The organism is Caulobacter sp. SRI_014 (assembly GCF_057586315.1).
Genome location: NZ_JBYCZQ010000003.1, coordinates 217487 through 332829, shown reverse-complemented (window position 1 = coordinate 332829; position 115343 = coordinate 217487). Strand labels below are relative to the sequence as shown.

Genomic DNA, 115343 nt, shown 5'->3' with positions numbered 1-115343 from the left:
GGCTCTTCCTTCCAGGATCAGGCGAACGCCCTCCGACCCAGGTCGGGGGGCGTTTTGCTTTGGGCCGTGGTACAGCAGACGCCATGAGCACACCCCCCAACACCGCCCAGATCGACTACTGGAACGACCGGCCCGGCGAGACCTGGGCCGCGCTGCAGACCCTGCTCGACCGCCAGATCGCCCCGCTCGGCGCAGCGGCGATGGCGGCCCTGGACCCGCGGGCCGGCGAGCGCATCCTCGATATCGGCTGCGGTTGTGGCGACACCACCCTGGCGCTGGCCCTGGCCGTCGGGCCGGAAGGGCGGGTGCTCGGGGCGGACATCTCCCGGCCGATGCTGGAGGTGGCGAACAAGCGGATCGCCACGGCGGAACTGGCCCAGGCCATGGTCATCGACGCCGACGCCCAGGCCGAGGATTTTGGAGAGGGCCAGTGGGACGCCCTCTACTCGCGCTTCGGGGTGATGTTCTTCGTCGATCCCTTGGCCGCCTTCGCCAACCTGGCGGCGGCGCTGAAGCCCGACGGCCGGCTGGCCTTCGTCTGCTGGCGGCCGCTGAAGGAAAACCCCTGGATGACCGCGCCGCTCGGGGCGGTGCTCAAGCACGTGCCGCCGCCCGAGCCGACCGACCCGCTGGCGCCAGGTCCCTTCGCCTTCTCGGACCCCGAGCGGGTGCGGGGCATCCTGGCCGGGGCGGGATTTGTCGACATCACCCTCACGCCCCATGACGAGGCCATCGGTGGCAACCCCCTGGAGGACGCCCTGGTCGTGGCCCGCAAGGTCGGGCCGGCCGCCCGGCTGATCGCCGAAAACCCGGACCAGCGCGACGCCATCCTCGCCTCCCTGCGCGAAACCCTGGCGGCCAAGGACGGACCGGACGGCGTCTGGTTCGACTCGGCGACCTGGATCGTCACCGCCAGGCGGGGCTGAAACATAAAAGAATTCAAAGGCTTGATGAATATGTCTAGACATATTCATGGCCCTGGAACGCCCTTGCCGGCAACCGGACCCGGCGCGTAGGCCCCGAGGCGTCACAACCCACCTACAATCCCCGCGCCCCTGCCAACGCGGCGCCTACGCTCCCGCCTACCTTCCCGGCCTCCCGAGCCACGCCAAAGCCAACGGGCCTTGAGGTTTTCGGGACATCCCGCCGACGCCGGCCTTTTTCGTAGGCCGACGTCCGGCGGTATAATGGGCTCGCCGCTTCGATAGCGGCCCTAGCGCCCGCCCTGGCCGTCATCCACCCGCAGGCAGGTCCCGGTCACCGCGTCCGAGGCCGGGCTGCACAGGTAGAGCAGGGTGGAATCCAGCTGGGCCGGGTTGCCGATGCGCTTGCGGGGGAAGTGCTGGCTGATGTCGCCCATGCGCGACAGCATGCCGTCCATCATCTCGCTCTCGAAGGCGCCCGGGGCGATGGCGTTGACGTTGATGTGGAACTTCGACCACTCGACCGCGAGGGTCTCGGTGATCCTCACCATGGCCGCCTTGCTGACCGAATAGAGGGCCGCGCCGCCGCCGGTGTAGCTGTAGGCGGCCGAGGAGGCGATGTTGATGATCCGTCCCGGCGAGTTGGCCGCCATCCGCCGGCGGGCGAACTCGCAGGCCAGGATCCAGGGGCCGCGGACGTTGGTGTCGAGCACCGCGTCGATCAGCTCGACGCTCATCTTGTGGGCCCGCTGGGCGTCGGGGATGCCGGCGTTGTTGATCAGGATGTCGACGGGGCCGAGCGCCTCCTCGGCCTGGCCGATCACCGCCAGCAACTGGTCGGTGTCGGTGACGTCGAGCGCCAGGGCCACGGCCCGTCCACCGGCGTCGTTGATCTCCTTCGCCAGGGCTTCAAGCCGGTCGGTGCGCCGGGCGGTCAGGGCGACGGCGCAGCCCTGGGCGGCCAGCACCTGGGCGAACCTTTTGCCAAGGCCGGAGCTGGCCCCGGTGACCAGGGCGACATGGCCGGAAAGGTCGATCGAAGCGTTGGGCAGGGGATAGGTCATGGGGTGTTTCCTCTCGTTGCCGCCACTATCGAACGATGACCGAGGGGCAGGAAAGGGCGCCGCGAGGTCAACCTTGTCGGAACGAGACGCCCGGCGGATAGTCCGTCCAGCGATCACGGGACAGAGGGCGGTTCAAACGGCCCCGACCGCATCGTCGGGAGGAAGACCATGAGCGAGACGTCCGCGCGGGGCTCGGCCCCCAATACCGTCTCGGCCGGCGACTACGGCCTGCTGGTCATGCTGATGCTCATGAACGTCCTCAACTTCGTGGACCGCCAGCTGCTGTCCAGCTTCGCCAACTTCATCGTCCCGGACCTGGGCCTCACCAACACCGAGTTCGGCCTGCTGACCGGCCTGGTGTTCATCGTCTTCTACGCCGTGGCCGGGTTGTTCATGGGGGCGCTGGCCGACCTCATCCACCGGCCCCGGCTGATCGCCGCCGCCATGTTCGGCTGGAGCGTCCTGACCGCCGCCTCGGGTCTGGCCAAGGGCTTTGTCAGCCTCGCCATTCCCCGGATGTTCATCGGCGTCGGCGAGTCGGCCCTGACCCCGACCGCCATGTCGCTGCTGGCCGATCGCTTCCCGCCCGAAAAGCGCGGCTTCGCCTCGGGCTTCTACTACATGGGCGTGCCGATCGGGGTCGGGGTCAGCCTGCTGGTCGCTGGCTACCTGGGGCCGGCCATCGGCTGGCGGAACTGCTTCTACCTGCTGGGGGGCATCGGGGTGGCCTTCTCCCTGGTCATCCTGCTGGTCCGCGAGACACGGCCGTCGCGCAAGGCCGCCGCCGCCCTGCCGGACGCCGTCGCGGCCCCGTCCGTGGGCGAGCTGGTGCGCATCTTCTGGGGGGCGGTAAAGGCCTCCCGCGCCCTGCAGTTGGTCATTCTCGGCGGGGTCTGCGTGCATTTCGTGCTCGGCGCGGCCGGCTTCGACCAGCTGTGGCTGGTCCAGGAACGCGGCTTCGACCGGGCCTGGATCGCCCAGGTTTTCGGCCTGATCGCCGTGGTCGCCGGCGTGGCGGGCAATCTGTTCGGCGGCGTGATCAGCGACCTCTTTGCCCGCAAGACCGGCCAGAGTCCGGCCATGTTCATGGTCATCGTCTTGAGCGTGCTGCTGCCGGTGAACCTGACCTACCGGCTGCTGCCCCCTGAGAATCCGCTGTTCTGGGTCTGCGTGGCGATCGCCTTCTTCCAGCTGGGCGTCTTCTACGGCCCGACCTTCTCGGCGGTGCAGGGCCTCTGCCCGCCGCAGGTGCGCGGGGCGGTGGTGGCCTTCTACCTGCTCAGCCTCAATGTCGTCGGCCTCGGCATCGGCATCACCGGGGCCGGGATCATGGTCGATGCGCTGATCAAGGCCGGCGTCGCCCAGCCCCTCAGCTGGACCCTGTTCGCCTTCACCGCCCTCTCGGGCCTGGCCATCCCCTGCTACTTCTTCGCGGCGCGGGCGACGAAGCGGCTCGGCCTTTCCGGGACCGCCGCCAACCCCTAGAGAGGGGCCATGAGCTGGAGCCGGACCTACGAGGGCGAAGAGCCTGTGCGCGTCAACAAATGGCTGGCGCAGTCAGGCGTCTGCTCGCGCCGCGAGGCCGAGGGCCTGATCGCCGAGGGCCGGGTGACCATCGACGGCGCCCCGGTCGAGGACGTCGGCCGCAAGATCCTGCCCGGCCAGACCCTGACCCTCGACGAGGCCGGTCAGGAGGCGCTGGAGACCAAGCTGACCGTGCTGATCCACAAGCCGGTCGGCATCGTCTCGGCCCAGCCCGAGGGCGACCAGGTTCCGGCCGTGCGGCTGCTGCGCCGCGCCAACCTGTTCGTGGAAGCCGAGGTCTACCCCAACAGCGACCACAGGCTGGCCCCGCTCGGCCGCCTCGACATGGACAGCCGGGGGCTGCTGATCCTGTCGGAGGATGGGGTGCTGGCCAAGGCGGTGATCGGGCCCGACAGCGAGCTCGACAAGGAATACTTCGTCCAGGTCGAGGGCGACATCACCGTCGAGAAGATCGACCTCCTGCGCCACGGCCTTGAGCTCGACGGCCGCACCCTTCGCCCGGCCATCGTCGAGGAGGTGATGCCTGGCCGTCTTCGCTTCGTGCTGGTCGAAGGCCGCAACCGCCAGATCCGGCGGATGTGCGAACTGGTCGAGCTGGAGGTGGTGGACCTGATCCGGACCCGGGTGGGCCCGATCGAACTCGCCGACCTGCCCGAGGGCATGTGGCGGCCGATGACGGCGGCGGAACGGGCGGCGCTGCTGGAAGCGTCAAAGCCTCGAGGCTAACCCACCTTCCGACCCTCCCGCCTACCGCTCATCCCGGCGAATTCCGGGATCCAGCCGCGTGATCTCGATGCCAAGGGTGCGTGCGCTTGGGCACGGCTGTGATTGCCCGACCCAAGTCCTCGCCGTGCCTGCAGGCACGAGTCCTGACCAGCGGCGCCCTACGAACTGGATCCCGGCATTCGCCGGGATGAGCGGGAGTTTGGGGGAGGAGAAGGGCAATCTGCCGCAACGTCACGTCCCGCTGTTCAAACGGCCGTTTCAAGTGCATTATCGGCGATAACATAAGAACAGGGAGAGACGGTTTTGGCGCAGGCTTCGGAAACCGAGCACTTCGACGTGGTCATCGTGGGGGCCGGCCTGTCGGGCGTCGGGGCCGCCAAACACCTGCAGGACCGCTCGCCGGACCGCACCTACGTCGTGCTCGAGGGCCGCGCGGCCAAGGGCGGCACCTGGGACCTGTTCCGCTATCCCGGCATCCGGTCGGACAGCGACATGTACACCCTCGGCTACGTCTTCAAGCCGTGGAAGGCCGCCAAGGCCATCGCTGACGGTCCCTCCATCCTGGCCTATGTCAACGAGACCGCCGCCGAGAACGGCATCGATGCGCACATCCGCTATGGCCACATGGTCAAGCGCGCCGACTGGGACACCGCCACGGCCGCCTGGACGGTGACCGCCGAGGTCGCCGGCAAGACGCTTCAGTTCACCTGCAACTTCCTTTTCATGTGCTCGGGCTACTACTCCTACAAGTCGGGCTACAAGCCGGAGTTCGCCGGATCGGCAGACTTCAAGGGACGGATCGTCCACCCGCAGGAATGGCCCGCCGACCTCGACCATTCGGGCAAGAAGGTCGTGGTCATCGGCAGCGGCGCCACCGCCGTCACCCTGGTGCCGGAAATGGCCAGGACCGCCGCCCACGTCACCATGCTGCAGCGCTCGCCGACCTATGTGGTCAGCCGTCCGGCCGAGGACCCGGCCGCCGAGTGGCTGAAGAAGAAGTTCAGCCCCATGACCGCCTACCGCATCACGCGGTGGAAGAATGTGCTGCTGGGCATGCTGTTCTTCCGCATCGCCCGCAACAGGCCGGAAAAGGTCAAGGAACAGATCCTCGGCATGGTCCGCGAGAAGCTGGGCCCCGACTACGACGTCGCCACCCACTTCACGCCCAAGTACAATCCCTGGGACCAGCGGCTCTGCCTGGTGCCGGACAATGACCTGTTCGACGCCATCAACAATGGCGCGGCCAGCGTCGTCACCGACCACATCGAGCGCTTCACCGAGACCGGCATCCTGCTGAAGTCCGGCCAGACGCTGGAGGCGGACATCATCGTCACCGCCACCGGCCTGAACCTGGAGGTGCTGGGCGGGGCGCAGTTCGCCGTCGACGGCGAGCCGGTCAAGTTCAGCGAGACCCTGAGCTACAAGGGCATGATGTACAGCGGCGTGCCGAACCTGGCCTCGTCGTTCGGCTACACCAACGCCAGCTGGACCCTGAAGGCCGACCTGACCTGCGCCTATGTCTGCCGGCTCCTGAACCACATGACCCGCACCGGCCTGGCGCAATGCACGCCGGTGCGCAAACCCGGCGACGAGGGCGACCAGGACTGGCTCGACTTCTCCTCGGGCTATGTCCAGCGCTCCGTGCACCTGTTCCCCAAGCAGGGAGCCAAGGCGCCGTGGAAGCAGCACCAGAACTACGCCCTGGACCTTATGACCCTGAAGTTCGGCAAGGTCGACGACGGCGCGATGGTGTTCTCCAACCCGGTGTCGAAGATCGGCAAGGCGGCCGTCGAGAAGAAGCTGGCGGCCTAGAGCATGTCAGGGCGAAGTGTATGCGGTTCGCCCGCCCGGACATGCTCTAAATGTTTGATTCTAGACCCTTTTGATCAGGTTTTGATGCGTACATCAAAACCTGAAAGGGTCTAGCGGTCAGCGCTCTTTCGGCAGCACCCGCATTCCCAACAGGGTGATGCCGATCAGCACTGCCTCGACCACCATCGGGGCGACGACGCCCGGGCCGCCGCCGGTCAGCAGCAGGTTCAGCGTCCGGCCGGCGAGCGCCAGCACCAGGATCAGCAGCACCGGCCACAGCCAGCGGCTCTCGCGGCGCAGGGCGGCGATCAGCGACAGCCCGCCGGCGGTGGCGAAGAAGGCGGCCATGTCGGCGCGGATGGTTCCCAGACCCGCCACCCCCTGAGGGCTCAGCGCGAACTGGGCGGCGGCCTCGGCCGGGGCCAGCCAGAAGCGGCTGGCGATCAACAGGGCCAGGGCGCCGACGGTTCCCAGCAGCAGGCGGGTCCCGATGCGCCCGAAGCTCTCCCCGGCCCGGCGCATGACCACGGCCAGGACGATCAGCAGCAGGAGGACCACCACCAGCGCACCGATGAAGAACGGACCGTAGGTCCGCACCAGGCTCTTCAGGATATTCTTGGCCACCTGCTTGTCGGCGGCATAGCCGGGCGGGATCTCGGCGACCCCGACCCGCTTGGCATAGGCGGCGTAGTCGACCTTGAGGGCCGCCAACTCGGCCGGGCGGGCGGCGGCCAGGTCGTTGGTCTCGCCCGGGTCGCGGGTGATGTCGTAGAGCCGCCAGGCCGGGTCGGCCAGCGGCCCGGCGCCTTTCACGATCTTCAGGTCGCCCTTCCACAGGGCCGCTTCGCCGGCCGCCTCCATGCCCACCGGGGTGGCGGGGTCGTATGGGCTGGCGACGGCGCCGGTCAGGACGGGACGCAGGCTGCGGCCATCCATCGGATGGGCGGGCGCGACGCCGGCCAGGTCCAGCAGGGTGGGGGTGATGTCGGTGATCATCGAGAAGCCGCGCGTCACGGCCCCGGCCTTGACCCCCGGCCCTGACAGGATCAGCGGCACCCGGGTGCCGCCCTCGGAGGCGTAGAACTTGAACAGGGCGCCGGGGGCGGCCGAGGCGCTGGCCCACCCCGGGCCGACCGCGCTCCAGGTTCCCTTGCCGCCGGGCTGGTTCTTGTAGCCGACGGCCTTCAGCCAGTTGCGGAAGGTCGGATCGGCGGTCGGATCGGCGCCTTCCGGACCGTTGTCCGAAAGGACGACGAAGACGGTGTTGTCGTAGCGGCCGGTCGCCTTCAGGTGGGTCACCAGCCGGCCGAGGTGGGCGTCCATCGATTCCAGCATGCCGGCATTGACGGCCATGCGTTTGGCCCAGGCCTGCCGGTCCTTCTTCGACAGCTTGCTCCAGTCGGCGACATTGGCCGGCATCGGCCCCATGGGGGCCTCGGCGTCGATCAGTCCGGTGCGGACGGCGCCGGTTTTCCGGGCCTGGCGCAGGGCGGCCCAGCCGTCGGCGTACTTGCCGTCATATTTGGCGATGTAATCGGCCGGGGCCTGCACCGGCATGTGGATGGCCAGCATCGGCAGGTAGGCGAAGAACGGCTTGCCGTCCTTCGGGGCGCTGTCGATATAGCCGATCATCCGGTCGACCAGCAGCTGCGAGGAATAGAAGTCCTTGGGCAGGGTCGCCGGCTTGTCGTCCTCGTACCATTCCTGGCCGGTGTAGATCGGGAAGTAGGGCCGCTGCTGGAAATTGTCGCCGCCGGTGGCCTCAAGGGCCAGCGACCGGTCAAAGCCGCGGGCGCCCGGCAGGGAAGCGGCGTCATGGCCCAGGTGCCATTTGCCGGCCATGTAGGTCCGGTAGCCGCCCGCCTTCAGCTGGCTGGCGACCGTGACCACGTTCTTGGCCAGCTTGCCCTGGTAGGCGGGATTGTTGCGGTGCTCGGGCGGCGTGCTCTCGGGCAGGTTGGCGACGCCGGCCGTATGGCTGTCGACCCCGGTCAGCAGCATGGCCCGCGAGGGCGCGCACATCGGCGAGGCGTGGAAATTGGCGAACCGCGTGCCCTTGGCGGCCAGGGCGTCGAGGGTCGGGGTGGCGATCTCCGAGCCGTAGGAGCCCAGGTCCGTATAGCCGGCGTCGTCGATCAGGATCAGGACGATGTTGGGCTGCTTGACCGGAGGCGGCGCGGCGGCGCTGGGGCCGAAGGCCAGCAGGGTGGTCAGGCCGAGAAGCGCCAGAACGGCTTTCGCCGACCGCCTGAACTGAACCATGGAACTTCCCCGCCTTGTATTGGCACCTTTCATGCCAATATATCATACACCTGTCGAGACCCCTGGGTAACTTTTGAAAGTTGACGGGAGCGTCACTCTTGGCCTGAAGGCCCCGAGGGCGCACACTATGAGCATGACCGGCCCTCCAGAGGCCGGCGGGAGAGACGACACCAATGGCCGACGACGCGCCCCTGCCCAGCCTGCTGCAGCTGACGCCCATGGACCCTACCTACCGGGCCGATCCGCACCAGGTGCTGGACGATCTGCGGACCCGCTGTCCGGTGCATCGCGACACCATGTCGGGCAACTTCATCCTCAGCCGCTATGCCGATGTGCGCTCGGTCGTCTCTGACCTCGACATGCTGCGTGACCCGGTCAACGCCGAGGAGGGGGCCTATCTGCAGCGTCGATTCCTCGGCGAGGTCGATCCCAACCTGCCGCGCAGCCACGTCTCCAGCATCCTGACCCTCGACGACCCCGACCACGCCCGCATCCGCCGGCCCCTCGCTCAGGCCCTCTATGCCCGGGTCGCCAAGTTCAAGCCGGAGGTCGAGCGGATCATCGGCGAGACGCTCGACAGCCTTGAGGGCGAGAAGCGCTTCGACCTGATGGACCGCTTCTGCGTACCGATCCCGATCGATGTTATCGCCTCGATCCTGGGCGTCGACCGCGAGCGGCTGGGCGAGTTCCGCGAATGGTCTGAAGGGCTGATCCAGGGGCTCAACCCGTTCCGCAACGAGGCCCAGACCAAGGCCATGGAAAGCGCCTCGGAGAACCTCAACGCCTACTTCCTGGAGACCATGGCCGCGCGCCGCGCCGAGCCGCGCGACGACCTGATCAGCGACATGGTCAAACTCCAGGCCGAGGCGGAGCTGCACGACACCGAGCTGCGGATCAATCTGACCGCCCTGCTGGTCGGCGGCAACCTGACGACCACCGACCTGATCGGCAATGCCGTGCGCCTCCTGCTGCTCAACCCGGCGGAACTGGCCAAGCTCAAGGCCGATCCCAAGATCATCAACGCCGTGGTCGAAGAGGTGCTCCGCTACGAGCCGCCCGTCGATATTACCGGCCGTATCGCCCACAGCGACATGGAGGTCGCCGGCTGTCCCGTGAAGGCGCGCCAGGCCATGACCGTCTCCCTGCGGGCGGCCAACCGAGACCCGGAGGTCTACGACGATCCTCACGCCTTCAACGTCAGCCGCAAGCACCGCCCGCACGTGGCGTTCGGCGGCGGGGCGCACATCTGCATCGGGGCGCCGTTGGCCCGGCTGGAGGCCCAGGTGGCGCTGGTGCGGCTGTTCGAACGGTTCCCGGACCTGTCGCTGGTCGAGAGCGAGCCGGAATGGCGGACCCTGCCCTTCTTCCGCGGGCTGGAGCGGATCGACGTCGCGGTCTAGCGCGACATCCAGGGCTTTGACTTCGACGACGAATGGGCGGCCGCCGCCTGTTCGCGCTGGAACTTGCCGCCGCGCGGCGGCTTCGGCTTGGCGTCGATGGCCGCCCTCTTCAGGCGCAGGGCCTTCTGGATCGGGGTCTCATCCGGGGGAATGGGCGGCTCGTCGGTCATGATCTTCAGATAGGCCTGACCTTGCGACAAGGCTAGCCCGTTAACCGCCTCTCTCGACGGATCGGTAACCAGCCAGGCGCATCCTTCCGTTTCGGGGGGTATTCCCGATGTCCGACAAAAGCGCCTTCTGGGGCCTGCTGCGAAACCTGGCGATCCTCACGGTGATCGCCCTGGCCATCCACAATCTCTGGCCCGTCTGGTTCCCGAACACACCGAGACCCTGGAACGGCCTGGTGGCCAGCGCCGTCCACATGCTCCGCGTCTAGTTCACCCGCCGCGCGCGCCCGGCCCAGTAGGGCTCGCGCAGGTCCTTGCGGAGGATCTTGCCCGAGGCGTTGCGGGGCAGGGCGTCGATGAAGTCGACGCTCTTGGGGGCCTTGAAGGCGGCGATGCGGCCGCGGGCGAAGGCGATGATCTCGTCCGGCGTCGCGGTCATGCCGGGCTTCAGGGCGACGACGGCCTTGACCGCCTCGCCCCACTTCTCGTCGGGGATGCCGATGACCGCCACCTCGGCCACGGCCGGGTGGCCGTAGACGGCGCTCTCGACCTCGGCCGGATAGATGTTTTCGGCCCCGGAGATGATCATGTCCTTCACCCGGTCGTGGATGAAGAGATATCCGTCCTCGTCCAGGTAGCCGGCGTCGCCGGTGCGCAGCCAGCCGTCGGCGCCGATGGTCGAGGCGGTGGCTTCGGGGAGTTTCCAGTAGCCGGGCATGTTGGCCACCGAGCGGCTGGCGACCTCGCCGACCGTGCCGGTGGGAACGGTGTTGCCGGCCTCGTCGATGACCTTGATCTCGACGCCCGGCATCGGCAGGCCGGCGGCGCGCATGCGGGGGCTGCCCTCGGGCACGTGATCCTCGGGCGGCAGGTAGACGATAGTGCCGCAGGTCTCGGTCATGCCGTACTGCTGGCAGAAGCCGCAGCCGAACACCTCCATGCACTCGCGCAGCAGGTCGAGGGGGATCGGGCTGGCGCCATAGAGAATGTACTTCATCCGGCTGTAGTCGACCTCGCGGGCGCGCGGCTGGCGCACGACGATCTGCAGGGCGGCCGGGACCATGAACATCTTGCTGATGCGGTCCTGCTCGATGAAGTCCAGCACCTTGAAGGGGTCGAACTCGCGGGCCACCACGCCCTTGGCGCCGTTGTAGAGGCCGACGATGCCCCAGCCCGTGCCGCCGATATGGGCGACGGGCATGGCCACCAGGCTGACGTCGTCCGGACCCCACTGGTTCCAGGGCATATTGGCCTCGGCGGCCTGGCGACGGCCGCTCAGCAGGTTGGCGTGGGTCAGCATGGCGCCCTTGGGCTTGCCGGTTGTGCCGCTGGTGTAGAGCTGGACGGCGACGTCGGCGGCCGGGTCGATGGCGACGCCCGGGTCCGCGTCGGAAGCGGCGTCGCGCCAGGCCTCATAGAGCGGCCGGCCGTCGGCCCCATCGGCCTCCATGGCGATGACCTTGGGGCGATAGCTGAGGTGCTCCGCCACCGCCTCGCTGGCGCCGATGACCTCCGGCCCGACGAAGATCAGCGGCGCCTCGCTGTCCTCGACGATGTAGGCGACCTCCGGCGGGGCCAGGCGCCAGCCGATGGGGGTCATCACCGCGCCCATCTTGGCCGACCCGAACAGCAGCTCGAAATAGGCGTCGCTGTTCTTGCCGACATAGGCGATGCGCTGGCCCCTGGTCACGCCCTCGGCGATCAGCGCGTTGGCGACCCGGTTGGTCAGGGCGTCGAACTGGGCAAAGCTGGTTGTGCGCCCCTCGAAGGTCAGGGCCGTCTCGGCGCCCCGCGCGCGCGCCTGATAGCGGGCGATATCGCCCAGGGTCGGCATCTGGTCGAAGTCGACGGCGGTCATGGGAATACCTTCAGAGTCCGAGGACCAGCCGCGCCATCAGGTCGCGCTGGATCTGGTTGGAGCCGCCGTAGATCGAGGCGGCGCGGTTGTTGAGGTAGCGGGGCATGGCGACCAGGCTGTGGGCCGGGCCGACCGGCTCGGCGTTGGCGCCGGGCACGCGCGATTCCGGCTGGTAGACGGCGGCGTAGTGGTTGGCGATGTCGATGGCCAGTTCGTCGATATGCTGCAGGGTCTCGGTGCCCTGCACCTTGAGCATGGAGGAGGCCGGCCCCGGGTTCTCGCCGGCCGAGAGGGCGGTCATCACCCGATGCTCGGTCATCTCGACGGCCTCGACGGCGATCTCGGCGGCGGCCAGCCTGGAGCGGAAGTGCGGGTCGCTGAGCAGGGGCTGGCTGTCGTCGCCGGCCTCGGTCGCGGCCATGGCGCGCAGGCGGGCCAGCGAGACCTTCAGGCCCGGGGCGGAACTGCCGCCACGCTCGAACTCCAGCAGGTATTTGGCCACCGTCCAGCCCTGGTTCTCTTCGCCGAGGCGTCCCGACTTGGGAACCCGGACATTGTCGAAGAAGACCTGGTTGACCTCATGCTCGCCGGCCAGGGTGATGATCGGCGCGACCTCGATGCCGGGCGTGTCCATCTCCAGCAGCAGGAAGGTGATCCCCTGCTGCGGCTTGCCCTCGAAATTGGTGCGCACCAGGCAGAACATGCGGTTGGCGAAGTGGGCGTGGGTGGTCCAGATCTTCGAGCCGTTGAGGACGTAGTCGTCGCCGTCGCTGTCGGCCCGCATCTGCAGGGAGGCCAGGTCCGAGCCGCTGCCCGGCTCGCTGTAGCCCTGGCACCAGTAGTCCTCACCGGCCAGGATGCGCGGCAGGTAGAAGGCTTTCTGCTCGGGCGTGCCGTAACGCATGATGCAGGGGCCGACCATCTTCAGCCCCATGGGCGACAGGCCAGGCGCGCCGGCGCGGGCGCACTCGGCCGAGAAGATGTAGCGCTGCATGTCGTCCCAGCCGGCGCCGCCGTATTCCACCGGCCAGGCGGGGGCGACCCAGCCCTTGGCGTGCAGGATCTTCTGCCAGGCGATCGACCATTCCTTGTCGGTGAAGACGCTGGTGGTCAGCGAGCCGGCCTGCCGCAGCAGCGGTGAGAGATTTTCGGAAAGAAAGGCCCGGACCTCGTCTCGAAAGGCGAGGTCGCGTTGGCTGAGGTTGAGGTCCATGGGCGGGCTCCGGAATCTGGCGAGCGCACCCTCTCAGTCAGGCGGGGCGAGGGCAACCGTGACCCAACGACAAGCGTGGTCAGGCGACCTGGGTCGCCGTGCCCGCGACCATGTACCAGGTGACCACCAGGCCGCAGATCAGGGCGCCCGGAAGGGCGCTGCCTGTGCGCCGCCAGGCGAAGGTCGAGACAATCGCGGCGGTGGCGAGGATGGGCACGAACTGGATGGCGATGACGGTGGTCAGCGGGTCGAAGTCCGTGGGCAGGCGGCCGGTGATGAAGAACAGGCCGTAGTCGACGACGAGGAACAGCAGGAAGCCGCCGGCCATGGCGACGATGGCGGTCAAGTACTGACCGGTGAAGCGGTGCAGCGCCGTCAGGCTGACCCAGAAGAAGGCGGTCAACGGCAACAGGTAGATCAGGGCGATCATCGCCTGACGCGGGCTGAACAGCTTCAGGGCCACGACCCAGAAGCGGAAGTCGACGAGGAACAGTCGCTCCGCAAGCACCAGCGACAGGTAGCCGACGGCGCTGACGGCGACGGCGATCAGGAGGGCGGGGAGCAGGATGTTGCGACGCGGCGGCGCTTCGGCCCGCTTGCCGAACAGGCCGATGATCAGCGTGAAGGCGAGGTTGATCAGCGCCCAGAGGACCACCTGGGTGGTGACGGTCTGGGGCAGGGCGGCGCTCGGCTTGATCAGCAGGGTCGCCGCGATGAAAGCCGGGAAGTAGGTCAGCACCGGGATCAGGGCGGTCAGGGCCAGACGCGGCCATCCTCCGCCGGCGCTCGGAGCGGGCGCGCCCCGCAGGGCGGTGAACAGCGGCAGGTCCAGAAGGACCGCGAAGGTCCCGAGCAGAAGGACGACGAAGCCGACCAGGGCGATGCCTGTGCCAGCTTCCTTCCACATCCAGATTTGATCGGTCGACGGGCGCGGCGTGCCGCCGGTCAGGGTGCGGGCGAACCAGTCGAGACTGTCGCCGACCGCCTGCGTCGAGATGTGGTCGCCTGGGTGGGTGGTCGCCGGCGTGTAAAGCTGGCGGCCCGTGCCGGCGGCGAGGTCGCCATACAGGCGGCCGGTCTGCAGGGTCTCGGTTGCGCCGAACAGAGCCTTGGCTTTGGCGCTGGTCCCGACATCGGCGGCCCGGGGGACGCCCCACATCAGCTTGGCGAACTCGTCGTACTGGCTGAACACGAGGGCGGTGTTGCGTGGCCAGGCCGGCGTGCCGTCGGCGGCGAACGGCGCGCCAGTCGAGGAGCCCTCAAGCACCACGGCCTTGTAGGCGTCCGGCATCGTCGCGGCGGCGGCCAGCACGGTCCAGCCGCCCATGCTGTGACCCTCCAGGCCGATGTTGGCCTTGTCGACTGTGGGCAGGCTGCGCAGGTACTTCAGGCCGTCGGGACCGCCGAAGCCGTTCGAGAAGGCCGCCCCGCCGCTGTAGCCGTGGCCGGTCTGGTCAAGCGCCAGAACGACATAGCCGCGCCGGGCGTACTCGATGGCGAAGGCCGACTGGGTCTCGCGACTGTTGATATAGCCGTGGACGGCGAGGATGCCGGGCGCCGGTTTCTGGGCGGTGGCGTTCGGCGGCGTGTAGAGGAGGCCGCTCATGGTGACGCCGCCGGTCCCGGCGAAGCGCACGTCCTGGACCTTGATCCCGCCGCTGGTCTGGATGGCGCCGGCCAGCCACGAGCCCCCGAGGATCAGCAGCCAGCCGACCACGAACAGCAGCCATCCCTTGCGCATCGTCGTTCCCCGCCCCTGCCGCCGGCGTCATGGCCGACGGTCTGTTGGGGGGAGTGTCACCCACAGCCGGGCCCGGCGCAAACCGGCGGGCAAAAAAAGACCCGGTCCGGCCAGGCCGGTCCGGGTCGATCACGCCAATGGCGCAGGAGGAGCTCGAGTCTATTCGGCGGCGAAGGCCAGCGGGCCGATCGGCAACGGCTTTTCAAGGTTGGCCCAGTCGATCAGCCCGTCATGGACCGCGTCCTCGAACTTCAGGACGCCGAGGGCCTCGAACTTCGGCCGGACGGCGTCGGTCAGCAGGCCGATGCGCTTGAGGTTGGGAATCATCCGCTCAAAGAGGAAGTCCCGGAAGGCGCGGCCGGTCGCGGCGTTGTGGTTGATCTCGCGGGCCTCGTCCCGGGTGAAACCGAACTCCAGCGCCACCTCGGTGTCGAACAGCCGCTCGCGCATGATCACGCAAGCCTCGTAGGCGAATTGGGCCCGTTCCTCGATCTCATGCTCCGGCAGGGCGCGAATCCAGTTCTCAAGGTAGTTGACCCCGAAGGCCACGTGCCGGCCCTCGTCGCGCATCACCAGCTCGACGATCTGGCGCAGCAGCGGATCGCGTGTGGTCATGTGGATCGACTGGAAGGCGGCCAGCGCCAGACCCTCGATGAGGATCTGCATGCCGATGAACTTCAGGTCCCAGCGCTCGTCGGTCAGCACCTTGTCGAGCAGGATCTTGAGGTTGGGGTTGATCGGATAGATCGTCTTGCAGCGCTCGACGAGGTACTTGTGGAACACCTCCACATGCCGCGCCTCGTCGAAGGTCTGGGACGAGGCGTAGAGCTTGGCGTCGAAGGTCGGGGCGCAGCTGACCAACTGACTGGCCACCAGCATGGCGCCTTGTTCGCCGTGCATGAACTGCGACAGGGTCTGGGCCTGGCTGCGCCAGGCGAACTTCAGCTTGTCCTCGTGGCTGAGGGCCTCGTACTTCGGGTTGCCGGCGTAGGCGTTCATCTCGGGGGCGGACGGGAATTCGCTGTGCGGGAACGGCGTGTCCCAGGCCACGTCCATCTGGGCGTCCCAGTTGAACCGCTTGCCCAGCTCATAAAGCTTGCGGATCTTGGCGTTGGCGTCCGCGTAGTCCCAGTTGTAGGAGCCGGTCAGCGGGGTGTGGAAGATCTCGCGGATGACCTCGACGTCCTCGCCGGTTAGGTGGTTCACCAACTCGTCGTCGAATTCGCGGATGATCTGCGGAGGGCCCTCGACCAGTTTGACATTCAGCATCGGCGTAGTCTCCCGGCACGCCGCGTTCTAAAAGTGACGCAGGCGTCACCTTTACAGACACCCGTCGCCAATCGATGGAATTGATCTGGATCAAACGGCGGCGAGAAATCAGGAGAGGTCGACGACGCGGATGGCCATCCGTTCAAGCCCATCGCCCGGCGCGGGTCCATAGCCTGAGCGCATCGCTCCCTTAACCTGCCGGCATTTCACCGCGCCGCCCCGGAATGCGACCTCTCGGCCCGATCCGACGCCCCATCCCGGCGGCTCGGCCGGAGCCCGACCCGATGCCCGCTTCCCGCGCCCAGACAAACCCGCCCGCCGCCCCCTTCGACAAGGCGGCGTTCGGTCAGGTCGTCCTGGTGTTCCAGGGTGGCGGCGCCCTGGGAGCCTATCAGGCCGGGGTTTATCAAGGGCTGCATGAGGTCGGCATCGAGCCCGACTGGGTGATCGGCACCTCCATCGGGGCTATCAACGCCGGCATCATCGCCGGCAACGCCCCCGAGGACCGCCTGGACCGCCTGCGCCGCTTCTGGAGCCAGGTGACCCACAGCCCGCTGACCCAGATGGCCGGAGCCCTGCCCGGGGTGGGCATGATGGCCGCCAACAGCATGACCGCCGCCGCCGGCATCGGGGCCTTCTTCGCTCCCAACCCCTGGGCGTTCCTCGGGGCCCAGGTCCCGCTGGGATCGGAAAGCGCCGCCTACTACACGACCAAGCCGCTGGAGAAGACGCTCCGGGACCTGATCGATCCCGACCGGCTCAACGCCTGTGGACCCCGGCTGACGGTCGGCGCGGCCAACGTCCAGACCGGCCAGATGCGCTATTTCGACAGCCGCGACACGCCGCTCGACGTGCGTCACATCATGGCCTCCGGCGCCCTGCCGCCGGCCTTTCCGGCCATCCGCATCGACGGCGAGCTCTACTGGGACGGCGGCATTCTTTCCAACACCCCGGTCGAGGCGGTGTTCGATGACTGTCCGCGCCGTTCGGGCCTGGTCTTCGCGGTCCATGTCTGGAGCCCGCAGGGACCGGAACCGGACAGCATCTGGAAGGTGACCAGCCGCCAGAAGGACCTGCAGTACGCCAGCCGGGCCGTCAGCCTGATCGCCCGCCAGAAGCAGATCCACCGGCTGCGCCACATCATCTCGGAGCTGGCGTCACGCCTGCCCGAGGCCGAACGCGCCACACCCGCCGTACGGGAGCTGGCCGGCTATGGCTGCCTGACCAATGTCCACGTCGTGCGGCTGCTGGCCCCGCCGCTGGCCGGCGAGGATCATTCCAAGGACATCGACTTCAGCCCCGAGGGCATCTCCAGCCGCTGGACCTCGGGCTACGAGGACACCCGCAAGGTTCTGGCCCAGGCGCCCTGGACGGCCCCCTTCGACCCCACCGAAGGCTTCATCCTGCACGAGGCCAGCGCCGGCCGAATGATGGACAGCCCCTCTCTTCCCCCCTCGTCCCAAGGAACGACCCCATGACCCTGAAACTCCCCCAAGCCCTGAGCCGCCTGCATGACTGGCGGGTGATGCTCGGCCTGGCCGCGGCTTCCGCCGTGGCGCTGGGCGCCGTCGTGGCCCCCGCGGCCCTGGCTGCGCCGCAACAGGCCGTCGCAGCCCCGACCCAGACCGCCGTCGGCGTCATCCGGGTGGCCAGCCGATATTCCTTTGACGAGACGGTGACCCGCCTGCGCGGCGACATCGGCGCCAAGGGCATCCGCTTCTTCACCGAGATCGACCAGAGCAAGCTCGCTTCGGAGGCCGGCATCACACTGCGGCCCTCCAAGTTGCTGCTGTTCGGCAACCCGCCGCTGGGGGCGCAATTCCTCACCTCCAACGCCTATTCCGGCCTCGACTGGCCGGTTCGGATCCTGGTCGTCCAGGACGAGACCGGACAGGTCTGGGTGGCCTACACGGACTTCGCCTTCATCGCCGACCGCTACGCCATCGGCGACCGCGACGCCCAGCTGAAGATGGCCTCGATGGTGGCCGCCTCGATCGCCTCCAGCGTCCAGCGCTAGTTCCCTTTGCTCCACGGTCCCGCTGCATCGGCGGAGGCATCGCGCCTCCGCCGACGTTCGCCGTTGCGGGCCGCCGTATCGCCGCTGGCGCCGGCTTTCAATGCGTTTTCGGCATGAGCGTTGGGCACGGTCCTGCGGCAAACCGGAAGTCGGCCCGGCTACACGGCCGGCTCCGCTGAAGCCCCCCCCCAGAGGGGTGCGGCGACGGCGGCGTCCAGAACAAGGATCGACACCATGACTGGCCAATCGCCTATGCTGACCGCTTCCTTCATCGACGCCGCCGTCGCCGACATTCAGCGCCCCACGCCCACCCGTCGGTACGCCGGCGCCCCGGCCGTTTATCGCGCGCCTTTCTCCACCCTGGCGGTGGGCGGCTATGATCCGGTCGCCTATTTCGTGCTGGGCCGCGCTGAACGGGGCAGCGCCTGCTTGAGCCTGATCTGGCAGGGCGCCGAGTATCGCTTCTGCTGCGAAGGCAACCTCCTCCGCTTCGAGTCCAACCCCCACGCCTACGCCCCGCAGTTCGGCGGCTACTGCGCCCAGGCCGTGGCCAAGGGCTTCCTGGCCAGCGGCGACCCGCGCTTCTGGCGGACGGTCGGCGGCCGCCTCTACCTCACCTTCGACGCTCGCGCCCAGGCCCGCTGGGACGCCAACGCCACCGCCCTGATCGCCCGCGCCCATCGCAACTGGCCCGCCGTGCTGCGCTGACGCGCTCCACCCCCAAACTAGAAGGAAGCGCCCGATGATGCGCCCTGTCTCGATGCTTTCCCTGGCCCAGGCCGGCTTCATGTCGGCCGTGTTCCTCGACAGCCTGCGGTTCAAGTTCACCAACCATCCCAACACCCAGCAGATTTTCGGCCGGCTGGACGGCTGGGCCGGCTCACTGGGGGCGCCGGGCCTGTTCGCGCCGATGGGGCTGTTCTCGCAGTACGTCATCGGCGGCGCTGAACTGGCGGCCACGGCCCTGCTGATCGTCGGCGCCCTGCCCCGACGCGGCCATCTGCAGGCGGCCGGCGCCGCGCTGGCGGCGGCGATCATGACCGGGGCGGTGAGCTTCCATCTGTTCACACCTCTTGGCGTTGATCCCAACAACGACGGCGGCGGCCTGTTCATGGCCGCCTGCGCCAACCTCGGCATGGCTGTCTCCATGCTGGCGGTGTTCCGGCGCGACGAGGCCGCCGAGCTTCTCGACCGGCTGCTGGGTCTGTTCGCGCCGATGCCGGCCCCGGCGCCGGCGATGCCGGAGGCCCAGTCATGACCGAGGTCGATCACCGCATTCTCGACGCCCTCCAGACGCACGGGCCGGCCACCGTCGAGCGTCTGGCTCGCATCATCTGGCCAAATGTCAGGCAGCGCCGTCGGCCGGCGGCAGCCCAGGCGCTGCTGGCGGTGATGATGGACCTCGTCCGCCGCGGGCTGGTGCAGTGTCAGGACGGCCTGCCGACGCCCGGCGCGGTCTACCGCCCGGCGCGCGCCTGGCGACGCGCCGCCTGACGATCGGCCCGGCGGCGCATGCCGTCCATGCCTTCTTCGCATTTCATCCGGCGGCGCCGATCAGCCACCGTCGTCCGGTCAGCTTTCTCCAAGGACCCCCCAATGCAGACCATCATGACCCCCCGCTCCCGCGCCGCCGTCGAACGCCCGCTTGAAGGCAAGACCGCCCTGATAACCGGCTCGACCAGCGGCATTGGCCTGGGGATCGCGGAGGTGCTGGCCGAGCAGGGGGCGTCCCTGGTTCTCAACGGCTTTGGCGATCCGCAATCGATCCTGCGCACCCGGGATCGCCTGGCCGCCGAGCATGAGGTCGAGGTGGCCTATTCCGGCGCCGATCTGTCGGATCCCGCCGCCATCGCCGAGATGATGGCCTATGCCCGCGATGTGCTGGGGCCGATCGACATCCTGGTGAACAACGCCGGCATCCAGTTCGTCGCCCCGATCAGCGAATTCCCGACGGCCAAGTGGGACGCCATCCTGGCGCTCAACCTGTCTTCGGCCTTCCACACCATCCGCGCCGTCCTGCCCGAGATGGTCCAGCGTCGGACCGGCCGGATCATCAACATCGCCTCGGCTCACGGCCTGGTCGCCTCGCCCTTCAAGTCGGCCTATGTCGCCGCCAAGCACGGCGTGCTCGGCCTGACAAAGACCGTCGCTCTGGAAGCCGCCGTCAGCGGCGTAACCTGCAACGCCATCTGCCCGGGCTACGTGCTGACCCCGCTGGTCGAGAAACAGATCGAGGAACAGGCCAGGGCCCATGGCATCCCCGAGGAGAAGGTGGTCAGCGACATCATGCTCGCCTCCCAGCCCAACAAGCGCTTCGCCTCGGTGCGCGAAATCGGCGCCCTGACCGCCTTCCTCTGCGGCCCCGGCGGCGACTCCATCACCGGCGCGTCCCTGGCCGTCGATGGTGGCTGGACCGCCCACTAGGCCGCCAGACGAGGGAGATCGGGCCATGCGCACCATCGACACCGCCGCCTCGGCAACGGCCGGGACCAAAGTCCCGGCGGCCCGTCGGCGGATCGTCATCGTCGGCGCCGGCTTCGGCGGCCTGACGGCGGCGGCGGCCCTGGGGCGGGAGGAGGCGGACATCACCCTGATCGACCGCAGCAACCATCACCTGTTCCAGCCGCTGCTCTATCAGGTGGCCACCGCCGGCCTGTCGCCGACCCAGATCGCCAGTCCGATCCGCACCATCCTGCGCCGCCAGGCCAATACGCGGGTGGTGTTGGGCGAGGTGACCGGCATCGACCTCGAGCGCAACACCGTGGCCTGCAATGGCGCGGCGATGGCCTTCGACGACCTGATCCTGGCCACCGGTGCGACCCATGCCTACTTCGGCCGGGATGACTGGGCGCCCTTCGCCCCGGGGCTCAAGACGCTGGACGACGCCGTCGGCCTTCGCCGGCGGGTGTTGCTGGCGTTCGAGGCGGCGGAGATCACCACCGACCCGGTCGAACGCGAACGGCTGCTGACCTTCGTCGTGGTCGGAGCCGGTCCCACCGGGGTGGAGGTGGCCGGCGCGGTGGCCGAGCTGGCCCGCCGCGCCCTGACCTGCGACTTCCGCGCCATCCGCGGCGCCATGGCCCGGGTCGTGCTGGTCGAGGCCGGTGAGCGAGTGCTGCCAAGCTTCTGTCCGACGCTGTCGGCCTATGCCCGGCGGGCGCTTGAAAAGCTGGGCGTCGAGGTGCGGCTGGAGACCGTGGTCACCGACTGCGACGCCGGCGGCGTCCAGCTGGGCGACCGACGGCTGGAGGCCGGCAACATCATCTGGGCCGCCGGGGTCCGGGCCTCGCCCGTCGCCCGGTGGCTGGACCGTCCCAGCGACCGGGCTGGCCGGGTCCGGGTGCATGCCGACCTCAGCGTCGAAGGCCATGGCAACGTCTTCGTCATCGGCGACGCCTGTCTGATCCCCGACATGGACGGCCGCCCGGTGCCCGGAGTCGCTCCGGCCGCCAAGCAGCAGGGCGCCTATGTCGCCGGGGTGCTCCGGGCGCGGCTGGCGGGCCGGCCGCCGCCGCGCGCCTTCCGCTATCGCGACGCCGGATCCCTCGCCACCATCGGCCGCGGCGCGGCGGTGGCTCAGCTGGGTCCCCTGCGGTTCACCGGCGTCGCCGCCTGGCTGTTCTGGTGCCTGGCCCACATCTATTTCCTGGTCGGTTTCCGCAACCGGCTGACCGTCGGCATCGACTGGCTGGTCAGCTACCTGACCTTCGAGCGGGGATCGCGCCTGATCACTGGCGCCGCCGAACCATCCAGGTCGATGTCGTAGGGCGACCCTAGTCAAAACAGGCTGTTGGAAAATCAACCGCGAGGCTAGTCTTCGCAGGTCTTCGTGGAGACGACCGATGGAAATGCAGCATGTGCGCTACTTCCTCGCCCTGTCGAGGACCCTGAACTTCACGCGCGCCGCCGAGCAGTCCAACGTCAGTCAACCGGCCCTGACCCGCGCCATACAGCAACTCGAGCACGAGATGGGCGGGCCGTTGTTCCACCGGGAGCGGACCCGCACCCATCTGTCGGAACTGGGCCGCATCATGCTGCCCTATTTCGAGTCCATCCAGAGCCAGGCGGAGGCCGCCAAAACCCATGCCCGAAGCCTCAAGCGGCTGGACCGGGCCACCCTGAACATCGGCGCCATGTGCACCATCGGCCCGGCCCTGGTCTCCGACCTGATGATCAAGTTCCGCCTGCAGAACCCCAATGTCGACCTCGAGGTTCGCGACCACAGCGCCCAGGAGTTGCTGGAGCAGCTGGCCTCCGGGGAGATCCACCTGGCCCTGTTCGGCATGCCGGATGGTCCCGACACCCGATTCCACGCCCTGCCGCTGTTTAGAGAGCGGTTCGTGATTGCGGTGCCGCCAGGCCATCGCTTCGCCGCCCAGAACGTCGTCCAGGTCACCGATCTGCATGATGAGGCCTACGTCAATCGGGCCCACTGCGAGGTGTTCGACGTCGCCCGGCGCGAGTTCCGGGCGCGCGGCTCCCACACCCGTATCGTCTTCTCTTCGGAGCGGGACGACTGGGTGCAGGGGATGATCAAGGCTGGGATGGGCTTCGGCTTCTTTCCCGAGCTCTGCGTCACCGACCCGACCCTCGTCACCCGCCGGCTGGTGGACCCGGAGTTCATCCGCACCATCAATCTGGTCACCGTCCGCGGCCGGCCCCACTCGCCAGCGGTCGGGGCCTTCGTGCAGGAGGCCCGGCGCTTCCCCTGGCCGCGCAGCCAGTTCGATCCGATGCCGGAAGATGCGCCGTCCGGTGAGCGACGGGACGAGTTGATCGAGGTCTGAGCGCCACGGGCTGTTCTAGGTCCGCGTCCCGGCCGTGGCCACCGACAGGCGCGCCGCCAGCCAGGCCGCCGCCGCCAGGGCGAGGCCCACTCCCGCCACCACAGCCGGCCAACCGAGACGGTCGAAGACCTGCCCCAGCACCGCGGCGCCGGCCAGCCCGCCGAGATAGTAGCTGGCCAGGTAGAGGCCGCTGGCGGCGGCCCGGTCGGATCGCGCCGCCCGGCCGACGAAGCCGGTCGCCACGGCCTGGGCGAAAAAGGTCCCGACCCCCAGCAGCACCATCCCGGTGATCACCACGGGCAGCCACGGGCTGAGCAGCATCGGCAGGCCCGCGCCGGCCAGGGCCAGCGATCCCCAGAAGGCGGGCCTGGGCCCAAAGCGGTTGGCGATACGTCCGGCGGCCGGGGTGGTCACCATCGAAGGGATGAAGACCAGATAGACCAGTCCCAGGGCCATTGGCCCCAGTCCCAGCGGCGCCCGGGCGAGAACGAAATTGATGTAGGTGAAGGCGCCGATGAAGGCGAACAGCACAAGAAAGCCGATGCCGAAGCAGGCTCTCAGGCAGGGCACGGCGAAGTGAGCCGCCAGGCGCTGCCAGGGCGGCGGAGTCTCGGTGGCGGCCGGCAGCGCGGTGCGGCGCAGGGTGATGAAGACCAGCAGGGCTCCGGCCAGGTTCAAGGCCGCGAAGACATAGAAATTGGTCGCCAGGCCAAAGCTGGCGGCCACGAATGATGAGACCAGACGGCCGATCAGGTTGCTGGCCACCGCGCCTGTGACATAGGCCGCCAGGGCGCCTGCCGTTTCCTGCGGCGTCAGCTGTTCGGACAGGTAGGCCATGGTCAGGGTGAAGGCGGCGGACATGAAGATCCCCTGGATCACCCGCAAGGCGGTGAAGGTCTGGAGATCCGGGGCATGGACCAGCAGGGCGGTCGGAATGGCCAGCAGGGCCAGGGCTATCCAGATGCCGGCCCGGCGGGGCAGTCGATGGCTGATCAGGGCGACCCCGAGGCCGGCGGCGGCCATGCCGAACGTGCTGGCGTTGACGGCCAGGCCCATGGCGGCCGGCGTCACGTCGTAGACCTTGACCAGGACAGGCAGGATGGCCTGGGCGGCGAACAGGTCGACCAGGGTCAGAAAGCCGATCAGGCCGATGACGAACATGCGAAAGGCCGCCTGCGCGGGCCGCGCGGCGGTGGTGTCGGCGAGGGCCATCGGGCGGCCTCCTGTCTGGATGGAAAGTCGAAGGGAAGCCGCGCGACGCCCGCCGGCGGGGGTGGGGGCGGGCGTCGCGCGGTCCGGCCAGGCCGCCGGGGATATGGGACGTGGCGGCCTGGCGGTCGGGCGGAGCAGCGGAGGGCGTGGGCGCTCCGCCCGAAGCGGTTACATCTGGTCGTCAGTGGCCGGGGTGGTCTCGTGGAAGACATCGCCGGCGATCAGCACGGCCGGCGCCTTGCCGTTGTTGCGCCACCAGTGAGACAGCCCGCCTTCCTCGCGGGAGACGTCGCCAGCCTTGTGCTCGATGCCGACGGCGCAGGTCGAGCGGTATTCGGTGATCGTCCCGGACAGGGTCATGATCAGAGCGGGACGGTCGGCGTGGCTGTGCCACGGAACCACGCCGCCGGGCTGGATGACCAGGCGGCGCAGGCGCAGCTGGCGACCCTCGCCGCCGGGGATTTCGCCGGCCAGGTTGACCGAACCCAGGACCGTGTCGGTGACGTCCTTGGGCATGGTTTCCCCAGTGGCGCGGGCGTTCGGCCGCGATTGACCGGCGGGGCATTCGCCGGCCTGGGCGGCGGCGGCGACGGACAGCATGCCGGCGATGCTTGCGGCGGCGATGGCGAGGTGAGCGAGGCGTTTGGTCATGGGTTCAGATCTCTCTGCGGCTGTCGGCTTCGGGGGAGGAAGCAGTGTTTGAACAGCCCTGACCCTAGGCCGCGGGGCCCGCCGCCAGAATTCGCAAGAAGGTATGGACAGGATGCGAGGGGCGCATGACGGCTGTTCCGCCAGCCCGCTTCAGGTCGTTTGAAGATCGGCGCTAGAGGACGACCTCGATCCAGTCCTCTTCGGCCATCTCGATCTCGTCGAGGTTCGTGCCGGGCCCCAGGCGGTCGACCACGAGGAAGTCGCTGACCTCGCCCAGCGCCAGGGAATAGTGGTGCCAGGTTCCGGCGGCGTAGTTCACCCCCTGCGAGCCGTCGGCCAGGAAGACCTCGATCCTCGACGGGTCCAGGTCTCCGGGCGGGGCGACGGCGACCAGATACGGACGGCCATTCAGCGGCATGAAGGCCTGACTGCCGTCCGGATGGCGCTCCATGATCTTCAGGACCAGACGCTCCAGCGGGGTCGAGCGGAAGATGCTGAGGATCACCTGGCCGTCGTTGGCCGTGGTGTGGCCGAGCGCGTGGTAGCGGGTCGTGGCCCCGTAGTTGATCGGATAGTGCTGGGCCTCGTCGCGGGCCGAGATGACCTCGCCGAACGGCTCGAAGGCCTCGGGCGTCAGGGGACTGGGTCGGAAGGTTCTCATTGCGCGCCGGCCTTGATCCATGCGCCGAGCCTGGCGCGTTCTTCCTCGGTCATGCCGGTTTCGTTGCCGAGCGGCATGGAATGGTTGGCCACGGCCCGCTGGTAGATGCGCGGGGCGTAGCTGCGGATCTGTTCGGGGGTATCGTAGGCGACGCCGTTGGGCGGGGCGGTGAAGCCCTTGTGGGTCGGGGCCGCCGAGTGACAGGCCGTGCAGTGCTTGCCGATCATGGCCTGGACCTCCGGGAAGGTCGCCGGGGTGACCCCGGCCTCGGCGGGCTTGGGCGTGGTGATCAGGGCAAAGAACATCACCCCGACGAACAGGGCGATGCCGTTGACCAGGATCATCGCGTTCTTCCGCCCGGCGTTCTTCTCGTTGAAGAAGTGGCGGATGACGGCGCCCGACAGGCCGATCCCGGCGATCAGCAGCCAGTTCAGCGGATGGTCGGTGACCATCGGATAGTGGTTGGAGACCATCAGGAAGAGGACGGCCAGGGTCATGTAGTTGTTGTGGACGCTGCGCAGCTTGCCCTTTTTGCCCAGGGCCGGATCAACGGGCTCGTCGGCCAGCATGGCCGCCACGATCTTTCGCTGGTTGGGGATGATGACGAGAAACACATTCCCCACCATCGCCGTGCCGATCAGCGCCCCCATGTGAATGAAGGCGCCGCGATTGGAGAAGATGTGGGTCAGGCCGAAGGCGGCGGCGACCAGCACCGCGAACCAGACCACCGCGAACAGTTTCACCCGGTGGGCCAGCAGCCTGCAGAGGGTGTCGTAGACCAGCCAGCCGGCGACCAGGAACCCCGTGCCGATGCCGATGGCCTGCCAAGGGGTAAGGGGCAGCTTGGCCGGGTCGATCAGATAGACCGATGCCCCGGCGTAGTAGATCAGGGTCAGCAGCAGGATGCCCGACAGCCAGGTGGTGTAGGCCTCCCATTTGAACCAGTGCAGCTCGTCCGGCATGTCCGGCGGGACCGAGAGGTACTTGCGCTTGTGATAGAAGCCGCCGCCGTGCACGGCCCAAAGGTCGCCCTGTACGCCCTTGGGGGTGTCCGGCCCGGCCCGAAGGCTGGCGTCCAGCCACATGAAATAGAAGGACGAGCCGATCCAGGCGATGCCGGCGATGACGTGCAGCCACCGCGTCGCCATGTTGGCCCAGGCGAGAAGATCAGCGAGCATCGGTGGTCTGTTCCTTGATGACGCGAACCTCTGTGGTGTCCTCGGCGGCGCTGCTGAACAGGCGGATCTCGGTGTCCTCGAAGCGCAGGGTGACCGTGGTCGCCAGATCGCCGATGTCGGTTTCGATGCCGGTGATGACCTGCCCGCGCACGGCGGTGATGTCGTTCATGCGGATGGAGGCTTCGCCCGAGTCCTGTTCCGCCTCGTAGCCTTCGGGAGCCTCGCGGCCCGGCCGCCAGAAGACCAGCCCGCAGTCGAAGCAGAGCTGTGTCCAGCCCTCCGCCGTGCGGATCAGGACCTCGTTGGCCTCGTCGGTGACGCGGCCGTCCTCGACAAAGACGGTGCAGATGAGCTGCAGGCAGGTCTGGCCGAGCAGGGGCGCGGGATCGCCGATGACGTTGAGGTCGGCCGAGAGGCCGGTGTGGATCGGAGCGAGGGTCATCCCGGGCCGTCCTCGTCTTCGATCAGCCCGGTGAAAGGGGTGGTGCGGATGAGCCCTAGCCGGCGATGAACATAGGCTTCGGCAAGAGGCTCGTTCCAGGCCGATCCCCGGGTCAGACGGACGACAACCTGTTCGTCCTGATAGAGCGTACCGATGCATCGCTCCTCGCCCGGCGCCGCATCCGGACCGAAATCATCCCCGCCGCCGGTGACCAGGGCGATGGCTTGAGCGATCAACGGGCTCAGCTCCTCTTGGCTCAGCAGGGGAAAGGTCGCCAGGATCGCCAAGGCGTCAGCCCTCAATCCGCTGGAGGAGGTCAGCGGCGACCGACACGGCGATGACTTCGGGCGCCTTGCTTTTCAGGCCCGGGATGCCGATCGGGCAGGTCAGGCCGGAGGCGTCGACGCCGTCTTCCGTCAGCCTGCGGAGGAAGCGCACCTTCTTGGTCTCAGAGCCGATCAGACCGACGTACCGGGGCGCGGCGGACAGCGCCGCGCGGGTCAGTTGGTAGTCGAGGTCATGGTTGTGGGTGAGGATCAGGACGAGGTCGTGCGGTCTCGCCTGGGCGGCGGTCTCGATCAGTTGGGCTTCGCCCTGAAGTGCGACACCGGGGCCGGCCGCTTCGGGGCGGCTGTCGTACCAGTCGAGGCGGAAGGGCAGCGGGGCAAAGGCGCGGGCGATGGCCTGGCCAACATGGCCGGCGCCGAACAGCAGGACGCGCGGGCGGGCGGCGTCGATGCGTTCGACCAGGGCGTCGCCTTCGGTAAGGACAGGGCGGCGACCGGGCAACGGAGCGCCGGCGGCGTCGATCATCGACATCGCGCCGACCCACTGGGTCTCGTCGGCGAAGAAGGCGCGGGCCAGGCGGGTTCCGCAGACCCGGGCTTCCAGCCGATAGGCCTGGCCGGCGGCCTCGGCCCGGGCGGCGGGCTCGAGCCAGGCGCGGTCATCGCTGTCGAGCCGCTCCAGCAGCAGGCGGACATGGCCGCCGCAGCACTGCTGCAGGAAGGGACCGAGGGGATAGTCCTGCAGGGCGAAGCCGCGCTCGGTCTGGGTCAGCAGGCGGCGGGCCTGCTCGGTGGCGCGGTATTCGAGATTACCGCCGCCGATGGTGCCCGACTGGCCATCGGCGCTGACCAGCATCCGGGTCCCGGCCTCGCGCGGGGTCGAGCCCTCGGCGGCGATGACGGTGACCAGGGCGAGGGGTTCGCCTTGTGTCAGGGCTTGCAGCGCTTGCGTGGCCCAGTTCATCGGTGAGCTCCGGCAACCGACGAATAGTCTTTCCATCCCGTCATCCCGGAAAGCGCGCAGCGCTTATCCGGGACCCAGGGGGTGCGGCGCACCGGCCGCAACGCTGCGTTCGGTAGCGAGTTCACGCACCCCCTGGGTCCCGGATAGTCCGCTCCGCGGCCTTCCGGGATGACGGAGAGGGGGAGGCGCTTCATGAGTCGCTACCCGCCCGCCGCCGAACGTCCTCGACTGCCATCATGATGCGTTCGGGCGTGGCCGGGGCATCGAGGCCCGGCATCACCCGGTGGTCGCCCACCGCGGCGACGGCGTCGGTCAGGGCGCTGAACACGCTGATGGCCAGCATCAGGGGCGGCTCGCCGACGGCCTTGGAGCGGTGGATGGTGTTCTCGGGGTTGGGCTGGTCCCAGAGGTCGATGTTGAGCACCGGCGGGCGGTCTGAACAGGCCGGGATCTTGTAGGTCGAGGGGGCGTGGGTCTTCAGCACCCCCTTGGCGTCCCAGACCAGTTCCTCGGTTGTCAGCCAACCCATGCCCTGGACGAAACCGCCCTCGATCTGGCCGATGTCGATGGCCGGGTTCAGCGAGGCGCCGCAGTCGTGGAGGATGTCGGCGCGAAGGCAACGGTTCTCGCCGGTCAGGGTGTCGATGGCGACCTCGGAACAGGCCGCGCCCCAGGCGTAGTAGAAGAAGGGCCGGCCCTGGTGGGTGGCGCGGTCGTAGTGGATCTTCGGGGTCCTGTAGAAGCCGGCGGCCGACAGGCTGATGCGGTTGAACCAGGCGCGGCGGGCCAGTTCGGTGAAGCTCAGCACCTCGTCGCCGGCGTGGACGTTGCCGTTCTCGAAGCGGACGGCGGCCGGGTCGACGCCGAATTCCTTGCCCATGAAGTCGGCCAGCCGGCCCTTGATCTGGTTGGCGGCGTCCAGCGCCGCCATGCCGTTGAGGTCGCTGCCCGAACTGGCGGCGGTGGCGCTGGTGTTGGGCACCTTGTCGGTGGCGGTGGCAGTGATCTTCACCCGCTCCAGCGGCAGGCCGAAAGCGCTGGCCACGACCTGCGCGACCTTCTGGTAGAGCCCCTGGCCCATCTCCGTGCCGCCGTGGTTCAGCATCACCGAGCCGTCGGTATAGACGTGGATCAGGGCGCCGGCCTGGTTGAGGTGGGTGGCGGTGAAGCTGATGCCGAACTTGACCGGGGTCAGGGCCAGGCCCCGCTTGAGGGTCGGATTGGCGGCGTTCCAGGCGGCGACGGCGGCGCGGCGTTTGCGGTAGTCGCTGGTCTGCTCGAGGCGTTCGATCAGGGCCAGCGCCGGGCTGTGGTCGACGGTTTGGCCGTAGGGTGTCTGGTCGCCCGCCACGCCGTAGAGGTTGGCCTTGCGGACATCGAGCGGGTCCTTGCCGAGCTCAAGCGCGATGGCGTCCATCGCCCGCTCGATGCCGACCATGCCCTGCGGGCCGCCGAACCCCCGGAAGGCGGTGTTCGACACGGTGTGGGTCTTGAAGCGATGTGAGACGATCTGCGCCGCCTGCAGCGCATAGGCATTGTCGCTGTGGAACATGGCCCGGTCGTTGATGGCCATGGAAAGATCGGCGCTGTAGCCGCAGCGGCTGGCGTGCTCGACGCTGTAGCCGGTGAGGCGGCCCGCATCGTCGAAGCCGACCTCCCAGCCGGTCTCGAAGTCATGGCGCTTGCCGGTCATCACCATGTCGTCGTCGCGGTCGAGGCGGACCTTCGCCGGCCGCCCGGTTCGGGTGGCGATCAGCGCGGCGGCGGCCGCGAACAGAGCCGGCTGGCTCTCCTTGCCGCCGAAGCCGCCGCCCATGCGCCGCACACTGACGGTGACGCTGTGGTCGGGCACGCCGAGCACCTTGGCGATGTTGTGCTGCACCTCGGTCGGGTGCTGGGTCGAGCACCAGACGTGGACGTCGCCGTCCTCGCCAGGGGTCGCGAGGCTGATCTGGCCCTCGAGGTAGAAGTGGTCCTGGCCGCCAATGGCCAGGTGGCCAGACAGGCGATGCGGTGCGGCGGCGATGGCGGCGGGGGCGTCGCCGAGGCGCATCGCTTGCGCGGCTTCGATGACCGAGGCGGCGGCGCGGGCGGCGGCGATGTCGAGCAGCGGCGGCAGGTCTTCGAAGACGAGGTCGGCCAGGGCGGCGGCGGCGCGGGCCTGGGGCAGGGTCTCGGCGGCGACGGCGAACAGGGACTGGCCGACGTACTGGACCAGGTCCTCGGCGAACAGGGGGTCGTCGCCGACCACCGGGCTGACGTCATTCTTGCCGGGGATGTCGGCGGCGCAGACGACATCGACGACGCCGGGCGCGGCGCGGACGGCGTTGAGGTCCATGGAGACGAGGCGGGCATGGGCCCGGGGGCTCATGGCCATGAAGACGTGCAACAGGTTCGACGGCTCGGGCAGGTCGTCGATGTAGGTGGCGGTCCCGGCGACGTGCTTCTCGGCGCTGTCGTGCTTGATCGGGCGGTGGACCATACCCGCGATTGGAGTTCCGGCGTCAGGCATCGACCGGCTCCAGGGCAAGGACACTGCCGCTGCCCGCGAACAGCTTGCGCAGAAGGTTTTGGCCGGCGGTCAGGCGGTAGGCGGCGCTGGCCCGCATGTCGTCGATGGGCTGGAAGTCTTCGGCGAGGGCGGCGGCGGCGGCCTCAATGGTTTGCTCCGTCCACGGAGCGCCTGTGAGGGCGGCCTCGCAGGCGGCCGCGCGCCTGGGGGTGGCGGCCATGCCGCCGAAGGCGATGCGGGCGTCGGTGACGGTCCCGCTTTCGATCCCCATTGAGAAGGCCCCGCAAACGGCGGAGATGTCCTGGTCGAAGCGTTTGGACAGCTTGTAGAGGCCGACGGTGCGGCCCGGCGCCGGCCGCGGCACGGTGATGGTTTCGATGAACTCATCCGGTCGGCGGTCCTGTTTGCCGTAGGCGATGAAGTAGTCTTCCAGCGGCAGGGTCCGGGTCCCGCTGACCGACCGCAGGGTGATGCTGGCGCCGAGCGCGATCAGGGCCGGGGGCATGTCGCCGATGGGCGAGCCGTTGCCGATGTTGCCCCCGACCGTGCCGCTGTTGCGGACCTGGACCGAGCCCAGGCGCCGCAGCAGTTCGCCAAGGTCCGGGTGCAGCCGGGCCAGCGCCGCCTGTGCGTCGCTGTAGCGGACCGCTGAACCAAGGGTCAGGCCGGCCTCGGTTTCCTCGATCTTCTGAAGCTCGGGTACGGCCCCCAGCCAGAGGATGGTCGGCAGGGTCCGATGCTGCTTGGTCACCCAAAGGCCGACGTCGGTGGCGCCGGCGAGCAGGGTGATGGCGCCGTCCTCGCCGCCGAGGCTCAGGTATTCGGCGACCTCCTGGACCGTGCGCGGCGCGAGCCAATGCAGCTGGCCGTGGCGAAGGTTGAGCGGGGCGCTGGCGGCCAGGTCCTTGAGGGCGGCGACCAGCACGGTTTCGTCTTCCGCCGGTGCGCTTGCCGCGTTGGCGGCGGCGACGATGGGGCCGTAGCCGGTGCAGCGGCAGAGGTTGCCGGCCAGGCTGTCGCCCACCGGCGGCGGATCGTCCTGGCGGCCCCGGGCCCACAGGCTCATGACGAAGCCGGGGGTGCAGAAGCCGCACTGGCTGGCGTGGTGCTCGACCATGGCGGTCTGGACCGGATGCTGGCCGCCGAGGCTTTCGACGGTCTTCAACGCCTTGCCGTCCAGCATGGGGGCGAAGAGGATGCAGGCGTTGACCGCCCGCCATTTGACCTGGTCGCCGTCGAGCTCGCCCAGCGCCACGGTGCAGGCCCCGCAGTCGCCCTCGGCGCAGCCCTCCTTGGTCCCCGTCCGGCGCAGGTCGTAGCGCAGCAGGTTCAGCACCGTCGTGGTCGGATCAATGTCCTGAAGCTCGACCGCCTTGCCGTCGAGGATGAAGCGGACCACCTCGCGCATCAGCTGCCCCGGTAGGTCGAATAGCCGAAGGGGGAGACCAGCAGCGGCACATGGTAATGGGCGGCGACATCGGCGATCCCGAAGTCGATGACCACGGTTTCGAGGAAGGCGGGGTCGGGCAGATCGACGCCGAGGCTTCTGAAATAGGCGCCGACCTCGAACTCGAGGCGGTAGGCGCCGATCTGCACGGTCTCGGCGGTCAGGAGGGGGGCGTCACAGCGGCCGTCGGCGTTGGTCACCGTCTCGGTCAGAACCTGGCCGTCCCGGATCAGGCGCAGGGTCAGGCCAGCGGCCGTGCGGCCGTGGGTGGTGTCGAGGACGTGGGTCGTCAGACCGGTCATTGGCGCTCCAATCGCCGCCGGAACGCGGCGGAGCAGCCCAGATTTCTCTGTCTGGGCGCCGAATGCAACCATTGTCCGCCGCGACGTAACGCCAAGCCTTGACGTTGGGCGCCGCTGACGCTCCGTATGGTCGTCCCATGAGCGACGGCTACACCAGAAACCTCGTCGGCTACGGCCGAAATCCCCCGCATGCCCAGTGGCCCGGCGGCGCCCGGATCGCGGTCCAGATCGTGCTGAACTACGAGGAGGGCGGCGAGCGCTGCATCCTGCACGGTGACGCCGGCGCCGAGACCTTCCTGTCGGACATGATCTTCCCCGGCCCGGTCGAGGCGGCCGAGCATATGAGCATGCAGTCGATCTATGAGTACGGCTCACGGGCCGGGGTCTGGCGGCTGCTGAGGCTGTTCGAGCGGTACAATATTCCGCTGACGGTCTTCGGCGTCGCGATGGCCATGGAGCGCAACCCGGCCGTGGTCGAGGCCTTCCTGCAGGCCGGCCACGAGATCGCCAGTCATGGCTGGCGCTGGATCAACTACCAGGACATCCCCGAGGCCATCGAGCGCGAGCACATGGCCAAGGCCATCGAGATTCACAAACGGCTGACCGGCGAGCGGCCGCTGGGCTGGTACACAGGGCGCACCAGTCCCAACTCGCGGCGGATCGCGGCGGAGGAGGGCGGCTTCCTCTACGACGCCGACGACTATTCCGACGACCTGCCGTTCTGGACGACGGTCTCGGGGCGGCCGCACCTGATCGTGCCCTACACCCTGGAAGCCAATGACATGCGCTTTTCGGGGACCGGGCTGAACACGGGCGATCAGTTCTTCAGCTATCTGCGGGACGCCTTCGACGTGCTCTACGCCGAAGGTGAGGAAAGCCCCAAGATGATGTCCATCGGCCTGCACTGCCGCCTGGCCGGGCGGCCGGGCAAGCTGCTGGGCCTCGAGAAATTCCTCAAGCATGCGCTGGGCCACAAGGACGTCTGGTTCGCCCGCCGCATCGAGATCGCCCGCCACTGGCGCGAACACCATCCCCATGCCTGAGGTCGACTTCACCACCCGCTTCGGCGCCGTCTACGAGGACAGCCCCTGGGTCGCCGACGGGGTGCTGGCCCATGCCGCCGAGCTGACCACGGCCGAAGCGATGGCCAGGGCCATGGCCGAAGTGGTCGATACGGCCCCGTATGAGAAGAAGCTGGCGCTGATCCGCGCCCACCCACAGCTGGCCAGCCGGGCCAGGATGGCCGACGCCTCGGTCAAGGAGCAGTCGGGGGCCGGGCTTGACCAGTGCAGCCCCGAGGAGTTCGAAGCCTTCCAGCGACTCAACGCCGCCTACAACGACCGCTTCGGCTTTCCCTTCATCGTCGCGGTGAAGGGCATGACCCGGGCCGAAATCCTGGCCGCCTTCGAGGCCCGTCTGGCCAACGATCCGGACACGGAGTTCGCGCAGGCTATGGCCCAGATCCACCGCATCGCCCGGTTCCGGCTGGACGACCTCTTCAGGGACCTTCCGTGAGCACACACCCCTATGCCGGCCTGATCGACCTGGCCCAGCCGCGCCTCGGCGGCGCCGTGGTCTATGCGACCGACGACTTCTTCGCCGACAAGAGCCGGATGATCGACCCTTCCGAGCCGGTCTTCATCCCCGGCAAGTACGACGATAACGGCAAGTGGATGGACGGCTGGGAAAGCCGCCGCAAGCGCGTGCCTGGCCACGACTGGGCCATCGTCAAACTCGGCGCGCCGGGCCAGATCGCCGGCTTTGAGATCGACACCCGCAACTTCACCGGCAACTACCCTCCCGGCGCCTCGGTCGAGGCCTGCGTGTCGGACGCGCCGGTCCCAGGCGAAGACGCGGACTGGACGTTGCTGGTCCCGCGCATCGACCTGAACGGCAACGACCGCCGCTTCGTCAACGCCGTGCATGACGGCGTCTGGACCCATGTGAAGCTGAACATCTTCCCGGACGGCGGGGTGGCCCGGTTCCGCATCTTCGGGACGATCCACAAGGACTGGTCGAAGGTGTCGGCTGACACGGTGCTCGACCTTTTGGCCATGGAGAACGGCGGCCGCGGCCTGATCGCCAACGACGAGCACTTCGGCCGTGTCGAGAACCTGACCGCGCCCGGCCGGGGCAAGGATATGGGCGATGGCTGGGAAACCCGCCGCCGCCGCGAGCCCGGCCACGACTGGGCGGTGCTGGAACTGGGCCACGCCGGGGTGATCGAGGAGGTCATCGTCGACACCGCCCACTTCAAGGGCAACTACCCCGACCGCTGCTCGATCCAGGCGGCGCTGGAGGCCCTTGGGACGCCGGAGGAGATCGCCGAGACAGCGGCCGATTGGCCGGTGTTGCTGCCGGAAGTGAAGCTGTCGATGGACCACATCCATGTGTTCCGCGAGCAGCTGGCCGACATCGGGCCGGTGAAGTTCGTGCGGCTGAACATCTATCCCGACGGCGGCGTCAGCCGTCTTCGCCTGAGGGGTCGTCTGGCGTAGGGGTCCCGTCGCCGTTCCCCTTGCACCGGGCGACGCCGGCCTCTTGCGCCATCCGGGCTACGGCGGCCTTCGGCGCGGCGCCGCTGGCGTCGAGCATGACCGGGCCGGCCCGGCCCCGGATGAAGTAGCCTCCGTCGTCCTTGGCCGCGAGGATCAGCCAGTTCTTCAGCGGATATCGGGCGTAGTCGGCGTGGGCGATGCGGGTCACCCGGATGCGGCGCGGAACGTCGCGCCCCTCCAGCACCTTCTCGACCCGGACATACCAGCGGAAGGCGCTGTCCCAGTCGTTCACCAGGGTCCAGAACTCCGAACGCTCGACCGTGCCGACGATGGCGATGTCGTAGCAGGCCGGCTCCTCATAGGCGTCAGCGACGGCCGCGCCGGCCGGCGCCAGCAGCAGCAAAGGCAACAGGGCGGCGAGGGCGCGCACGGGTTCAGGCCGAGGCGGCCGGGCAGCGCTCCAGTCCCCGCTCGCGGGCCAGTTCATCGACCCGCGCCGACGTCACCAGGCCCCGACCATCGAGCCGCAGCCGGCCGGCGGTGCTGAGCACCCCGAAGCCGCCGGTCTCCGAGCGCGACAGGAAGAAGACGGCGTTGCGATGGTAGGTCAGGCTCGGAGCGGGCCCCTCGGGATCGCTATAGACCGCGATCCGGTCCGGAAGCCGGCCCCCGGCGTAGCTCTTGGTCACCGACACCTCCAGGCTTTCCTCGCCGACGCGCAACGTGCCGAGCACGGCGACATCGTAGCAGGCCCAGATTTCCGGGGCAGCCGGAGCGGCGTGGGCGGCGGGTGCGGCAAGAGCCAGCAACAGAAGCGGAAACAGAGCGCGCATCGATCAGTCCCCTGGGGTCCAGGCCGAAACCTGCGCCCCGGACCCCGGCGACGTCAACGCTTCGGGGCGCTGGCCTTCTCGTTCAGGGCGCCGAAGAAGGCGTAGAGATCGTCGATCTCCTGGTCGGTGAAGTGGCTGAACCGCCCGCGCGCCACATCGCTCATCAGCCGCAGCTCGCGGTTGCCGGTCGCCTTGCCGGTGCGCATCAGGGTGACGAAGTCGGCCTTGTCGTAGGCCGCGACCATGATCAGGTCCGGGGGCGCCTTGCCGGGCGGATCGAAGGGGTTGTCCCCGCGCAGGCCGAACCCGTGGCATTCGTTGCAGCTGGTCATGGCCAGGTATTCGCCGCGGCGCACGGCTGGATCGGCGTCGGACTGGAAGCTGAGCGGCGGCGTCTTTGGGACGAAGGCGGGGATGGCGGCGTCTGCCCCGGTGGCCAGGGCGTAGCGGACCTTCCAGTCGAGGAAGGCTCCGGGCAGCTTGGCCTCCACGACCGGGGCGCTGCGCAGATAGCCGATCAGGGCGGCGACGTCGTCGTCGGTCAGGCGGACGAAGTTGAACGAGGGCATCGAATAGAGGGCGCGCCCGTCACGGCCGATGCCATGGCGCAGAGCGCGTTCGAACACCGCCGGGCTCTCCTCTCGCGCCAGTCGGGCGAGGTTGGGGGCGACGGTGTGGTTCATCAGCGAACCCTTGCCGAATTCCTCGCCCTGCAGCTGGGCGCCGTGACAGCCGGCGCAGCCCCGCGTCAGGACCAGGTTTCGACCCCGCGCCAGGCTGGCGGCGTCGGTCGGGATGGGGGTGGCAAAGCGCGGCGGGTCGGCGAAGGACCTGAGGTGCGCCTCGCTGGCGAACCAGACCCAGCCGGTGAAGCCGACCGCGGCGGCCACCAGGGCCGCGACGATCCAGAGTACGAAGCGCATGGGACCCTCCGGGGCAGAGGGTGATCCTCCCTCGCCGGTTGCGCAACCATCGTTCTCTCAGGCGCTGACGGCTCGGCTGACCAGACCGCCGGCCCGTTCGATGAAGCCGATGATCTCGTCGACGCCCTTCAGCCGGGTCAGGTCGCTCATCACTGTGGGGCGGGTTCCGCGCTGAACCCTGGCGTCGCTTTCCATCACCGAGAGGTCGGCGCCGACGTGGGGCGCCAGGTCGGTCTTGTTGATGATCAGCAGGTCGCTGCGGGTGATGGCCGGGCCGCCCTTGCGGGGGATTTTCTCGCCCTGGCAGACGCTGACGACATAGAGGGTCAGGTCGGCCAGATCAGGGCTGAAGGTGGCGGCCAGGTTGTCGCCGCCGCTCTCGATGAAGATGACCTCTAGGTCGGGGTGGCGGGCGTTCATTTCCTCGATGGCCCGCAGATTGATCGAGGCGTCCTCGCGGATCGCCGTGTGCGGACAGCCGCCGGTTTCCACGCCCATGATGCGGTCTTCCGGCAGGGCCTGCAGCCGGTTGAGGATCAGGGCGTCCTCGCGGGTGTAGATGTCGTTGGTGATCACCGCGACCGACCAGCGGTCGCGCATGGCCTTGCACAGCTTCTCGGTCAGGGTGGTCTTGCCCGATCCGACCGGGCCGCCGATCCCGACGCGCAGGGGTCCGTTCTGACTCATGAGATGAACAGCCTGACGGTGAGGGTTTCGTGGCGCATGGCGGCGATGTCGCTCATCAAGGCGCAGGCGCCGAGGTCGTCCAGGGACGAGGCGGCGGCGCGGGCGGCGGTGGTCAGGATCAGCGGTTCCAGGGCGGCGAGAACCGCGACCCCGTCGGTCTGGCCGAGCGGCACGGCGCGCAGGGCGATGCTGACCAGGTTGCTGGCGAAGGCGTGGAGCCAGGCGGTGAGGGCCGGCTCCAGCGGCACGGCGTGGGCGGCGGCGGCCTTGCCGACGGCGATGCAGTAGGGGGCCGGCGCGGCGGGGGCCCAGGCGCTGACGGCGGCGGCGAAGGCGGCGCCCTGGCTGAGCGTCTCGCGGCGGCGTTCGGCGGCCGGGGCCATGGCCTCGGCCAGTTCGGCGGCCTCGGCGAGGCGGACGGGATCGTCGGCGGCGGCGTGGGCTTCGGCGAAGAGGACGGCGTCCGTCCAGCCGGAGCCGTGGGCGACCAGGGCGGCGATCCAGGCGTGGAGGCTGGCGCGGTCGTCGACCGTTCCGTCGGCGATGGCGGTTTCCAGGCCGTGGGAATAGCTGAAGGACCCCACCGGGAAGGCGGGGGAGAGCCAGGTCAGGAGCTTGAGCAGCGGCTCAGTGCTCGTGGGCATGGTGGGCTCCGCCGTACGCGCCGCCTTCGGGGTCGAAGCGCTCGGTGACCCGGTGCACATGCGCCCCCAGGTGCTCCAGCATATGGGCGATGACGTGGTCGTAGCGGATCAGCAGGCGCGCACCGTCGATCTGGGTGGCCAGATGGCGGTTGCCGAGGTGCCAGGCCAGTTGCAGCAGGTGGTCGGGGCTGTGGGCGGTGACCTCCAGCAGGTCTTCCGGCGCGGCCAGCACCTCGAGGATGCGGCCGTCGTCCAGTTTCAGGCCGTCGCCGTGCTTCAGCTGCACGGCGGCCGGCTCGTCGAGCAGGGCCTCAAGCTTCAGATGGTCGCTAGTCAGGACCAGGCGGCGGCGATGGCGGCCGTCCTGGTCGAGGGTGACGTGGTCGGCGGCGGCCCAGGCCCCGGGCGGCAGGATGGCGGTGATCTTCAGCATCATCAAAACAGAAAGTACCGTTGGGCCATCGGCAGCACCGTGGCCGGTTCACAGGTGAGCAGCACGCCGTCGGCCCGGACCTCGTAGGTTTCCGGATCGACCTCGATGTGCGGCAGGGCGTCGTTGTGGATCATGCTGGCCTTGGAGAGGCCGCCGCGGACGTTCTCGACAGCCAGCATCTGCTTGTCGGTTTCGATGCGGCCGCGCAGGCCGCCGTCGATGGCCGCCTTCGAGGTGAAGACCACGGACGACCGCGTCAGCGCCTTGCCCAGCGCCCCGAACATCGGCCGGTAGTGGACCGGCTGCGGCGTCGGGATCGAGGCGTTCGGATCGCCCATCGGGGCGGCGACGATGGAGCCGCCGAGCAGCACCAGGTCCGGCTTCACCGCGAAGAAGGCCGGATCCCAGAGGACAAGGTCGGCCCGCTTGCCGACCTCGACGCTGCCGATGTGGCGGCTGACTCCTTGGGCGATGGCCGGGTTGATCGTGTATTTGGCGATGTAGCGTTTGACCCGGGCGTTGTCGGCGCCGCCGTCGCCGGGCAGGGCGCCGCGTTGGCGCTTCATCTTGTCGGCGGTCTGCCAGGTGCGGATCAGGACCTCGCCGACCCGGCCCATGGCCTGGCTGTCGCTGGAGATGATCGAGAAGGCGCCGAGATCGTGCAGGATGTCCTCGGCGGCGATGGTCTCGCGCCGGATGCGGCTCTCCGCAAAGGCGATGTCCTCGGGGATCGACGGGTCCAGGTGGTGGCAGACCATCAGCATGTCGAGGTGCTCGGCCAGGGTGTTGACTGTGTACGGACGGGTCGGGTTGGTCGAGCTGGGGATGATGTTGGGCAGGCCGCAGACCTTGATGATGTCCGGCGCATGCCCGCCCCCGGCCCCTTCGGTGTGGAAGGCGTGGATGGTGCGGCCCTTGATGGCCGCCACCGTGTCCTCGACGAAGCCGCTCTCGTTGAGGGTGTCGGTGTGGATCATCACCTGGACCTCGTAGGCGTCGGCGACACTCAGGCAGTTGTCGATGGCGGCGGGCGTGGTGCCCCAGTCCTCATGCAGTTTGAGCGCGCAGGCGCCGGCCAGGATCTGTTCCTCCAGCCCGCCGGGCAGGCTGGCGTTGCCCTTGCCGCTGAAGGCCAGGTTCATCGGCAGGCCGTCGGCCGCCTCGATCATCCGCTGCAGATGCCAGGGGCCGGGTGTGGCGGTGGTCGCCTTGGTGCCGGTGGCCGGGCCGGTGCCGCCGCCCAGCATGCAGGTCACCCCGCTCATCAAGGCGTCCTCGACCTGTTGCGGGCAGATGTAGTGGATATGGGCGTCCATGGCGCCGGCGGTGAGGATCTTGCGCTCGCCGGCGATGATCTCGGTGCCCGGGCCGACGATTATGGTCACGCCCGGCTGGGTGTCGGGATTGCCGGCCTTGCCGATGGCGTGGATCAGGCCGTCCTTCAGGGCCACATCGGCTTTGACGATGCCCCAGTGGTCGATGATCAGGACGTTGGTGATGACGGTGTCGGCGGCCCCTTGCGCCCGGCTCTGCTGGCCCTGGCCCATGCCGTCGCGGATCACCTTGCCGCCGCCGAAGGTGACCTCCTCGCCATAGGTGGTGAAGTCGCGTTCGACCTCGACGAACAGTTCGGTGTCGGCCAGCCGCACCCGGTCGCCGGTGGTCGGGCCATAGAGGTCGGCGTAGAGCGGGCGGCCGATGCGGGCCATGGTCAGAGGTCTCCCATGACCGACTGTCGAAAGCCGTAGACGCGTCGGGCGCCGAGGATCGGCACGAGGGTGACTTCGCGGGTCTGTCCCGGCTCGAAGCGCACGGCGGCGCCGGCGGCGATGTCGAGGCGCCAGCCGCGGGTGGCCTCGCGGTCGAAGCTGAGGGCCGGGTTGGTCTCGAAGAAATGGTAGTGGCTGCCGACCTGCACCGGCCGGTCACCGGTGTTGGCCACTTCCAGCGTGATACGCGGCGCGCCGGCGTTGAGCTCGATGTCGCCGGGGGCGGTGATGATTTCGCCCGGGATCACGGGCGGCTCCGGTAGCGGGCGATCAACCGGGCCAGCGGCGCCCGGACCCTGGCGCCCATGCGGGCCAGGGGCGCGCGCAGCCAGATGGTCACCGCCATGACCAGAATGGCGGCCAGCAGGGCCAGGCCGTGTTCGCCGCTGAAGCCGTGCAGCAGGCCGGGCTCGCCATGGCCCTCATGCGCGACGGCGGGGGAGGCGGCGGCGAGGAACAGCAGGGTGGGCAGCATGCGGGTCATCGGAGCCTCTCAGCGAATGGGGTGGTGGACGGTCACCAGCTTGGTGCCGTCGGGAAAGGTGGCCTCGACCTGGATGTCGGGGATCATTTCGGCGATGCCGCTCATCACCTGATCGCGGGTGATGACGTGGGCGCCGGCTTCCATCAGCTCGGCCACGGGCCGGCCGTCGCGGGCCCCCTCGACCACGAAGTCGCTGATCAGGGCGATGGCTTCGGGATGGTTCAGCTTGACCCCGCGCTCCAGCCGCCGGCGGGCGACCATGGCCGCCATGGCGATCAGCAGCTTGTCTTTTTCGCGGGGCGTGAGGTTCATCAGAGGGTCCAGACGGCGGGCGGGGCTGCGCCGAGCGCGATGAGGGCGGGGATAAGGACGCGGCGCAGGGTCAGGCCGTCCGGCGCGGTCAAGCGGGCGACCAGCTTGCCGTCAAAGGCGCTGGCGCCGCCGTGGTCGCCGATAGCGTGGCGGACGGCGTCGATGTGGCTCTCGGCGTCCGGGGCGGCCAGCAGCAGGGTGGCGAAGGCGCCGGCGCCGGCCAGCAGCGCCGGCTGGTGGATCAGATGGGGAATGTCGTCGTCCAGTTTCAGATCGTCGGCGAAGACCAGCCGGCCCTGGCGGCGGATGCGCCAGCGGTCGTGGAAGGACCCGCGGGCGAAGGTCTCGCCCATAGCGTGGCGGCCGAGGATCACCGCCTCGCAGAGGAGCAGGCTGGCGTCTTCGGCGAGGTCGGCGGTGATCGTGCGGGCCAGGGCCGAGCCGTCGAACAGAATGGTTTCCTGCGGCAGCCAGTCGATCCGCGCCCCGGCCGCCAGGGTCAAATGGGCCTCGACGCGGGCGGTATCGGCGCTGGCCCGGTAGATGCGCTCACAGGCCTGGGTGGTGACGACCACATGGGCGCCGGGGCCGGCCTCGACTGTCCAGCCGAAGCGGTCTCCGCCGGTCATGCCGCCGGCGGAGTTGATCATCACCGCCTCGAGCGAGGCCTTGCGCTGGCGCGGCAGGCGCAGCTTGGCCGCGCCATCCTGATAGAGACGATCCAGCCGGGTGGCGCCGTCCTCGGAGCGCACGGCGATGCGGCCGCGTCCGAAGGCGCGCTGGGCCGGAGCAATCTCGGCCGTGGAAGTGACGGGGACGTCGAACGCCATCCCGCCAGCATCGGGCGCGCACCGCCAGCCTCAAGCCTGGCCGGCGGCATGGGAGACGAATACCGCCCGGCGCCTAATTATTGGGCGCCGCTATTGTTTCTCGGCGGGAGCGGCTTCCGGGGCGGCCGGCGCGGCTTCGGCGGTGGCGTCGGCCGGGGCAGTTTCAGCCGTGTCGGCCTTGGCCTCGGCGACGGCCTTCTCGGCGGCGGCGGTATCGGCGGCGGTGGCCGGCGGCGCCGGATCGCCCTTGTCGCCCGGCGCCTTGAGGCGGTCGCAGGCGCCGGTGGCCAGCAGCAGGACAGCGGCGGCGGCGGTCAGGCCGAGGCGCGGAAGGGTCTTGGTCATGGACGGGGTCCTTAAGGGTCTCGTTGATGGCCTCGAAGCGGAGCCTAGCGGGGACCGGCTTGTCAGGGAAGGCCGCCGGGCGCCTACTGGCGGCAAACAAGGTCAGGGAGGACCGTCATGAAGGTGACGCCGCACGCGGGCGGCTTCGGGGCCCGCCTCGAAGGCTTCGATCTGTCCAGGCCCCTGGATTCCGCAGCGCTGGCCGCCGTGCACCGGGCCTGGACCGACCATTCGGTGATCTATTTCCCCGACCAGCCGATGGATCTCGACGCTCTGGAGGCCTTCACCCTGCAGCTGGGACCCTTCGGCGAGGACCCCTTCATCAAGCCGATGCCCGGCCGGCCCAATGTCCTGGAGCTGCGCCGCGAGCCGGACGAGACGGCGACCAACTTCGGGGCCGGCTGGCATTCCGACTGGAGTTTCCAGCCCGCGCCCCCGGCCGGCACCATCCTGCATGCCCAGGTCGTGCCGCCGGTCGGCGGCGACACCCTCTATGCCGACTGCTACCGGGCCTGGGAGACCCTGTCGCCGGCCATGCATGCCATGCTCCTGCCCCTGCGGGCTGTGCACAGCGCCCGCCAAGCCTACGGCCCCTCCGGCGTCTTCGCCAAGGAGACGGCCAAACGGACCATGCAGATCGTGGTCAGCGAGGAGGCGGAAAAGACCGTCGCCCATCCCCTGGTCGTCACCCACCCGGTCAGCGGCCGCAAGGCGCTGTTCTGCAGCCCGGTCTACACCGTTGGCATCGAGGGCATGACCCGCGAGGAAGGCATGGCCATCCTGCGCTTCCTGTTCGAGCACATCACCCGGGATGAGTTCGTCTACCGCCACCATTGGGCGGCCGATATGCTCACTCTGTGGGACAACCGCTGCACCCTGCATTTCGCCGACGGCGGCTATGACGGGCATCTGCGGGTGATGCATCGCACCACCGTGGCCGGGACACCCCCTCAGGGATGAATGGCGCGTCTGGACCCACCCTTTTGCATTAACCGTGGTTCGGGGCATTTGCCTTGACCGATCAATGCCCTAACTCCAAGGTCGAGGCGGGATACCGATGTGATTTGGCGCGAGGGGGCGCTGTTTTGGGCAACAGAATTTCAAGAGTCTTCGCCCCGGCCCTGCTGGCGCTGCCGCTTGCACTGGGGGCCGTCGTTGTGACGGCCGGCGCCCAGGACTTCGACGCGGTCCTGGCGGCGCCCGACGATGTCGAGCTGAACCTCGCCTTCGCCCGCAGCGAGGCGGCGCAGGGCAACCTGTCGTCGGCAGCCTCGGCTATGGAGCGGGTGCTGATCCTCGAGCCGAACCGCCATGGCGACCGGCTGTTCTACGCCGTGCTGCTGTACCGGCTGGGCGATTACAACGGCGCCAAGGTCGAGCTGGACCGGCTGAAGGGGGCCAACCTTTCGCCGCTGCAACGGGCCGAAGCCGACCGCTACCTCACCCGGGTCAAGGAAAAGACCGCCGACTCCGCCATCTCCGGCCGGGTGACCGCCGGCGTCGTCTACGAGGATGACGCGGCCGGCGCCTACTTCACCGCCTTCGACATCTTCGGCGCGCCGCCGGCCGAGCAGGGGACCTCCAGCGAGCTGTCCCTGACCGTAAACGGCCGCCTCGACCTGGGCTCCAGCAAGAGCTGGGAAATCTATGGGTCCGGCCTGGCCTACGACCGGTCCGAACTGTCGGGCGCGGCCATCGACTTTCAGCGGTTCGAGGGCGAGGGCGGCATCGGTCATCGCTCGCGCCTGACCTCGCTGCGCATCGGGCTGGTGGCGCGGCAGGTGCGGCTACTGGGTGATCCGCAGCTGACCGAGCTTGGCCTGCGCGGCGCCTTCAACTGGCGGGTCACCAACCGCACGACGCTCGGCCTGCGCGCCGAGGCGGTCGACCAGAACTTCGACGAGCCGGCCATCGACGCGGTCTCGGGCCTGATCGGCGGCGACCGCGACGGCGAGCGCTACAGCCTCGAGGTCAGCGTCAGCCACAAGCTGGCCGCCCGCACGAGCCTGACCGGTGCGCTTGGCTGGGAGGCCAAGACCGCCTCCTATGATCCCTTCGGCTATTCCGGCCCTCGGGCGTCCATCGCGCTTGACCAGCGGTTCAAGCGCGGCGTCTACCTTCTGGCCACCGTCCAGGGGCGCTGGCTGGAGTATGAGGAGGCCGACCCCTTCTTCCTGCTCGGCGAGCAGCGCGAGGACACCCGCCTCAACGCCCGTCTGGCCGTCGGGGCGCCGCTCAGCGCCTTTGCCGGCAAGGGCGCGACCGGCGATGTGCGCGAGGACATCACCCTCGAAGGGGCGCTCAACTATTCCAGCCGCGAGAGCGGCTTCCCGCTGGCCGATTTCGAAGGCTGGGGCGCCGAGCTGCGCCTGATCTGGCGCTTCGGCGCGCGCAACTAGAGGCTTCGAGGAGCACCTCCATGAAGACGCTCAGAATTCTTTCCGTCGCCGCCGCCGGCTGGCTGGCGCTGTCGGCCGGCGCCATCGCCTCCGCCGCCTGGGCGCAGGAGCAGGTCGGGGTCAACGCCGCCGTTCGCAACCAGGTGCAGCAACGCAGCGGCGGCACGCCTCTGCGGCCCGCCGTGGTCCGGGCTCCGGTCAAGCTGGGCGACCAGTACGTCACCGGTCCGGCCAGCCAGGTGCAGGTGCTTCTGCGCGACCGCTCGACCTTCACCGTCGGGTCCAACGCCCGGATGACCGTCGACCGCTTCGTCGCCCCCGCCCCGAACAATCCGGGCGGGGTCAGCGCCAGCGTCGCCAAGGGCGCCTTCCGCTTCGCCTCGGGCAAGACCTCGCGCGGGCCCTCGCGCCAGGCCATCACCACCCCGGTCGCCTCCATCGGCGTGCGCGGCACCATCGTCGAGGGCCTGGTCGGACCCGAGGCCCTGGCCCTGCTGCAACAGCAGCCCGGCGTGCCGCCGTTCTCCGGCGATCCGGAGACCATGCTGCTGGTCGTGTTGCGCGGCCCGGCCGGCTCGGCCGACAGCTTCGACACCCCCGGGGCCATCGATGTCGAGCGGGACGGGCGAACCATCACCCTGGACCGTCCGGGCCTGTCGCTGATCGTCACCGATGCGGGGACCTTCGGCCCGTTTGAACTGACCGACGAGGTGTCGGCCCAGCTCATCGCCCTGTTGCTGCCCCCGCCCAGCTCGCCCGATGACGCGGGCCGGGGCGGTGAGCAGGATCCGGCCTATGTCGCCTCGGGCGACGCCGCCGACGGGCCGGACGGCCTGCCGCCGCCGGACGCCGGCGACAACTTCGAGCCGACGCCGGACGTGCGTGACGGCGTCGGCGCCGATGGCGACTTCCCGCTGTTTCCGCCGGTTTCGCCCAGTCCGTAAGGGCCGGCGGCTCTAGAAGAGCCAGCCGCCCTCGACCCCGGTGGTGACCTCCGGCGGCGGCGCGGGGATGGGAGCAGCCATCGGCGTCTCCTCGCCCTTGGGCGCGACAATGATGCCGCCGGCGACATCATTGATCGTCACAAAGATCGTCTGGCGGTCTTCGCTGAAGCCGTCGCTGACCGCGATCTCCACCGCATAGACATTGTCGCCGTCGGCATCGAGCGGCGCCTCGAAGTCGGGCGAGAAGATGAAGGTCAGTTCGCCGGTCGAGCTGTCGATGGCGAACAGGCCTGCGTCGGCGCCGTCGGTGATGTTGAAGCTCAGGGTTGCGTTGATGTCGGTGTCCGAGGCCGTGACGAAGCCGATGAAGGTCTGGTTCTCGTCGATCGACACGAAGGCCTCGTCGCCGCCGCCGCCGAAGGTGATCTCAGGCACATCGTTGCCGACGGGGATCAGCAGGTCCGCGAACTGCAGGAACTCGATGTTGAACAGGTGGTCGGTAAACCCGTTCAGATCCGTGACGAAGATGTCGTTGTTGGTCCCGAACGCCAGGGTGTAGTCGGCGAAGTCGCCGCCGTATTCGACCGTGTCGGTATCCTGCAGCCGGTCGCCGCCGCCGTCGATCTCATCGATGTCGCCATCACCGCCGTAGATGTAGTCGTCTCCGCCCTCGCCGAAGACCTTGTCATCGTCCTCGCCGCCGAAGAGGATGTCGTTGCCGTCGCCGCCGCGCAGGGTGTCGTCGTCGGCGCCGCCGTCGAGATCATCGATCCCGGCCCCGCCGTCGAGGAAGTCGAAGCCGGCGGCGCCGCGCAGAGTATCGTCGCCCGATGCCCCTGCCAGGCTGTCGTCGCCGGCCTCGCCGTCGAGCGAGTCGTCGTCTCCCCCGCCGTCGATCTGGTCGTTCCCGTCGCCGCCGTGCAGTTCGTCATCGCCGGCGTCGCCATGCAGGATATCGACGTTCACCCCGGCGTAGACCAGGTCATTGCCGTTGCCGCCGAAGACCAGGTTGAAGCCGTCGCCGGTGGTGATGTTATCATTGCCGTCGTCGCCGAACAGAACGTCGTCGCCATCCCCGCCATCGATGCTGTCGATGCCGATGCCGCCGTAGATGTGGTCGCCGTCCTCATTGCCGTTGAGGATGTCAAAGCCGTCGCCGCCGTAGAGGAAGTCCTGGCCCTCGTTGCCGTTCAACTCGTCGTCGCTCTCCTCGCCGAACAGGCTGTCGTGATCCTGGCCGCCGTTGAGGACGTCGGAGCCCAGGTTGCCGTGGATGATGTCGTCGCCGACGCCGCCGTCCAGGATGTCATTGCCCGCGAAGCCGGTGATGGTATCGTTGCCGGCGAAGCCGCTGAGGGTGTCGGGGCCAGGCGTCCCGTTGAGGACGTTGGCGTTGAACTGGACGCGCACCTGGGCGCTGGCGATCTGGCTGGTGGGGTCGGTGATCTCGATGGTCAGGGTGTGGTCGGGAACCGTGTCGGTGGCCAGGGAGCGATAGCCGAGGGCCTCGACCACCGCCTCGATGGCCTGCCGGGTGGCGGAGGAGTTGAAGGTGATGACCAGGTCGGCGCCACTGGTCCCGCCCGTGCCCGAACCGATGACGATGCCCTCGTAGAGGATGACCAGCCCGGCGGCTACGCTGGTGCTGACCTGGCCGGGGCCTGTGCCGAAGCTGATCACAGAGAGAACGTCATTGAAGTTCAGACCTGAAACCCGAAGCGTTGCGCCGGTGTAGGACGACTGGCCGTTGGTGAAGGTGACATTGCTGTCGATGCGCGTCGTCGGCGCGGCCTCGTCGATCTTGAACAGGCCGATCAGGCCGGTGAGGGTCGGGCCGGTTTCGGTGTTGTCGTTGGTGACCGTGACGAAGATCGTCTGGGTGTCGCTGGCGCCGCTCGGATCATCCGCCCGCACCATGACTTCATAGACGTTGTCGCCGTCGAAATCCTGCGGGCTCTCGAAGTCCGGCAGGACGGCGAAGCTGAGCAGGCCGGTGGCGGGGTCGATGGTGAACAGGGCGCCGTCGGGACCGCCGACGACGCTGTAGGTGATGGTCTGGCCCTCCGGATCGGTGGCCGAGACGGTGGTGGCGTCGGGCTCGTTCTCGATCACCGAGACGTTGGCGGTGGCGCCGCCGCCGTCGGAGGTGATCACCGGCGGCTCGTCGTCGTTGACGATGGTGATGTTGAGCGTCTGGGTGTCGATCAGGGTCCCGTCGGAGGCCTGGATCACGACGGTGTAGAGGTTGTCGGCGCCGGAATCCGTCGGGTTCTCGAAGTCGGGCGGGGTGATGAAGGTCAGCGAGCCGTTCAGGCTGTTGATGGTGAACAGCGACTGATCGATACCGCCGACGATGCTGTAGGTCAGGGTGGCCCCGGCGTCGGGATCCGTCGCTTCCATCTCACCCACCACGACGTCGTTCTCGAACAGGGTGATGTTGGCCGTCGGTCCCCCGCCGTTGGAGATGAACGTCGGGGCCTCGTTGACGTCGGTGACCGTGACGCTGATCGTCTGGCTGTCGGTCAGCGAGCCGTCGGTGACCAGGACGGTGACTTCGTAGACGCCGTCGAGATCGGCGTCGGTCGGGGTTTCGAAATCCCGCGGCGAGACGAACTCCAGTACGCCGCCGGCGCCGAGGGTGAACAAGGCTGCGTCGGCGCCACCGATGATGGCGAAGGTCAGGCTGGCGCCGGCGTCGGGATCGGAGGCGGTCAGGTTGGCGACGAAGGGCGGATTCTGGTGTTCGCTGTAGTTGAAGCTGGCAGTCGGCCCGCCGCCGCCGGAGGTGATGACCGGCGCCTCGTTGAGGTTGGTGATGGCGACCGCGATGGCCTGGGTGTCGGTCGTGGTTCCATCGGAGACCTGGACGACCACATCATAGATGCCGTTCATGCCGGAATCGGAGGGGGACTCAAAGTTCCGCCCACTGATGAAGCTGAGCTGGCCAGTGGCGGCGTTGATCGTGAACAGGCCCGAGTCGATACCGCCGACGATGCTGTAGCTCAGGCTGCCAGCCGGTGTGTCCGGGTCGCTGGCGGTCACCGTGGTCACCGCCGTGCTGTTCTCGGTGATGCTGACCGTGGCGGTCGGTCCGCCGCCGTTCGAGGTGATGGACGGCGACGCCCCCCCTTCGGCCGCGTCAGTGATGATGACGGTGATGGTCTGCACATCGGTCAGGGCGCCGTCGCTGGCGCGGACGATGACGATGTACCTGTTGTCGCCGTTGCTGTCGGCCGGGGCCTCGAAGTCGGGGTTGGCGACGAAGCTGAGATGGCCGGTGGCGGTGTTGATCGAGAATCGGGCGGCGTCGGCCCCGCCGGAGATCATGTAGCTGATCGTGGCGCCGGCATCCTGGTCGGTGGCGGAGACGGTGGTGACCAGCAGGGCGCCGTTTTCGGCCCGGGTGATGCTGGCGGCGGTCCCGCCCCCGTTGGAGGTGATGACAGGGGCATCGTTGCGGTTGGTCACCGTGACGTTGATCGCCTGGCTGTCGGTATTGGCGCCATCGCTGGCCTGGACCACGACGTTGTAGACGCCGTCGCCGTTGCTGTCGGACGGCGCCTCGAAGTCGCGGCCGCTGATGAAGGCCAGGGCTCCCGTCGTCGAATCGATGGTGAACAGCGAGGAATCGGTCCCGCCGACGATGCTGAAGGTCAGGGTGGCGCCGGCGTCCGGATCGGTCGCCGTCACCGCGGTCACCACAGTGGAGTTTTCCACCACGCTCCTTGCCGCGGTCGCGCCGCCGCCGTTGCTGGTGATGACCGGGGTTTCGTTCTGGTTGGTGACTGTGACGTTGACGGTCTGGGTGTCGGTGAGGGTCCCGTCGCTGGCCTGGACGATGACGGTGTAGACGTTGTCGCCGTCGGCGTCGGCCGGGGCCTCGAAGTTGGGGTTGGCGGCCAGCTGGATGACGCCGGCCGCGTTGATCACGAAGCGGGCCGCGTCGGCGCCGCCGATGATGCTGTAGGTGACGGTGGCCCCGGCATCGGGATCGACCGCCATGACCGCGCTCGGGCCGAGGGTGTTCTCCGAGATCGTGTAGCCGCCGACCGCGCCGCCGCCATGGCCAGTGATGACGGGCGCTTCGTTCTGGTTGGTGACCGCGACGTTGATCACCTGGGTGTCGCTGAAGGTCCCGTTCGAGGCGGTGACGACCACCTGGTAGCTGTTGTCGCCGTCGCTGTCGGCCGGGACCTCGAAGTTCGGCGGGGTGATAAAGCTGAGCACCCCCGTCGTGCTGTCGATGGTGAAGCGGGCCTGATCGAAGCCGCCGCTGACCGTGTAAGTCAGGGTGGCGCCGCCTGGATCGTTGGCGGTGACGGTGGTGACCGCGGTGCTGTTCTCGGCGCGGCTCAGGTTGGCGGTCGCGCCGCCGCCGTCGGAGGTGATGGCCGGCGCCTCGGCGACATCGGTGACGGTCACCGCGATGGCCTGGGTGTCGCTGTTGGCCCCGTCGGAGACCTGGACGATCACGTCGTAGATGTTCGCGCCGCCGGCAGCGGTCGGCGCTTCGAAGTCGGGCGCGGTGATGAAGCTGAGCGCCCCGGTCGTGCTGTCGATCGTGAACAGGGCCTGGTCGGCGCCGCCGGCCAGGCTGTAGGTCAGGGTCGCGCCGGCGTCGGGATCCGCGGCGGTGACCGTGGTGACCGCCGTACTGTTCTCGGCGACGTTGGCCGTGGCGTTGGTTCCGCCGCCGCCCGAGGTGATGGCCGGCGGCTCGTTGGTGTTGGTCACCGTCACCGCGATGGCCTGACTGTCGGTCAGGGTTCCGTCGGAAACCTGGACGATGACATCGTAGACGTTGTCGCCGCCAGCGTCGGCGGGAGCCTCGAAGTTCCGTATGCTGACGAACGACAGCTGGCCGTTGCCGGCGTTGATCGTGAACAGCGCCTGATCGGCCCCGCCGATGATGCTGTAGGTCAGGGTGGCGCCGGCATCCGGGTCGCTGGCGGTCACCGTTGTGATGCCCAGCAGGTTCTCCGGCGTGCTGGCCGTGGCGTTGGCGCCGCCGCCGCCCGAGGTGATGACTGGCGCTTCGTTGCCGTTAGTGACGGTGACGGCGATGGCCTGGGTGTCGGTCAGCGTGCCGTCGGATACCTGGACGGTCACGTCGTAGACGTTGTTGCCGCCGGCGTCGGTCGGGCTTTCGAAGTCCCGGCCGCTGATAAAGGCGAGCTGGCCGGTGGTGGCGTTAATGGTGAACAGGCCCTGATCGACGCCGCCGATGATGCTGTAGGTCAGGCTGGCCCCGGCGTCCGGGTCGCCGGCGGCGACGGTGGTCACGGTGGTCGCGTTCTCGGAGACGCCGACGGTCGCGCTCGGCCCACCGCCGTCAGTGGAGATGACCGGCGCCTCGTTGGTGTCGAGAATGGTCAGCTGGATGGTCTGGGTGTCGCTGAGGGCGCCATCGAAGGCGCGGACGATGACCTCATAGATGTTGTCGCCGTTGGCGTCGGCCGGCGTCTCGAAGTCGCGGGCGGCGGCCAGCTCCAGCAGGCCGGTGGTGGTGTTGATGGTGAAGAAGCCGGCGTCCGCCCCGCCGATGATGCTGTAGGTCGGGGTCGTGCCGTCCGGATCGGTGGCGCTGACCGTGGTCGGGCCGGTGGTGCCTTCGATGATGGCGTAGGCGCCGTTCGGGCCACCGCCCAGGGAGTTGATCACCGGCGCGCCGTTGGTGTCGGTGACCCGGATGTTGAGGGTCTGGACGTCGGTGCGGGCGCCGTCGCTGACGCGGATCTGCACCTGGTAGATGTTGTTGGCGCCGTTATCGAGCGGGGTCGAGAAGTCCGGCGGAGTGGCGAAATCGAGCACGCCGGTGGTGGTGTTGATGACGAAGAAGGCCTGGTCGGCGCCGCCGATGATGGCCCAGGTCAGGGTCGAGCCGGCGTCCGGATCGACGGCGGTGTTGAGGATCGACCCGGTCGTGCCCTCGACCACATCATAGGTGGCCGTCGTGCCGCCGGCCCCGGAGGTGATCACCGGCGACTCGTTGGCGTTGACGATGGTGACGGTCAGGGCCTGGGTGTCGGTGAGCGTCCCGTCGCTGGCCTGGACGGTGACCTGGTAGGCGTTGTCGCCGTTGGCGTCGCCGGGGTTTTCGAAGTCTGGCGCGGTGGCGAAGCGAAGGGCGCCGGTAGTCGCGTCGATCAGGAACAGGCCCGCGTCGGTGCCGCCGATGATGGACCAGGTCACGGCTGTGCCGTCCGGGTCGTTGGCGATGTTGGTCGTGACCGCTGTCAGGTTCTCGGCGATCGAGCGGGTGGCGGCGGCGCCGCCACCGTTGCTGGTGATGACCGGAGCCTCGGCGACGTTGGTCACCGTGACGGCGATGGCCTGGGTGTCGGACAGGGTCCCGTCGCTGGCCCGGACGATGACGTCATAGACGTTGTCGCCGCCGACGTCGGTGGGGTTCTCGAAGTTGGGGGCGACCTTGAACTCGAGCAGGCCCGTTGTGGCGTTGATCTTGAACTTCGCCGCGTCGGCGCCGCCGGCGATGGAGAAGGTCGGGACCGTGCCGTCCGGGTCGGTGGCGGTGACGGTGGCGACCACGGTCGAGCCCTCGGCGACCCCGGCGGCGGCCGAGGCGCCGCCGCCTCCGGAGGTGATCACCGGCGCCTCGGCGGCGTTGGTAATGGTCACCGACAGGGTCTGGTTGTCGGTCAGCACGCCGTCCGAGGCCTGGATGATCACCTGGTAGATGTTGTCGCCGTTGCTGTCGGTCGGGGCCTCGAAGTTGGGGGCGCTGACGAAGCTGAGTACACCGGTCAGGCTGTTGATGGTGAACCGGGCGGCGTCGGCGCCGCCGATGATGCTGTAGGCCAGCATGGTTCCCGCATCGACGTCGCCGGCCACGACTGTGGTGACGGCGGTCAGATTCTCGGCCTGGCTGACGGCGCCCGTCGCGCCGCCGCCGTTACTGGTGATGACCGGGGCTTCGTTCTGGTTGGTGACGTTGACCGTGAAGGCCTGGGTGTCGCTGGCCGTGCCGTCGCTGGCCCGGACGATCACCTCATAGATGTTGTCGCCGTTGGAATCTGTCGGGGCTTCGAAGTTGGGACCCGTGACGAAGCTGAGCGCGCCGCTGGTGGCGTTGATCGTGAAGCGGCTGGCGTCGGCGCCGCCGGCGATGCTGTAGGTGATGACCGCGCCGTTATCGATGTCGACGGCTGTGATGGTGGCGACGCTGGTTCCGTTCTCGACCCGGCTGGCCGTGGCGGTCGCGCCGCCGCCGCCCGAGGTGATGACCGGGGCGTCGTTGGTCCCGGTAATGGTCACCGTCACCGTCACCGGGCTGGTCAGCCGGGCGATGTTGGCGGCGCCATAGAGCACGTAGGACGCGCCGGCGTCGGTGCGGCCGCTGGGGTCGGCGTTGGGCGATCCGATGATCAGGTCGTCGATGCCGTCGTTGTTGAGGTCGCCCGCCGCCGACACCGCCTGGCCGCTGTAGCCGCCGGTCGTGCCGCCGCCGATGGCGAAACCGGTCAGGCCGTTGAGCAGGGACAGATCGACGCTGGCGTAGCCGCCGGTGCGGCCGAACAGGACGTAGCTCTGGCCGGCGTCGGCGCTGCCCTCCGGATCGGCGTAGAGGGCGCCGATGAGCAGGTCGTCGATGCCGTCGGCGTTGACGTCGCCGGCCGAGCTGACGGTGTGGCCGGTCAGGTCGTTCGCCGCCCCGCCGCTGATCACGAAACCGGCCGTGCCGGCGACGCTGGACAGGTTGACCGAGGCGCCGAAGCCGCCGCCATCGCGGCCATAGAGGACGTAGATCTCGCCGGCGTTGCTGCGCCCGGACGGATCGCCGTAGAGGGCGCCGACCGCGATGTCGTCGATGCCGTCGTTGTTCAGGTCGCCGGCCTTGGCCACGGACCAGCCGGCGAAGTCGCCCGCATCGATGCCGTTCAGAACAAAGCCGTTGGTCCCGTTGAGCGTCGAAAGGTCGATGTTGGCCGCGAAGCCCCCGCTCTTGCCGAACAGGACATAGGCCTCGCCGGCGTTGGCCCGCGCGCCGGGATCGCCGCCGGCGGCCCCGATGATCAGGTCGGCAAAGCCGTCGTTGTTGAGATCGCCCGCCGAGGCCACGGACAGGCCGCTCTGGTCGCTGGCGTCGATGCCCGAGATCGAGAAGCCGTTGGTCCCGTTCAGGGTGGTCACATCGACCGAGGCGCTGAACGCGCCCGTGTGACCGAACAGGACGTAGCTCTTGCCGGCGCCCGAATGGCCGGTGGGGTCGGCGTCGCGGGCCCCGACGATGAGGTCGGCCCGTCCATCGCCGTTGACGTCCCCGGCCGCCGAGACCGAGAAGCCCAGGCTGTCGGTGGCGGCCCCGCCGCGAATGACGAAGCCGTTGGTCCCGTTGAGGCTGGAGACGTCGATGCCGCCGGCGAAGCCGCCGGTCGCCTGGCCGAAGATCACATAGGCGGCCCCGACATCGAGCCCGGCCGGGCCGTTGGCCTTGGGGGCGCCGATGATGAAGTCGGAGCGGCCGTCGCCGTTGACGTCGCCCGCGGCCGACACGCTGGTCCCCAGGAAGTCGAGCGCCGCGAAGCCGCGGATCGAGAAGCCCTGGGCCGTGGTCAGGGCGGCCAGGTCGATGCCGGTGTAGCCGCCGGTCTTGCCATAAAGAACGTAGGCGGTCCCTGCGCTGGTCCGGCCGCCGGGGTCGGCCTGCAGGGCGCCGATCAGAACATCGTCGATGCCGTCGGAATTGACGTCGCCGATGCCGGACACGGCGTAGCCCGCCAGGTCGCCGGCCGCCGCGCCGGTGATGGTGAAGCCCTTGGCCGCCGTCAGGGCGCCGGCGCTGATGAAGCCGTCGGGCGCGACCGACGAGCCGCCGCCGTCGGTGGCGACATAGGTGAAGGTTTCGGTGGCGGTCTGGCCGGCGGCCAGCTGCTGATAGGCGCCATTGACCAGGAAGCTCAGCGTCCCGTTGGCATTGACGACGATCTGCACGCCAGAGGGCAGGGTGATGATCGAGCCGGGGGTGACGCTGGATCCATTGACCTGGACGATGCCGACGACCCCGGTGTCGTTGCCCAGAACCGGCAGCACGACTGTCCCGCCATCCTCGCTCGCCGCGCCGGTGTCGGCGGTTCCGGAGACCACGCGAGGCGCGGCCAGCGGGTCGCTCTCCACCGGGATCAAGGCCGCAGGCGGAGTGTCGCTGGAACTCTTTTTGACGGCCACGATGTCTTCCCCTGAAACCCCGATCGGCCCCTCCGACCGATCAACGCGCCGCGAACGGCGTTCGTTAGGTACGCACCTTCCGCGCGTTTGGTTTTGCCGTCAAATTTGAAGGGGTTAACCAATGTGAGCAGGGCGCCGGTTCGGCTCCCCAACCGCTTGCATTCCATTTGGCCGACCGGTGTTTGGTGCTATCGTCGCGCCATCGGGGATAGGTCCGGGCCGGGGAGGCTCCGGGCCAGCGTTCAAAGGGGGCCGCGTGGAGCGTCTGCTCACGGGCAAGATCGGTGCGTTTGCCGGGTGGGCGATGCTCGTCGTCGCTCTGCTGTTCGGCGCGCCGGCCGCCTCGCAGGCGGTGCACAACGGGGTCGGCAGCTGCGCCGGCTCGACCTGCCACGGGCGCAGCGCCGGCGACGGCGCCGTGGTGCGCCAGAACGAACTGGTTGTCTGGCAGGACTACACCAGCGCCGCCGGGGCCCACTCCAGGGCCTGGCGCAGCCTGCAGACCCCCTGGGCTCAGAAGATCGCCGACCGCCTCGGCCTTGGCGACGCCGCCCGGGCGCCGGCCTGTCTGGGCTGCCACACCGACAACGCCGCCAAGCGCGGCCCGACCTTCCAGATTTCCGACGGCGTCGGCTGCGAGTCATGCCACGGCGGCTCGGGCGACTGGCTTGCCAGCCACTACCAGGTCGGGGCCAGCAAGGCCGATAACCGCAGCCGCGGCATGCGGGCCCTGGAGAATCCGCGCGTGCTGGCCAGCACCTGCCTCGACTGCCACTTCGGCAGCGACAAGCCGGGCCAGTTCGTCAGCCACCGCATGATGGCCGCCGGCCACCCGCGCATGAGCTTCGAGCTCGACCTGTTCAACAGCTATCAGAACCACGCCCGCAGCCGCTCGGTCGGCGGCGTGACCAGCTGGGCCGTCGGCCAGGCCATGGCGCTCGAGCGGTCGCTGACCCTGTTCACCTCGGCCAAGGGCAGTGAGGGGGTGTTCCCCGAGTTCTACTTCTTCGACTGCCACAGCTGTCATCGGGCGATCAGCGACGACAAGAACCCGCCGGTGCGGTTCGGGGCCAACCCCGGGCGACCCATCGTCTGGGGCGCGCCGCCCTACAATGACGAGAACATGATCCTGCTGACCGCCGCCGCGAAGATCGCCGCGCCGGACCTGGCCGACCGGTTCGCCGCCGACTCCGCCGCCTTCCATCGGGCCATGGGCGGCGAGCGAGCCGGGATGGTGGTCGCGGCCAGGCGGTTGAACGCCACGACGCTGCAGCTGGGCAACCGCTTCGCCGGGCGCGGCTTCAGCGGCCGGGACACGGTGGCCATCCTGCGGCTGGTGCTCGGCGATGCCATGACCGTGCGCTACACCGACTATAGCGGCGGGGCCCAGGCGGTGATGGCCGTCGACACCCTGCTGACCGCCGCAGTGAATCAGGGCGCGGTGAGCAGCGGCGCCGCCGGCGGCATGCGCCGCGATATCGAAGCGGCCTACGCCGCCGTCAGAGACCCCAACGCCTATCGACCGGGCGACTTCCGCGCGGCCCTTGGCCGCGTGCGAAACGCCCTGGAGCGCGCCACATGATCCGGGCTTCAGTTTTGAGCCGAGCTTTCACCAGCGTCCTCGTCGCCGCCTCGCTTGTTGTCGCCGGCTGCTCCGGCGGCGGCGGGGGCGGAGGCGGTGGTGGTGGCGGGGGGGGAGGCGGCGGCGGCGGCGGCGGTGGTGGCGGCGCCACCCCGGTCTATCCGGCGCTTGGCATGGCCGCGCTCAGCGTTGCCGACGTCGAGGGCGTGATCGCCCGGGCGGTGGCCGAAGCCCGGGCCCGCACCCGTCCCTCGGTGATCGCCGTGACCGACCGGGTCGGCAATGTGCTGGCCGTCTACCGCATGACCGGCGCCCCGGCGACGATCACCATCCGGCCGGGTCCCGGAACCAACCGGGACATCCAGGGCGTCGTCGCCCCCGCCGAGGCCGGGGCCATCGCCAAGGCGGTGACCGGCGCCTACCTCTCCTCGGCCGGCAACGCCTTTTCCAGCCGCACCGCCAGCATGATCGTCCAGCAGCACTTCCCCCCGGCCCCCGGCGCGGTGGGGCTGGAGAGCGGTCCGCTGTTCGGGGTGCAGTTCAGCCAGCTGCCCTGTTCGGATTTGAACCGCCGGTATGCCGCCGGCGGCGGGGCCACCGCCTTCCTCGGGCCCAAGCGCTCGCCGCTGGGCCTGGCCGCCGACCCCGGCGGCTTCCCGCTCTACAAGGGCGGGGTGCTGGTCGGCGGCGTCGGCGTCATCGCCGAGGGCGACTACGGCTTCGACCCCAACGTCATCGACGTCGACAACGACCTGGAAGAGATCATCGCCCTGGCCGCCATGAGCGGGCTGGACGCTTCGGTGGATATCAAGGCCGACCGCATCACGGTGGACGGGACCTCGCTGCGCTTCAGCGACGCCACGACCTCCGACCTGATGAGCACCCCGGCCAGCGCGCCGGCGCTCGGGACCCTGCCGGTCGGCACGGGCGCCTTCGTGCCGGTCACCGGCTACTACCCCGGCGGCGCGGCCATCGCCGGCCAGACCTTCGGGACCGAGGGCTCGGGCGTGCGCGACGCCGCCGACGCCGAGTTCGCCGACCCCGACGCCTTCGTCCTGACCAACGGCTCCGGGGGCAACCGCTATCCGCCAGCGGCCGGCTCCGACGGCGGCAGCGTCACCACGCCGATCACCGCCGCCGAGGCGCGGGCCGTGTTGGAGCAGGCCTTCGCGGTCATGCGCCACGCCCGGGCCCAGATCCGCCGGCCGCTCGACAGCCGCGCCCAGGTGACCATCTCGGTGGTCGACACCCATGGCGATATCCTCGGCATCGTCCGCTCGCCGGACGCCCCGGTGTTCGGCGTCGATGTCTCCCTGCAGAAGGCCCGCTCGGCCGCCTTCTTCAGCAATCCGGTGGCCGGCGCCGACCTCAGCGCCGATCCCAGCGCCGACGTCCGCAGCTTCGTGCCGGCGACCCGCGCCTTCCTCTCGCGCCCCGACGCCCTGACGGGGACGATCGGCTTCTCGGTGCGGGCCATCGGCAACCTGCACCGCCCCTACTTCCCCGACGGCGAGGTCGGCCGGCCGCCCGGCCCGCTGTCGCGCTCGATCGCCGACTGGAGCCCCTTCTCGACCGGCCTGCAGTCAGCCCTGGTGCTTGGCAATCTCGGCCAGCACCTGACCTTCGTGAACGGCGGCGGGGCCGACACCCCGGCCCGGTGCACGGCTCTGCCCGACGCGCGGCCGGGCGTGAACCGGCTGCAGAACGGCCTGCAGATCTTCCCGGGCGGCGTGCCCATCTATCGGGGCAGCCAGCTGGTCGGCGCGATCGGCGTCTCAGGCGACGGCATCGACCAGGACGACATGATCAGCGCCCTTGGCCTGTTCAACGCCGGCGGCAGCCTGAGCCATCCGGCCAGCGGCATCCGGTCCGATACCGTGGTCGTCATTCAGGGCGCGACCTCGACGCGCCTGCGCTACGTCAACTGTCCCTTCGCGCCCTACATCGACAGCGGCGCCTCCAACGTCTGCTCGGGGATCTGACATGATCGCCGTCCGCCCAGTCCTGCTGTTCGGGAGCGTGGCCGCCGCCGCGCTGCTGGCCGGGGCTGCCCATGCTGGCGAAGGGGGGGCGGCGGACGGCTCGGCGATCGACCAGGCGGTCGAGGTCGCCATGCAGCAGGAGGCGGATCCACCCGCGCAGGCCACGGCTCCGCCCCCCGGGGCCCCCCCGCCAACGGCTGAAGGCGGCACGCCGGAGTCGATGTTCGAATGGCTGCCCTGGAGGCGTCGTCCGGGCCGCATCGAGACCTATCCCGAGCGCGACCCGCAGGAGAACCCAGGCGCCGTCAACGCCCCGCCGCCGGAAGCCTTCCCGGCCGACCACTTCCCGATCCCCGACCGCTGGCGCCTCGCCGACCAGTTCGGGGTCAAGGACAACTGGTTCGACCCCTACAACCAGAACACCTTCAAGGGCGACCGGCCGATCCCGGGCACCGAGGACCGCTTCCTGGTCTTCACCGGCGTCATGGATACGGTGATCGAGCCGCGCAGCTTCCCGGTTCCGGTGGGCGTTCAGACCACCTCGGGCTCGGGCAGCAACGACGTCTTCGGCCGCGCCGACAGTTTCGTCGCCTCGCAGACCTTCATCGCCGGGGTCGCCTTCATCGAGGGCTCGACCGCCTTCAAGCCGCCGGACTTCGAGGGGCGGGTCACCCTGGCCTTCAACTACAATTACGCGGACATCTCCGAGCGCCGCGTCCTGTCGGTCAAACCCAGCCGCGACACCGAGCGCGAGGACTGGTTTGTCGGGGTCCAGGAGCTGTTCGTCGACTACCACCTGCGCAACGTTTCGGACCGCTACGACTTCGACTCCATCCGGGTCGGCATCCAGCCGTTCAACGCCGACTTCCGGGGCTTCCTGTTCCAGGACAACCAGCTGGGCGTCCGGCTGTTCGGCAACCGCGACAACAATCGCTGGCAGTACAACCTGGCCTTCTTCTGGCGGGTCGAGAAGGACACCAACTCGGGCCTCAACGACGTCACCCAGAACCTGCGCGACGACCAGCTGTTCGTCGCCAATCTCTACCGCCAGGATTTCCCGGTCCCCGGCATGACCTCGCAGGTCACCGCCGTCTACAACCGCAACGATGAGGCCGACGAGATCCAGGTCGACGACAACGGCTTCCCCGTCCGCCCGGCCCTGATCGGCAACCTGCGGCCGCGCGACTACGACGTCGTCTATCTGGGATACTCCGCAGACGGACGGATCGGCCGCCTCAACCTGTCGGGCAGCCTCTACGGGGCGTTCGGCGAGGACCGCAATTCCATCTTCACCAGCAAGCCCGCCGACATCCGCGCCTGGTTCGCCGCCGTGGAGCCTTCGATCGACTTCAACTGGGTGCGGGTGCGGGGCTCGTTCCTCTATGCCTCAGGCGACGACGATCCCTACGACAACGTCGAGAAGGGCTTCGACGCCATCTTCGAGAACCCGCAGTTCGCCGGGGCCGACACCAGCTACTGGATCCGCCAGTCGATCCCCTTCGCCGGCGGCGGCCGGGCGGTGGGCGTCAACGGCCGCAACGGTATCCTCAATTCGCTTCGCTCGTCGAAGGAAGAGGGCCAGTCGAACTTCAACAACCCGGGCACCATGCTGGTCGGCCTGGGCGCGGACTTCGACATCACCCCGCAGGTCCGGCTGAGCGGCAACATCAACCACCTGTGGTTCGAAGACACCATCACCGTCCAGGTGCTGCGCAACGAGGGCTCGATCCCGCGTGAGCTGGGCCTCGACATGTCGGTCGGCGCCATCTGGCGGCCGTGGATGACCCAGAACATTGTCTTCCGCGCGTCCGGAGCCCTGTTCGAGCCGGGCGACGGATTCGGCGACCTGTTCACCAACTCAGAGCGCGACGACCGCTACTATTCGATCCTGCTCAACGCGACCCTGGCTTTCTGACATGGCAGCGGTGGGGTTAAGAGGCTGGCTGCTCGGAGCCCTCGCGGTCGCGGCCCTCAGCCTGACCGGCGCCGCCATCGCGGCCGGCGAGAAGGAAGAGGCGGTCCCCCGCACCTACGCCGTCGCCCCGCCGGCCAAGGCCGGCCAGACGCCTGCCGAAGCCAAGGCCAAGAGCGCCGGCTGCATGAGCTGCCATTCGCCGGTCGACTCGGTGTCGATGCACGCCTCGGACGCCGTGGTCATCGGCTGCACCGACTGTCACGGCGGCGATGCCAAGGCCGCCTTGCCGGCCGGGGTGACCAAGGACAGCGCCCAGTACGTCGCCGTCCGCGACCAGGCCCACGTCCTGCCCCGCTATCCGAAATCCTGGGGCTGGCCCAAGGCCGCCAACCCCAAGCGCAGCTACAGCCTGCTCAATCGCGAGTCGCCGGAGTTCATCCGCTTTGTGAACCCGGGCGACTACCGCGTCGCCCGCCAGGCCTGCGGCGCCTGCCACATGGGTCTGATCGAGGCGAACGAGCGGTCGCTGATGGCGACCGGGGCGATGTTCTTCGGTGGTGCCAGCTACAACAACGGCATCCTGCCGTTCAAACGCTACATGGTCGGCGAGTCCTACACCCCGGACGGCGAGCCGGCGAAGATCGTCTCTCCCGGCCGGCCGGCCGGCACCGTGAGCGAGGCCGAGGCCAAACGCGGCGCCCTGCCGGTGCTCTACCCGCTGCCGACCTGGCAGGTGACGCCGCCGGGCGACGTCTTCCGCGTCTTCGAGCGCGGCGGGCGCAACATCAACACCCAGTTCCCCGAGATCGGCCTGCCCAACCCGACCGGCCAGACCCAGCGCCTGGAAGAAGCCGGCCGCCCCGACATCCGGCAGTCGAACCGGGGCCCGGGCACCGGCCTGCGCATCGCCGTGCCGGTGCTCAACATCCACAAGACCCGGCTGAACGATCCCTACACCTGGTTCCTGGGCACCAATGACCAGCCGGGCGACTACCGCTCCTCGGGCTGCGCCAGCTGCCACGTTATCTACGCCAACGACCGCGAGCCGCGGCACAGCCTGACCTACGCCAAGTTCGGCCGCGATGGGCAGAGCCAGACCAGCGATCCGACCATCGACAAGGCCGCGACCGGCCATCCGCTGAAGCATGTGTTCAGCCGCGCCATCCCGACGTCGCAGTGCATGAACTGCCACATGCACCAGCCGAACATGTTCCTGAACAGCTACCTCGGCTACACGATGTGGGACTACGAGTCCGACGCCCCCTCGATGTGGCCGAAGACACAGAAGTACCCCACCGACCACGAGATCCGCGAGATCAACGACCGCAACCCCGAGGGCGCGGCGCCAAAGGGCCTGTGGGGCGATCTCGATTTCATGCGCGAGGTCTACGGGCTCAACAAGAACCTCAAGGACACCCAGTTCGCCGACTACCACGGCCACGGCTGGAACTTCCGGGGGGTGTTCAAGCGCGACCGGGCCGGCAACCTGCTGGACAAGGACGGCAAGATCGTCAGCCCGGACGATCCGGAGAAGTGGCGTCTGAAAGGCGAGGGCGAGTTCGTCCCGGCCGGAACCAACCCCGGCAAGACCGTCCATATGATGGACATCCACGCCGAGAAGGGCCTGCAGTGCGCCGACTGCCACTTCGCCCAGGACAGCCACGGCAGCGGCCTGATCATGGGCGAGGTCGCCTCGGCCGTGGAGATCTCCTGCAAGGACTGCCACGGCAACGCCCGCAAGTACCCGAACCTGCGCACCAGCGGGCCGGCCGCCCCGCCCGGCGGCACCGACCTGATGCTGCTGCGCAATCCCGACGGCCAGCGCCGCTTCGAGTGGCTGGAGCGGGACGGCCGGCGCGTGCTGGTGCAGCGCTCCATCGTCGATCCCAAGCTGGAATGGGAAGTGTCGCTGGTGAAGGACGTGGTCGACCCGTCCAACCCGCGCTTCAACGCCAAGGCTGCCCGCGCCAAGCTGATGAGCAAGGCCGCGCCGGGGCGCAAGCCGCTGGCCTTCGGCTCGGGTGTCGCCGACAAGGATCTCGCCCACCCCGAGGCCGAGATCGCCTGCTTCACCTGTCACACCAGCTGGACACCCAGCTGCGGCGGCTGCCACCTGCCGATCGAGGCCAACTGGAAGGCCCAGAGCCACAAGGACAAGGGCGGCGAAAGCCGCAACTTCGCCACCTACAATCCGCAGGTCGCCCGCGACGACATGTTCCAGCTGGGCAAGCACCAGCTGACCCGGGGCGGTATCATCGCCCCGGTGCGCTCGTCCTCGGCCCTGGTGCTCAGCTCGACCAACATCAACCGCGAGCGCATCTATGTGCAGCAGCCGCCGGTGTCGGCGGCGGGCTTCTCCAGCCAGGCCTTCGCGCCCCACTTCCCGCACACGGTGCGGACCACGGAGACCAAGACCTGCACCGACTGTCACGTCTCGGCCGCCGAGGACAACAACGCCATCATGGCCCAACTGCTGACGCTGGGCACCGGCACGGTCAACTTCGTGGGCATGCACGCCTGGGTCGGGGCCGAGGGCGGCTTCGAGGCCATTCGCGTCACCGAGTGGGACGAGCCGCAGGCGGTGCTCGGCTCTTATCTGCAACGCTACGCCTACCCCGACTTCTTCGGTCTGCACGTCAGCCGCAACAAGATGCAGCTGATGAACTGGACCCGCAAATCGAAGGACGGCTCGCTTGAGGAGTTCGCCAACGTCCGTCAGGGCGCCGGCGGCGATGTCCGCTGTCTGCAGCTGCGCGGCGAGTACATGTATGTCGCCGAGGGCCGGGGCGGCTTCCGCGTCTATGACGTGGCCAACATCGGCAACAAGGGCGTCTCCGAACGCATCGTCACCGCGCCGTTCTCGGGGGCCGGCCACGACACCCAGGTCGCGACCACCAACGCCACCTGCATGGCCCTGCCGACCAACCAGCCGATCAATCCCGCCCGCAACACCCCGATGATGCAGCAGGAGAACCTCGAGCAGCCCTTCCACCCGATCTATCACTACGCCTTCGTCACCGATGCCAAGGAGGGGCTGATCGCGGTCAATGTCGACACCCTGGCCGACGGCGAGCCGCGCAACAACAAGCTCAAGCGGGCGGTGACCTGGAACCCGGGCGGCATCCTGAACGGCGCGCGCCACATCACCCTGGCCGGCCGCTTCGCCTACATCGCCGCCGCTTCGGGCCTGGTCGTGGTCGACCTCGACGATCCGTTGAAGCCGCGCCACGCCGCGACTGTTCCGCTCACGGACGTTCGCGCCAGCGCGGTACAGTTCCGCTACCTGTTCGTCACCGACCGCGAGGGCGTGCGCGTCCTCGACATCACCCGCCTTGACCGCCCGGCGGTGATCCCCGGCGCCGTCGTGCCGTTGAAGGACGCGCGCCGCCTCTACGCCGCCCGTACCTACCTCTATGTCGCGGCCAAGTCCGAGGGCCTGGTCGTCCTCGATATCGAGAAGCCGCGCAGCCCCCGCATCTTCCAGCGCATCACCTTCGACGGCCGCCTGAACGACGTCGAGGACGTGGTCATCGGGTCCACCAACGCCAGCCTGTTCGCCTATGTCGCCGACGGCCGCAATGGCCTGAAGGTGCTGCAGCTGACCAGCCCGGCGACCCAGCGGGCCTTCTACGGCTTCAGCCCCGCCCCGGTCCCCGAACTGATCGCCTGGGCGAAGACCAGGACCCCCGCCTTCGCCCTCTCGCGCGGCCTCGACCGCGACCGGGCCGTCGACGAGACCGGCAACCAGATGGCCATCTTCGGCCGCCTGGGCTCGCGGCCGTTCACCCGCCCGGAGATGGAGCGGCTGTTCCTCAATCCGCAAGGTGAGGTGTACAGGGTGACCGACACGCCGAGCATGAGCGACTGGCTGCGTTAGGCCGAATGGGCCATACAAGACCCCTGCCCGGAGCACCGCCCGTGAAATCGCCGCCGTCGAAGACCCGCCTGTCGGACCTCAAGGGCGGATCGGGCCCAACGAAGAAGTTCGAACCGCCGACGCCGAAGGTCAGCCGCCTGAAGAAGGGCAAGGTGCTGACGCCGGCCGAGAAGGCGGCCTTTCTGGCCTCGCGGCCTGATCTGAAGGGCTAGTGCCCGCCTGACCCCTCGGCCCGCTCGTGGGCCAGGTGCTTCATGAAGCCCTGCATCTTGGTTGTGTAGCGCGCCAGGATCTTGGCCCGGCCCTGTTCGTCGGTGTCGGTGTAATGGCTGACCAGGGCCTTGCCGTTCCACCAGTGCAGGCCGATGCCGGGCGGGCCGGCGACGATCATCGGGCGGTCGTCGGGCCTTTCCAGGTCCATGGGATCGAGGTCGAGGACGACCTGCGGCTGGGTCGAGGGGCAGACCCGCACGGTGGTGCCGGCAAAGGCGCTGATGATCGGCCGATGCACATGGCCGGCCAGGATGGCGACGATGTTGCGGTGGCGGGCGACGACGGGCTCGAGGCGGGCGACCCAGGCCTCGGCCGAACCGATGGTCATCCATTCGATGCCGGTCTCGACGGGCGGGTGGTGCATGACCAGCAGGGTCGGACGGTCGGATTCGGCCAGCCGGGCCTCCAGCCAGGCGGCGCGGGCCTCATCGAAGCCGCCGCCGTGACGGCCCACTTCCAGGGTGTCGGTCACGACGATGCGCAGGGGCAGGTTATCGACGACGTACTGGTTATAGCCGCCCGAGAAGGGGGCGTTGGGATAGACCTGGCGGAAGACGTCGCGGTTGTCGTGGTTGCCCATGCAGAACAGGACCGGCATGGCCAGCTTGTCGAGAATCTTCTTCAGCCGCTTGTAGCTGGGCAGGTCGCCGTGGTCGGTCAGGTCGCCGGTGGCCAGCACCAGGTCCGGGCGCGGAACGATCTCGTTCAGCGTCTTGACCACCAGGCGCAGGCGCTTGGCGTTGTCCTCGAAATCCCCGCCTGAGCCGAAGCCCAGGTGCAGGTCGGTAATCTGGGCGATCAGCATGGTTGCCCCTCAGCTGCTGTCGTCTCAGGCCCGAACGCGGCCTCGCGTTACTTTTCTTCCGCTTGGTAAACCCCGTCCCAGTCCGCCGGCGGCGGGTTGGCGGCATATCGTGCGATACGTTCGGCGAAGAGTCCCGCCAGTTTTTCGATTCCGAACACCGAGCCCGTCTCCCGGAAGCGAGCCAGGGCGGTTTCAGCCGCCTTCCACTCCCGGGCGCGGTAAGCCGTCAGCATGTCGGCGAAGGCCGTCTTCATGGCCTTGAAGTCCGCATCGCCGGCCATCACCGGTCGGCCGAGCAAGGCGTAGATGCGCTCGGGCGCCTCGCGGCCGACCACTCGCACCTGGTCGACTTCCAGCTGGGCGTACTCGGGAATTTCCTTTGCCAGGGTCTGGCCCATCAGGATCGGCACGCCATAGACCTTGGTCAGGCCCTCCAGCCGCGAGGCCAGGTTCACCGCATCGCCGATCAGGCTGTAGCTGAGGCGCTGGCGCGAGCCCATGTTGCCGACGCAGCAGCGGCCGGCGTTCAGCCCGATGCCGATGGCGATATCGCCGGGCCAGGGCCCCACGAGACCGCTCTTTCGGGCGTTCATCTCCTTCATGGCGTCGATCATGTCGAGCGCCCCGGCGGCGGAGTTCCTGTACTGGTCGGGATCGTCCAGCGGCGCGTTCCAGAAGGCCAGCACCGCATCGCCGATGTATTTGTCGATGGTCGCCTTGCGCGCCAGCAGGGCGTCGGTCAGCGGGGTGAGGAGTTCGATCAGGAAGCTGATCAATTCTTGTGGGGCCATCTTCTCGCTGATGCGCGAGAAGCTTCGGATGTCGCTGAACAGGACGGTCATGTCCCGCTCCTCGCCACCCAGCTCCAGCTGGCCGGGGTCGCGGGCGATGCGTTCGACAAGCTCCGGCGAGAGATAGCGGTCGAAGGCGCGGCGGATGTAGGCCCGGCTGCGCTCTTCCCGATAGAAGCTGAAACTGGTGACCATGGTGTAGACCAGCGCGATGGTCAGCACCGGCATCGTCGGTTCCAGCAGGAGGGCGCCATAGCGGAAGGCGGCCCAGCTGCCGGCGATGGTCCCGATCACCGACAGGGCGGCGATCACCCCGCTGCGCAGGGCGCCGAGGGCCGGCGCCAGGATGGCGAGCCCGACCCCGAAGAAGATCAGAAGGTAGAACTCGGCGCCGAGCGCCCAGTCGGGCCGCGACAGGTATTTGCCGAGGATCATCTGCTCGGCGGCCTGGGCGTGGACGATAACCCCGAGCTCGCGCTCGCGCAGGGGCGTGGAGACCAGATCGCGCAGGCCAACGGCGCCGGCGCCGACGAAGACCACGTGGTCCGCAAACTTTGCCTTCATCTCCTCGGGAGACAGCGAGCCCTCGAGAATCTTCCAGGCAGGCACGACCCGCTCGGGACGGTCGTCGGTGTAGTGCATCCACACCTCGCCGTCGTCGGTGGTGGGGGCGATAAAGTCGCCAACCTTGATCGCCACCATGTTGACTTTGCCGGCTGAGGTCTGGCCGCTGGCGTCGGAGGACTTGATCACCACCGAGCCCGCGCCTTGGCCCACACGCAGGGCCTCCAGGGACAGGGAGGGGACGATGTGGTCGTTGATGCGGGCCAGCAGCGGGGCGTTGCGGATGATGCCGTCGCGGTCGCCGATGATGGAGACAAAGCCGGCGCCGGCGGCGTTCTGGGCGATGGCCGGCAAGGTCGGGATCGAGCCTTTGAAGGCGGGCAAGACCTCCAGCGGCGGGGAGCCGGCGACCACCACCCCGGCGGCCTCGACGGGACGGGCGTTGTTGGGCTCACGGGTCAGAAAGAAGCCGGCGACGGTCGGCGAATTGGCGACAGTCTGGCCGAACAGCAGGTCGTGGTCGGGCAGGGCGGCGATGTCGGCGTAGTCGCCCTTCGCGGCCGGATTCTGGCGCAGGATCTCGGCGGCGCGCGAGGGGCTGGTGCGGTCGGGCTCGCTGAACACCACGTCGAAGGCGATGGCGCGGGCGCCGGCGTCGGTCAGGGCCTGGGTCAGGCGGGCGGTGTCGGTGCGCGGCCAGGGCCATTGGCCGAGCCGTCGGATGGTCTCGTCGTCGATGTCGACGACCCGCACCCCGACGTCTTCATACGGACGCGGATAGAGCCGCTGGTAGTTGTCGAAGACCAGGTTGCCGAGGGTCGCCAGGGCAGACGGCTGCAGGAACTGGATAACGGCGATGATCACCGTCACCACCAGCCCGGGCGCGGCGGACTTCAGCGTCTGGACCCAGCCGGCGCTCTGGCCTGCGCGAGGTTTGCGGGCCTTCTTCTCGCTCATTGCCCTGTCCCCCAGGTGATGGCGCGGCCCTGCACGGCGACGGCCTTGGGGCCCTTGCCGGGCTCCTTGCGGGTCGGCCGGATCGGCGCGTGATAGCTGTGGCAATCGGCGCAGTCGGCCCCGGCCGCCTGTTTGACCTTGGCCTTGTCGGCCCCGTGGCAGGACTGGCAGGTCGCCAGCCTGGGCAGCAGTAGGTCCTTGGCTGTCCCTGACTTGTCCGCCGCGTGGCAGGTCGCACAGGCCGGCTGGCCGTCGGGGCCTTTCGAGTGCTCGGGAATGTCGTGGTTGAAGGTCCCCTTGGTCAGCCAGGCGTCGGCCAGCTTGACCGGCCCGGCCCGCCAGACCAGCGACCCATCCGTCGGCGGCGAGGCCCCGTGGCAGCCGAAACAGGTTCCGCCCGGGGAGAACAGGCCGCGGATGCGCGCCGCGGCGCTGGCCGTGACGCCGCTGTAGGTCTCAGGATCACCCGGCCGCCGACGCCCCATGGTCGGTCCGGTCCTCGAGACCACCCCGCCCCCGCCCTGGAAGAAGCTGACCAGCTTGCGGGTGTCGCCGTGCGGCAGATTGCCGATCGAGTGGCAGGAGCCGCAGGCCGCTTCCATCTTCACCGGCAGGTAGTTGCCGCCCTTCGGTTCTTCCTTGTGGCAGCTCTGGCAGTCGAGCGGCGCGCCATAGCCGCGTCCCGCGCCGAGGCTGACCGCCATGCGGGCAGGGCCACCGGTGCGCGACAGATGCAGGTCGTGCGGGAAGATCAGGCCGCTGTTCTCCGACGGCCGGGCGGCCATCGAGATGCGGCGCACCTGAAGCGGCGACGGCGAGACGGTGACCAGCGGCCGCAGGTCCGGGTGCTTGCCCCAGTTGGCGACGTTGGCCAGCTTCGTATCTTTCAGCCGCCTGTCGAGGCCGGCGTGACAGGCGGTGCAGCTGTGGACCGTCTGCAGGGTCGGCTTGTCGTGGTTGGGGTCGGCCAGCGGGTCGCCGACATGCTCGACATGGCAGCTGGCGCAGCGCTGCTGGGGCTTGTTGAACACCTTGCGGGCGTAGTCGAAGACCTTCTCGTGCCACTTCACCGGCGCCGGCGTGCCCCAGACCATGCGGCTGAGGCCCGCGTGATCACCGACGGTGCGCAACGGCAGGTCCGGAGCGCCCTTGCCCTTCAGGCGGACCTGCGTCGCCGCCAGCTCGGCGGGTGTCTGACTGGCCGAATGGCAGGTCTGGCAGGCGGTGTCGCGCACCGAGACGAAGGCCTTCTGGTGACAGGCCTGGCAGTCGTTCTCGAGGAAGGCGTGGGTCTTGGACAGCGGGCCCGACGACCACTGGCTGTCGAGGTCGATCTTCGGATGGCTGCCGAACACGCCGTAGACGGCCAGCACCGGCAGGATCAGGCAGAGCAGGGCGATCAGCGTAAAGCCGGTCCAGGCCAGCCGCCGCTTGCCCAGCACCCGGGCGCGGGGGATCAGGCTGGCCGGAGTCGCCGCCTCGCCCTGGCCCGGGGCGGCCTCGACGCGGGTCAGGGTCAGGACGACTTCGTCACCTTGGCCGGGACCAATCGCCAGCAGGTGATCGCCGAAGCTGAGCTCGGGGACGTCGGCGATCTTGACCACGGCGCTTTTGGTGAAGCGGCCGTCGACGCCGAAAGGCTGGGCCCCGGTCGCCTCGATCCGCAACCGGCCCAGGCCCTCCTGGCTAAGCGTGGCGTGGTGTATGCTGACCGCCAGGTCGGGGATGCGGATCTCGCAGTCGGTCCCCCGGCCGATACGCAGCGGCCCTTCGGCAACGGTCTTCTTGCGGACGATCTCGCCGCCCGCGGCCCGTTTGGTGATCTGTCGAAGGGTGAAGCTCATCCCCGCCTCACCAGTAGATGAAGACGCTGACGATGTGCGCGGTCAGCGCCATCAGCAGGGCGATGGAAGCGGGGACGTGCACGGCCAGCCAGGCCCCCAGCAGGGTGCGGATGCGCAGGTGCTTGCGCAGCTGCAGCAGGGCGGCGCTCTTGCGGTCCAGCAGGGCGGTGACATTGCCGATGGCCGCCAGCTCGCTCTCGTTGGCCTTGCGCGACAGGCCCTTGAGCTTGCCCAGGGCCCGCCGGGTTCCGCAGTCCATCGGGTTGGTGCTCAGTCTACGGAAGAAGCCGCCGCCGACGCGGCTCTTCTCCAGCGACAGCCGCACAGCCGCCGCCTGGCGCTGGTTCAGCGGCTGGGCCGCCTCGTTCAACTGTCGGTCCAGGGAGCGGATGGTCTCGACCATCTGCTTCTGGGTGGTTTCCTTGCGATTGTTGCTCAGGGCCTTGGGCAGGCCGGCGTAGGCGATGATGCCGTAGACGCCCGACAGCACCACCAGGATCATCAGGGCGTAGGCCAGCGTATGGATGTTCCAGCCGAACTGCAGGCCGCTGTGCAGGGTGGCGACGGTGACCAGGGCCAGCCCCAGATAGACGTGGGCCGAGACCCAGGCCTTCAGCGACCAGTCGCCCTTGGTGATGACCCGCTTGCGGATGCCCAGCGCCGTCAGCCAGACGATCAGCAGGGCCCCGATGGTCCCCAACGTATAGCCGTACCAACTGCCGCCATTGGGGCGGGGATGCACATCGGCCAGCACGTAGCCGACCGCCGCCGCAATACTGAGCGCCAGCCCGACCCAGGCCCAGCGATAGCCGGCGTGGCGCAGGAAGCCGACATGGACCTGGGCGTTCGAACGCTTTCCCTTGCGCGGCGCCCGGGCCATCTCAGCCCTCGCCCCGCACGCGGGTAACGGTCAGGAAGTCTTCCGGCGACACTCGGATCGCCGCCCCCGTCGGGCAGGCGCGGACGCAGGCCGGGCCGCCGTCGATGCCGGCGCACATGTCGCACTTGATGGCGACCTTGGGCTTCTCGCCGTACTTCTTCTTGGCCTTGGTCTTCCACTCGATGTCGGGCTCGCCCGGCCCCGGTCCCTGGCCGAACAGGAACCAGCTGAGCAGGCCCGGCTTGGCCGGCGGCGGGCTGTCCATGCGGATCACGCCATAGGGGCAGTTGCGCTGGCAGTTGCCGCAGCCGATGCAGGTCTCGTCGATGAACACCTCGCCATCGGCCCCGCGCCGGATGGCGTTGGGCGGGCAGTCGGTCATGCAATAGGGGTGCTCGCAGTGTCGGCAGCTGGTCGGCACATGGAGGTTGGCGTAGGTCCGTCCGGCCTCGCGGTCGAGGCGCGACAGCCCGTCATGGACGTCGGCGCAGGCCTTCTCGCAGTTGTCGCAGCCGACGCAGAGGGTCTCGTCGATCAACAGGACGTCGGTGGCCTCGCCGATGCCCTGGTCGACCAGGAAGTCAGCGACGGACGAGTAGAGATCGACGACGCCGCTGAAGCGGTCCTTCTGCTCCTCGATGTAGCTGTTGATCTGTTTGCGGGCCCGCATGTCCTCCCGCATCTTGGCTTCGAGCTCGGGCTTGCGGGCCAGCAGCCGCCGGAAGAGATCGCCGTCCAGCCGCACCACCTCGGAACGGATCGCCGCCCGCACCGTCGCCACCCGCCGGCCGCCGTCGATCAGGGCCATTTCCCCGACGTACGAACCCGCGGGCACATAGTTGAGGAACACCGTCTTGCCGCCGATCTCCTTTTCGATAGTCATCGAGCCGGAGCGGATAATGAAGATGTCGTAGCCTTCCTCACCCTCGTTGATGATCGCCTCTTCGGCCTTGACCTGCATCAGCTCGGCGCTGGTCAGGACCTCGACGATGTCCTCCTTGGTCAGGCCCGATCCGAAGATCTGCAGCATCTGGCGCTCGGTGGTGATGCGGTTGACCGTCTCGCGGGCGTCCTTGTTCTGCGCCATCAGCCGCAGGGACGCCGTGCGCGGCATTTCCAGCAGGATGCAGCTCTCGGCTGCCCGGATCGTCGCTCCGCGCCTGCGTCCGGAGATCAGGCCCACCTCGCCGAAGATCGAGCCCTGGGCGATGGGCACGGTCTCTCGCCGGTTCTTCGGGTTGACCTCGACCTTCACCGAGCCCGCGGCGATGCCGAACATCGACGAGCCGATCGAGTTGCGCTGGAAGATGATCTCGTCGGGGGCGCAGACCCGCACCGAGCTGTCGAGCAGGAACTCCCGCATCTGCAGGGTCGAAAGGCCGTTGAGGATTTCGATCCGGGTGCGGAGGAACTCCAGCCACTCGGCGACCGACTGGCCGCCGGGCAGGGCCGACAGCTTGGCCTCGAGGATCGGTTCGTCGGCGGGCTTGAGGCCCAGGTTGCCGGCGATGAACTCGATGACGTCATAGCCCTGGTTCATGCAGTGCTTGATCAGCGGATAGCCGGCCAGGGCGCCGATGACATAGATGCCCGGCGCCGTCGTCTCGAACGTCGGCGACAGCTTCGGGAAGGCGTCGCGGTCGGCGCTGCTGAAGACCACGCCCATCGATTCCACGAACTTGCGCGGCGGGGCCGAGCCCATGCGGGCGATGATCCGGTCACAGCGTATCGACTGCTGGCCCTCGGGCGTATCGATGGTGATGAAGCCCGGATCGACCCTCGCCGGCGTGGAGCCGGCCAGGATGGTGATCCGCCCGGCCGCCGCCGCGTCGGTCAGGGCCTTGACGTTGGCCTCCTTGGCGCGGGCGAAGTCCATCGACTTGTTGAGCAGGGTGACGACATTGCCCTGCGCGGTATCGGCGATCAGGCCGAGCGCGTTTTCGATGCCGGCGTCGCCGCCGCCGACCACGGTGATGTGCTCGTCGACGTACTCGGTGGGGTCATCGAGGGTGTACTGCACATGCTTCAGGTCGCCGCCCGGCACGGTCAGTAGGTTGGGGTTGCCCTGGGTGCCGATGGCCAGCACCACCGTCTCGGCCTTCAGCACCCGGCCGTCGGTCAGGGTGATTGTGAAGTCGCCCTTGGTTCCGGTGACGGAAGCCGCCTCGGCCTTGTAGGCGACATTGACCTTGTGGCCGGCGGTTTCGCTGTTCCAGCGGTCGAGGATGGTTTCGCGCTTGCCGGCCTCGAAACCGATGTCCGACCGCAGCACCAGCTGCGTCGGGGTGGCCATGATGTGCTTGCCGCGCTGGTAGCGGAAGATGGTGTCGGAGAGGCGGTCGGTCTTCTCCAGAAGGACGTGAGTCATCCCCCGGCGAGCAGCGCGCGCGGCGGCGCTGAGGCCGGCCGGCCCCGAGCCCAGGATCGCAACCCTGTAGACTCCCTCCATGTCTCGCCCCGTCAGCCGGAAATATGCCGGCCACCCCACGGGATACGGCCCCCTGCCGTCCCCGGATTGCTTTACCAGTACAGCGGTTTCCGACTAACGTATATCGCGTGGATGGGGAGCGGGCCGGGGGATCATGAGCGCCGAAATCGGCCAGTTCGCCCTGATCCTCGCCTTCGTGCTGGCGCTGGTTCAATCGGCCGTGACGATGTGGGGCGCGCATCGCCGCGATGACGCCCTGATGGGGCTGGGCCGGATGGCTGCCCTGTTGCAGCTGGTGTTCGTCGTCATCGCCTTCGGGGCCATCGCCTGGGGCTATGCGACCCTGGACTTCTCGGTCGAGCTGGTCGCCCGCCACAGCCACACGACCCAGCCGCTCGCCTACCGCCTGGCGGCCAGCTGGGGCAGCCATGAGGGCTCGATGGTGCTGTGGATCCTGATCCTGGCGCTGCATGGCGGGGCGCTGGCCGTGTTCGGCCGCACCCTGCGGGCCACCTTCCTTTCACGGGTGCTCGGGGTGCAGGGCCTGCTGGGCGCCGCCTTCCTCGGCTTCTCCCTGTTCACCTCCAACCCCTTCACCCGACTGTCGCCCGCCCCCATCGAGGGGACCGAGCTCAATCCGCTGCTGCAGGATCCCGGCCTGATCAGTCATCCGCCGCTGCTCTACCTCGGCTACGTCGGCTTCAGCGTCGCTTTCGCCTTTGCCGTCGCCGCCCTGATCGAGGGCCGGGTCGACGCGGCCTGGGCGCGGTGGGTTCGGCCCTGGGTGCTGTTCGCCTGGACATCCCTGACCCTCGGCATCGCGCTGGGCAGCAACTGGGCCTACTACGAGCTGGGCTGGGGCGGCTGGTGGTTCTGGGACCCCGTCGAGAACGCCTCGCTGATGCCCTGGCTGATGGGCACGGCCCTGTTGCACAGCGCCCTGGTGCTGGAAAAACGCGGGGCCCTGATCAGCTGGACCCTGCTGCTCTCCATCCTGACCTTCAGCCTCAGCCTGATCGGCACCTTCCTGGTCCGCTCGGGCATCCTCAACAGCGTCCACGCCTTCGCCGTCGACAGCGCCCGCGGCGCCTACGTCCTGGCCTTCTGCGTCCTGGCCACCGGCACGGCCCTGGCCCTCTATGCGTGGCGGGCCCCGGCCATGCGCACCGGCGCCCTGTTCGGGCCCATCTCCAAGGAGGCCGGGATCACGCTGAACAACCTGGTGCTGGTGGTGGCGACGGCGACCGTCTTCCTCGGCACCTTCTATCCGCTGCTCTACCCGCTGATCAGCAATGGCGGGACGATCACGGTGGGCCCGCCCTTCTTCAACCTGATCTTCGTGCCGCTGTTCGCCATCCTGCTGACCCTGGTCGGCTTCGGACCGCTGCTGCACTGGAAGCGTGATCAGGTGAAGGCCATTCTTATCCGCCTGCGCTGGCCGCTGGGCCTGTTCGTCATCGCCCTTCTCGCCGGGACCTTCGCATTTGGCCTGGGTAAAACCCTGGCCGCCTTCGGCATCGCGCTGGGCGTCTGGCTGATGGCGGCCGGCGGCCTGTTGCTCGTTCGCCGCTGGGGGATCGGGTCGAAGACCGCCGCCGCCAGCTGGACGCTGATCCGCACCACCCCCGTCGCCGTCTGGGCCGTGGCCCTGGCCCACGCGGGCCTGGGCGTCACCTGCATCGGCGTCACCGCCATGGCCGGCTTCGAGGCCAACAAGGTGCTGCGCATGGGAACCGGCGACCAGGTCGAGTTCGCCGGCCGCACCGTCATCCTCGAAAGCCTGGGTCAGGTGGTGGGACCCAACTACCAGGCCGAACGCGGCGTCTTCAGAATCGTCGGCGGGCGAGGGCCAAAGACCCTGGTCTCGGAGCGCCGCTTCTATCCCTCCAGCCAGACCCAGACCATCGAGGCCGGCATCGGCCCCTCGGTGATCGGCAACCTCTACATCTCGGTCGGTGAACAGGATGGCGCGGGCAAGGCGGTCATCCGCCTGTGGAACCACCCCTTCGTCGGCTGGATCTGGGGCGGCTCCATCCTCATGGCGCTCGGCGGCCTCGTCTCCCTCAGTGACCGGCGCCTGCGCCTCGGCGCCCCCCAACCTTCCAAAGTGAAGACGGGGCGCAAAACCGCCGAGGCCGCCGCATGAGGCGCCTGGCCTTCATCGTCCCCGTCGTCGTCTTTCTGGCCATCGCCGCTGTCATGGCCGTGGGCCTTGGCCGCGATCCGAAGATCCTGCCCTCTATGCTGATCGGCAAGCCGCTGCCGGCCTTCAACCTGCCCGACGTGCGCACCGGAACCGGCGGCCGGGGTCTCGCCACCAGTGACTTCCAGGGCAAGCCCGGCCTGATCAACGTCTTCGCCAGCTGGTGCGTCTCCTGCCGCATCGAGCACCCCTTCCTGATGCGGCTGAAGGCGGAGGGCGTCTCGATCCACGGCCTCAACTGGAAGGACAAGGGCGACGCCGGAGCCCGCTGGCTGACCCAGTTCGGCGACCCCTACGACCGCGTCGGCTACGACCCGACCGGCCGCACCGGCATCAACCTCGGCGTCACCGGCGCCCCCGAAACCTTCGTCATCGATGGCAAGGGCGTGGTCCGCTACCGCTACGTCGGCCCGATCACGCCAGAGGCCTGGGCCGATACGCTGAAACCCCTGCTCGACAAGCTGGAGGCGGAATCGTGAAGCGCCTTCTGTTGATCCTGGCCCTGGTCTTCGCCGCCGGTCCCGCCTTCGCCGTCCTCCCCGAGGAACAGCTCAAGGACCCCGTCCTCGAGGCCCGCGCCCGTCATCTATCCAAGGAGCTGCGCTGCGTCGTCTGCCAGAACCAGACCATCGACGACAGCGACGCCCCTCTGGCCGCCGACCTGCGCGCCATCCTGCGCGAACGGCTGACAGCCGGCGACACCGATGAGCAGGCCAAGGCCTATCTGGTCGAACGTTACGGCGACTTCGTGCTGCTCAAGCCGCCGATGAATCCCGCCACCCTCTTCCTGTGGTTCGGCCCGGCCCTGCTGCTGCTCGGCGGCGCGTTTGGCGTCTGGCGCTACTGGCGCGGCCGGTCGCTCGCCGCACCCGAACCCCTCGACCCCGAAGAACAGGCCCGGCTCGCCGCCCTGCTGAGTGAGAAGCAATGATCCTCTGGATGGTCCTCACCCTGCTGGTCGCCCTGGCCGTCGCCGGCCTGGTCATTCCGCTGGCCCGTCCCGGCAAGGCGAGCGACCGCGCCGCCACCCCGACCGGCATCCTCGCCGACCAGCTCAGCGAACTCGACGTCCAGACCGCCGCAGGAACCCTCACCGCCGACGAAGCCGCCCGGCTGAAGCTGGAGATCGAACGCCGCATGCTGGCCGAGGCCAAGGGCCCCGAAGCCCCGGCCCGGCCCTTGAGCGAAAAGGCCCTGCTGCGCCTGGCCCTCGGCCTCGCCGCCGTCGTCGCGTTGGGCGCCACCGGTCTCTATGCGATGATGGGCAAGCCCGACGTCGCCTCGGCCAACGCCAGCCCGGCCAAGCTACTGGAGGGCGAAGGCACGCCTCCCGGCCACCCCGGCGGCGACCCGGCGGCCATGATCGCGCAGCTCAAGGCCCAGGTGGAACGCAACCCGTCCGAGCCGGAAGGCTGGCGCATGCTCGGCTGGTCCTACTTCCAGACCGGCCAGTTCACCGAGTCCGCGGAGGCCTACGACAAGGCCGCCACCCTCGATCCGGCCAACGCTGAACACCGCTCGGCCCAGGGCGAGTCCCTGGTCCAGGCGGCCGGCGGGCAGATGACTCCGGCGGCCTCCACGGCCTTCCGCCAGGCCCTCAAGCTCGACCCGAACGACCCCCGCGCCCGCTACTTCCTGGCCGTCGAGAAGGACCAGGCCGGCGACCGAGACGGGGCCATGGCCGACTGGATCGCCCTGATCAACTCCGCCCCCGACGGCGCCCCCTGGGCCGCCGAGGTTCGCCGCTTTGTCGAGGACCTGGCCCGCGAACGCGGCATCGACCTGACCGGCAAGCTCAAGGCCAGCAGCGGCCCGGCGCCGCGGGGCCCCAGCGCCGACGACATCGCCGCCGCCCAGACCATGAGCCCCGACGACCAGCAACAGATGATCCGCGGCATGGTCGAAGGCCTCGAAGGCCGCCTCCAGGAACAGCCCCGCGACGCCGAAGGCTGGATCCGCCTGATGCGCGCCCGCATGGTGCTGGGTGAACCGGCGGCGGCGAGCCGGGCGCTGAAACAGGGCCGGGCCGCCTTCGCCGACTCCCCGGCTGATCAGGCCCGGATCAGCGAGGCGGCGAAGGTGCTGAAGGTGCCGGGGGCGTAGCGCGGCGCCCCTTCGAAAGCTCTCCGCCCTTTGGGCGGAGGACCGCTTTCGAGCCTAAGCGAGAAAGCAGGAGGCGGGCCCACCGGCGTTGGAAGGTTAGCGCGTTCGCTTACACGCCGGCGTCTGCGGACACAGCGCACGTCCGCCGGTGGAAGTCCCGCCTCCTGTTTTGTCGCTCGCGCTCCAAAACGGTCCTCCGCCCCAAGGGCGGAGAGCTGACGTATCGCGCCGTCCTCACGAACCGGCTATCTTCCAATCATGAGCGCCGCCCAGCCCCTGCATCCGAACACCGACCCGGACCTTGCCAACCTCGGCCTGCCGGGCTGGATCTATCACGACGCCGACTTCTTCGAGGCCGAGAAGGCGGCGGTGTTCCGCACCAGCTGGCAGGTCGTCTGCCACCTGTCGGACATCCCGCAGCAGGGCGACTTCCACACCCTCGACTTCCTCGGCGAGAGCCTGGTCGTGGTGCGCGGCGACGACGACAAGGTGCGGGCCTTCCACAACGTCTGCCGCCACCGCGCCTCGCGCGTGGTCGACGGACCGAGCGGCAACTGCGGCGTCCGCATGACCTGCCCCTACCACGCCTGGAGCTACGACCTGCGCGGCCGCCTCGCCGGCATGCCCCATGCCAAGGCGTTTGGCGACTTCGACCGCGCCGCCCACAACCTCGTCCCCGTCGAGCACGAAATCTGCCTGGGGTTTGTCTTCGTGCGGTTGCAGGGCGGCCTGCCGACCGTGCGCGAGATGCTCGGCGACTACTATTTCGAGCTTGAACACTACCGGATGGAGGAGCTCCAGCCGCTGGGCCGCGTGACGATGCGCGAGCGGGACGTTAACTGGAAGAACGTCTCCGACAACTATTCCGACAGCCTGCACATCACCGTCGCCCACCCGGGCCTGACCCGGCTGTTCGGCGTCGGCTACGGCCTCGAGGCCGGGCCCTGGTGTGACAAGATGTGGGGCGCCCTGCGGGAGAGCCCGTCGGACAGCTGGTCCGAGCGCGCCTACCAGCGCTTCCTGCCGGACGTCGACCACCTGCCCGCCGACCGCAAGCGGCTGTGGACCTATTTCAAGCTCTGGCCGAACGTCGCCTTCGACGTCTATCCCGACCAGATCGACTTCATGCAGTTCCTGCCCGTGTCGCCGACCCGGACGATGCTGCGCGAGATCGCCTATGTCCTGCCCGACGAGCGCCGCGAGATGAAGGCGGCCCGATACCTCAACTGGCGGATCAACCGGCTGGTCAACATCGAGGACAAGGCGCTGATCGAGCGGGTGCAGGCGGGGATGGCGTCATCCAGCTACGCCATGGGGCCGCTGAGCGAGAACGAGGTGGCGCTGAAAAGCTTCGCCCGCCGCATGCGGCAGCTGATTCCGGAAAGCCAACTCGGCAGCGCGCCGCCGAAGGGCTGGGCGCGGTAACCTCTGGTCGCCCTTCTCCCGCAAGGGGAGAAGGGAGCCCCGAGGCGAACTCAGATCTCCTTGCGCCGGATCACCAGGTTCCGGATCTCCGTCATGTCTTCCATGGCGAACCGCACGCCTTCGCGGCCCATCCCACTGTCCTTGACCCCGCCATAGGGCATGTTGTCGACGCGGTAGCTCGGCACGTCGTTGATCAGCACGCCACCCACCTCCAGTTCGTCCCAGGCGGCCATGGCCTTGTGGATGTCGCGGCTGAAGACGCCCGCCTGCAGGCCGAACCGGCTGTCGTTGACCTCGGCCAGGGCCGCCTTGAAGTCTGTAAATTTCGAGAGGATGGCCACCGGCCCGAAAGCCTCCTCGTCGCGCAGTTTCAGGCCGCGCGGCACGTCTTCCAGCAGGGTGGCCTCGAGCATCGCCCCGTCACGCTTGCCGCCGCACAGCAGGGTCGCGCCGGCGCCGACCGCGTCCTCGATCCAGCCTTCCAGACGCCGCGCCTCGCCGACATCGATCATCGGACCGATGAAGGTCTCTTCCTTGCGCGGATCGCCCGAGACCAGAGCCCTGGTCTTCTTGACCAGCGCCCGCCTGAACCCCTCGTAGACGGCCTCATGGACGATGATCCGCTGCACCCCGATGCAGCTCTGGCCGGACTGATAGAAGGCGCCGAACACGACCCGCTCGACTACGTCCTCGATGTCCGAGTCCGCATCGACGATCACCGCCGCGTTGCCGCCCAGCTCCAGCACCACCTTCTTCTTGCCGGCCCTCGCCTTCAGCGCCCAACCCACCTCGGGTGAGCCGGTGAACGACAGCAGCTTCAATCGCTCGTCCGTGGTGAACAGGTCCGACCCGTCGCGCGTGGCCGGCAGGATCGAGAACGCCCCCCGGGGCAGGTCCGTCTCGGCCAGGACCTCGCCGATGATCAGGGCCCCCAGCGGCGTCCTGCTGGCCGGCTTCATGACGAAGGGGCAGCCCACCGCGATGGCCGGGGCGATCTTGTGGGCCGCCAGGTTGAGCGGGAAATTGAACGGCGAGATGAAGCTGCAGGGCCCGATCGGAACCCGCTTCCACATCCCCTGATAGCCGCGCGCCCGGGCCGAGATGTCCAGCGGCTGGACCTCGCCGGTCATCCGCACGCTCTCCTCGGCGGCGATGCGGAAGGTGTCGATCAGGCGGGTGACTTCGCCCCGGGAATCGCGGATCGGCTTGCCGGCCTCGATGCACAGGGCCTGGGCCAGCTCGTCCTGGCGCTCGGTGAAGCGCTTCACGCAGTGGGCCAGCACGGCCTGACGCTCATAGGCCGCCAGCCGCGCCATCGGCCCGGCCGCGTCGACGGCGGCGGCGATGGCCTGGTCGATCAGGTCGGGGGTCGCCAGCGCCACCCGAGTCGCCACCTTGCCGGTGTACTTGTCGGTGACCTCGAGGTCCTGGTTGGGACTGACCGCCTTGTTGGCCAGGTACAGCGGATAGGCGTCCTTCAGCGGCATGGCGGGGTCCCAAAACAAACACGGCGGCCAAACGCTTACGCCTGGCCGCCGGTTCGCAGAAGGAAAGATTGGCCGCCGCTAGGGCAGACCGACCCCGAGGGCCAGCAGGGTCTCGGACGTGATCCCGCCGGCCAGCTTGCGGTCAGCCTGGAAGCGGCCGAGGGCGGCCCGGGTCGGCGCGCTCAGCTGCCCGTCGCGCGGACCGCTGTAGTAGCCGCGCAGGCCGAGGGCCGATTGCATGTCCCGCACCAGCTGCGGGGTCACCCGCACCTGTTGGGCGCCGCCGGCTTCCACATAGGGCTTGGGCGCGGCGTCGGAGCCGTACAGGCCACCCTGCACGGGGGCGCCCGAGCAGTTGTCGACGCAGTCGCGGCCGTAACCACCCCCGGTCGGCGCCGGCGGCGGCGGCTTCGGATAGCTCTTCGGCGGTTTGGGATAGGACGACGGCGGCGGCGGCGGGCCGTAGGACGGCGGGGGCGCGTAGCTGGCCTTGTCGGCGCAGACGATCTCGCGCCACTGGAAGCTGGTGTCGGTCACCATCCGCGACTTGGTCACCGTCTTGTAGGTGGCCGGGATGGTGTAGGTCTCGACCCGCTCCTTGGTGATCACGACGCGCACGCGGACCGACCGGTACTCGGCCGGGATCACGCGCTTTTCGACCCGGGCGTCCTGATCGATGACCTGGCGGGTGACCACCTGGGTCTCGGCCGGCACCTGGATCTGCACCGTGCGTTCCGGCGTGCGCAGGACCTTGCGGGTGACCATGGCGTACTCGGCCGGCACCTCGACCAGGCAGAGCACCTCGCCGGTGGACAGCACCTTGTAGTGGTTGGGATCGGTCGGCCGCTGGTCCTTCGGCACGCCGCGGCGCCACTCGTAGTGGGCCTCGCGGACCATGACCCGCTCGGAGATGGTCTCATAGACGGCGGCCACGGTCTCGGTGCGGACGGACGCCTGCTTGAGGATCACGGTCTCGGTCACCGTGCGATAGGTGGCCGGCAGGGTGATGTATTCGGTGCGCTCTTCGCGGACCAGAACCTGTTGCAGTTCCTCGCCGTAGACGGCCGGGATGACCCGGGTCTCGGTGCGGGCCGGCGAGTCGACGATCTGTTCGGTGTAGCTCTCGTACGACGGCGGGATCAGCACCTTCTCGTAGCACTTGCCCGGCACCGCGTTCGGCGGGAAATCGCCGCCCGGCCCACCGGCCATCGCGCTTCCGGCGGAGAGCGCCAGCAGCGTTGCGCCCAGCGCGACACCGCCCAAAAGTTTCGACCTACCCATTTTGGTTCAACCCCTTGTCCTAGCCCAAATTAACCATAGTCGGGACGAGGTTTCCGCCAAGAGAAAACGACGTTATTCGCTTGGTGGGCGAGTAGATTACTTCACGAGTCGCGCAGACGACGTGACCCGAAGCCGAGAATTCGCCTGTGAGGGGAGTTTGTACGCAGAATGGGCGAGTATTCATCGCCCCATTCTGGGCGAAGATGGTTTGAACTACTCCAGCCTCAACTATCCAAGCCAGGTCAGGTCGGCATCGACGATGACCGACAGCAGGATGGTGGCGGTGGTCGTCCCGCCCCGGCCGTCGAGCGGCGTGACGGTCAGTTCCAGCGTCCGGCTCTTGCGGGCCTCGCCGTTCCAGGCGCCGTCCAGGCTGATGCGCAGCCCCTGCCGCGACTCGCAGGCGCCCGAGGGCACCAGGAACAGGGAGTCGGTGGCGACCTCCTGGCCGTCGGCGAGCATGCGGATGCGGATGACCGAGGCGGCGTCCGGGTCGGGCTTGACCTCGATGAAGCCGGTGGTCACGGCCTCGCTGGCCCCGATGGCGTCGGCCGGCACGGTGACCAGAGCCGTCTGCGGGCTGAGGATGTCGCCGGACAGGTTGATCGTCTTCTGCTGCATCATCCGCATCGGCGCGGCGGCGAACACGATCGGCGGGGTCATGTCGAACGGATAGTCGTAGCCGAAGGCCTCGGTCCGCATGGTCGAGGCGGCGTTGACCGTCGGCGCCAGCCGCCCCCGCGTATCCATGAAGCCGCTGAACAACTCGTCGCGCCAGGGCTTGGGGTAGAGGCCGTCGCTGTTTTTCGAATGCCAGACGGTCCAGATGCGGTCGATGTTGCAATGGTGCATCCAGAACAGCGGATCGTTCGGCGCCCGGTCCAGCCGACCCATGTCGCCGCCGACAAAGCCGTGGATCATGTTGTGGCCGCTCCATTCGGCGCTGCCCGAATAGCCGCCCTGGGCCGGGGTGCCGACATTGCGGGCCCGGCCGAAGAAGGTGGCGAAGTCGTCGGTCACCCGGCCCTGGAAACGCTGGCCGTTGCGCTGCATGAAGGCCCGCAGGCTGTCGCCCGGCTGGGCGTCGCGCCGCAGGGCGAACGACGGATCGGACGAGACGATGGCCGGCATGCGATCGTCGTCCCAGTCCCAGTAGGGCAGGGCGAAGTTGGCCTTGCCGCTGAACCGCGCCACCTGGCGCTCGAACCAGACCAGCTGCAGCCGGTGCCAGGGCAGGAAGCGCCAGGACGAATGATGCCGCTGGCGCATGTCGGCGTGCAGGGCGATCTGCTGCTCCCAGACCCCGGCCGACTTCATCAGCGGGATGGCCCGGCGCAGGGCGGCCAGATCGGGATCATTGGCCGGCAGGGTCGAGACCGGGCGGCGGATGCGCAGGCTCTGGGCCATGGACAGGTCCACGCCCGCAAGCGCGGCTCCCGCCAGACCGGCCAATGCCGCGCGCCGATGGATGGCCATGATGTTACGCCCCTTGGAAGAACCCCGGCGGCGATTGGTTAACCCGCCACGCCCGGAGTCAACCGGCGTCGCCCCGGACGGGAGCCCGATCCTTACGGAAAAGACACTCGACGCCTTTCCGGGGTGGGCCAATAGTCCTCCGCTTCCGGCAGACCGTCCCCAGAACGGCCGCCACGCTCCGAGGAGGCCACCCCCATGACTACCAACCGTCGCCAGCTGTTGCTGGGCGCCGCCGCCGTCGGCGCGGTCGCCTCGCTGCCCCTCGCCGCCTGCACCCAGGCCGCCGCAAAGGGACCGGTGGCCAACGCCGAGCTGGGGTCTCTGCTCGACGCCTTCGTGCAGGAAATCCTCATTTCGTCGCCGGAAACGGCCACCTCGCTGGGCCTCGACAAGGACGCCTTGGCCGGCCTGAAGTCCAAGCTGTCCGACGCCTCGGCCGCCGGTCGCCGCAAGACGGTTGAGGACTACAGGAGCCGCGTCACCCGCCTGAAGGCGATCAAGCGCGACGGCCTCAACGAGCGGGACACCACCCTCTACGACACCGTCCTGGCCTCGCAGGAGCTGGGCGCCCAGGGCGGCGACTTCAGCTATGGCGGCGACTTCGCCAACCCCTATGTGCTCAGCCAGCAAAACGGCTCGGTCGGCGGCATCCCCGAGTTCCTCAACAGCCAGCACCTGATCAAGGACAAGGCCGACGTCGACGCCTACATCGCCCGCACTGAAGCCCTGGCCGGCGTCATCGATCAGGAGACCGAGCGCTTCAGGACCGACGTCGCCGCCGGCGTCGTGCCGCCCGACTTCATCCTGCCAAACCTGCTCGGCCAGCTGAAGGGCTTCCGCGCCCAGCAAGCTGGACAAACCGGCCTCGTCAAATCCATCGTCGACCGCGCCAAGGCGGGCAAAATCGCCGGCGACTTCGGCGCCCCGGTGACCACCCTGGTCAGCGACAAGATCTTCCCGGCCATCGACCGCCAGATCGCCGCCGTCGAGGCCGCGATGAAGTCGGCCAACAGCGACGCCGGTGTCTGGAAGCTGCCGCAGGGCGAGGCCTACTATGGCTGGGGCCTGGAGGTGGGCACCACCACCACCATGACCGCCGACGAGATCCACACCCTGGGTCTCGAGCAGGGCAAGGCTATCGATGCCGAAATGGACGCCCTCCTGAAGGGCGAGGGCTACACCACCGGCACGGTCGGTGAGCGGGTCAGCGCCCTGACCAGGGATCCGAAACAGCTTTATGCCAACAGCGAGGCCGGCCAGGCCGAACTGATCGCCTACCTCAACGAATGCGTCGCCAGGATCCGGCCGCATATGACCGAGCTGTCGAAGCTGGGACTCAAGGCGCCGGTCGAGATCAAGGCGGTGCCCAAGGACATCCAGGACGGTGCGCCGCTCGGCTACATGAACTTCGCGGCGCTCGATGGCTCACGCCCGGCCATCTACTATGTGAACCTCAAGGATACGGGGAACTGGCCGCGCTATTCGCTCAACAGCCTGACCATGCACGAGGCCATCCCCGGCCACGCCTGGCAGGGCGCCTATCTGGCCGAGAAGCACGACCTGATCCATCCGATCAGCTCGCTGATCGGCTTCAACGCCTTCATCGAGGGCTGGGCCCTCTACGCCGAGCAGATGGCCGACGAGGTCGGCATGTACAAGGGCGATGCGCTTGGCAAGGTCGGCTACCTGCAGGCCCTGCGCTTCCGGGCCGCACGGCTGGTCGTCGACACCGGCCTGCACGCCAAGAAGTGGACCCGCCAACAGGCCATCGACACCCTTGTCCAGGCCACCGGCCGCGCCACCGCCGCCGCCACCAGCGAGATCGACCGCTACTGCGCCAGCCCGGGCCAGGCCTGCGGCTACAAGGTCGGCCACACCGAGATGAACCGCCTGCGCGACAAGGCCAGGGCGGCCCTGGGGCCAAAGTTCGACATCCGCGACTTCAACGACACGGTGGTCGCCACCGGCGGCACGCCGCTGACCGTGCTGGGGACGGTCATCGACCGCTACATCGCGGGCGCCGGGTAGGCTTGGCGAGGCGAACCCGCCGCCCTCGCTTTCCCCATTTCCGGTGATACGCTCGCGGTCATCGGTGGCGTGGGGGAGTATCGGGGATGATCAACAGACGGATCGCGCTGGCCGGCCTCGCCGCCGCGGGCGCCACCCCCGCCCTGGCCGCCCCGACCCGGCTGCAGTCGACCGGCACGCCGGTCGAGCTTCCCCTCAAGGTCACCCGGGGCCTGCCCTGGACCACGGTGGAACTCCCCGACGGGCGCAGCTTTCCGTTCGGCCTGATGACGGGGCGCCGGGAGTGGGGCGCCCATCCTTCGGTGACCAATCCGGGCTATGAGCCGGGCAGGAATTCCGGCGGCTCCCGGATCGAACGGGCGGTGATCGGCGGCAAGATCGCCGACACCGCCATTCCCTGCGAAAGCGTGGCCGGCTTCTTCGAAGGCCTGCCCATCGCCGGCCTCATCGGCGTCATCCGCTACCAGCCGGTGCTGATGGACTGGGACCGCCAGGTCCTGACCATCAACACCAGGACCGCGCCGGCCGGCTACCGCAAGCTGCGGATGGACGGCACGGTCGGGGTCTTCGGCTGCATCAAGCTCGACATTGACGGCCATATCGCCCGCGTCTGGGTCGCCCCCTTCATCCCCTGGGGCCTTCACCTGAGCAGCGGGTATGTGAAGCGCGAAGGCCTGTGGGACAAGTTCGCCCGCCGCCGCAACGACTACGACGGCCAGGGCAATGTCCTGCACCAGAGCGTGGTGGCCGAGAAGATCACCGTCGGCGGCCTGGAGATCGGCAACGCCGTGGTTCGCCTCAACGCCAATGACGACCGCTACCTGCGCCACCTCGGGGGCGACAAGGACGGTGTCATCGGCTTCGACCTGCTCAAGCGGCTGAACATGCACATCGACCGACCCAGCAACGAGCTGGTTTTCCGCGTCGCCTACAGCGGCCATCTCAATGACCCCTACGTCGACGACCGGGCGGGCATGGCCTTTACCGACTACGACGGCGCCCTGACCGTCACCTGGATCGACGAGGCGGGACCGGCCTTCAAGGCCGGGGTGCGGCGCGGCGACGTGGTCACCGGCGCCGACGTCGAGGCGGGTGTCCCGGGCCTGCCCTACGCCCTGACCCGGCCGGCGGGGACGCAGGTCCCGCTCGACATACTCCGTATTGGAAAACGCGTCCGCGTCCTGCTCACCCTCCAAGACCGGCTGTAGAAGTCCATCCTCGCCGTTGGCCGCAACAGGGTGGTTCCGGGGCGGTCGTCCGATAGGTCCCGCACAGGCGAAAACGACGCTTCAGGTGGACGCCAAAGTGGTCTTATAGCATTGAAAAAGAACGATAAATAATCCGGACGGCTGTCGAGGCCATGCTATAATGGCTCCGCTTCGACAGGCTGTCCGGACCGCAGCCGCTAGACCGCCTCCAGCACCGTCGCCACGCCCTGGCCGCCGCCGATGCACTGGGTGGAGAGGGCGAACTTGCCGCCTTGCCGCTTCATGATCTGCGCCGCCTTGGCGGTGATGCGGGCTCCGGTGGCGCCCAGCGGGTGGCCGATGGCGATGCCGCCGCCGTCGATGTTGACCCGCGCCTCGTCCATGCCGAGCTCGCGGATACAGGCCACCGCCTGGCTGCCGAAGGCCTCGTTGATCTCGATGACGTCGATGTCGTCGATGGTCAGGCCCGCCCGGGCCAGGGCCTTGCGGGTCGCCGGCACGGGGCCGATGCCCATCAGTTCGGGCGGACAGCCGGCGGCCGAGACCCAACGGATGGCGGCCAGGACCTCGAGGTTGTTGCGCAGCGCGTACGCTTCGCTGACCACCAGCACCGCCGAAGCGCCATCGGTGAGCGGCGAGGCGGTGCCGGCGGTGACCGAGCCATCGGGGCGGAAGGCGGGCTTGAGACCCGCCAGGCCTTCCAGCGTCGTCTGCGGTCGCAGGCAGCCGTCGGTGTCGATCACCGTGCCGTCGGCCAGGACGATGGGGACGATCTCGTCCTTCAACCGCCCTGCCGATTGCGCCGCGAAGGCCTTCTGCTGTGAGGCATAGGCCAGCTTCTCCTGGTCCTCGCGGCTGACATGGTAGAGCGCCGCCACGTTCTCGGCGGTCTCGCCCATGGTGATGTAGGCCTCGATGCCGATCTCTTCGCTATCGGGGCTGACGCCCTTGAACTTCGGGTTGGGCGAGAAGTTGAAGCCGCCCTGCGGCACCATGGTCATCGACTCCACCCCGCCGACCAGGAAGGCCTCGCCGGCCCCCAGCGCGATCTGGCCGGCGGCGATGTGGATGGCCGACATCGACGAGCCGCAGAAGCGGTTGACCGTCATGCCGGGGACCTCGATGGGCAGGCCCGCCAGCAGGCTGGCCAGCCGGGCGATGTTGTTGCCCTGCGCGGCTTCAGGGTAGGCGCAGCCGAGCAGGACATCGTCCAGGGTCGCCGGATCGATGCCGCTGCGCTCCACCACCGCCTTGAGGGCGGCGGCGGCCAGGTCGTCGGGCCGCACCCCGGCCAGCGCCCCCTTGCGGGCGAAGTGGAACGGCGTGCGGGCGTAGGTCGCGAGAACGGCGCGGGTCATGGGGTTGCTCCTTAGGCGGCCACCGCCGGGCGAACGCCGTAGCGCTCGGCCGACAGGTCGCGGGACAGGTTGGGGGCGAGGTTCAGGCGGGCGGTTTCAAGCGCCTGCCAGTCGGCGGCGTCGGGCAGGGCGGGGATGGTCACCGTCTCGCCCTGGTCCAGGCCGGCGAGGGCGGCATCGACCATGTCCTCGACACCCATGACCATGCCGGCCGGCAGGCTGTCGACGTCGACGCCGCTCTTGGCCCAGATCTCGGTGCGGGTGGCGCCGGGCAGCACGGCCTGGACGCGGACGCCCTTGTCCGCCAGCTGCGCCGCCAGGGCCTGGGTCAGCGCCAGGACATAGGCCTTGCTGGCCAGGTAGGTCGGCTCGAACCGCTCGGGCAGCAGGGCGGTGACTGAGCCGATGTTGATGATGGTCCCGTGGCCCTTGGCGGTGAAGGCCGCGGCGGCCGCCGCCGACAGCCGTGTCAGGGCGGTGATGTTGAGATCGATCAGGTCCTCGATCCGCTCGGGATCGTGGGTCTCGAAGGTCCCGCCGATCGAGATGCCGGCGTTGTTGATCAGGCCGTCGATGTCATGGTCGTTGTGAATACGCCGCTCGACCGCGTGCAGATCGGCCGGCGAGCCGAGGTCGGCCGGAAACACCTGGACGGTCGTTCCGTCCCGCGCGCTCAGCCTGTCGGCCAGGGCCTCGAGCTTCTTCAGGTCGCGGGCCACCAGCACCAGGTCATGGCCGGCGGCGCTCAGCCGGTCGGCATAGGTTGCGCCGATGCCGCTGGAGGCGCCGGTGATCAGGGTCTTCGTCATAGTCAGTCTCCTTTGAAAACTGATATGGGAATACCTTGCAGCAGCGGAAGGGGCGGGACGATCAGACCGTCGGTTTTTCGGCTCATATCTTCGTATGGTGGGCGTCCCCGTTTTGGTGTGGCATTCTGCCCAAATCGGCCGCTTCCCCGAGCCCACCCATGCCTATCGTCCACATTGTCGACGACGACACGTCCCTCGCGGACTCGCTGGGCAGCCTGTTCCGCTCGGTGGGGCTGGAGAGCCGCACCTACGGCTCGACCGCCGACTTCCTGGGCGCCGACATCCCCGATGCGCCCGGCTGCCTGGTCCTCGACGTTCGCCTGCCTGGGTTAAGCGGCCTCGACTTCCAGGGCCAGATGGCCGAGCTCGGCGTGCGGCTGCCGGTGGTGCTGATGACCGGCCACGGCGACATCCCGATGAGCGTGCGCGGCATGAAGGCCGGCGCTGTCGACTTCCTGCCCAAGCCCTTCCGGGATCAGGACATGCTCGACGCCGTCGCCGCCGGCATCGCTAGAGACGGCGCCCGCCGCGCGGCCGAGGGCGACCTGAACCGGGTCCGCGACCTCTACGCCACCCTCTCCCCGCGCGAGCAGCAGGTCATGGCCCTGGTCACCGCCGGCAAGCTGAACAAACAGGTGGCCGGCGACCTCAACCTCTCGGAGATCACCGTGAAGATCCACCGGGGCTCGGCCATGCGGAAGATGCAGGCCCGGTCGCTGGCTGATCTGGTGCGGATGGCGGAAACGCTGGGTCTCTAAGGCGCCCTCCCTTCCCCTCGAGGGGGAAGGGTCGGGGTTGGGGTGTACGCACCGGCGCTGAAGTAAAGGTCTGAAAGGGCGCCGGCGCCTCACGCGCTCTTCCCCCAACACTGCGCGCACACCCCTCCCAAACCCTCCCCCTCGAGGGGAGGGCTTTCATTGGGGCCCCTGCGTCAAACCGCCTGACACCTACGTATAGTTTCTGACGGCGCCGCCAGATGCGACAACCCGCTGGCAGGGATGAAGAAAAGGCCGTTCTCAGAGTGACCCAACCGCTTATCGCCATCGTCGAGGACGACGAGTCCCTGCGCGAGTCCCTGGTCGGACTTGTCCGCTCGCTGGGCTACCGCGCCACCGCTTTCGCCTCGGCGGACCTCTTCCTGGCGGCCGGCGCTGAGGCGGCCTGCGACTGCATCATCACCGACATCCAGATGCCGGGGACCAGCGGCATCGACCTGAAGCTCAAGCTGACCGCCGCCGGCAGCACGGCCCCGGTGATCATGATCACCGCCCGCACCGAAACCGCCCTGCATGACCGCGCCCGGGCCAGCGGGGCGGTCTGCCTGCTGCAAAAGCCGTTCGCCGCCGAGGCCCTGGCCTCATGCCTGGAGACGGCGCTGGCCGCCTGAGCTAGCGTCACGGCAGGGGAGGGCCCATGGCGGACACCGAAGACCTGGTCGAGGCGCTCAAGCGCAGCGAGCACCGCTACCGCAACATCTTCCAGGCCATGTCGGTGGCCTTCTGGGAGCTCGACTTCTTTCCGGTCGGCGACATGCTTCGGGGCCTTCGCAAACAGGGCGTCGCCGACTTCGCCGGCTACTTCAAACAGCACCCCGAGTTCGTCCGGGCGATGATGGACGCCACCAGCATCATCGACGCCAACGACCGGACCCTCGCCCTGCACGGTCCCGGCGACAAGGCGGCCATCCTGGCGGCGGGCCTCGGCGCGTATTGGCCGACCGCCAGCAGCCATGTCTACGCCGAGGCGGTCATCGCCGCCGTCACCGGCGCGCCCCACTACATCACCGAGACAAGGCTCCAGACCCTGCACGGGGTCGAGTTCGACGCTCTGTTCACCGCCGTCTTCCCGCCCGACACCATGAACAAGGGCACCCTGCTGATCGGGGTGGTCGACATCTCCGAGCGCAAGCGGGCCGAGGCCATGCTGGCCCAGGTCCAGGCCGAGTTCGCCCACGCCGCCCGCATCTCGATGCTGGGCGAACTGACCGCCTCCATCGCCCATGAGGTCAACCAGCCGCTCGCCGCCATCGCCGCCAGCGCCGCCGCCGGCCAACGATGGCTTGACCGCGACCAGCCCGATCTCGAGGAGGTCAAGACCCTCGTCGCCCGCATCGCCCGCGACGCCGAACGCGCCGCCCAGATCATCGGCCGGGTCCGCGACATGGCCATGCGCCGCGCGCCCGAGCCGACCGCGCTGTCGCTAAACGGTCTGGTCGAGGAGGCCATGGTCTTCCTGCGCCACGAGATCCAGAGCCACGAGGTCGCCCTGACCCTCGATCTGGCCAGGGACCTGCCCCCGGTTCTCGCCGACCGCACCCAGCTGCAGCAGGTGGTAGTCAATCTGGCCGTCAACGCCCTGCAGGCCATGGGGCAGGGGGGCAGGCTGGTTCTCGCGACACACCTCACCGACGCCGGGGTGAAACTCACGGTCACCGACACCGGCCCCGGCATCGCACCCGACGACCTCGGCAAACTGTTCGCCAGCTTCTACACCACCAAGGACGGCGGCATGGGCATGGGCCTGCCCATCTGCCAGACCATCGTCGAGAGCTACGGCGGAACCATCGCCGCCGCCAATGGGACGACCGGCGCAGTCTTCACCGTCATCCTGCCCGCTGCCTGACCGCATACCAAGGTGTGAGGCAGCGAGCCGCACGTAGAATACCGGCGTCATGCAACCGGGCGCATCCTTCTCCCATCAGATCGCGGCGCCGAGCGCCACACGGGAGAGAGAACGATGACCAAGACCATCATGCTGATCCACGGCGCCTGGCTGACCCCGGCCTCCTGGGATCGCTTCCGCGCCCACTACGAAGCCAAGGGCTATACCGTCGTCACCCCGGCCTGGCCGACCCACGAGGGCGCCCCGGCCCAGATGCGGGCCAATCCTCCGAAGGGCATGGGCCAACTGGGCGTCAAGGACATCGTCGACCACTACGAGCGCGAAATCCGCAAGCTGCCCGAAGCGCCGATCCTGATGGGCCACAGCTTCGGCGGCCTGTTCGTCCAGCTGCTGCTCGACCGGGGCCTTGGCGCGGCCGGCGTCGCCATCGATCCCGGCGCCCCCTTCGGCGTGCTGGTCCATCCGACCGCCGTCATCACCAGCCTGCCGGTGTTCACCACCTGGAACGCCTGGAACAAGGCCCTGCCCTTTACCTTCAAGAGCTTCGCCAAGGGGTTCGCCAACACCCTGCCGGCCAGCCAGATGCAGGCCGAGTACGAGGCGCAGATCGTCCCCTCGCCGGGCCGGATCTTCTACGACGTGGTACTGGGCCGCGGCGCCCGGGTGAAGTGGAAGAACCCGAACCGCGCCCCGCTGCTGCTGATCGCCGCCGAGCACGACCGCACGGTCCCCACCCCGATGGTCCGCCAGAACTACGCCAAGCAGAAGCAGGCCGGCAGCGCCACCGACTTCCACCTGTTCTACGGACGCAGCCACTACCTCTGCAACGAGGCCGGCTGGGAGGATGTCGCCGACTACTGCCTCGACTGGGCCGTGGCGCACCTGCCCGCGGCGCAAGACATTTCCGGGGCCAAACCCCGCCTCGCCGCTGTCGCCTGAGGAGACCGATCATGCCCTTCATCACCGCCAAGGACGGCGCGAAAATCTTCTACAAGGACTGGGGCAAGGGCCAGCCGGTTCTCTTCTCCCACGGCTGGCCGCTGAGCGCCGATGCCTGGGACGGCCAGATGCTGTTCCTCGGCCGACACGGCTACCGCGTCATCGCCCATGACCGCCGCAGTCACGGCCGCTCGGACCAGACCTGGGACGGCAACAACATGGACACCTACGCCGACGACCTGGCGGCGGTGATCGAGGCCCTGGACCTCAAGGACATCGTCCTGGTCGGCCATTCGACCGGTGGCGGCGAGATCACCCACTACATCGGCCGCCATGGCACAAAGCGGGTGGCCAAGGTGGTGCTGATCGGCGCCGTGCCGCCCTTGATGGCACAGACCCCGGCCAACCCCGACGGCCTGCCCATCGCGGTCTTCGACGGCATCCGAAAGGGGACCTTCGACAACCGCACCCAGTTCTTCAAGGACCTGGCCACGCCCTTCTACGGCTGGAACCGCGACGGGGCGAAGGCCTCCGAGGGCATCCGCGACAGCTTCTGGCTGCAGGGCATGATGGGCGGCATCAAGGGCCAGTACGACTGCATCCATGAGTTCTCCGAGGTCGACTACACCGAGGACCTCAAGCGGATCGACAAGCCGACCCTGATCCTGCACGGCGACGACGACCAGATCGTCCCCATCGGCGCCTCGGCGATGATGAGCAGCAAGATCGTCAAGGGCGCCACCCTTAAGGTCTACCCCAAGGGCGACCACGGCCTGCCGACCACCCACCAGGATCAGGTCAACGCCGACCTGCTCGCCTTCATCAAGGCCTGACCCCATCACCCCGTCATCCCGGACGGCCGAAGGCCGAGCCGGGACCCAGGGGGTGACGAAGCGCCATCGAAGCAGCCGCCAACGGTCTGCCACTCGCCCCTGGGTCCCGGCTCTCCGGGCTTCGCCCTGCGGCCGGGATGACGGAGATTGAGATGTCCAAGACCATCGTCCTGATCCACGGCGCCTGGGTTACCGCCGACAGTTGGGCCACCTTCCGCCAGCCGTTCGAGGCGGCCGGCTATACGGTCCACACCCCGACCTGGCCCCTCCTGGACGGCTTCACCGCCGCCGAGATCAACGCCGGTCCGCCCAAGGGCTTCGGAGCCCTGACCGTCGGCAAGGTCGTCGATCACCTGCAGCGCTTCATCGAGACCCTGCCCGAGCAGCCGATCCTCATCGGCCACAGTTACGGTGGCCTCTATACCCAGATGCTGCTGGACCGGGGCGTCGGCGTCGCCGGCGTGGCCCTCAACCCGGTGCTGATCGGCGGCATCGTGCCCGGGCCGGTCACCCTGACCGCCGCCCTGCCGATCCTCGCCCGCCTGAACGGCTGGAACCGTCCCTACGCCTTCACCCGCGAGCGCTGGTTCCGCCGCTTCGCCAACGGCGCCCCCAAAGCGCTCTCCGACCAGGCCTACGACAGCGTCGTCATCCCCGCCCCGGGCCGCATCTTCTACCAGGCGGCCAGCTGGATCGGGACATGGGTCGACCCGGCCCGCCGCACCGCCCCGCTGCTGATTACCGAAGGCTCGGCCGACCGCCTGGTCACCCCCTACCTCTCCCGCAGCGCCTTCCGGATACAGAAAGGCTCACCCGCCAGGACCGACTATGCGGCATTCCCGGGGATGAGCCATTTCCTGATCGCCGAGCCCGGCTGGGACAAGGTCGCCCGGACCGCGCTCGACTGGATCGAGAGCCTCTAGGCGGCCACCGCCCTGGACGGCGTCGCCAGCCGCCAGGCCGAGCCCAGGATGTTGCCGACGGCCTCGACCATCATGAAGACGACGATCAGGGTCAGCAGGGTCGCCAGGTTGAAGCCGCCGTCGCCCATGGCGCGGGCCGCGTCGACCAGCGACTGCAGCGAGTCCACATGGATGACCGGCGACAGGGCCGAGTAGCTCCACAGCCAGAGCAGGCCGCCCAGCCGGATCAGGGCCAGGGTCAGCTGACCCAGCGCCGCCACCCGCCGCGCCGCCGGCCGCCAGGCCCGGAACAGCTCCAGCCCGATGCGGGCGGCCAGGTAGGCCAGGATCGGCCAGAAGGCCATCTCGACGATGCTGGTCAGGATCGACCCGTAATCGACGCCATCCCAGACCAGCGAACCGGCGCCGGGCCGCAGGTCGGCGATCGGCAGCACGCCGATCCACCACAGCAGCAGCACGGTCAGCGCCATGGCCGCGGCCAGGGCGTTGGCCGCCGGCGACGTCGATTTGATCCCCATGGTCACGGTCATGCTCTTGCCCTTCTGGCCGTCCTTGATGCTGCGTTCGATGGCCTCGGTGTCGAAGGCCGCCAGTTCGTAGAGGTGCAGGTCCTGGACCCGCCATTCGCGCAGGAACTTCGGCTTCTCCGGCATCCGCTCCATGATGAAGCCGGCGATGGCCGCGAAGCCGATCAGGGTGATGGCGCCTGAGAAGACGTTGGCGAACCCATGGCCGATGCCCTGGGCGAAGCTCAGGTCGCCGACCAGAACCCGGATCAGGGTGGCGAACAGGGTGATGGCGACCAGTGCCGCCAGCCCGATCTTCACCGCGAACAGGAAGTAGGGGTACAGCTCCGGCCCGATCACATGGTTGGCCCCGGTGTGATAGCGCCCGGCGACGGCCAGCGGGTGGCCGACCTCGCGCAGGATGGTTTCCTGCTCGGCGTCGGTCAGCGGCCGCCCGAGTTCTTCCTCCTTGGCCTCGAAGCGGTTGAGGATCACGTCGCGCAGCTCGGCGACGATGTCCTCGCGGGCGGCCTTGGGCAGCTGCGCCGCCACGGCCTTCAGATATTGGTCCAGCAGGGTCATTGCCCCCTCCGTGTCAGATCGTTGTGTGGGTTCAGAGCATCCGGTCGAGCGAGGCGGAGATCCTCCGCCACTCGGCCGCCAGTCGCTCCAGCATGGTCAGGCCCGCGCTGCTGAGGCGGTAGAACCGCTTCTTGCGCTTGTCTTCCTCGCGCCATTCGCTGTCGAGGAGGCCCTGGGATTCCAGCCGGCGCAGCAGGGGATAGAGGGTGCTTTCCTCCATCTCCAGCCCGTCCTCGGCCAGCGCGACGCGCAGGCTATAGCCGTATTGCTCGGTCTTGAGCCGGGCCATCACCGCCAGGATCAGGGATCCCCGGCGAAGCTCCAGCTTCAGGCTTTCAAACAGGTCGGTCTCGGACATCACAGCTTTGCCTTGGCGTCACATAGTGTGTGACGCACAGTGTATGGCGCATACTGTGTGAGACCGTCAATCCATCATTTTCGTAATGTTGGGTCTCAGCCTTCGACGCGGTAGTGGATCGGCTTGAAGCTGTGGTTGTTCGACTGCAGGGCCGAACAGGCGGTCAGGCCCACGATCAGGTCCATCTCCGCCTGCAGCAGGATATGGTCGCCGGCCTTGCTCAGCGGCGGCTCGACCTTCAGCTCGGCGGTCGCCGGATCGACCGTCACGTTCATGAAGATGTTGAACGCCGTCGGGATCTGGTCGGGCGTCACCCCATAGGGCTCCAGCGCCTCGGCCAGGTTGCCGAAACAGCCCCGGTGCGGATGTTCGTCGCCATAGATGATCCGGAAGGTGTCCTTCGAGCAGGGCGTCAGCAGGAAGTCGTGCCGTCCAACCATGTCCTCGACGATGCGCAGCATGACGTTGCTGCGGTTGGAATAGAGCGGATCGCCGGTCGTCAGGTACAGCTTCGACGCATAGTCCAGGCTGCGTCCCGAGTTGATCACCTCGCCAACGTCGTCGGCATTGAAGGCCAGCATGTCCGACACCTGCTCGCCCTTCGGATCGATGACCCGCAGTCGCTGGCCGGCGTTCAGGCGGAAGGCGACGCCGGTGCGCGGGGCGATCTCAATTGTCATTGGCGCTTTCGCTTGCGGGGGCGTTCCCGTCGTGGGGGCATTTGACGACCGATGGTGACTTGAACGGCGGGCTCCAGCGCGGCCCGACCTCGCGGCCGCTGTACTGCCGGGCGGCGGAAATCTCGCCATGGCCGGCCAGCATCGGATTGGTCGAGCCGGCGATGGCCACATCGCGCCTGAGGATCGAGGCGCGCAGCTTTTCGTAGCGGCCCTGTTCGCGCAGCGTCTCGAACTGACCATGCGGATTGAAGACGATCGCCGGCCGCTCGAACCGCCGCGCCGGGCGGCTGGCCCCCGGATGCAGGCCGACGATGAAGAAGGCCTCCTCGCCCAGGCTCAGGGCGAAGTGCGGGCTTGTCACGTCGTCGCTGACGCGCGGATCGTGCAGGTATCCGTTGAAAGCGTCCTTGTCGGCCAGCGACTGCAGCCGCTGCCACAGCGCCGCTTCGAACGCTGTCTCTTCCATCTGGTCGGGCTGGTGGAAGACCACCGCCAGGCTCTGGAACGGGTGCGGGTCGGCCTTGTAGCGGGCGGCGAACCGGGTCACCGCCGCGAAGATAGTGGTGTCGTCCCAGGCCGAGCGGACATCCCGCGCCTCGATGATCTCCATCTCGGCCCGGGCCAGGGCCGACTTGGCGCCGACGCAGGGAAAGCTGGAGTCTTCCAGGAAGGCGGCGAACCGCTCGCCCAGTCCCGCACTGTCGAAATGCCGTTCACCCATGGCGGAGCAACCTTTCCAGGGCCCGTCCGAGCCGCGTCATCGAACGGATCTTGTCGACCCAGGAGAGGGCGATAAGCGGCCCAAGGTCGGTTTTGTTCACGTCGACGATGTAGATTCTGCCGTTGTGGCGATCACGAAGGATGTCGAGCCCGCCCCAGTCCGCCCCCATGCGGGCGTTGAACGCCCGGATCTGGGCCAGTTCGCGCGGACTGAATACCTCCGCCGGCGAATGCAGGGTGGCTCGCCGGTTCTGGATGGCAAAGCGGCGCCCCGGCGGCTTGACCTTGATCCAGACCAGCACCGGCTCACCGCCGGCGCAGGGGGTGCGCAGGTCGCGGCAGGCGCCGTCCTCGCCGGCCGTATCGACCAGCCGCTGGTAGACGCAGTCCGGCCTCGGCGTCAGAGGTCCTTCGACGATCCGTCCGTCATGGACGCCGTTCTTCTCGGACTTCTCGACCAGAGGGCCGCTGGTGGTCAGCGGGTCGATGGCCAGCGGATAGCCGAACACCGCTTCGAACACCGCCGCCACATGACTCTTGGAAACATCGGCGCAGCCGAAGTTGAGGCCACGCACCGGGCCGGCGCTCTCCGGAACGCCCACCGTCACATCGTCGAAATAGAAGGCCGCGTCGGCATGCTCGGGGCGGCTGGCCATGTCGATGCCGGCCCACATCGCCGCCGCGCGGATCAGGTACCAGGGCCGCGGCCGCTCCGGCGCGAACCAGATGGCCAACGGCTCCAGGCGCCGCAGCCTGGCCGCCCAGGCAACCGGCCAGAGCAGCGCCAGCCATAAGGCCCAGGCCGCGATCTCGGCCAGCACGTCGCTGTTGAGCGGCAGGCGGATACCGGTCTTGCGGACCTCAAGCCGCCCATTCGTCCAGGCGAAGTCAGAGATCCAGGACGCGGCGCGCGATGGCGTCGGAGCATCGAGGTGAGCGACCATGGCAGACCCAATGGCGGAGCCGGACCGAAGTTCCGTCCTGAAGGGTGCGCCCGTTAAGGATGCGCCGCAACACCTCCTCCCATTCGGGGAGGGACGGTGCTAGCTCAGCGACAGCCCCGGCAGTTCGCCGGTCTTCCGCCAGTCCTCGATCAAGGCGATGAAGGCCATCGAGCCCTTGCCGTAGGGCCCGTTGCGCGCCGCCAGGGCCGAGGGCTGACCCTCGTTATTGTAGTAGCCGGGCGTGCATTCCTCGGCGAACTTCTGCCGCTGGATGGCGCTGTCGATCACCTCCTGCACCCAGGCCTCCTCGGCTGCCGGCGTCGCCTCGACCACGGTCGCCTGGCGGGCGTGGGCTTCCGAAATGATATAGGCGGCGTGCTTGGACTGCTCGTTCAGCATGTGGGGGTAGTTGGCCGTGAACCCCGACTGGCTGTTGGCGAAGATGTAGCAGTTGGGGAAGCCGACCGAATGCATGCCGTGCAGGGTCGAGACCCCGTCGGCCCACTTCTGGCTCAGGGTCACCCCGCCGCGGCCGGTGATCTCATAGCCGGCCCGGCGGGCGTAGCTGGTGCCGACCTCGAAGCCGGTTCCGTAGATCAGGCAGTCGAGCTCGTACTCGACCCCGTTCACGACGACGCCCTTCTCGGTGATCCGGTCGACGCCTTTGCCGTCCGTGTCGATCAGATGGACGTTGGGGCGGTTGAAGGTGTCCAGGTATTCGTCGTGGAAGCAGGGCCGCTTGCAGAACTGGTTGTACCAGGGCTTCAGGGCCTCGGCCTTCTGCTTGTCGGCGACGACCTGATCGACGCGGGCGCGGATCGATTCCATCTTCTGGAAGTCGGCCAGCTGCAGCAGCTCCATCGGATCGCCCGGGCCCATCTCGCCCTTGGCGGCGCGCCGCGCGGCGGCGAGGCCGAGGTTGCGGATGATGTCGGTCCAGCCGTCGTTGACCAGGTCCTCCTTCTGCCAGCCGCCGCTGACCAGGACATTGAAATTGTCCATCCGCGCCTGCTGCCAGCCGGGCTCCAGGCTGGCGGCCCATTCGGGATCGGTCGGCCGGTTGTTGCGTACGTCGATGGAGGAGGGGGTGCGCTGGAAGACGAACAGTTCCTTGGCCGCCGCGCCCAGGTGCGGCACGCACTGCACGGCCGTCGCCCCGGTGCCGATGATGCCGACCCGCTTGTCGGCCAGCTTGTGCAGGTTCCCCATCGGATCGCCGCCGGTGTAGTCGTAATCCCAGCGGCTGGTGTGGAAGGTGTGGCCCTTGAAGCTTTCCACGCCCGGGATGCCGGGCAGCTTGGGCCGATGCAGCGGGCCGTTAGCCATGACCACATGGCGGGCCTTCATCGCATCGCCGCGGTTGGTGCGGATGATCCAGCGCTTGGCCTCCTCGTCCCAGGTCATGTCGGTGACCTCGGTCTGGAACAGGACGTCGCGGTAGAGGTCGAAATGGCGGCCGATGCGCTGGCAGTAGTCGAGGATTTCCGGCGCCCGGGTGTACTTCTCGACCGGCATGTAGCCGACCTCTTCGAGCAGCGGCAGGTAGACATAGCTCTCGATATCGCAGGCCGCGCCGGGATAGCGGTTCCAGTACCAGGTGCCGCCGAAGTCGCCGCCCTTCTCGATCATCCGCACCTGGTCGATGCCGGCCTCGCGCAGCCGGGCGCCGGCCAGCAGGCCGCCGAAGCCGCCGCCGATGACCACCACCTCGACCTCGTCGCTGCGCGGCTCGCGGGTGAAGCCCGGCTTTACATAGGGGTCTTCGAGGTAGCGGCTGTAGTCGCCGGTGATCTCTACGTACTGCTGGTTGCCGTCGGCCCGCAGGCGCTTGTCGCGCTCGGCGCGGTACTTGGCGCGCAGTGCGACGGGATCGATCTCGGGAGCAATCGCTTCGGCGGAGTCGGCCATCGGGGAGTTTCCTGGTCGTTTCGCTGTTGTTCTGGGAAGTGTCGGTGTTTGCCGCTGGGTCAGGTCAAGCGTCGGTTTTGCTCAGCTCGGCGGCCCCGGCCCAAAGCTTCTCGCGTTCCTTCAGGCGCCGTGCCTGTTCCTCGGCGTCCCAGCTGTGGCGCGGGCCGACCAGCAGGCCGCCATCGACGACGATGTGCGTACCGGTCACGAAGCTGCTGGCCGGACTGGAGAGATAGAGCGCAGCCTGGGCGATATCGTCGGCCTCGCCGGGCCGCTGGACCGGCTGGGCCGTGCCGGCCGTGGCCCGCATGGTCAGCTGCACCGCCGACTTGATCTGGCTGGGCATTTCGCCGGGCGTGAAGATGTTGGTCAGGATGAAGCCCGGGCAGATGGCGTTGACCCGGATGTTGTATTTGGAGAGCTCCGCCGCCGCGCACTTGGACAGGTGCAGCACGCCGGCCTTGGCCGCTGAATAGGCGATCGGCCCCATGCCCGCCGACAGGGCCGCGACACTGGCGGTGTTGACGATGGCCCCGCCGCCGCGCTGCTTCATGTGCGGGATGGCGTAGCGCATGCCCAGCGCGACAGAGCGCAGCAACAGGTTCTGACTGTAGTCCCACAGCTCGCCCGTCATCTCCTCGAGGGAGGTCGGCGAGCCGCCGGCCCCGGCGTTGTTGAACAGGATATCGAGGCCGCCGAACCTCTGGGAAGCGACCTCCATGGCGACGGCGATGTCGTCCTCGCTCATCACATCGCACTTCTGGAACGCGACCTGGCCCGGGAAGGCCGCCTCCAGCGACTGGCCGCCCTCGACGCTGATGTCGGCAGCCAGGACCTTGGCCCCGGCCTCGACGAACCGCTCGACAGTGGCCCGGCCGATACCCGACGCCGCGCCGGTGATCACCGCGACCTTGCCGTCCAGACTGATGCTCATTGGCGGTTTGCTCCCTTATCGCCGATCATACAGCGGCCACCGGAACCGACAAACCCGAAATTCAAAAAATCGAATATGTCGCGGCTGCGGTGGAGAAATGACCGTTCCCGGCATAGGAATTTCAGGAAATGAGCAGGCCCATCAACGCCGGCCGGGCGTAGGCGTCCGTCATCCGTTCGGGGGTCAGCCCTTCGGTCCAGGCGATCAGGTCGGCGGCCGCGTTGACCGCGGCGCTGACCATCTGGGCGGCCAGGAAGGGATCGACCGGGCGGACCGAGCCGTCGGCCGCGCCATCGGCGATCATCGAGGCGAACCGCTGGCTGACCCGGTCGGCCCGCCAAACCGCGCTGGCCCGCATCGCCTCGGGCAGGGCCTGCAGGGCCGAGAAGCGCAGCAGCAGTCCGTCGGGCTCGGCCTGCCGCGCCACCAGCGAGGCCACCGAGCTCGACAACGCCTGCCACTGGTCGGGCGACCCGGCCAAGGCCGCCTCCTGGGTAGCGCGGATGACCTCGAAGGTGCGGTCGAAGCAGGCGACCACGATATCGTCCTTGGCTTCCATGTGATGGTAGAAGCTGCCCTTGGTCAGGTTCAGCCGCGCGGTGATGGCGCTGACCGAGGCCCCGCGATAGCTGCGCTCGTTGATCAGCGGGGTGGCGGCGCGCAGGAAGGTCTCGCTGGCCGCATCGCCTTGACGGGGGGCGATGTCGAGCGGCGTCGGCGCAAAGCCGCGCCCCGGCCCCGCCAGCCCCTTGCACAGGATGTCGAACATCCGCGCCCGCAGGCGGGGGAAGTCCTCGACGTCGTATCGCGACAGCCAGGCCGACGACCAGTAGAGCTGCTCCAGCAGCATATGGCCCCGCGCCGCCCGGGCCAGCCGGTCGAGGTGGAAATAGCCCGGCGCCGCGAACAGCGCCTGCACCTTGTCGAACAGGGCGCGATAGGCCTCGGCCACCGGGGCCCGGTGTTCGTCGCTCAGGGCGCGCACGTCGCTGAGGATGGCCAGCGGCGGCTCGGCCTTGCTGCGCACCCGGGCCTGCAGGGCCAGATGCTGGTCGAGCAGCGCCCCGATGCGCCCGGCCAGTTCCGGTTCCGCCCCGGCCGCCTCGACCATGGCGTCCAGCCGGCGCAGGCCGTGCAGGAAGCAGTCGACGGCCAGCAGCTCCTTGCGCCGGTAGTAATAGGTGACGCTGGTCGTGGTCAGGTCGACCTTGGCGGCCACGTCCGCCAGCGTCATGCCCTTGAGGCCCTCCTTGTTGAGCACCTCGATAGCGGCCGCCAGCACCGCCTCCTTGCGCCGCTCGAAGCGGGCGGTGGCGGGCCGGACAGGCGTTGCAAGGTCGGCGGAGTCGGCCATGGGTCCTGCTTAGACGATCCGGGGCCGTCCGGCCATCGGGCCGCCCGTCGCAGGCCCGGCGGCTGCGATCACGGCTATTTGCCGGTGTGGTTGGCCGCCAGGTAGATGCCGTCGTTGGACAGGAAGACGTAGAGCGCCCGCTTGGCCGGATCCTTGGCGGCCGGATTGCGGAAGGTCACCACCCACTCCAGCCCGCCGCTGTCGCCTTCGCGGAGGTCGGCGCTGGCCGGCGCCAGGCCGCGCCAGCTGGGTTCCAGGAGGTCGCGTGCGATCATGGTGTCGCGAATGGTCCTGGCCTTGGCCTCGGCGTTGGCCTGGGGAATGGTCACCGTCTCCTCGTCGTGGCCGGGATGGGCCAGGACTGGCCAGGCGGGGGCGACGAGGCCGATGGCGAGCGCGGCGGCGAGCGGCAGGATGCGTTTCATCTAAAGATACTCCTAGAGGCCCGGCTCTGGGGCCATGAGACTGTCGTGGCTGCGGGCGGCTTTGGCGGCCTTCTCGGCCCTGGCCTTTTCCGCCTCGTGCGAATGGTAGTGGGCGTCCTCGTTGAAGCCGAGCTCGTCCGGATAGCGGTTATGCAGCCAGCCGTGCAGCTGGAACAGCAACAGCAGGACCCCGGCGACAACAAGGCCGGCGTTGGCCAGCTTCGAGAACAGCGGGAACCAGGGGGTGCGCCGCATCAGGGCCAGCACGGCGACCATCACCACCAGGGCGGCGATCTGGCCAAGCTCGACCCCGACGTTGAAGGCCAGGATGCTGACTACCAGCCCGTCCTTGGGCAGGGGCAGTTCCTGCAGCCGGGTCGAGAGCCCGAACCCGTGAATCAGGCCGAAGCCCAGCACCATGACCAGAAGGTTCGGCGGCTCCACGGCCAGCGTCTTGCGGAAGCCATCGAGATTGTCGAACCCCTTGTAGATCACCGAGACGGCGATCACCGCGTCGATCAGGAAGGGATCGGCCTTGATCCCCAGCAAGGTCGCGCCCAGCAGGGTGACGCAGTGGCCGATGGTGAAGGCGGTGACGAACGTCGCGATCTGTCCGAACCGCGTCAGGAAGAACATCACCCCGAACAGGAACAGCAGGTGGTCGTAGCCGGTGACCATATGGACCGCGCCCGACCGCATGTAGTCGAGCGGCCCGCCGTTGATCAGCCGCTGGACTTCCTCGTCCGGAACCCCGTGGGCGGCGGCCGTCGCCGACCACAGCACACTGCCCAGCATGCAGAGGCCGCCGATCCAGAGCGGCAGGCGCGAGCGGTCAGGCATTCGGTTCAAGCGGCGGTCCTCCGGGTCACAGGTATTTGGCGATCTGGCCGAGGCTGGCCAGCTTGTCACGGCTTTCGCGGGGCAGGGGGCCGACGATGGCCTCCAGGTGATGCTCGATGTGATCGGCGATGATGGCCGCCTTGGCCTTCTCCAGCGCCCCGATCACCGCCTGCATCTGCTGCACGACCTCCAGACTGTCGCGGTCCTCCTCGATCATCCTGACGATGGTCGCCAGATGGCCCTGGGCCCGCTTCAGCCGATTCTGCAGGCTCTTGTCGTGAGTGTGCATCCCGCTCTCCTAGTGCGCCCCGCCGAGCGCCAGATAGCCATTCACCGCCATGTAGGCCCCGATCAACAGGATAATGCCGCCCGACACGTAGGGAGCCTTGCGGACGATCTCGCCAAAGCCGTTCCAGCGGCGCGACACATGCCGGACGCTGATCGCCGCAAGCACCCCGGACGCCACCATGGTCAGGGCCAGGCCGATGCTGAAGCACAGCACCAGCACCGCCCCCAGGGTGAAGGCCTTCAGCTGCAGGCAGAGCAGCAGGACGGTGATGGCGCCGGGGCAGGGGATCAGCCCGCCGGTCAGTCCGAACAGCACGATCTGGCCGGTTGTCACCGGTCGGCCCTCGAACCGGCGGCGAATGTCGATGGCGTGGGCCAGCTCATGCGCGTCCTGATAGCCGTCAGCTTTGATCAGGCCCTCGGGGCCGGCCTTGTGATCGTGGTGATGATCGTGGCCGTGGTCGTGGTCGTGATCGTGCCCACGCCTGTGCTCGTGGTGATGATGCGCCGCCGCCTGCTTCTGGTCCTCCCGCGTCCGCCACAGCATCCACAGGGCCATGCCGATGATGACCGCGCTGGAAACCAGCTGCAGCCAGGGTTCCAGGGTCTCGCTGTCGATACCGCGCCACAGATTGAGGCCGCCCAGGGCGATGACCCAGACGATCAAGGTGTGGGACAGGGTGGCGCACAGGCCCAGCAGCACCGCCTGCTTCACCGTCCCCCGGATGGCGATGATGAAGGCGGCCATCATCGTCTTCGAATGGCCGGGCTCCAGCCCATGCAACGCCCCCAGGAGAATGGCGCTGGGGATGAAGAGCCAGGCGTGTGCCGCGCCCTGGGCCAGCAGATCGGTGAAGGAAGTCATTAGCCCCGTCCTATCCTCCAGGGGAGGATAGGACAAGTCGTTGGCCTATCGGTCTTCAATCAGCATGGCCGCGCCCCTCTCGGCCATCATCAGGGTCGGGGAGTTGGTGTTGCCGCTGACGATGCGCGGCATGGCCGACGCATCCACCACCCGAAGCCCGCCGATCCCGCGCACCCGCATCCGCGCGTCAAGCACGGCCAAGGGGTCGCCGTCCGACCCCATGGCCGCCGTGCCGACCGGGTGGAAGATGGTCGTGCCCAGAGCCTGGGCCGCCGCCAGCAGGTCGGCGTCCGAGGTCTTCTCCGCGCCCGGCCGGTATTCCTCGGGCCGGTATTTCGCCAGCGGCGCCTGGCCGACAATGGTCCGCACCAGACGCAGGGACTCGATAGCCACCTGCCGGTCCTCGTCGGTGGACAGATAGCCCGGCGCGATGCGCGGCGCGGCGTCCGGGTCTGGAGAGGTGACGTGAACCTCGCCCCGGCTGGTCGGGCGCAGGTTGCAGACGCTGGCCGTGAAGGCCCCGAACGGGTGCATCCCGTCGCCCCATTTGTCGAGCGACAGGGGCTGGAAATGGAACTGCAGGTTGGCGGTGGCGTAGCGGGGGTTCGACTTGGCGAACAGTCCGACCTGCGACGGCGCCATGGTCAGCGGCCCGCGCCGGAACAGGGCGTAGTCGATGCCCATCATCCCGCGTCGCAGCAGGTTGGCGTAATCGGTGTTGAGGGTCCGCACGCTGCTGACCTTGAATACGGGGCGGATCTGCAGATGGTCCTGCAGGTTGGCGCCGACTCCGGGCGCCGCATGGACGACCTCGAGCCCCGCCGCCTGCAGCCGCGCCGGATCGCCGATCCCCGACCGCTGCAGGATGGCCGGTGAGCCGATGGCCCCGGCGGCGAGGACGACCTCGCCCCGGGCCCGCGCCGTTACCGTCCTGCCTTGCTGACGAAAGACGACGCCAACCGCCCGGCCGTCCTGGACGAGCACCCGGTCGACGGTGACGCCGGTCTCCAGGTTCAGGTTCGGCCGCTTCAGCACAGGTTTGAGGAAGGCGGTCGCGGCGCTGACCCGCAGGCCGCGCCGCTGGTTGACCTGGAAGTAGGAAGAGCCGGCGTTGTCGCCGGTGTTGAAGTCATCGACCTTGGGATGGCCCGCCGCCGCCGCCGCCTCGCGGATGGCGTCGAGGATCTCCCAGCCGATGCGCGGATACTCCACCCGCCATTCGCCGCCTGAGCGGTGCTGATCGTTGGGCGGGGCGACATGGTCCTCGTGCTTGAGGAAGGCCGGCAGCACGTCCTCCCAGCCCCAGCCTTCGAGGCCCAGCTGGCGCCAGCCGTCATAGTCGGCCGCCTGGCCGCGCATGTAGATCATGGCGTTGATCGCCGACGAACCGCCCAGCACCTTGCCCCGCGCATAGGCCAGGGCTCGGCCGCCCAGGCCCTCTTCGGCGGCGGTCTCGAACATCCAGTCCGAGCGCGGATTGCCGATGGCGAACAGATAGCCGGCCGGAATGTGCAGCCAGACCCAGTTGTCCTTGGCCCCGGCCTCGAGGATCAGCACCTTGCGGGCCGGGTCTGCCGACAGCCGATTGGCCAGCAGGCAGCCGGCCGACCCGGCGCCTACGATGATGTCATCCCAAATCTGGCTTGAGTCCCCGCTCATGGCCTCGATCCTAGAGTGCGCCGCCCGCCGGCCCAAGCCTCTGGCCTTCCGCAACGGGACCACCGCATAACCCGCCTCGAAGCATCCGAAGGACCCCGCTATGATCGACATGACCCGAGGCCAGCGCGAGACCGAACTCGCCGCCCGCGTTGACGCCTTCATCCGCGACGAGGTCATCCCCTTCGAGACCGACCCGCGCGTCGAACACCACGGCCCGACCGACGACCTGTGCAAGGAGCTCAAGGCCAAGGCCCGGGCGCGCGGCCTGCTGTCGCCCCATGTCGGCGTCGAGTACGGTGGCCATGGCCTCAATCATCGCGAGATCGCCACCGTCTTCCGCGCCGCCGGCTACAGCCTGCTGGGCCCCGTCGCCCTCAACATCATGGCTCCCGACGAGGGCAACATGGCCATGCTGGAGAAGATCGGCACGCCGGCCCAGAAGGACCGGCATCTGCGCCCGCTGGCGGCCGGCGACATCCGCTCGGCCTTCCTGATGACCGAGCCGGACGGCGGCGCCGGCTCCGATCCCGGCATGATGAAGACCACCGCCGTGCTTGACGGCAACCACTGGCGGATCAACGGCCGCAAGACCTTCATCACCGGCGCCGACGGGGCCAGCGTCGGCATCGTCATGGCCCGCACCGAGCATGGCGCCACCATGTTCCTGGCCGACATGAAGGACCCGGCGATCAGGATCGAGCGGGTGCTGGACACCATCGACCGCACCATGCCCGGCGGCCATTCGGTGATCTCCATCACCGACCTGCGGGTCAGCCCCGACAACATCCTCGGCCAGGTCGACGAGGGATTCAAATACGCCCAGGTGCGCCTGGCGCCGGCCCGCCTGACCCACTGCATGCGCTGGTGGGGCGCGGCCAGACGGGCTCACGACATCGCCGTCAACTACGCCATGCACCGCCAGGCCTTCGGCAAGGCCCTGATCGACCACGAGGGCGTCGGCTTCATGCTGGCCGACAACGAGCTGGACCTGAAGTCGTCGGAGCTGATGATCGACTGGTGCGCCTTCGTCCTCGACAACGCCGGCCATGGCGCCGGCGGACCCGAGTCCAGCATGGCCAAGGTGTCGGTGTCGGAGGCCCTGTTCCGCGTCGCCGACCGCTGTGTGCAGATCCTCGGCGGCACGGGCGTGAGCGACGACACCCCGGTGCACCAGATCTTCCGCGATATCCGCGCCTTCCGCATCTACGACGGCCCCTCCGAGGTGCACCGCTGGTCGATCGCCAAGCGGATCAAGCGCGAGAACCGCGCTTGACGTAACGGCGGCCCGGGTTTCGAATGTCGGGTACGCTCCGCCAGAGAGCCCCCTAGAGTGTCTTGGGAGAAACCCATGCCCTACGTCGAAGGCCAGACCGTCCACGACGCCGACGCCCACGTCATGGAACTGCCCGGGACCATCGAGCGGTACATCGATCCCAAGTATCGCGATGCCCTGACCGCCAGACTGCGCAAGAAGGGCGACGGTTTCGCCGACGAGGCCCGCGCCCTGCAGGCGCAGCCTGAGTTCCGCGCCGGGGCCGACGAGGCCCTGCTGCTGCGCAAGAACTACCAGGCCATGGGGGCCTTCGATAACGCCGACCGGCCGCGCGCCGTCGATCTGCTGGGCTTCGCCAGCCAGCTGATCTTCTCCACCGCCGGCCTGTTCCTGTTCACCCTGGAGCACGGCGACGATCCGGCCCTCGCGATCGAGGCGGCCCGGGCCCACAACCGCATGATGATCGACTACTGCCAGGTCGACCGCCGCCTGCTGCCCACCGCCTACATCCCCCTGGTCGACCGGGCGCGCGCCGTGGAGGTGGCCCGCGAGGCCATCGAAATGGGCGCCAAGGGCCTGATGATCCCCAGCCGGGTCCCGAAGGATCACGCCCCGAGCCATTCGGACTTCGACCCCCTGTGGGCGCTCGCCCAGGAGGCCTGCCTGCCGATCCTGTTCCACGTCGGCGGCGAGCTGAAGACCGACCCGGCCTACTTCAACAACGGCGGGCCGCAGGTCCTCGACTTCCACGGCGGGGCCGAGAACTTCACCTCGGTCAGCTTCATGTCGATCCCGGTGGCCATCTGGCAGACCCTGCCGGTGCTGGTCTTCGACGGCGTCTTCGACCGCTTCCCGAACCTCAAGTTCGGGGCAATCGAGCTTGGCGCCGGCTGGGTCCCCAGCCTGCTGCAGTTCATGGACTCGGCCGCACTGGCCTTCCACCGCGAGGAGCGGATTCAGAAGCTGTCGGCCAGGCCGAGCGAAATCCTCCAGCGCCAGTTCTTCGCCACCCCCTACCCGCACGAGAACGTCGGCTGGATCATCCAGAACGGCTGCGAGGACATCGCCCTGTTCTCATCCGACTACCCGCACGTCGAAGGCGGCCGCAATCCGCTCAAGCGGTTCAACGAAAGCCTGGAGGGCGTCTCGGCGACCGCCCGCGGGAAGTTCTTCCGCGACAACTTCATCCGCCTCATGGGCAGGGGTCTGGCGGACGATCTGCACGACATTCCGGGCCTCGTCGCCGCCTAAGGGTCTTGCCCTCCCTAGCGGCGCCCCTGCACAAAGCGCCAAACCGACACGGGAGACGACCATGACCTTCAAGCCCTTCGACCTGACCGGCAAGGTCGCCCTCGTTACCGGCGGCAACGGCGGCATCGGTCTTGGCATGGCCGAGGGTCTGGCCGCCGCCGGCGCCGACGTCGTCATCTGGGGCCAGAACCCCGACAAGAACGCCAGGGCCGAGGCGGCGCTGAAGGCCTACGGGACCCGGGTCATGGTCCGCGCCGTCGACGTCGCCAACGAACAGGCCATCGTCGATGGCGTCGCCGAGGCGCTGCATGAGATGGGCCGGCTCGATTTCGTGGCCGCCAATGCCGGGGTCGGCAAGGGGGCGGCCTTCACCGAGATGACCACCGAGAACTGGCGCCGGGTCACCACCGTCAACCTCGACGCCGTCTTCTGGACCTTCCGCGAGGCCGCCAAGCACATGGTCGAGCGGGCGGGGGCCGGCGATCCGGGCGGCAGCCTGCTGGTCACCTCCTCGACGTCGGCCATCCACGGCGCCCCGCGCAACCAGGCCTACGCCTCGTCCAAGGCCGCCGTCCAGGCGATGATCCGCGGCCTCGCCGTCGAGTTCGCCCGCTACGGCATCCGCGCCAACGCCGTGCTGCCGGGCTGGATCCGTTCGGACATGACCGCCGGCGCCCAGGCCAACGACAAGTTCAACGACAAGGTCATCAGCCGCGTGCCGATGCGCCGCTGGGGCGACCCGGAGGACTTCGCGGGCCTGGCCGTCTACCTGGCCTCCGACGCCAGCCGTTTCCACACCGGCGACAGCATGGTTATCGACGGCGGCTACACGATCTTCTAGCACTGGCCGGAACACCCGACGTTTGCAGCCGAGGTCCCGCATGGCCAGTCTCCCGTCCCGTTTCCTGTCGGCTGTCGAGCGCATCGGCAACCGGCTGCCGGATCCGGTCTTCCTGTTCCTCTGGCTGATCGGCGGGCTGGTCATCCTCAGCATCGTCGGCTCCAGCCTCGGCTGGCAGGCGGTCAACCCGGTGACCAACGAGGTGATGAAGGCCAAGAGCCTGCTGTCGCCGGAGAACCTCGAGAAGCTGCTGCTCGGCATGCCCAAGACCCTGGCGGAGTTTCCGCCCTTGGGCATCGTCATCACCATCATCTTCGGCGCGTCGGTGGCCGAGCGGACCGGCCTGTTCATCACCGCCATCCGCGGCGCCCTGCTCAGCGCCCCGCGCTTCATCCTGACCCCCGCCGTGGTCGTCACCGGCATGGTCTCGCACCATGCCTCCGACGCGTCCTACGTGGTGGTCATCCCGTTGGCGGCGGTGATCTTCGCCGCCGTCGGGCGCCATCCGCTGGCCGGCCTCGCGGCCGGCTTCGCGGCGGTGTCGGGCGGCTACGCGGGCAACATCTTCCCCGGCGCTTCGGACGCCCTGATCCTCGGCATCACCCAGCCGGCGGCCCAGCTGATCGACCCCGGCTACACGGTCAATATCGCCGGCAACTGGTTCTTCATCCTGGGGGTGGTGATCGTCTTCACCCCCATCGTCTGGTTCCTCACCGACCGGGTGATCGAGCCCCGGCTCGGGCCCTGGATTCCGACGGGCGAAGTGGCCCCGCCGGCCCCCGAGGAGAAGCAGGCCCTCACCGCCGACCAGAAGCGCGGCCTGATCTGGGCCGGTCTCGTCATCCTGGCCATGGTCGGGCTGTGGACCGCGATCGCCCTCTTCCCCGGCTCGCCCTTCGTCGATCCGGACGCCGAGCCGGAGCAGCGGTTCAACCCGCTGTTCAAGTCGCTGATCGCCTTCTTCGCCATCACCTTCTTCACCGCCGGCGCCGCCTACGGCGTGGGGGCGAAGACCATCCAGAGCCACCACGATCTGGTCCGGATGATGCGCGAGGGCATCGTGCAGATGGCCCCCTATGTCGTGCTGGCCTTCTTCGCCGCCCACTTCGTGGCCATGTTCAACTGGTCGGGCCTGGGGCCGCTGCTGGCCATCAACGGGGCCGCGGCGCTCAAGGACCTGCCGCTGCCGGCCCCGCTGCTGCTGATCGCCGTGGTGCTGCTCAGCTGCTTCTTCGACCTCTTCATCGGCTCGGCCTCGGCCAAGTGGTCGGCGCTGGCGCCGATCGTGGTGCCGATGTTCATGCTGCTCGGCATCTCGCCGGAGATGACCACCGCCGCCTACCGGATGGGCGACTCGGTGACCAACATCGCCACCCCGCTGATGAGCTACTTCCCGCTGATCCTGACCTTCGCCCAGCGCTGGGACCCCAAGTTCGGCCTCGGCTCCCTGATGGCCACCATGCTGCCCTACGCCGGGGTGTTCCTCATCGCCGGCCTGCTGATGGTCGCCGCCTGGGTGACCTTCGACCTGCCGCTCGGCCCGGGCGTCGGGGTCCACTATCAACCCTCCGCCCCCGCCGCGGCGCCCGCCGCCCCCTGATCCCCGCGCCTGACCCATCGAGAGCCATCGTGACCCAGTCCTTCCCCGAAATCCGTGAAGCCGTCGCCAAACTCTGCGCCGGCTTCCCCGGGTCCTACTGGCAGGCGCTGGACCGCGACCGCACCTATCCGACCGAGTTCGTCACCACCCTGACAGAGGCCGGCTTCCTGTCGGTGCTGATCCCGGAGGAGTACGGCGGCTCGGGCCTCGGCCTCGGCGCGGCGACGGCGGTGCTCGAGGAAATCCACCGGTCAGGCTGCAACGGCGGCGCCTGTCACGCCCAGATGTACACCATGGGCACCATCCTTAGGCACGGCACGCCGGCCCAGAAGGAAAAGTACCTGCCGGCCATCGCCTCGGGCGAGCTGCGCCTCCAGGCCTTTGGCGTCACCGAACCGACCAGCGGCACCGACACCACCCGCCTGCGCACCTTCGCCAAACGGGTGGGGGACAGGTACGTCGTCAACGGCCAGAAGATCTGGATCTCCAGAGCCGAACACAGCGACCTTATGGTCCTCCTCGTGCGCACCACCCCCCGCGAGGAGGTGACCAAGACCTCCGACGGCATGAGCGTCCTGCTCGTCGACATGCGCGAGGCGGTGAACAACGGCCTGACCATCCGGCCGATCCGCACCATGCTCAACCACGCCACCACCGAGCTGTTCTTCGACAACCTGGAAGTCCCGGTGGAGAACCTGATCGGGAGTGAGGGCAAGGGCTTCAAATACATCCTCGACGGCATGAACGCCGAGCGCATCCTGATCGCGTCCGAGTGCATCGGGGACGGCAAGTTCTTCATCGACCGCGCCTCCGCCTACGCCAAGGAACGCGAGGTCTTCGGCCGGCCCATCGGCCAGAACCAGGGCATCCAGTTCCCCATCGCCCGCGCCCACGTCCAGGTCACCGCCGCCTCGCTGATGGTCGACAAGGCCGCCAACCTGTTCGACGCGGATGAGCCCTGCGGCACCGAAGCCAACATGGCCAAGATGCTGGCCTCCGAGGCCAGCTGGTACGCCGCCGACATGTGCGTCCAGACCCACGGCGGCTTCGGATTCGCCGAAGAGTACGACATCGAGCGCAAGTTCCGCGAAACCCGCCTCTACCAGGTGGCCCCGATCAGCACGAACCTGATCCTCAGCCACGTCGGGACGCACGTGCTGGGGCTGCCCAAGAGCTTCTGAGGCCTCGCGGCCGCCCGGGGACATGTTGAGGATCAACCTGTCCCCACGTCCTCTTTCCCATTCCGCATCCCGAACCGAAGGGGGACAGGTTGACGCTCAACATGTCGCCAACGCCCCTCAAACGCTCGTTCTGAAAAACGTTCACGCTCGTGAGAGTGAACGTTGACAGCTGGGCGAACCTCGTTGCATCGTCCACCCAACGGCCCCGCATCAAGACGGGCGCCGAAGGGAGGGAATGATGAAGCGTTACCTGCTCGCGACGGCGTGCCTCGTCGCCATGTGCGCCGCCACGCCGGCGCTCAGCCAGACTCAAGACAAGGCCCCGGCTGCTGAAACGGACGTCGACGAAGTCATCATCTCGGCGACCCGCCGCGACGAAAACATCCAGGACGTCCCGATCAGCGTCACCGCCTACCAGCAGGAAGAACTGACCGCCAAGGGCGTCGTCGGCTACGAGGGCCTGGCGATCGAGACCCCCGGCATCGTGCTCAACCGGCCGACCGCCAACTTCAACAACTTCACCGCTCGCGGCGTCGCCACCAACGGCTACGGCGCCAACCTGCAGGGCACGGTCGCGGTCTACATCGACGAACTGCCGATCTCGACCATCGGCAACTCGACCAACATCGACCCCACCCTGTTCGACGTCGAGCGGGTCGAGTTCCTGCGCGGGCCGCAGGGCACCCTGTTCGGCTCCGGCTCGCTGGCCGGCGCCCTGCGCATCCTGACCAAGCGGCCGGACCTCAACGAATTCGATGTGGCGGCCCTCGTCGACCTCGGCCAGACCGACGGCGATGGCCTGCGCCAGCGCTACAACCTGATGGTCAACGCGCCCCTGATCAAGGACACCCTGGGCCTGCGCGTCGTCGGCTTCTATCGCGACGAGGAAGGCTGGGTCGACAACATCGGCACCGGCAAGGAGAACTCCAACAGCCTCGTCAACTGGGGCGGCCGGGTGAACCTGTTGTGGGAACCGACCGACCGCCTGTCGGTCAAGCTGCTGGCATCCTATGAGAAGTCGAACCCCGAGGACTCCAGCCTGATCAACCCGGCCCTCGGCTGGGATAAGCGCCGCTCGGACCGGCCCGACCTCTTCGTCGGCAAGCTGACCACCTACAACCTGACCGTCGACTACCAGTTCGACGGCGCCAAGCTGACCAGCTCGACCACCCAGTCGCAGTTCGACCAGAAGTTCTTCGTCGACCTGGCCGGCACCTTCGGCGGCGCCATCGCCTTCGGCCTCGACGCGCTCGGCTACATGGACACCTTCGTCGAGGAGGCCCGGCTGGTCTCCGATCCCGGCGGCAAGTGGGACTGGTCGGTCGGCGCCTTCTACCTCGATCGCCGGCTGGACGTGGACTACCTCTACCGCTCGCGGCCCGACTTCCTGCTCGTCCGTGGCATCACCGGCCTGACCGACGAGTATTACCAGAAGCAGTACGTCCACATTAACAGCCACGAAAAGGCGCTGTTCGGCGAGCTGACCTACCGCTTCACCGACGACTTCTGGGTCACCGGCGGTATGCGCTACGGCTCGGTCGACGCCCAGGGCTTCACCGAGGGCGGCTACAATTCCAACTACCTGATCAACGCCCTGTTCTTCATCCCGGGCCCGCTGACCATCACCACCATCCCCAAGGCCACCGGCCGCAAGGTCGAGGCCACCGACGCCTCCTACAAGTTCAGCGTCTCCTGGCGGCCCGTGCCGACCATGACCACCTACTTCACCTACTCGACGGGCTTCCGCACCCCGGTGGTCAACGCCTTCGCCGGCCGGCCCAGCCTGATCGACCCCACCGACATCATCATCCCCAGCGGCGCCGACTCCGACGACCTGACCAACTACGAGCTGGGCCTGAAGGGCCGCTGGTTCGACGGCCGGCTCTACGCCAACCTGGCCCTCTACTACATCGACTGGCAGAACATTCAGGTCCAGGCCAACCGCGTCTCCGACTCGGTGCAGTTCGCCACCAACATCGGCGGCGCGGTCTCCAAGGGCTTCGAGTGGGAAATCCTCGCCATCCCGGTCGAGGGCCTGACGCTCGGCCTCACCGGCTCGGTCAACGAGGCCAGGGTCACCGACCTGACGCCGGCGGAGGCGGCCATCTCCGGCGCCGAACAGGACTCGCGCCTGTCGTTCCCGCGCTTCCAGATGTCGGCCTCCGTCGCCTACCGCTGGCAGATCGCCGACAACGTCGAGGGCAGCGTCTCCATGGTCTACGCCCATGTCGGCTCGTTCCCGGGTTCGTTCCCCAACACCCCCGGCAAGCCGACCGTGCCCAGCCCCGTCTACGACAAGACCGACAGCTGGGATGTCGTCAACGGCGCCTTCGCGGTCAACTTCAACAAGGTCACCGTCGGCGCCTACGTCGAGAACCTGTTCGACGACCACGCCATCACCTACGTCCACCCCGAAGCCTTCCTGGATGGCCGCTACGCGACCCAGCGCCCGCGCACGGTCGGCGTGCGGGTGAGCTTCGACTTCTAGGATGGCCGGGACTCCTCCCCAAAGTCCTGCAAGCAGGGCGGCGGGCGCCCTCCTCTCAAAGGGAGCGGCGCCCGCCGGACCCGGCGCCGCCAAGGCTAGCGCAAGAGCCTGGTTCACCCTTGGCGTGCTGTGCTTCGTCTATGTGCTCAACTTCCTGGACCGGCAGCTGCTGTCGATCCTGGCCAAGCCGATCCAGGACGAGTTGCAGATCTCCGACGGCCAGATCGGCCTGATCACCGGCCTGTATTTCGCGATCTTCTACTGCACCATCTCGATCCCGGTCGGCTGGCTGGCCGACCGCACCAACCGGGTCAAGCTGGTCGCCGTCGCCTGCGGCCTGTGGAGCGCCGCCACCGTCGCCTGCGGGGTGGCGTCCAACTATCCCCAGCTGGTCGTCGCCCGCATGGCCGTCGGGGTGGGGGAGGCCGGAGGGGTGCCGCCGTCTTACGCCATCATCAGCGACTATTTCGGCCCCGGCACGCGGGGCACGGCGCTTGGCCTGTTCAATGTCGGGCCGGCCATCGGCCAGATGCTAGGCGTCGCCTTCGGGGCCTCCATCGCCGCCGCCTATGACTGGCGCAGCGCCTTCGTGGCCGTCGGCGCGGTCGGCGTGGCCACGGCGGTCATGGTCTTCTTCGCGGTCAAGGAACCCAAGCGCGGCGGCCTCGACCAGACTGCACCGGAAACGACCGCCCAGCCCCGGGAATCCTTCCTGACCACCTGCGCCATGTTCTTCTCGCGCCCGGTCCTGCGGCTGACCGCCATGGCCGGCGGCGCGACCCAGTTCGTCACCTATGCCCTGCTCAACTTCGCCACCCTGTTCCTGATGCGGGAAAAGGGCATGACGCTGCAGCAGGTCGCCCTCTGGTACGCCCTCGTCATCGGCATCGCCGGCGGCGGCGGCATCTTCGCGGCCGGCCGCCTCGCCGACTGGCTCGTCCCGAAGACCAAGCGGGCCTACGCTTGGCTGCCTGCGGTTTCCCTCACCCTGGCAGTCCCTTTCTACATCGGCTTCGTCTGGGCCCCGACCTGGCAGCTGTCGCTGCTGTTCCTGATCGTCCCGATGTTCCTCAACTACTTCTACCTGTCGCCCTCGGTGGCGCTGGTCCAGGAAGAGGTCAAACCGCACCAGCGCGTCCTCTCCGGCGCCCTGCTGCTGCTGGTCATGAACCTGGTCGGCCTCGGGCTTGGTCCGACCTACCTCGGCGCGGCCAGCGACTGGTTCAAGGCCATCTCCCCCGACCACTCCCTGCAGCTGGCCCTCTACACCCTGGCGCCCTTCTACCTCCTGGCGGTGATCCTCTACCTGTTCCTCGGCCGCGCGCT

Annotated in this window: 99 protein-coding genes (2 of these 99 running past the window's edge); 46 read left to right on the top strand and 53 right to left on the bottom strand. The window is 68.6% G+C overall.

The genetic code is table 11. From position 1 onward, the window contains the following. Together AC2YG9_RS10205 and AC2YG9_RS10200 are read left to right on the top strand one after the other, a co-directional pair. Position 1, top strand: a 1-nt sliver of a protein-coding gene (locus AC2YG9_RS10205) for a hypothetical protein (protein ID WP_487297856.1). 257 nt of this gene lie to the left of the window's left edge; a 1-nt sliver of its 258-nt coding sequence is all that appears in the window; its start codon lies beyond the left edge, outside the window; its stop codon straddles the left edge of the window (only 1 of its three bases is visible, at position 1). A gap of 82 nt (positions 2-83) precedes the next feature. After that, positions 84-926 carry a class I SAM-dependent methyltransferase gene (locus AC2YG9_RS10200; protein ID WP_487297855.1) on the top strand — a complete coding sequence of 281 codons (843 nt, stop codon included), beginning with the start codon at positions 84-86 and terminating at the stop codon, positions 924-926. A gap of 287 nt (positions 927-1213) precedes the next feature. Here the strand turns inward: AC2YG9_RS10200 and AC2YG9_RS10195 are convergent, their stop codons facing one another. Continuing rightward, complete coding sequence (locus AC2YG9_RS10195; RefSeq protein WP_487297854.1) at positions 1214-1987, bottom strand: SDR family NAD(P)-dependent oxidoreductase; 774 nt, start codon at positions 1985-1987, stop codon at positions 1214-1216. Between the two features lie 168 nt (positions 1988-2155). On the opposite strand from AC2YG9_RS10195, the gene AC2YG9_RS10190 reads away from it, so the two are divergent. The 3 genes from AC2YG9_RS10190 to AC2YG9_RS10180 all read left to right on the top strand — a co-directional run bounded on the left by AC2YG9_RS10190 (position 2156) and on the right by AC2YG9_RS10180 (position 6070). After that, entirely contained in the window at positions 2156-3472 is a 1317-nt protein-coding gene (locus AC2YG9_RS10190; protein WP_487297853.1) for an MFS transporter, read from the top strand. A gap of 9 nt (positions 3473-3481) precedes the next feature. Further along, complete coding sequence (locus AC2YG9_RS10185) at positions 3482-4258, top strand: pseudouridine synthase (RefSeq protein WP_487297852.1); 777 nt, start codon at positions 3482-3484, stop codon at positions 4256-4258. Between the two features lie 303 nt (positions 4259-4561). Next, entirely contained in the window at positions 4562-6070 is a 1509-nt protein-coding gene (locus tag AC2YG9_RS10180) for a flavin-containing monooxygenase (RefSeq protein ID WP_487297851.1), read from the top strand. Positions 6071-6187: 117 nt separating this feature from the next. Here AC2YG9_RS10180 and AC2YG9_RS10175 read toward each other — a convergent pair whose 3' ends face one another. Beyond that, positions 6188-8332: an arylsulfatase gene (locus AC2YG9_RS10175; RefSeq protein ID WP_487297850.1), complete on the bottom strand. Its 2145-nt coding sequence runs from the start codon at positions 8330-8332 to the stop codon at positions 6188-6190. Positions 8333-8505: 173 nt separating this feature from the next. Here AC2YG9_RS10175 and AC2YG9_RS10170 point away from each other — a divergent pair, with 173 nt between their 5' ends. After that, the gene (locus tag AC2YG9_RS10170; RefSeq protein ID WP_487297849.1) at positions 8506-9732 is read left to right on the top strand and encodes a cytochrome P450; all 1227 of its coding nucleotides are present in this window, start codon (positions 8506-8508) and stop codon (positions 9730-9732) included. Here the strand turns inward: AC2YG9_RS10170 and AC2YG9_RS10165 are convergent. Then, positions 9729-9902, bottom strand: a complete 174-nt coding sequence (locus AC2YG9_RS10165; protein WP_487297848.1) for a hypothetical protein — start codon at positions 9900-9902, stop codon at positions 9729-9731. The two genes, AC2YG9_RS10170 and AC2YG9_RS10165, sit on opposite strands and share 4 nt — an antisense overlap. Before the next feature lie 107 nt (positions 9903-10009). Between AC2YG9_RS10165 and AC2YG9_RS10160 the strand changes: the two genes are divergently transcribed. Next, entirely contained in the window at positions 10010-10168 is a 159-nt protein-coding gene (locus AC2YG9_RS10160) for a hypothetical protein (protein ID WP_487297847.1), read from the top strand. On the opposite strand, the gene AC2YG9_RS10155 is transcribed toward AC2YG9_RS10160, so the two are convergent. The 4 genes from AC2YG9_RS10155 to AC2YG9_RS10140 all read right to left on the bottom strand — a co-directional run bounded on the left by AC2YG9_RS10155 (position 10165) and on the right by AC2YG9_RS10140 (position 15980). After that, a complete protein-coding gene (locus tag AC2YG9_RS10155) occupies positions 10165-11757 on the bottom strand; it encodes a fatty acid--CoA ligase (protein ID WP_487297846.1) in 1593 nt (530 codons plus the stop codon). The genes AC2YG9_RS10160 and AC2YG9_RS10155 overlap by 4 nt on opposite strands. A 10-nt stretch (positions 11758-11767) precedes the next feature. Further along, a complete protein-coding gene (locus AC2YG9_RS10150; RefSeq protein WP_487297845.1) occupies positions 11768-12970 on the bottom strand; it encodes an acyl-CoA dehydrogenase family protein in 1203 nt (400 codons plus the stop codon). Between the two features lie 79 nt (positions 12971-13049). Next, positions 13050-14711, bottom strand: coding sequence for an alpha/beta hydrolase family protein (locus AC2YG9_RS10145; protein ID WP_487297844.1), 1662 nt, complete (start codon positions 14709-14711; stop codon positions 13050-13052). 159 nt (positions 14712-14870) lie between these two features. Next, entirely contained in the window at positions 14871-15980 is a 1110-nt protein-coding gene (locus AC2YG9_RS10140) for a ferritin-like domain-containing protein (RefSeq protein ID WP_487297843.1), read from the bottom strand. A 284-nt stretch (positions 15981-16264) separates the two neighbouring features. On the opposite strand from AC2YG9_RS10140, the gene AC2YG9_RS10135 reads away from it, so the two are divergent. From AC2YG9_RS10135 to AC2YG9_RS10100, 8 genes are all read left to right on the top strand, one after another. Then, a complete protein-coding gene (locus AC2YG9_RS10135) occupies positions 16265-17458 on the top strand; it encodes a patatin-like phospholipase family protein (protein WP_487297842.1) in 1194 nt (397 codons plus the stop codon). Beyond that, a complete protein-coding gene (locus AC2YG9_RS10130; protein WP_487297841.1) occupies positions 17455-17997 on the top strand; it encodes a DUF302 domain-containing protein in 543 nt (180 codons plus the stop codon). The genes AC2YG9_RS10135 and AC2YG9_RS10130 overlap by 4 nt, the downstream gene beginning before the upstream one ends. A 234-nt stretch (positions 17998-18231) precedes the next feature. After that, on the top strand, positions 18232-18705 hold the full coding sequence (locus tag AC2YG9_RS10125) for a YHS domain-containing (seleno)protein (RefSeq protein ID WP_487297840.1): 474 nt from the start codon (positions 18232-18234) through the stop codon (positions 18703-18705). A 34-nt stretch (positions 18706-18739) separates the two neighbouring features. Beyond that, positions 18740-19255: a hypothetical protein gene (locus tag AC2YG9_RS10120; protein WP_487297839.1), complete on the top strand. Its 516-nt coding sequence runs from the start codon at positions 18740-18742 to the stop codon at positions 19253-19255. Further along, the gene (locus AC2YG9_RS10115; protein ID WP_487297838.1) at positions 19252-19491 is read left to right on the top strand and encodes a hypothetical protein; all 240 of its coding nucleotides are present in this window, start codon (positions 19252-19254) and stop codon (positions 19489-19491) included. Before AC2YG9_RS10120 ends, AC2YG9_RS10115 begins: the two co-directional genes overlap by 4 nt. A 114-nt stretch (positions 19492-19605) precedes the next feature. Continuing rightward, entirely contained in the window at positions 19606-20421 is an 816-nt protein-coding gene (locus tag AC2YG9_RS10110; protein ID WP_487297837.1) for a 3-hydroxybutyrate dehydrogenase, read from the top strand. 25 nt (positions 20422-20446) lie between these two features. After that, positions 20447-21763 carry an NAD(P)/FAD-dependent oxidoreductase gene (locus AC2YG9_RS10105; RefSeq protein WP_487297836.1) on the top strand — a complete coding sequence of 439 codons (1317 nt, stop codon included), beginning with the start codon at positions 20447-20449 and terminating at the stop codon, positions 21761-21763. A 76-nt stretch (positions 21764-21839) separates the two neighbouring features. After that, positions 21840-22784, top strand: a complete 945-nt coding sequence (locus AC2YG9_RS10100) for a LysR family transcriptional regulator (protein ID WP_487297835.1) — start codon at positions 21840-21842, stop codon at positions 22782-22784. Positions 22785-22799: 15 nt separating this feature from the next. Here the strand turns inward: AC2YG9_RS10100 and AC2YG9_RS10095 are convergent, their stop codons facing one another. The 10 genes from AC2YG9_RS10095 to uraH all read right to left on the bottom strand — a co-directional run bounded on the left by AC2YG9_RS10095 (position 22800) and on the right by uraH (position 32440). Further along, the gene (locus AC2YG9_RS10095) at positions 22800-23996 is read right to left on the bottom strand and encodes an MFS transporter (RefSeq protein ID WP_487297834.1); all 1197 of its coding nucleotides are present in this window, start codon (positions 23994-23996) and stop codon (positions 22800-22802) included. A gap of 168 nt (positions 23997-24164) precedes the next feature. Then, complete coding sequence (locus AC2YG9_RS10090; protein ID WP_487297833.1) at positions 24165-24647, bottom strand: cupin domain-containing protein; 483 nt, start codon at positions 24645-24647, stop codon at positions 24165-24167. 172 nt (positions 24648-24819) lie between these two features. Further along, positions 24820-25308, bottom strand: a complete 489-nt coding sequence (locus tag AC2YG9_RS10085; protein WP_487297832.1) for an ureidoglycolate lyase — start codon at positions 25306-25308, stop codon at positions 24820-24822. Continuing rightward, positions 25305-26486, bottom strand: a complete 1182-nt coding sequence (locus tag AC2YG9_RS10080) for a urate hydroxylase PuuD (protein WP_487297831.1) — start codon at positions 26484-26486, stop codon at positions 25305-25307. The genes AC2YG9_RS10085 and AC2YG9_RS10080 overlap by 4 nt, the downstream gene beginning before the upstream one ends. Beyond that, positions 26476-26928, bottom strand: a complete 453-nt coding sequence (locus AC2YG9_RS10075) for a hypothetical protein (protein ID WP_487297830.1) — start codon at positions 26926-26928, stop codon at positions 26476-26478. Before AC2YG9_RS10075 ends, AC2YG9_RS10080 begins: the two co-directional genes overlap by 11 nt. Then, a complete protein-coding gene (locus AC2YG9_RS10070; protein WP_487297829.1) occupies positions 26925-27215 on the bottom strand; it encodes a hypothetical protein in 291 nt (96 codons plus the stop codon). The genes AC2YG9_RS10075 and AC2YG9_RS10070 overlap by 4 nt, the downstream gene beginning before the upstream one ends. Positions 27216-27219: 4 nt before the next feature. After that, the gene (xdhC, locus tag AC2YG9_RS10065; RefSeq protein WP_487297828.1) at positions 27220-28179 is read right to left on the bottom strand and encodes a xanthine dehydrogenase accessory protein XdhC; all 960 of its coding nucleotides are present in this window, start codon (positions 28177-28179) and stop codon (positions 27220-27222) included. 190 nt (positions 28180-28369) lie between these two features. Further along, a complete protein-coding gene (xdhB, locus tag AC2YG9_RS10060) occupies positions 28370-30691 on the bottom strand; it encodes a xanthine dehydrogenase molybdopterin binding subunit (RefSeq protein WP_487297827.1) in 2322 nt (773 codons plus the stop codon). Next, on the bottom strand, positions 30684-32099 hold the full coding sequence (gene xdhA, locus AC2YG9_RS10055; RefSeq protein WP_487297826.1) for a xanthine dehydrogenase small subunit: 1416 nt from the start codon (positions 32097-32099) through the stop codon (positions 30684-30686). Before xdhA ends, xdhB begins: the two co-directional genes overlap by 8 nt. Beyond that, positions 32099-32440, bottom strand: a complete 342-nt coding sequence (gene uraH, locus AC2YG9_RS10050) for a hydroxyisourate hydrolase (RefSeq protein WP_487297825.1) — start codon at positions 32438-32440, stop codon at positions 32099-32101. The genes xdhA and uraH overlap by 1 nt, the downstream gene beginning before the upstream one ends. A 137-nt stretch (positions 32441-32577) precedes the next feature. Between uraH and puuE the strand changes: the two genes are divergently transcribed. Genes puuE through alc form a run of 3 tightly spaced genes read left to right on the top strand, consistent with a single transcriptional unit; the run spans position 32578 to position 34938 of the window. Next, a complete protein-coding gene (gene puuE, locus AC2YG9_RS10045; protein WP_487297824.1) occupies positions 32578-33483 on the top strand; it encodes an allantoinase PuuE in 906 nt (301 codons plus the stop codon). After that, on the top strand, positions 33476-33955 hold the full coding sequence (gene uraD, locus AC2YG9_RS10040) for a 2-oxo-4-hydroxy-4-carboxy-5-ureidoimidazoline decarboxylase (protein ID WP_487297823.1): 480 nt from the start codon (positions 33476-33478) through the stop codon (positions 33953-33955). Before puuE ends, uraD begins: the two co-directional genes overlap by 8 nt. Beyond that, entirely contained in the window at positions 33952-34938 is a 987-nt protein-coding gene (gene alc / locus AC2YG9_RS10035) for an allantoicase (protein WP_487297822.1), read from the top strand. The genes uraD and alc overlap by 4 nt, the downstream gene beginning before the upstream one ends. On the opposite strand, the gene AC2YG9_RS10030 is transcribed toward alc, so the two are convergent. The 12 genes from AC2YG9_RS10030 to AC2YG9_RS09975 all read right to left on the bottom strand — a co-directional run bounded on the left by AC2YG9_RS10030 (position 34904) and on the right by AC2YG9_RS09975 (position 42198). Beyond that, positions 34904-35368 carry a hypothetical protein gene (locus tag AC2YG9_RS10030; RefSeq protein WP_487297821.1) on the bottom strand — a complete coding sequence of 155 codons (465 nt, stop codon included), beginning with the start codon at positions 35366-35368 and terminating at the stop codon, positions 34904-34906. The genes alc and AC2YG9_RS10030 overlap by 35 nt on opposite strands. A 4-nt stretch (positions 35369-35372) precedes the next feature. Continuing rightward, positions 35373-35771: a hypothetical protein gene (locus AC2YG9_RS10025; RefSeq protein WP_487297820.1), complete on the bottom strand. Its 399-nt coding sequence runs from the start codon at positions 35769-35771 to the stop codon at positions 35373-35375. Between the two features lie 53 nt (positions 35772-35824). Beyond that, positions 35825-36694 carry a cytochrome c gene (locus AC2YG9_RS10020; protein WP_487297819.1) on the bottom strand — a complete coding sequence of 290 codons (870 nt, stop codon included), beginning with the start codon at positions 36692-36694 and terminating at the stop codon, positions 35825-35827. 57 nt (positions 36695-36751) lie between these two features. After that, complete coding sequence (gene ureG / locus AC2YG9_RS10015; protein WP_487297818.1) at positions 36752-37381, bottom strand: urease accessory protein UreG; 630 nt, start codon at positions 37379-37381, stop codon at positions 36752-36754. Next, entirely contained in the window at positions 37378-38025 is a 648-nt protein-coding gene (locus tag AC2YG9_RS10010) for an urease accessory protein UreF (protein ID WP_487297817.1), read from the bottom strand. The genes ureG and AC2YG9_RS10010 overlap by 4 nt, the downstream gene beginning before the upstream one ends. After that, positions 38009-38461: an urease accessory protein UreE gene (locus AC2YG9_RS10005; RefSeq protein ID WP_487297816.1), complete on the bottom strand. Its 453-nt coding sequence runs from the start codon at positions 38459-38461 to the stop codon at positions 38009-38011. Before AC2YG9_RS10005 ends, AC2YG9_RS10010 begins: the two co-directional genes overlap by 17 nt. Continuing rightward, positions 38461-40167, bottom strand: a complete 1707-nt coding sequence (ureC, locus tag AC2YG9_RS10000) for an urease subunit alpha (protein ID WP_487297815.1) — start codon at positions 40165-40167, stop codon at positions 38461-38463. Before ureC ends, AC2YG9_RS10005 begins: the two co-directional genes overlap by 1 nt. Positions 40168-40169: 2 nt before the next feature. Continuing rightward, entirely contained in the window at positions 40170-40475 is a 306-nt protein-coding gene (locus AC2YG9_RS09995; RefSeq protein ID WP_487297814.1) for an urease subunit beta, read from the bottom strand. Continuing rightward, positions 40472-40711, bottom strand: a complete 240-nt coding sequence (locus AC2YG9_RS09990) for a hypothetical protein (protein WP_487297813.1) — start codon at positions 40709-40711, stop codon at positions 40472-40474. Before AC2YG9_RS09990 ends, AC2YG9_RS09995 begins: the two co-directional genes overlap by 4 nt. A gap of 9 nt (positions 40712-40720) precedes the next feature. After that, on the bottom strand, positions 40721-41023 hold the full coding sequence (locus AC2YG9_RS09985; RefSeq protein WP_487297812.1) for an urease subunit gamma: 303 nt from the start codon (positions 41021-41023) through the stop codon (positions 40721-40723). Then, the gene (locus AC2YG9_RS09980) at positions 41023-41853 is read right to left on the bottom strand and encodes an urease accessory protein UreD (protein WP_487297811.1); all 831 of its coding nucleotides are present in this window, start codon (positions 41851-41853) and stop codon (positions 41023-41025) included. Before AC2YG9_RS09980 ends, AC2YG9_RS09985 begins: the two co-directional genes overlap by 1 nt. 90 nt (positions 41854-41943) lie before the next feature. Next, positions 41944-42198: a hypothetical protein gene (locus AC2YG9_RS09975; protein ID WP_487297810.1), complete on the bottom strand. Its 255-nt coding sequence runs from the start codon at positions 42196-42198 to the stop codon at positions 41944-41946. 117 nt (positions 42199-42315) lie between these two features. On the opposite strand from AC2YG9_RS09975, the gene AC2YG9_RS09970 reads away from it, so the two are divergent. From AC2YG9_RS09970 to AC2YG9_RS09960, 3 genes are all read left to right on the top strand, one after another. Next, positions 42316-43158: a TauD/TfdA dioxygenase family protein gene (locus tag AC2YG9_RS09970; RefSeq protein ID WP_487297809.1), complete on the top strand. Its 843-nt coding sequence runs from the start codon at positions 42316-42318 to the stop codon at positions 43156-43158. Positions 43159-43283: 125 nt separating this feature from the next. Then, entirely contained in the window at positions 43284-44597 is a 1314-nt protein-coding gene (locus AC2YG9_RS09965; protein WP_487297808.1) for a hypothetical protein, read from the top strand. A 20-nt stretch (positions 44598-44617) separates the two neighbouring features. Then, complete coding sequence (locus AC2YG9_RS09960) at positions 44618-45541, top strand: FecR family protein (protein WP_487297807.1); 924 nt, start codon at positions 44618-44620, stop codon at positions 45539-45541. Positions 45542-45553: 12 nt separating this feature from the next. Here AC2YG9_RS09960 and AC2YG9_RS09955 read toward each other — a convergent pair whose 3' ends face one another. Beyond that, the gene (locus AC2YG9_RS09955; RefSeq protein ID WP_487297806.1) at positions 45554-54727 is read right to left on the bottom strand and encodes a cadherin domain-containing protein; all 9174 of its coding nucleotides are present in this window, start codon (positions 54725-54727) and stop codon (positions 45554-45556) included. A 256-nt stretch (positions 54728-54983) separates the two neighbouring features. Between AC2YG9_RS09955 and AC2YG9_RS09950 the strand changes: the two genes are divergently transcribed. The 5 genes from AC2YG9_RS09950 to AC2YG9_RS09930 are packed head-to-tail and all read left to right on the top strand — an operon-like array spanning position 54984 to position 64295. Further along, positions 54984-56309 carry a multiheme c-type cytochrome gene (locus tag AC2YG9_RS09950; RefSeq protein WP_487297805.1) on the top strand — a complete coding sequence of 442 codons (1326 nt, stop codon included), beginning with the start codon at positions 54984-54986 and terminating at the stop codon, positions 56307-56309. Then, the gene (locus AC2YG9_RS09945) at positions 56306-58291 is read left to right on the top strand and encodes a heme-binding protein (RefSeq protein WP_487297804.1); all 1986 of its coding nucleotides are present in this window, start codon (positions 56306-56308) and stop codon (positions 58289-58291) included. The genes AC2YG9_RS09950 and AC2YG9_RS09945 overlap by 4 nt, the downstream gene beginning before the upstream one ends. Before the next feature lies 1 nt (position 58292). After that, positions 58293-60206 carry a hypothetical protein gene (locus AC2YG9_RS09940; RefSeq protein WP_487297803.1) on the top strand — a complete coding sequence of 638 codons (1914 nt, stop codon included), beginning with the start codon at positions 58293-58295 and terminating at the stop codon, positions 60204-60206. Between the two features lies 1 nt (position 60207). Then, positions 60208-64083 (top strand): LVIVD repeat-containing protein, encoded by a 3876-nt coding sequence (locus AC2YG9_RS09935; protein WP_487297802.1) that lies wholly within the window; start codon positions 60208-60210, stop codon positions 64081-64083. Between the two features lie 41 nt (positions 64084-64124). After that, a complete protein-coding gene (locus tag AC2YG9_RS09930) occupies positions 64125-64295 on the top strand; it encodes a hypothetical protein (RefSeq protein WP_487297801.1) in 171 nt (56 codons plus the stop codon). Here the strand turns inward: AC2YG9_RS09930 and AC2YG9_RS09925 are convergent. The 5 genes from AC2YG9_RS09925 to AC2YG9_RS09905 are packed head-to-tail and all read right to left on the bottom strand — an operon-like array spanning position 64292 to position 72646. Continuing rightward, positions 64292-65161: a phosphodiesterase gene (locus AC2YG9_RS09925; protein WP_487297800.1), complete on the bottom strand. Its 870-nt coding sequence runs from the start codon at positions 65159-65161 to the stop codon at positions 64292-64294. The two genes, AC2YG9_RS09930 and AC2YG9_RS09925, sit on opposite strands and share 4 nt — an antisense overlap. Positions 65162-65208: 47 nt before the next feature. Beyond that, positions 65209-67473 carry a CHASE2 domain-containing protein gene (locus AC2YG9_RS09920; protein WP_487297799.1) on the bottom strand — a complete coding sequence of 755 codons (2265 nt, stop codon included), beginning with the start codon at positions 67471-67473 and terminating at the stop codon, positions 65209-65211. After that, positions 67470-69317, bottom strand: coding sequence for a hypothetical protein (locus tag AC2YG9_RS09915; RefSeq protein ID WP_487297798.1), 1848 nt, complete (start codon positions 69315-69317; stop codon positions 67470-67472). The genes AC2YG9_RS09920 and AC2YG9_RS09915 overlap by 4 nt, the downstream gene beginning before the upstream one ends. 7 nt (positions 69318-69324) lie before the next feature. Continuing rightward, a complete protein-coding gene (locus tag AC2YG9_RS09910; RefSeq protein ID WP_487297797.1) occupies positions 69325-70197 on the bottom strand; it encodes a hypothetical protein in 873 nt (290 codons plus the stop codon). Position 70198: 1 nt separating this feature from the next. Further along, a complete protein-coding gene (locus AC2YG9_RS09905) occupies positions 70199-72646 on the bottom strand; it encodes a cyclic nucleotide-binding domain-containing protein (protein ID WP_487297796.1) in 2448 nt (815 codons plus the stop codon). 133 nt (positions 72647-72779) lie between these two features. Between AC2YG9_RS09905 and AC2YG9_RS09900 the strand changes: the two genes are divergently transcribed. The 5 genes from AC2YG9_RS09900 to AC2YG9_RS09880 all read left to right on the top strand — a co-directional run bounded on the left by AC2YG9_RS09900 (position 72780) and on the right by AC2YG9_RS09880 (position 78356). Continuing rightward, complete coding sequence (locus AC2YG9_RS09900; RefSeq protein ID WP_487297795.1) at positions 72780-74771, top strand: heme lyase CcmF/NrfE family subunit; 1992 nt, start codon at positions 72780-72782, stop codon at positions 74769-74771. Next, positions 74768-75307, top strand: coding sequence for a DsbE family thiol:disulfide interchange protein (locus tag AC2YG9_RS09895; protein ID WP_487297794.1), 540 nt, complete (start codon positions 74768-74770; stop codon positions 75305-75307). Before AC2YG9_RS09900 ends, AC2YG9_RS09895 begins: the two co-directional genes overlap by 4 nt. Beyond that, a complete protein-coding gene (locus AC2YG9_RS09890) occupies positions 75304-75759 on the top strand; it encodes a cytochrome c-type biogenesis protein (RefSeq protein WP_487297793.1) in 456 nt (151 codons plus the stop codon). Before AC2YG9_RS09895 ends, AC2YG9_RS09890 begins: the two co-directional genes overlap by 4 nt. Then, positions 75756-76931, top strand: a complete 1176-nt coding sequence (gene ccmI, locus AC2YG9_RS09885) for a c-type cytochrome biogenesis protein CcmI (protein ID WP_487297792.1) — start codon at positions 75756-75758, stop codon at positions 76929-76931. The genes AC2YG9_RS09890 and ccmI overlap by 4 nt, the downstream gene beginning before the upstream one ends. 258 nt (positions 76932-77189) lie before the next feature. Further along, a complete protein-coding gene (locus tag AC2YG9_RS09880; protein WP_487297791.1) occupies positions 77190-78356 on the top strand; it encodes an aromatic ring-hydroxylating oxygenase subunit alpha in 1167 nt (388 codons plus the stop codon). A gap of 50 nt (positions 78357-78406) precedes the next feature. Here AC2YG9_RS09880 and AC2YG9_RS09875 read toward each other — a convergent pair whose 3' ends face one another. The 3 genes from AC2YG9_RS09875 to AC2YG9_RS09865 form a co-directional block, all read right to left on the bottom strand. Next, a complete protein-coding gene (locus tag AC2YG9_RS09875) occupies positions 78407-79843 on the bottom strand; it encodes an aldehyde dehydrogenase family protein (RefSeq protein ID WP_487297790.1) in 1437 nt (478 codons plus the stop codon). A gap of 78 nt (positions 79844-79921) precedes the next feature. Then, the gene (locus tag AC2YG9_RS09870) at positions 79922-81052 is read right to left on the bottom strand and encodes a peptidoglycan-binding domain-containing protein (RefSeq protein ID WP_487297789.1); all 1131 of its coding nucleotides are present in this window, start codon (positions 81050-81052) and stop codon (positions 79922-79924) included. Between the two features lie 300 nt (positions 81053-81352). Next, on the bottom strand, positions 81353-82600 hold the full coding sequence (locus tag AC2YG9_RS09865; protein WP_487297788.1) for a tyrosinase family protein: 1248 nt from the start codon (positions 82598-82600) through the stop codon (positions 81353-81355). Positions 82601-82795: 195 nt separating this feature from the next. Between AC2YG9_RS09865 and AC2YG9_RS09860 the strand changes: the two genes are divergently transcribed. Both AC2YG9_RS09860 and AC2YG9_RS09855 read left to right on the top strand, forming a co-directional pair. Further along, positions 82796-84628: a DUF885 domain-containing protein gene (locus AC2YG9_RS09860; protein WP_487297787.1), complete on the top strand. Its 1833-nt coding sequence runs from the start codon at positions 82796-82798 to the stop codon at positions 84626-84628. An 86-nt stretch (positions 84629-84714) separates the two neighbouring features. Further along, on the top strand, positions 84715-85836 hold the full coding sequence (locus AC2YG9_RS09855; protein WP_487297786.1) for a hypothetical protein: 1122 nt from the start codon (positions 84715-84717) through the stop codon (positions 85834-85836). A 197-nt stretch (positions 85837-86033) separates the two neighbouring features. Here the strand turns inward: AC2YG9_RS09855 and AC2YG9_RS09850 are convergent, their stop codons facing one another. Together AC2YG9_RS09850 and AC2YG9_RS09845 are read right to left on the bottom strand one after the other, a co-directional pair. Beyond that, on the bottom strand, positions 86034-87194 hold the full coding sequence (locus AC2YG9_RS09850; protein ID WP_487297785.1) for a thiolase family protein: 1161 nt from the start codon (positions 87192-87194) through the stop codon (positions 86034-86036). Positions 87195-87205: 11 nt separating this feature from the next. Next, complete coding sequence (locus tag AC2YG9_RS09845; RefSeq protein WP_487297784.1) at positions 87206-88003, bottom strand: SDR family NAD(P)-dependent oxidoreductase; 798 nt, start codon at positions 88001-88003, stop codon at positions 87206-87208. A 158-nt stretch (positions 88004-88161) separates the two neighbouring features. On the opposite strand from AC2YG9_RS09845, the gene AC2YG9_RS09840 reads away from it, so the two are divergent. The 6 genes from AC2YG9_RS09840 to AC2YG9_RS09815 all read left to right on the top strand — a co-directional run bounded on the left by AC2YG9_RS09840 (position 88162) and on the right by AC2YG9_RS09815 (position 93320). Beyond that, entirely contained in the window at positions 88162-88761 is a 600-nt protein-coding gene (locus AC2YG9_RS09840) for a response regulator transcription factor (protein WP_487297783.1), read from the top strand. A 263-nt stretch (positions 88762-89024) separates the two neighbouring features. Further along, on the top strand, positions 89025-89390 hold the full coding sequence (locus AC2YG9_RS09835) for a response regulator transcription factor (protein WP_487297782.1): 366 nt from the start codon (positions 89025-89027) through the stop codon (positions 89388-89390). Positions 89391-89416: 26 nt separating this feature from the next. Then, positions 89417-90625, top strand: coding sequence for a sensor histidine kinase (locus AC2YG9_RS09830; protein ID WP_487297781.1), 1209 nt, complete (start codon positions 89417-89419; stop codon positions 90623-90625). A gap of 114 nt (positions 90626-90739) precedes the next feature. Continuing rightward, positions 90740-91564 carry an alpha/beta hydrolase gene (locus AC2YG9_RS09825; protein ID WP_487297780.1) on the top strand — a complete coding sequence of 275 codons (825 nt, stop codon included), beginning with the start codon at positions 90740-90742 and terminating at the stop codon, positions 91562-91564. 11 nt (positions 91565-91575) lie between these two features. Then, on the top strand, positions 91576-92397 hold the full coding sequence (locus tag AC2YG9_RS09820) for an alpha/beta fold hydrolase (RefSeq protein ID WP_487297779.1): 822 nt from the start codon (positions 91576-91578) through the stop codon (positions 92395-92397). 152 nt (positions 92398-92549) lie between these two features. After that, positions 92550-93320 carry an alpha/beta hydrolase gene (locus tag AC2YG9_RS09815; RefSeq protein WP_487297778.1) on the top strand — a complete coding sequence of 257 codons (771 nt, stop codon included), beginning with the start codon at positions 92550-92552 and terminating at the stop codon, positions 93318-93320. Here the strand turns inward: AC2YG9_RS09815 and AC2YG9_RS09810 are convergent. The 13 genes from AC2YG9_RS09810 to AC2YG9_RS09750 all read right to left on the bottom strand — a co-directional run bounded on the left by AC2YG9_RS09810 (position 93317) and on the right by AC2YG9_RS09750 (position 105383). After that, positions 93317-94408 (bottom strand): HAAS signaling domain-containing protein, encoded by a 1092-nt coding sequence (locus tag AC2YG9_RS09810; RefSeq protein ID WP_487297777.1) that lies wholly within the window; start codon positions 94406-94408, stop codon positions 93317-93319. The two genes, AC2YG9_RS09815 and AC2YG9_RS09810, sit on opposite strands and share 4 nt — an antisense overlap. A gap of 31 nt (positions 94409-94439) precedes the next feature. Then, on the bottom strand, positions 94440-94766 hold the full coding sequence (locus tag AC2YG9_RS09805) for a PadR family transcriptional regulator (protein WP_487297776.1): 327 nt from the start codon (positions 94764-94766) through the stop codon (positions 94440-94442). A 95-nt stretch (positions 94767-94861) separates the two neighbouring features. Then, the gene (locus AC2YG9_RS09800) at positions 94862-95446 is read right to left on the bottom strand and encodes a DUF1989 domain-containing protein (RefSeq protein ID WP_487297775.1); all 585 of its coding nucleotides are present in this window, start codon (positions 95444-95446) and stop codon (positions 94862-94864) included. Continuing rightward, positions 95436-96167 (bottom strand): guanitoxin biosynthesis heme-dependent pre-guanitoxin N-hydroxylase GntA, encoded by a 732-nt coding sequence (gene gntA, locus AC2YG9_RS09795; protein ID WP_487297774.1) that lies wholly within the window; start codon positions 96165-96167, stop codon positions 95436-95438. Before gntA ends, AC2YG9_RS09800 begins: the two co-directional genes overlap by 11 nt. Then, positions 96160-97110 carry a hypothetical protein gene (locus tag AC2YG9_RS09790; protein ID WP_487297773.1) on the bottom strand — a complete coding sequence of 317 codons (951 nt, stop codon included), beginning with the start codon at positions 97108-97110 and terminating at the stop codon, positions 96160-96162. The genes gntA and AC2YG9_RS09790 overlap by 8 nt, the downstream gene beginning before the upstream one ends. A 99-nt stretch (positions 97111-97209) precedes the next feature. Next, complete coding sequence (locus tag AC2YG9_RS09785) at positions 97210-99018, bottom strand: flavin-containing monooxygenase (RefSeq protein ID WP_487297772.1); 1809 nt, start codon at positions 99016-99018, stop codon at positions 97210-97212. 64 nt (positions 99019-99082) lie between these two features. After that, on the bottom strand, positions 99083-99952 hold the full coding sequence (locus tag AC2YG9_RS09780; protein ID WP_487297771.1) for an SDR family NAD(P)-dependent oxidoreductase: 870 nt from the start codon (positions 99950-99952) through the stop codon (positions 99083-99085). Positions 99953-100073: 121 nt separating this feature from the next. Further along, complete coding sequence (locus AC2YG9_RS09775) at positions 100074-101306, bottom strand: TetR/AcrR family transcriptional regulator (RefSeq protein WP_487297770.1); 1233 nt, start codon at positions 101304-101306, stop codon at positions 100074-100076. Positions 101307-101380: 74 nt separating this feature from the next. Beyond that, on the bottom strand, positions 101381-101731 hold the full coding sequence (locus AC2YG9_RS09770; protein WP_487297769.1) for a DUF6488 family protein: 351 nt from the start codon (positions 101729-101731) through the stop codon (positions 101381-101383). A gap of 12 nt (positions 101732-101743) precedes the next feature. Further along, on the bottom strand, positions 101744-102571 hold the full coding sequence (locus AC2YG9_RS09765) for a HupE/UreJ family protein (RefSeq protein ID WP_487297768.1): 828 nt from the start codon (positions 102569-102571) through the stop codon (positions 101744-101746). Between the two features lie 25 nt (positions 102572-102596). After that, a complete protein-coding gene (locus AC2YG9_RS09760; RefSeq protein ID WP_487297767.1) occupies positions 102597-102860 on the bottom strand; it encodes a metal-sensing transcriptional repressor in 264 nt (87 codons plus the stop codon). Positions 102861-102869: 9 nt separating this feature from the next. Beyond that, on the bottom strand, positions 102870-103724 hold the full coding sequence (locus tag AC2YG9_RS09755) for a nickel/cobalt efflux transporter (RefSeq protein ID WP_487297766.1): 855 nt from the start codon (positions 103722-103724) through the stop codon (positions 102870-102872). Positions 103725-103769: 45 nt separating this feature from the next. Further along, positions 103770-105383, bottom strand: coding sequence for a GMC family oxidoreductase (locus AC2YG9_RS09750; protein ID WP_487297765.1), 1614 nt, complete (start codon positions 105381-105383; stop codon positions 103770-103772). A gap of 100 nt (positions 105384-105483) precedes the next feature. On the opposite strand from AC2YG9_RS09750, the gene AC2YG9_RS09745 reads away from it, so the two are divergent. The 7 genes from AC2YG9_RS09745 to AC2YG9_RS09715 all read left to right on the top strand — a co-directional run. Next, complete coding sequence (locus tag AC2YG9_RS09745; protein WP_487297764.1) at positions 105484-106656, top strand: acyl-CoA dehydrogenase family protein; 1173 nt, start codon at positions 105484-105486, stop codon at positions 106654-106656. Between the two features lie 75 nt (positions 106657-106731). After that, complete coding sequence (locus AC2YG9_RS09740) at positions 106732-107907, top strand: amidohydrolase family protein (RefSeq protein ID WP_487297763.1); 1176 nt, start codon at positions 106732-106734, stop codon at positions 107905-107907. 61 nt (positions 107908-107968) lie between these two features. Then, positions 107969-108748: an SDR family NAD(P)-dependent oxidoreductase gene (locus AC2YG9_RS09735; RefSeq protein WP_487297762.1), complete on the top strand. Its 780-nt coding sequence runs from the start codon at positions 107969-107971 to the stop codon at positions 108746-108748. A gap of 40 nt (positions 108749-108788) precedes the next feature. Continuing rightward, positions 108789-110348 (top strand): AbgT family transporter, encoded by a 1560-nt coding sequence (locus tag AC2YG9_RS09730; RefSeq protein WP_487297761.1) that lies wholly within the window; start codon positions 108789-108791, stop codon positions 110346-110348. A 29-nt stretch (positions 110349-110377) separates the two neighbouring features. Then, positions 110378-111529: an acyl-CoA dehydrogenase family protein gene (locus AC2YG9_RS09725; protein ID WP_487297760.1), complete on the top strand. Its 1152-nt coding sequence runs from the start codon at positions 110378-110380 to the stop codon at positions 111527-111529. 238 nt (positions 111530-111767) lie between these two features. Beyond that, positions 111768-114017: a TonB-dependent receptor gene (locus AC2YG9_RS09720; protein WP_487297759.1), complete on the top strand. Its 2250-nt coding sequence runs from the start codon at positions 111768-111770 to the stop codon at positions 114015-114017. 124 nt (positions 114018-114141) lie between these two features. After that, positions 114142-115343 carry the 5' portion of a spinster family MFS transporter gene (locus AC2YG9_RS09715; protein ID WP_487297758.1) on the top strand. It continues 40 nt past the right edge of the window, so the window shows 1202 of its 1242 coding nt (coding positions 1-1202); its start codon is at positions 114142-114144; the stop codon falls past the right edge of the window.

Coding starts and splice junctions, on each gene's coding strand:
- AC2YG9_RS10200 (WP_487297855.1), top strand. CDS start 84: ATGAGCACACCCCCCAACACCGCCCAGATCGACTACTGGAACGACCGG.
- AC2YG9_RS10195 (WP_487297854.1), bottom strand. CDS start 1,987: ATGACCTATCCCCTGCCCAACGCTTCGATCGACCTTTCCGGCCATGTC.
- AC2YG9_RS10190 (WP_487297853.1), top strand. CDS start 2,156: ATGAGCGAGACGTCCGCGCGGGGCTCGGCCCCCAATACCGTCTCGGCC.
- AC2YG9_RS10185 (WP_487297852.1), top strand. CDS start 3,482: ATGAGCTGGAGCCGGACCTACGAGGGCGAAGAGCCTGTGCGCGTCAAC.
- AC2YG9_RS10175 (WP_487297850.1), bottom strand. CDS start 8,332: ATGGTTCAGTTCAGGCGGTCGGCGAAAGCCGTTCTGGCGCTTCTCGGC.
- AC2YG9_RS10170 (WP_487297849.1), top strand. CDS start 8,506: ATGGCCGACGACGCGCCCCTGCCCAGCCTGCTGCAGCTGACGCCCATG.
- AC2YG9_RS10165 (WP_487297848.1), bottom strand. CDS start 9,902: ATGACCGACGAGCCGCCCATTCCCCCGGATGAGACCCCGATCCAGAAG.
- AC2YG9_RS10160 (WP_487297847.1), top strand. CDS start 10,010: ATGTCCGACAAAAGCGCCTTCTGGGGCCTGCTGCGAAACCTGGCGATC.
- AC2YG9_RS10155 (WP_487297846.1), bottom strand. CDS start 11,757: ATGACCGCCGTCGACTTCGACCAGATGCCGACCCTGGGCGATATCGCC.
- AC2YG9_RS10150 (WP_487297845.1), bottom strand. CDS start 12,970: ATGGACCTCAACCTCAGCCAACGCGACCTCGCCTTTCGAGACGAGGTC.
- AC2YG9_RS10145 (WP_487297844.1), bottom strand. CDS start 14,711: ATGCGCAAGGGATGGCTGCTGTTCGTGGTCGGCTGGCTGCTGATCCTC.
- AC2YG9_RS10140 (WP_487297843.1), bottom strand. CDS start 15,980: ATGCTGAATGTCAAACTGGTCGAGGGCCCTCCGCAGATCATCCGCGAA.
- AC2YG9_RS10135 (WP_487297842.1), top strand. CDS start 16,265: ATGCCCGCTTCCCGCGCCCAGACAAACCCGCCCGCCGCCCCCTTCGAC.
- AC2YG9_RS10130 (WP_487297841.1), top strand. CDS start 17,455: ATGACCCTGAAACTCCCCCAAGCCCTGAGCCGCCTGCATGACTGGCGG.
- AC2YG9_RS10125 (WP_487297840.1), top strand. CDS start 18,232: ATGACTGGCCAATCGCCTATGCTGACCGCTTCCTTCATCGACGCCGCC.
- AC2YG9_RS10120 (WP_487297839.1), top strand. CDS start 18,740: ATGATGCGCCCTGTCTCGATGCTTTCCCTGGCCCAGGCCGGCTTCATG.
- AC2YG9_RS10115 (WP_487297838.1), top strand. CDS start 19,252: ATGACCGAGGTCGATCACCGCATTCTCGACGCCCTCCAGACGCACGGG.
- AC2YG9_RS10110 (WP_487297837.1), top strand. CDS start 19,606: ATGACCCCCCGCTCCCGCGCCGCCGTCGAACGCCCGCTTGAAGGCAAG.
- AC2YG9_RS10105 (WP_487297836.1), top strand. CDS start 20,447: ATGCGCACCATCGACACCGCCGCCTCGGCAACGGCCGGGACCAAAGTC.
- AC2YG9_RS10100 (WP_487297835.1), top strand. CDS start 21,840: ATGGAAATGCAGCATGTGCGCTACTTCCTCGCCCTGTCGAGGACCCTG.
- AC2YG9_RS10095 (WP_487297834.1), bottom strand. CDS start 23,996: ATGGCCCTCGCCGACACCACCGCCGCGCGGCCCGCGCAGGCGGCCTTT.
- AC2YG9_RS10090 (WP_487297833.1), bottom strand. CDS start 24,647: ATGACCAAACGCCTCGCTCACCTCGCCATCGCCGCCGCAAGCATCGCC.
- AC2YG9_RS10085 (WP_487297832.1), bottom strand. CDS start 25,308: ATGAGAACCTTCCGACCCAGTCCCCTGACGCCCGAGGCCTTCGAGCCG.
- AC2YG9_RS10080 (WP_487297831.1), bottom strand. CDS start 26,486: ATGCTCGCTGATCTTCTCGCCTGGGCCAACATGGCGACGCGGTGGCTG.
- AC2YG9_RS10075 (WP_487297830.1), bottom strand. CDS start 26,928: ATGACCCTCGCTCCGATCCACACCGGCCTCTCGGCCGACCTCAACGTC.
- xdhC (WP_487297828.1), bottom strand. CDS start 28,179: ATGAACTGGGCCACGCAAGCGCTGCAAGCCCTGACACAAGGCGAACCC.
- xdhB (WP_487297827.1), bottom strand. CDS start 30,691: ATGCCTGACGCCGGAACTCCAATCGCGGGTATGGTCCACCGCCCGATC.
- xdhA (WP_487297826.1), bottom strand. CDS start 32,099: ATGCGCGAGGTGGTCCGCTTCATCCTCGACGGCAAGGCGGTCGAGCTT.
- uraH (WP_487297825.1), bottom strand. CDS start 32,440: ATGACCGGTCTGACGACCCACGTCCTCGACACCACCCACGGCCGCACG.
- puuE (WP_487297824.1), top strand. CDS start 32,578: ATGAGCGACGGCTACACCAGAAACCTCGTCGGCTACGGCCGAAATCCC.
- uraD (WP_487297823.1), top strand. CDS start 33,476: ATGCCTGAGGTCGACTTCACCACCCGCTTCGGCGCCGTCTACGAGGAC.
- AC2YG9_RS10025 (WP_487297820.1), bottom strand. CDS start 35,771: ATGCGCGCTCTGTTTCCGCTTCTGTTGCTGGCTCTTGCCGCACCCGCC.
- AC2YG9_RS10020 (WP_487297819.1), bottom strand. CDS start 36,694: ATGCGCTTCGTACTCTGGATCGTCGCGGCCCTGGTGGCCGCCGCGGTC.
- ureG (WP_487297818.1), bottom strand. CDS start 37,381: ATGAGTCAGAACGGACCCCTGCGCGTCGGGATCGGCGGCCCGGTCGGA.
- AC2YG9_RS10010 (WP_487297817.1), bottom strand. CDS start 38,025: ATGCCCACGAGCACTGAGCCGCTGCTCAAGCTCCTGACCTGGCTCTCC.
- AC2YG9_RS10005 (WP_487297816.1), bottom strand. CDS start 38,461: ATGATGCTGAAGATCACCGCCATCCTGCCGCCCGGGGCCTGGGCCGCC.
- ureC (WP_487297815.1), bottom strand. CDS start 40,167: ATGGCCCGCATCGGCCGCCCGCTCTACGCCGACCTCTATGGCCCGACC.
- AC2YG9_RS09990 (WP_487297813.1), bottom strand. CDS start 40,711: ATGACCCGCATGCTGCCCACCCTGCTGTTCCTCGCCGCCGCCTCCCCC.
- AC2YG9_RS09985 (WP_487297812.1), bottom strand. CDS start 41,023: ATGAACCTCACGCCCCGCGAAAAAGACAAGCTGCTGATCGCCATGGCG.
- AC2YG9_RS09980 (WP_487297811.1), bottom strand. CDS start 41,853: ATGGCGTTCGACGTCCCCGTCACTTCCACGGCCGAGATTGCTCCGGCC.
- AC2YG9_RS09975 (WP_487297810.1), bottom strand. CDS start 42,198: ATGACCAAGACCCTTCCGCGCCTCGGCCTGACCGCCGCCGCCGCTGTC.
- AC2YG9_RS09970 (WP_487297809.1), top strand. CDS start 42,316: ATGAAGGTGACGCCGCACGCGGGCGGCTTCGGGGCCCGCCTCGAAGGC.
- AC2YG9_RS09960 (WP_487297807.1), top strand. CDS start 44,618: ATGAAGACGCTCAGAATTCTTTCCGTCGCCGCCGCCGGCTGGCTGGCG.
- AC2YG9_RS09945 (WP_487297804.1), top strand. CDS start 56,306: ATGATCCGGGCTTCAGTTTTGAGCCGAGCTTTCACCAGCGTCCTCGTC.
- AC2YG9_RS09940 (WP_487297803.1), top strand. CDS start 58,293: ATGATCGCCGTCCGCCCAGTCCTGCTGTTCGGGAGCGTGGCCGCCGCC.
- AC2YG9_RS09935 (WP_487297802.1), top strand. CDS start 60,208: ATGGCAGCGGTGGGGTTAAGAGGCTGGCTGCTCGGAGCCCTCGCGGTC.
- AC2YG9_RS09925 (WP_487297800.1), bottom strand. CDS start 65,161: ATGCTGATCGCCCAGATTACCGACCTGCACCTGGGCTTCGGCTCAGGC.
- AC2YG9_RS09920 (WP_487297799.1), bottom strand. CDS start 67,473: ATGAGCGAGAAGAAGGCCCGCAAACCTCGCGCAGGCCAGAGCGCCGGC.
- AC2YG9_RS09915 (WP_487297798.1), bottom strand. CDS start 69,317: ATGAGCTTCACCCTTCGACAGATCACCAAACGGGCCGCGGGCGGCGAG.
- AC2YG9_RS09910 (WP_487297797.1), bottom strand. CDS start 70,197: ATGGCCCGGGCGCCGCGCAAGGGAAAGCGTTCGAACGCCCAGGTCCAT.
- AC2YG9_RS09905 (WP_487297796.1), bottom strand. CDS start 72,646: ATGGAGGGAGTCTACAGGGTTGCGATCCTGGGCTCGGGGCCGGCCGGC.
- AC2YG9_RS09900 (WP_487297795.1), top strand. CDS start 72,780: ATGAGCGCCGAAATCGGCCAGTTCGCCCTGATCCTCGCCTTCGTGCTG.
- AC2YG9_RS09895 (WP_487297794.1), top strand. CDS start 74,768: ATGAGGCGCCTGGCCTTCATCGTCCCCGTCGTCGTCTTTCTGGCCATC.
- ccmI (WP_487297792.1), top strand. CDS start 75,756: ATGATCCTCTGGATGGTCCTCACCCTGCTGGTCGCCCTGGCCGTCGCC.
- AC2YG9_RS09880 (WP_487297791.1), top strand. CDS start 77,190: ATGAGCGCCGCCCAGCCCCTGCATCCGAACACCGACCCGGACCTTGCC.
- AC2YG9_RS09875 (WP_487297790.1), bottom strand. CDS start 79,843: ATGCCGCTGAAGGACGCCTATCCGCTGTACCTGGCCAACAAGGCGGTC.
- AC2YG9_RS09870 (WP_487297789.1), bottom strand. CDS start 81,052: ATGGCCGGTGGGCCGGGCGGCGATTTCCCGCCGAACGCGGTGCCGGGC.
- AC2YG9_RS09865 (WP_487297788.1), bottom strand. CDS start 82,600: ATGGCCATCCATCGGCGCGCGGCATTGGCCGGTCTGGCGGGAGCCGCG.
- AC2YG9_RS09860 (WP_487297787.1), top strand. CDS start 82,796: ATGACTACCAACCGTCGCCAGCTGTTGCTGGGCGCCGCCGCCGTCGGC.
- AC2YG9_RS09855 (WP_487297786.1), top strand. CDS start 84,715: ATGATCAACAGACGGATCGCGCTGGCCGGCCTCGCCGCCGCGGGCGCC.
- AC2YG9_RS09850 (WP_487297785.1), bottom strand. CDS start 87,194: ATGACCCGCGCCGTTCTCGCGACCTACGCCCGCACGCCGTTCCACTTC.
- AC2YG9_RS09845 (WP_487297784.1), bottom strand. CDS start 88,003: ATGACGAAGACCCTGATCACCGGCGCCTCCAGCGGCATCGGCGCAACC.
- AC2YG9_RS09840 (WP_487297783.1), top strand. CDS start 88,162: ATGCCTATCGTCCACATTGTCGACGACGACACGTCCCTCGCGGACTCG.
- AC2YG9_RS09830 (WP_487297781.1), top strand. CDS start 89,417: ATGGCGGACACCGAAGACCTGGTCGAGGCGCTCAAGCGCAGCGAGCAC.
- AC2YG9_RS09825 (WP_487297780.1), top strand. CDS start 90,740: ATGACCAAGACCATCATGCTGATCCACGGCGCCTGGCTGACCCCGGCC.
- AC2YG9_RS09820 (WP_487297779.1), top strand. CDS start 91,576: ATGCCCTTCATCACCGCCAAGGACGGCGCGAAAATCTTCTACAAGGAC.
- AC2YG9_RS09815 (WP_487297778.1), top strand. CDS start 92,550: ATGTCCAAGACCATCGTCCTGATCCACGGCGCCTGGGTTACCGCCGAC.
- AC2YG9_RS09810 (WP_487297777.1), bottom strand. CDS start 94,408: ATGACCCTGCTGGACCAATATCTGAAGGCCGTGGCGGCGCAGCTGCCC.
- AC2YG9_RS09805 (WP_487297776.1), bottom strand. CDS start 94,766: ATGTCCGAGACCGACCTGTTTGAAAGCCTGAAGCTGGAGCTTCGCCGG.
- AC2YG9_RS09800 (WP_487297775.1), bottom strand. CDS start 95,446: ATGACAATTGAGATCGCCCCGCGCACCGGCGTCGCCTTCCGCCTGAAC.
- gntA (WP_487297774.1), bottom strand. CDS start 96,167: ATGGGTGAACGGCATTTCGACAGTGCGGGACTGGGCGAGCGGTTCGCC.
- AC2YG9_RS09790 (WP_487297773.1), bottom strand. CDS start 97,110: ATGGTCGCTCACCTCGATGCTCCGACGCCATCGCGCGCCGCGTCCTGG.
- AC2YG9_RS09785 (WP_487297772.1), bottom strand. CDS start 99,018: ATGGCCGACTCCGCCGAAGCGATTGCTCCCGAGATCGATCCCGTCGCA.
- AC2YG9_RS09780 (WP_487297771.1), bottom strand. CDS start 99,952: ATGAGCATCAGTCTGGACGGCAAGGTCGCGGTGATCACCGGCGCGGCG.
- AC2YG9_RS09775 (WP_487297770.1), bottom strand. CDS start 101,306: ATGGCCGACTCCGCCGACCTTGCAACGCCTGTCCGGCCCGCCACCGCC.
- AC2YG9_RS09770 (WP_487297769.1), bottom strand. CDS start 101,731: ATGAAACGCATCCTGCCGCTCGCCGCCGCGCTCGCCATCGGCCTCGTC.
- AC2YG9_RS09765 (WP_487297768.1), bottom strand. CDS start 102,571: ATGCCTGACCGCTCGCGCCTGCCGCTCTGGATCGGCGGCCTCTGCATG.
- AC2YG9_RS09760 (WP_487297767.1), bottom strand. CDS start 102,860: ATGCACACTCACGACAAGAGCCTGCAGAATCGGCTGAAGCGGGCCCAG.
- AC2YG9_RS09755 (WP_487297766.1), bottom strand. CDS start 103,724: ATGACTTCCTTCACCGATCTGCTGGCCCAGGGCGCGGCACACGCCTGG.
- AC2YG9_RS09750 (WP_487297765.1), bottom strand. CDS start 105,383: ATGAGCGGGGACTCAAGCCAGATTTGGGATGACATCATCGTAGGCGCC.
- AC2YG9_RS09745 (WP_487297764.1), top strand. CDS start 105,484: ATGATCGACATGACCCGAGGCCAGCGCGAGACCGAACTCGCCGCCCGC.
- AC2YG9_RS09740 (WP_487297763.1), top strand. CDS start 106,732: ATGCCCTACGTCGAAGGCCAGACCGTCCACGACGCCGACGCCCACGTC.
- AC2YG9_RS09735 (WP_487297762.1), top strand. CDS start 107,969: ATGACCTTCAAGCCCTTCGACCTGACCGGCAAGGTCGCCCTCGTTACC.
- AC2YG9_RS09730 (WP_487297761.1), top strand. CDS start 108,789: ATGGCCAGTCTCCCGTCCCGTTTCCTGTCGGCTGTCGAGCGCATCGGC.
- AC2YG9_RS09720 (WP_487297759.1), top strand. CDS start 111,768: ATGAAGCGTTACCTGCTCGCGACGGCGTGCCTCGTCGCCATGTGCGCC.